The 109,253-nt window shown below is 70.4% G+C and carries 120 protein-coding genes, 3 tRNA genes and 1 pseudogene (1 of these 124 only partly in view); 24 read left to right on the plus strand and 100 right to left on the minus strand.

The features are described from left to right. Positions 1 to 329, minus strand: partial view of a LysR family transcriptional regulator gene (locus tag ACZ56V_RS03090; protein ID WP_468938776.1) — the 5' end (the start) only. It extends 586 nt beyond the left edge of the window; only the first 329 of its 915 coding nucleotides appear in the window; it begins with the start codon at positions 327 to 329; its stop codon lies off the left edge, out of view. 96 nt (positions 330 to 425) lie between these two features. On the opposite strand from ACZ56V_RS03090, the gene ACZ56V_RS03095 reads away from it, so the two are divergent. Together ACZ56V_RS03095 and ACZ56V_RS03100 are read left to right on the plus strand one after the other, a co-directional pair. Further along, positions 426 to 1,094 carry an MOSC domain-containing protein gene (locus ACZ56V_RS03095; protein WP_398912447.1) on the plus strand — a complete coding sequence of 223 codons (669 nt, stop codon included), beginning with the start codon at positions 426 to 428 and terminating at the stop codon, positions 1,092 to 1,094. 54 nt (positions 1,095 to 1,148) lie between these two features. After that, positions 1,149 to 1,922, plus strand: a complete 774-nt coding sequence (locus ACZ56V_RS03100) for an SDR family NAD(P)-dependent oxidoreductase (protein ID WP_398912327.1) — start codon at positions 1,149 to 1,151, stop codon at positions 1,920 to 1,922. Positions 1,923 to 2,142: 220 nt separating this feature from the next. Here ACZ56V_RS03100 and groL read toward each other — a convergent pair whose 3' ends face one another. The 4 genes from groL to ACZ56V_RS03120 all read right to left on the minus strand — a co-directional run bounded on the left by groL (position 2,143) and on the right by ACZ56V_RS03120 (position 6,208). Next, entirely contained in the window at positions 2,143 to 3,768 is a 1,626-nt protein-coding gene (groL, locus tag ACZ56V_RS03105) for a chaperonin GroEL (protein WP_398912326.1), read from the minus strand. A 133-nt stretch (positions 3,769 to 3,901) separates the two neighbouring features. Then, the gene (gene groES, locus ACZ56V_RS03110) at positions 3,902 to 4,210 is read right to left on the minus strand and encodes a co-chaperone GroES (protein WP_019329594.1); all 309 of its coding nucleotides are present in this window, start codon (positions 4,208 to 4,210) and stop codon (positions 3,902 to 3,904) included. 334 nt (positions 4,211 to 4,544) lie between these two features. Next, positions 4,545 to 5,282, minus strand: coding sequence for a polysaccharide deacetylase family protein (locus tag ACZ56V_RS03115; RefSeq protein WP_468938780.1), 738 nt, complete (start codon positions 5,280 to 5,282; stop codon positions 4,545 to 4,547). Next, on the minus strand, positions 5,279 to 6,208 hold the full coding sequence (locus ACZ56V_RS03120; RefSeq protein WP_467380458.1) for a polysaccharide deacetylase family protein: 930 nt from the start codon (positions 6,206 to 6,208) through the stop codon (positions 5,279 to 5,281). The genes ACZ56V_RS03115 and ACZ56V_RS03120 overlap by 4 nt, the downstream gene beginning before the upstream one ends. Positions 6,209 to 6,298: 90 nt before the next feature. Between ACZ56V_RS03120 and ACZ56V_RS03125 the strand changes: the two genes are divergently transcribed. Further along, positions 6,299 to 7,501 carry a class I SAM-dependent methyltransferase gene (locus tag ACZ56V_RS03125; protein WP_467380456.1) on the plus strand — a complete coding sequence of 401 codons (1,203 nt, stop codon included), beginning with the start codon at positions 6,299 to 6,301 and terminating at the stop codon, positions 7,499 to 7,501. Here ACZ56V_RS03125 and ACZ56V_RS03130 read toward each other — a convergent pair. The 8 genes from ACZ56V_RS03130 to tsaB form a co-directional block, all read right to left on the minus strand. Then, a complete protein-coding gene (locus tag ACZ56V_RS03130) occupies positions 7,498 to 8,754 on the minus strand; it encodes an RNA polymerase sigma factor (RefSeq protein WP_468938783.1) in 1,257 nt (418 codons plus the stop codon). The two genes, ACZ56V_RS03125 and ACZ56V_RS03130, sit on opposite strands and share 4 nt — an antisense overlap. 64 nt (positions 8,755 to 8,818) lie before the next feature. Then, complete coding sequence (locus tag ACZ56V_RS03135; protein ID WP_468938785.1) at positions 8,819 to 9,175, minus strand: YciI family protein; 357 nt, start codon at positions 9,173 to 9,175, stop codon at positions 8,819 to 8,821. A gap of 136 nt (positions 9,176 to 9,311) precedes the next feature. Then, a complete protein-coding gene (locus ACZ56V_RS03140; RefSeq protein WP_398912319.1) occupies positions 9,312 to 10,349 on the minus strand; it encodes an LCP family protein in 1,038 nt (345 codons plus the stop codon). Positions 10,350 to 10,479: 130 nt separating this feature from the next. Then, the gene (locus ACZ56V_RS03145) at positions 10,480 to 11,532 is read right to left on the minus strand and encodes a LacI family DNA-binding transcriptional regulator (RefSeq protein WP_468938788.1); all 1,053 of its coding nucleotides are present in this window, start codon (positions 11,530 to 11,532) and stop codon (positions 10,480 to 10,482) included. Between the two features lie 84 nt (positions 11,533 to 11,616). Then, positions 11,617 to 11,898 (minus strand): hypothetical protein, encoded by a 282-nt coding sequence (locus ACZ56V_RS03150; RefSeq protein ID WP_398912318.1) that lies wholly within the window; start codon positions 11,896 to 11,898, stop codon positions 11,617 to 11,619. Then, positions 11,895 to 13,016, minus strand: a complete 1,122-nt coding sequence (gene tsaD, locus ACZ56V_RS03155; RefSeq protein WP_398912317.1) for a tRNA (adenosine(37)-N6)-threonylcarbamoyltransferase complex transferase subunit TsaD — start codon at positions 13,014 to 13,016, stop codon at positions 11,895 to 11,897. Before tsaD ends, ACZ56V_RS03150 begins: the two co-directional genes overlap by 4 nt. Further along, positions 13,009 to 13,542 (minus strand): ribosomal protein S18-alanine N-acetyltransferase, encoded by a 534-nt coding sequence (rimI, locus tag ACZ56V_RS03160; RefSeq protein WP_398912316.1) that lies wholly within the window; start codon positions 13,540 to 13,542, stop codon positions 13,009 to 13,011. The genes tsaD and rimI overlap by 8 nt, the downstream gene beginning before the upstream one ends. Then, positions 13,539 to 14,192, minus strand: coding sequence for a tRNA (adenosine(37)-N6)-threonylcarbamoyltransferase complex dimerization subunit type 1 TsaB (gene tsaB, locus ACZ56V_RS03165; protein WP_468938792.1), 654 nt, complete (start codon positions 14,190 to 14,192; stop codon positions 13,539 to 13,541). The genes rimI and tsaB overlap by 4 nt, the downstream gene beginning before the upstream one ends. 181 nt (positions 14,193 to 14,373) lie before the next feature. Here tsaB and ACZ56V_RS03170 point away from each other — a divergent pair, with 181 nt between their 5' ends. Continuing rightward, entirely contained in the window at positions 14,374 to 14,928 is a 555-nt protein-coding gene (locus ACZ56V_RS03170; RefSeq protein ID WP_398912313.1) for a hypothetical protein, read from the plus strand. Positions 14,929 to 14,976: 48 nt separating this feature from the next. On the opposite strand, the gene ACZ56V_RS03175 is transcribed toward ACZ56V_RS03170, so the two are convergent. The 4 genes from ACZ56V_RS03175 to alr form a co-directional block, all read right to left on the minus strand. Then, the gene (locus tag ACZ56V_RS03175; RefSeq protein ID WP_468938795.1) at positions 14,977 to 15,177 is read right to left on the minus strand and encodes a hypothetical protein; all 201 of its coding nucleotides are present in this window, start codon (positions 15,175 to 15,177) and stop codon (positions 14,977 to 14,979) included. A gap of 146 nt (positions 15,178 to 15,323) precedes the next feature. Then, positions 15,324 to 15,884, minus strand: a complete 561-nt coding sequence (gene tsaE / locus ACZ56V_RS03180) for a tRNA (adenosine(37)-N6)-threonylcarbamoyltransferase complex ATPase subunit type 1 TsaE (protein ID WP_398912310.1) — start codon at positions 15,882 to 15,884, stop codon at positions 15,324 to 15,326. Further along, on the minus strand, positions 15,850 to 17,109 hold the full coding sequence (locus tag ACZ56V_RS03185; protein WP_467380444.1) for an alpha/beta fold hydrolase: 1,260 nt from the start codon (positions 17,107 to 17,109) through the stop codon (positions 15,850 to 15,852). The genes tsaE and ACZ56V_RS03185 overlap by 35 nt, the downstream gene beginning before the upstream one ends. A 102-nt stretch (positions 17,110 to 17,211) precedes the next feature. Beyond that, entirely contained in the window at positions 17,212 to 18,381 is a 1,170-nt protein-coding gene (gene alr, locus ACZ56V_RS03190) for an alanine racemase (protein WP_398912308.1), read from the minus strand. Positions 18,382 to 18,444: 63 nt separating this feature from the next. On the opposite strand from alr, the gene ACZ56V_RS03195 reads away from it, so the two are divergent. Further along, positions 18,445 to 18,816: a holo-ACP synthase gene (locus tag ACZ56V_RS03195; RefSeq protein WP_356364131.1), complete on the plus strand. Its 372-nt coding sequence runs from the start codon at positions 18,445 to 18,447 to the stop codon at positions 18,814 to 18,816. Between the two features lie 361 nt (positions 18,817 to 19,177). Here ACZ56V_RS03195 and ACZ56V_RS03200 read toward each other — a convergent pair whose 3' ends face one another. Next, on the minus strand, positions 19,178 to 19,786 hold the full coding sequence (locus tag ACZ56V_RS03200) for a helix-turn-helix domain-containing protein (RefSeq protein WP_398912307.1): 609 nt from the start codon (positions 19,784 to 19,786) through the stop codon (positions 19,178 to 19,180). A gap of 79 nt (positions 19,787 to 19,865) precedes the next feature. On the opposite strand from ACZ56V_RS03200, the gene ACZ56V_RS03205 reads away from it, so the two are divergent. Both ACZ56V_RS03205 and ACZ56V_RS03210 read left to right on the plus strand, forming a co-directional pair. Next, entirely contained in the window at positions 19,866 to 21,332 is a 1,467-nt protein-coding gene (locus tag ACZ56V_RS03205) for an NAD(P)H-hydrate dehydratase (protein ID WP_468938801.1), read from the plus strand. A 40-nt stretch (positions 21,333 to 21,372) separates the two neighbouring features. Beyond that, positions 21,373 to 21,840: an ASCH domain-containing protein gene (locus tag ACZ56V_RS03210; RefSeq protein WP_467380438.1), complete on the plus strand. Its 468-nt coding sequence runs from the start codon at positions 21,373 to 21,375 to the stop codon at positions 21,838 to 21,840. Between the two features lie 15 nt (positions 21,841 to 21,855). Here ACZ56V_RS03210 and glmS read toward each other — a convergent pair whose 3' ends face one another. Together glmS and ACZ56V_RS03220 are read right to left on the minus strand one after the other, a co-directional pair. After that, a complete protein-coding gene (glmS, locus tag ACZ56V_RS03215) occupies positions 21,856 to 23,706 on the minus strand; it encodes a glutamine--fructose-6-phosphate transaminase (isomerizing) (RefSeq protein ID WP_398912303.1) in 1,851 nt (616 codons plus the stop codon). Between the two features lie 111 nt (positions 23,707 to 23,817). Further along, positions 23,818 to 24,624 (minus strand): hypothetical protein, encoded by an 807-nt coding sequence (locus ACZ56V_RS03220; RefSeq protein WP_468938805.1) that lies wholly within the window; start codon positions 24,622 to 24,624, stop codon positions 23,818 to 23,820. Positions 24,625 to 24,861: 237 nt separating this feature from the next. Here ACZ56V_RS03220 and coaA point away from each other — a divergent pair, with 237 nt between their 5' ends. Beyond that, a complete protein-coding gene (gene coaA / locus ACZ56V_RS03225; protein ID WP_398912301.1) occupies positions 24,862 to 25,851 on the plus strand; it encodes a type I pantothenate kinase in 990 nt (329 codons plus the stop codon). A 79-nt stretch (positions 25,852 to 25,930) separates the two neighbouring features. Beyond that, positions 25,931 to 26,881, plus strand: coding sequence for a DUF389 domain-containing protein (locus ACZ56V_RS03230; protein WP_467380433.1), 951 nt, complete (start codon positions 25,931 to 25,933; stop codon positions 26,879 to 26,881). A 124-nt stretch (positions 26,882 to 27,005) separates the two neighbouring features. Here ACZ56V_RS03230 and glmM read toward each other — a convergent pair whose 3' ends face one another. From glmM to ACZ56V_RS03250, 4 genes are all read right to left on the minus strand, one after another. After that, positions 27,006 to 28,364, minus strand: coding sequence for a phosphoglucosamine mutase (glmM, locus tag ACZ56V_RS03235; protein WP_398912299.1), 1,359 nt, complete (start codon positions 28,362 to 28,364; stop codon positions 27,006 to 27,008). A gap of 224 nt (positions 28,365 to 28,588) precedes the next feature. Further along, entirely contained in the window at positions 28,589 to 29,101 is a 513-nt protein-coding gene (gene rpsI / locus ACZ56V_RS03240; protein ID WP_087807730.1) for a 30S ribosomal protein S9, read from the minus strand. A gap of 42 nt (positions 29,102 to 29,143) precedes the next feature. Then, positions 29,144 to 29,587, minus strand: a complete 444-nt coding sequence (gene rplM, locus ACZ56V_RS03245; protein WP_031041507.1) for a 50S ribosomal protein L13 — start codon at positions 29,585 to 29,587, stop codon at positions 29,144 to 29,146. 208 nt (positions 29,588 to 29,795) lie between these two features. Continuing rightward, positions 29,796 to 31,001 carry a glycosyltransferase 87 family protein gene (locus tag ACZ56V_RS03250; RefSeq protein ID WP_398912298.1) on the minus strand — a complete coding sequence of 402 codons (1,206 nt, stop codon included), beginning with the start codon at positions 30,999 to 31,001 and terminating at the stop codon, positions 29,796 to 29,798. 74 nt (positions 31,002 to 31,075) lie between these two features. On the opposite strand from ACZ56V_RS03250, the gene ACZ56V_RS03255 reads away from it, so the two are divergent. After that, on the plus strand, positions 31,076 to 31,972 hold the full coding sequence (locus ACZ56V_RS03255; RefSeq protein WP_398912297.1) for a hypothetical protein: 897 nt from the start codon (positions 31,076 to 31,078) through the stop codon (positions 31,970 to 31,972). A gap of 19 nt (positions 31,973 to 31,991) precedes the next feature. Here ACZ56V_RS03255 and truA read toward each other — a convergent pair whose 3' ends face one another. The 39 genes from truA to ACZ56V_RS03450 all read right to left on the minus strand — a co-directional run bounded on the left by truA (position 31,992) and on the right by ACZ56V_RS03450 (position 58,198). After that, positions 31,992 to 32,846 carry a tRNA pseudouridine(38-40) synthase TruA gene (gene truA / locus ACZ56V_RS03260; RefSeq protein ID WP_356364098.1) on the minus strand — a complete coding sequence of 285 codons (855 nt, stop codon included), beginning with the start codon at positions 32,844 to 32,846 and terminating at the stop codon, positions 31,992 to 31,994. A 143-nt stretch (positions 32,847 to 32,989) separates the two neighbouring features. Beyond that, complete coding sequence (gene rplQ, locus ACZ56V_RS03265) at positions 32,990 to 33,496, minus strand: 50S ribosomal protein L17 (protein WP_356364095.1); 507 nt, start codon at positions 33,494 to 33,496, stop codon at positions 32,990 to 32,992. A gap of 139 nt (positions 33,497 to 33,635) precedes the next feature. After that, on the minus strand, positions 33,636 to 34,658 hold the full coding sequence (locus ACZ56V_RS03270; RefSeq protein WP_003966937.1) for a DNA-directed RNA polymerase subunit alpha: 1,023 nt from the start codon (positions 34,656 to 34,658) through the stop codon (positions 33,636 to 33,638). 114 nt (positions 34,659 to 34,772) lie between these two features. Further along, the gene (rpsK, locus tag ACZ56V_RS03275; protein WP_003948617.1) at positions 34,773 to 35,177 is read right to left on the minus strand and encodes a 30S ribosomal protein S11; all 405 of its coding nucleotides are present in this window, start codon (positions 35,175 to 35,177) and stop codon (positions 34,773 to 34,775) included. Between the two features lie 64 nt (positions 35,178 to 35,241). Continuing rightward, on the minus strand, positions 35,242 to 35,622 hold the full coding sequence (rpsM, locus tag ACZ56V_RS03280) for a 30S ribosomal protein S13 (RefSeq protein WP_003974244.1): 381 nt from the start codon (positions 35,620 to 35,622) through the stop codon (positions 35,242 to 35,244). A 221-nt stretch (positions 35,623 to 35,843) separates the two neighbouring features. After that, complete coding sequence (rpmJ, locus tag ACZ56V_RS03285; RefSeq protein ID WP_003974245.1) at positions 35,844 to 35,957, minus strand: 50S ribosomal protein L36; 114 nt, start codon at positions 35,955 to 35,957, stop codon at positions 35,844 to 35,846. A 68-nt stretch (positions 35,958 to 36,025) separates the two neighbouring features. After that, the gene (infA, locus tag ACZ56V_RS03290; protein WP_004927214.1) at positions 36,026 to 36,247 is read right to left on the minus strand and encodes a translation initiation factor IF-1; all 222 of its coding nucleotides are present in this window, start codon (positions 36,245 to 36,247) and stop codon (positions 36,026 to 36,028) included. Between the two features lie 141 nt (positions 36,248 to 36,388). Then, on the minus strand, positions 36,389 to 37,225 hold the full coding sequence (gene map / locus ACZ56V_RS03295; protein WP_398912294.1) for a type I methionyl aminopeptidase: 837 nt from the start codon (positions 37,223 to 37,225) through the stop codon (positions 36,389 to 36,391). 149 nt (positions 37,226 to 37,374) lie between these two features. Continuing rightward, entirely contained in the window at positions 37,375 to 38,028 is a 654-nt protein-coding gene (locus tag ACZ56V_RS03300; RefSeq protein ID WP_356364087.1) for an adenylate kinase, read from the minus strand. Beyond that, on the minus strand, positions 38,028 to 39,341 hold the full coding sequence (secY, locus tag ACZ56V_RS03305; RefSeq protein WP_003974248.1) for a preprotein translocase subunit SecY: 1,314 nt from the start codon (positions 39,339 to 39,341) through the stop codon (positions 38,028 to 38,030). The genes ACZ56V_RS03300 and secY overlap by 1 nt, the downstream gene beginning before the upstream one ends. A gap of 256 nt (positions 39,342 to 39,597) precedes the next feature. After that, positions 39,598 to 40,053: a 50S ribosomal protein L15 gene (gene rplO / locus ACZ56V_RS03310; RefSeq protein WP_003974249.1), complete on the minus strand. Its 456-nt coding sequence runs from the start codon at positions 40,051 to 40,053 to the stop codon at positions 39,598 to 39,600. Between the two features lie 2 nt (positions 40,054 to 40,055). Beyond that, positions 40,056 to 40,238 (minus strand): 50S ribosomal protein L30, encoded by a 183-nt coding sequence (rpmD, locus tag ACZ56V_RS03315; RefSeq protein ID WP_003974250.1) that lies wholly within the window; start codon positions 40,236 to 40,238, stop codon positions 40,056 to 40,058. A gap of 2 nt (positions 40,239 to 40,240) precedes the next feature. Beyond that, entirely contained in the window at positions 40,241 to 40,846 is a 606-nt protein-coding gene (gene rpsE / locus ACZ56V_RS03320) for a 30S ribosomal protein S5 (protein WP_003974251.1), read from the minus strand. Positions 40,847 to 40,889: 43 nt separating this feature from the next. Then, positions 40,890 to 41,273, minus strand: a complete 384-nt coding sequence (rplR, locus tag ACZ56V_RS03325) for a 50S ribosomal protein L18 (protein WP_052839849.1) — start codon at positions 41,271 to 41,273, stop codon at positions 40,890 to 40,892. A 3-nt stretch (positions 41,274 to 41,276) separates the two neighbouring features. After that, the gene (gene rplF / locus ACZ56V_RS03330) at positions 41,277 to 41,816 is read right to left on the minus strand and encodes a 50S ribosomal protein L6 (RefSeq protein ID WP_030145478.1); all 540 of its coding nucleotides are present in this window, start codon (positions 41,814 to 41,816) and stop codon (positions 41,277 to 41,279) included. 24 nt (positions 41,817 to 41,840) lie between these two features. Continuing rightward, the gene (gene rpsH, locus ACZ56V_RS03335) at positions 41,841 to 42,239 is read right to left on the minus strand and encodes a 30S ribosomal protein S8 (protein WP_026248232.1); all 399 of its coding nucleotides are present in this window, start codon (positions 42,237 to 42,239) and stop codon (positions 41,841 to 41,843) included. Positions 42,240 to 42,448: 209 nt separating this feature from the next. After that, positions 42,449 to 42,634, minus strand: a complete 186-nt coding sequence (locus tag ACZ56V_RS03340) for a type Z 30S ribosomal protein S14 (protein WP_003948630.1) — start codon at positions 42,632 to 42,634, stop codon at positions 42,449 to 42,451. Between the two features lie 5 nt (positions 42,635 to 42,639). Further along, entirely contained in the window at positions 42,640 to 43,197 is a 558-nt protein-coding gene (rplE, locus tag ACZ56V_RS03345; protein WP_003974255.1) for a 50S ribosomal protein L5, read from the minus strand. After that, complete coding sequence (gene rplX / locus ACZ56V_RS03350; protein WP_104634710.1) at positions 43,197 to 43,520, minus strand: 50S ribosomal protein L24; 324 nt, start codon at positions 43,518 to 43,520, stop codon at positions 43,197 to 43,199. The genes rplE and rplX overlap by 1 nt, the downstream gene beginning before the upstream one ends. Before the next feature lie 2 nt (positions 43,521 to 43,522). Beyond that, a complete protein-coding gene (gene rplN / locus ACZ56V_RS03355; RefSeq protein WP_003974257.1) occupies positions 43,523 to 43,891 on the minus strand; it encodes a 50S ribosomal protein L14 in 369 nt (122 codons plus the stop codon). Between the two features lie 106 nt (positions 43,892 to 43,997). Beyond that, positions 43,998 to 44,285, minus strand: a complete 288-nt coding sequence (rpsQ, locus tag ACZ56V_RS03360; protein ID WP_052839851.1) for a 30S ribosomal protein S17 — start codon at positions 44,283 to 44,285, stop codon at positions 43,998 to 44,000. Further along, on the minus strand, positions 44,285 to 44,509 hold the full coding sequence (gene rpmC / locus ACZ56V_RS03365; RefSeq protein WP_003974259.1) for a 50S ribosomal protein L29: 225 nt from the start codon (positions 44,507 to 44,509) through the stop codon (positions 44,285 to 44,287). Before rpmC ends, rpsQ begins: the two co-directional genes overlap by 1 nt. Then, on the minus strand, positions 44,509 to 44,928 hold the full coding sequence (gene rplP, locus ACZ56V_RS03370) for a 50S ribosomal protein L16 (RefSeq protein ID WP_004927269.1): 420 nt from the start codon (positions 44,926 to 44,928) through the stop codon (positions 44,509 to 44,511). The genes rpmC and rplP overlap by 1 nt, the downstream gene beginning before the upstream one ends. A 5-nt stretch (positions 44,929 to 44,933) precedes the next feature. Then, on the minus strand, positions 44,934 to 45,767 hold the full coding sequence (rpsC, locus tag ACZ56V_RS03375; protein ID WP_003974261.1) for a 30S ribosomal protein S3: 834 nt from the start codon (positions 45,765 to 45,767) through the stop codon (positions 44,934 to 44,936). Continuing rightward, positions 45,767 to 46,114 carry a 50S ribosomal protein L22 gene (rplV, locus tag ACZ56V_RS03380; protein WP_003974262.1) on the minus strand — a complete coding sequence of 116 codons (348 nt, stop codon included), beginning with the start codon at positions 46,112 to 46,114 and terminating at the stop codon, positions 45,767 to 45,769. The genes rpsC and rplV overlap by 1 nt, the downstream gene beginning before the upstream one ends. A 42-nt stretch (positions 46,115 to 46,156) precedes the next feature. After that, positions 46,157 to 46,438, minus strand: coding sequence for a 30S ribosomal protein S19 (gene rpsS / locus ACZ56V_RS03385; RefSeq protein ID WP_003974263.1), 282 nt, complete (start codon positions 46,436 to 46,438; stop codon positions 46,157 to 46,159). A 12-nt stretch (positions 46,439 to 46,450) separates the two neighbouring features. Continuing rightward, entirely contained in the window at positions 46,451 to 47,287 is an 837-nt protein-coding gene (gene rplB / locus ACZ56V_RS03390; protein ID WP_003974264.1) for a 50S ribosomal protein L2, read from the minus strand. Between the two features lie 40 nt (positions 47,288 to 47,327). Further along, positions 47,328 to 47,747 (minus strand): 50S ribosomal protein L23, encoded by a 420-nt coding sequence (gene rplW / locus ACZ56V_RS03395; RefSeq protein ID WP_007443985.1) that lies wholly within the window; start codon positions 47,745 to 47,747, stop codon positions 47,328 to 47,330. Next, a complete protein-coding gene (gene rplD / locus ACZ56V_RS03400) occupies positions 47,747 to 48,406 on the minus strand; it encodes a 50S ribosomal protein L4 (protein ID WP_052839853.1) in 660 nt (219 codons plus the stop codon). The genes rplW and rplD overlap by 1 nt, the downstream gene beginning before the upstream one ends. 8 nt (positions 48,407 to 48,414) lie before the next feature. Continuing rightward, the gene (gene rplC / locus ACZ56V_RS03405) at positions 48,415 to 49,059 is read right to left on the minus strand and encodes a 50S ribosomal protein L3 (RefSeq protein ID WP_104634712.1); all 645 of its coding nucleotides are present in this window, start codon (positions 49,057 to 49,059) and stop codon (positions 48,415 to 48,417) included. A 16-nt stretch (positions 49,060 to 49,075) separates the two neighbouring features. Next, a complete protein-coding gene (gene rpsJ / locus ACZ56V_RS03410) occupies positions 49,076 to 49,384 on the minus strand; it encodes a 30S ribosomal protein S10 (protein WP_003948644.1) in 309 nt (102 codons plus the stop codon). A gap of 722 nt (positions 49,385 to 50,106) precedes the next feature. Continuing rightward, positions 50,107 to 50,646 carry an SMI1/KNR4 family protein gene (locus tag ACZ56V_RS03415; protein WP_468938830.1) on the minus strand — a complete coding sequence of 180 codons (540 nt, stop codon included), beginning with the start codon at positions 50,644 to 50,646 and terminating at the stop codon, positions 50,107 to 50,109. Then, complete coding sequence (locus ACZ56V_RS03420; RefSeq protein ID WP_468938832.1) at positions 50,643 to 55,286, minus strand: RHS repeat-associated core domain-containing protein; 4,644 nt, start codon at positions 55,284 to 55,286, stop codon at positions 50,643 to 50,645. The genes ACZ56V_RS03415 and ACZ56V_RS03420 overlap by 4 nt, the downstream gene beginning before the upstream one ends. A 147-nt stretch (positions 55,287 to 55,433) precedes the next feature. Continuing rightward, positions 55,434 to 55,886 (minus strand): barstar family protein, encoded by a 453-nt coding sequence (locus tag ACZ56V_RS03425; protein ID WP_468938835.1) that lies wholly within the window; start codon positions 55,884 to 55,886, stop codon positions 55,434 to 55,436. An 80-nt stretch (positions 55,887 to 55,966) separates the two neighbouring features. Beyond that, positions 55,967 to 56,434, minus strand: coding sequence for a hypothetical protein (locus ACZ56V_RS03430; RefSeq protein ID WP_398912288.1), 468 nt, complete (start codon positions 56,432 to 56,434; stop codon positions 55,967 to 55,969). 2 nt (positions 56,435 to 56,436) lie between these two features. After that, a complete protein-coding gene (locus ACZ56V_RS03435; protein ID WP_468938839.1) occupies positions 56,437 to 56,970 on the minus strand; it encodes a hypothetical protein in 534 nt (177 codons plus the stop codon). Between the two features lie 39 nt (positions 56,971 to 57,009). Further along, positions 57,010 to 57,204, minus strand: a complete 195-nt coding sequence (locus ACZ56V_RS03440; protein ID WP_468938841.1) for a hypothetical protein — start codon at positions 57,202 to 57,204, stop codon at positions 57,010 to 57,012. Then, positions 57,201 to 57,533: a hypothetical protein gene (locus ACZ56V_RS03445; protein WP_398912284.1), complete on the minus strand. Its 333-nt coding sequence runs from the start codon at positions 57,531 to 57,533 to the stop codon at positions 57,201 to 57,203. Before ACZ56V_RS03445 ends, ACZ56V_RS03440 begins: the two co-directional genes overlap by 4 nt. Before the next feature lie 17 nt (positions 57,534 to 57,550). Beyond that, positions 57,551 to 58,198, minus strand: coding sequence for a hypothetical protein (locus ACZ56V_RS03450; RefSeq protein WP_467382368.1), 648 nt, complete (start codon positions 58,196 to 58,198; stop codon positions 57,551 to 57,553). Positions 58,199 to 58,723: 525 nt separating this feature from the next. Between ACZ56V_RS03450 and ACZ56V_RS03455 the strand changes: the two genes are divergently transcribed. Further along, entirely contained in the window at positions 58,724 to 59,080 is a 357-nt protein-coding gene (locus ACZ56V_RS03455) for a MerR family transcriptional regulator (protein ID WP_356364053.1), read from the plus strand. Between the two features lie 49 nt (positions 59,081 to 59,129). Continuing rightward, positions 59,130 to 59,489 (plus strand): hypothetical protein, encoded by a 360-nt coding sequence (locus tag ACZ56V_RS03460; protein WP_356364050.1) that lies wholly within the window; start codon positions 59,130 to 59,132, stop codon positions 59,487 to 59,489. A 143-nt stretch (positions 59,490 to 59,632) separates the two neighbouring features. Here ACZ56V_RS03460 and ACZ56V_RS03465 read toward each other — a convergent pair whose 3' ends face one another. The 4 genes from ACZ56V_RS03465 to ACZ56V_RS03480 form a co-directional block, all read right to left on the minus strand. Further along, the gene (locus ACZ56V_RS03465; RefSeq protein WP_003974279.1) at positions 59,633 to 59,836 is read right to left on the minus strand and encodes a cold-shock protein; all 204 of its coding nucleotides are present in this window, start codon (positions 59,834 to 59,836) and stop codon (positions 59,633 to 59,635) included. A gap of 280 nt (positions 59,837 to 60,116) precedes the next feature. Continuing rightward, positions 60,117 to 61,475, minus strand: coding sequence for an NADP-specific glutamate dehydrogenase (gene gdhA / locus ACZ56V_RS03470; RefSeq protein WP_468938848.1), 1,359 nt, complete (start codon positions 61,473 to 61,475; stop codon positions 60,117 to 60,119). A gap of 157 nt (positions 61,476 to 61,632) precedes the next feature. After that, complete coding sequence (locus tag ACZ56V_RS03475; protein WP_398912281.1) at positions 61,633 to 61,842, minus strand: 4-oxalocrotonate tautomerase family protein; 210 nt, start codon at positions 61,840 to 61,842, stop codon at positions 61,633 to 61,635. A gap of 1 nt (position 61,843) precedes the next feature. After that, positions 61,844 to 62,605: an SDR family oxidoreductase gene (locus ACZ56V_RS03480; protein ID WP_398912280.1), complete on the minus strand. Its 762-nt coding sequence runs from the start codon at positions 62,603 to 62,605 to the stop codon at positions 61,844 to 61,846. Between the two features lie 77 nt (positions 62,606 to 62,682). Here ACZ56V_RS03480 and ACZ56V_RS03485 point away from each other — a divergent pair, with 77 nt between their 5' ends. Then, positions 62,683 to 63,582, plus strand: coding sequence for a helix-turn-helix transcriptional regulator (locus tag ACZ56V_RS03485; protein WP_398912279.1), 900 nt, complete (start codon positions 62,683 to 62,685; stop codon positions 63,580 to 63,582). Here ACZ56V_RS03485 and ACZ56V_RS03490 read toward each other — a convergent pair. Then, the gene (locus ACZ56V_RS03490; RefSeq protein WP_468938851.1) at positions 63,533 to 63,730 is read right to left on the minus strand and encodes a DUF397 domain-containing protein; all 198 of its coding nucleotides are present in this window, start codon (positions 63,728 to 63,730) and stop codon (positions 63,533 to 63,535) included. The genes ACZ56V_RS03485 and ACZ56V_RS03490 overlap by 50 nt on opposite strands. Then, entirely contained in the window at positions 63,727 to 64,575 is an 849-nt protein-coding gene (locus ACZ56V_RS03495; RefSeq protein WP_468938853.1) for a helix-turn-helix domain-containing protein, read from the minus strand. The genes ACZ56V_RS03490 and ACZ56V_RS03495 overlap by 4 nt, the downstream gene beginning before the upstream one ends. 158 nt (positions 64,576 to 64,733) lie before the next feature. Between ACZ56V_RS03495 and ACZ56V_RS03500 the strand changes: the two genes are divergently transcribed. Both ACZ56V_RS03500 and ACZ56V_RS03505 read left to right on the plus strand, forming a co-directional pair. Further along, positions 64,734 to 65,165 carry an ATP-binding protein gene (locus ACZ56V_RS03500; protein WP_468938855.1) on the plus strand — a complete coding sequence of 144 codons (432 nt, stop codon included), beginning with the start codon at positions 64,734 to 64,736 and terminating at the stop codon, positions 65,163 to 65,165. 244 nt (positions 65,166 to 65,409) lie between these two features. Further along, positions 65,410 to 66,282 carry a helix-turn-helix domain-containing protein gene (locus ACZ56V_RS03505; protein WP_468938857.1) on the plus strand — a complete coding sequence of 291 codons (873 nt, stop codon included), beginning with the start codon at positions 65,410 to 65,412 and terminating at the stop codon, positions 66,280 to 66,282. Positions 66,283 to 66,518: 236 nt separating this feature from the next. Here the strand turns inward: ACZ56V_RS03505 and ACZ56V_RS03510 are convergent, their stop codons facing one another. After that, positions 66,519 to 66,911, minus strand: coding sequence for a VOC family protein (locus ACZ56V_RS03510; RefSeq protein WP_467382379.1), 393 nt, complete (start codon positions 66,909 to 66,911; stop codon positions 66,519 to 66,521). Positions 66,912 to 66,967: 56 nt separating this feature from the next. On the opposite strand from ACZ56V_RS03510, the gene ACZ56V_RS03515 reads away from it, so the two are divergent. The 3 genes from ACZ56V_RS03515 to ACZ56V_RS03525 all read left to right on the plus strand — a co-directional run bounded on the left by ACZ56V_RS03515 (position 66,968) and on the right by ACZ56V_RS03525 (position 70,441). Further along, a complete protein-coding gene (locus tag ACZ56V_RS03515) occupies positions 66,968 to 67,951 on the plus strand; it encodes a helix-turn-helix transcriptional regulator (protein WP_468939359.1) in 984 nt (327 codons plus the stop codon). A 64-nt stretch (positions 67,952 to 68,015) separates the two neighbouring features. Beyond that, positions 68,016 to 68,963, plus strand: a complete 948-nt coding sequence (locus tag ACZ56V_RS03520; protein ID WP_467382381.1) for a LysR family transcriptional regulator — start codon at positions 68,016 to 68,018, stop codon at positions 68,961 to 68,963. A 107-nt stretch (positions 68,964 to 69,070) separates the two neighbouring features. Next, positions 69,071 to 70,441 (plus strand): carbohydrate-binding protein, encoded by a 1,371-nt coding sequence (locus tag ACZ56V_RS03525; protein ID WP_468938859.1) that lies wholly within the window; start codon positions 69,071 to 69,073, stop codon positions 70,439 to 70,441. An 84-nt stretch (positions 70,442 to 70,525) separates the two neighbouring features. On the opposite strand, the gene ACZ56V_RS03530 is transcribed toward ACZ56V_RS03525, so the two are convergent. From ACZ56V_RS03530 to ACZ56V_RS03540, 3 genes are all read right to left on the minus strand, one after another. Beyond that, on the minus strand, positions 70,526 to 71,665 hold the full coding sequence (locus ACZ56V_RS03530; RefSeq protein ID WP_468938861.1) for a hypothetical protein: 1,140 nt from the start codon (positions 71,663 to 71,665) through the stop codon (positions 70,526 to 70,528). A gap of 88 nt (positions 71,666 to 71,753) precedes the next feature. Continuing rightward, on the minus strand, positions 71,754 to 72,413 hold the full coding sequence (locus ACZ56V_RS03535) for a response regulator transcription factor (protein WP_356364017.1): 660 nt from the start codon (positions 72,411 to 72,413) through the stop codon (positions 71,754 to 71,756). Continuing rightward, positions 72,386 to 73,717, minus strand: coding sequence for a sensor histidine kinase (locus ACZ56V_RS03540; RefSeq protein WP_468938864.1), 1,332 nt, complete (start codon positions 73,715 to 73,717; stop codon positions 72,386 to 72,388). Before ACZ56V_RS03540 ends, ACZ56V_RS03535 begins: the two co-directional genes overlap by 28 nt. Positions 73,718 to 73,929: 212 nt before the next feature. Between ACZ56V_RS03540 and ACZ56V_RS03545 the strand changes: the two genes are divergently transcribed. Both ACZ56V_RS03545 and ACZ56V_RS03550 read left to right on the plus strand, forming a co-directional pair. Then, positions 73,930 to 74,694 (plus strand): ABC transporter ATP-binding protein, encoded by a 765-nt coding sequence (locus ACZ56V_RS03545; RefSeq protein WP_467382387.1) that lies wholly within the window; start codon positions 73,930 to 73,932, stop codon positions 74,692 to 74,694. Positions 74,695 to 74,964: 270 nt separating this feature from the next. Then, positions 74,965 to 77,454 (plus strand): ABC transporter permease, encoded by a 2,490-nt coding sequence (locus tag ACZ56V_RS03550; protein WP_468938867.1) that lies wholly within the window; start codon positions 74,965 to 74,967, stop codon positions 77,452 to 77,454. A 101-nt stretch (positions 77,455 to 77,555) separates the two neighbouring features. Here the strand turns inward: ACZ56V_RS03550 and tuf are convergent, their stop codons facing one another. From tuf to ACZ56V_RS03575, 5 genes are all read right to left on the minus strand, one after another. After that, positions 77,556 to 78,749 (minus strand): elongation factor Tu, encoded by a 1,194-nt coding sequence (gene tuf, locus ACZ56V_RS03555; protein ID WP_053135585.1) that lies wholly within the window; start codon positions 78,747 to 78,749, stop codon positions 77,556 to 77,558. A 169-nt stretch (positions 78,750 to 78,918) separates the two neighbouring features. Next, positions 78,919 to 81,045 carry an elongation factor G gene (gene fusA / locus ACZ56V_RS03560; RefSeq protein ID WP_104634572.1) on the minus strand — a complete coding sequence of 709 codons (2,127 nt, stop codon included), beginning with the start codon at positions 81,043 to 81,045 and terminating at the stop codon, positions 78,919 to 78,921. 39 nt (positions 81,046 to 81,084) lie between these two features. Beyond that, on the minus strand, positions 81,085 to 81,555 hold the full coding sequence (gene rpsG, locus ACZ56V_RS03565) for a 30S ribosomal protein S7 (protein ID WP_003974303.1): 471 nt from the start codon (positions 81,553 to 81,555) through the stop codon (positions 81,085 to 81,087). 2 nt (positions 81,556 to 81,557) lie between these two features. Beyond that, positions 81,558 to 81,929 (minus strand): 30S ribosomal protein S12, encoded by a 372-nt coding sequence (rpsL, locus tag ACZ56V_RS03570; protein WP_003948652.1) that lies wholly within the window; start codon positions 81,927 to 81,929, stop codon positions 81,558 to 81,560. 288 nt (positions 81,930 to 82,217) lie between these two features. Then, on the minus strand, positions 82,218 to 83,255 hold the full coding sequence (locus tag ACZ56V_RS03575; protein ID WP_398912268.1) for a glycosyltransferase family 2 protein: 1,038 nt from the start codon (positions 83,253 to 83,255) through the stop codon (positions 82,218 to 82,220). 91 nt (positions 83,256 to 83,346) lie between these two features. Between ACZ56V_RS03575 and ACZ56V_RS03580 the strand changes: the two genes are divergently transcribed. Further along, positions 83,347 to 84,648 (plus strand): hypothetical protein, encoded by a 1,302-nt coding sequence (locus tag ACZ56V_RS03580; RefSeq protein ID WP_468938870.1) that lies wholly within the window; start codon positions 83,347 to 83,349, stop codon positions 84,646 to 84,648. Between the two features lie 24 nt (positions 84,649 to 84,672). On the opposite strand, the gene ACZ56V_RS03585 is transcribed toward ACZ56V_RS03580, so the two are convergent. The 12 genes and pseudogenes from ACZ56V_RS03585 to ACZ56V_RS03640 form a co-directional block, all read right to left on the minus strand. Beyond that, positions 84,673 to 85,074: a hypothetical protein gene (locus tag ACZ56V_RS03585; RefSeq protein WP_468938873.1), complete on the minus strand. Its 402-nt coding sequence runs from the start codon at positions 85,072 to 85,074 to the stop codon at positions 84,673 to 84,675. Positions 85,075 to 85,211: 137 nt separating this feature from the next. Next, positions 85,212 to 89,111 (minus strand): DNA-directed RNA polymerase subunit beta', encoded by a 3,900-nt coding sequence (locus tag ACZ56V_RS03590; protein ID WP_104634576.1) that lies wholly within the window; start codon positions 89,109 to 89,111, stop codon positions 85,212 to 85,214. A 97-nt stretch (positions 89,112 to 89,208) separates the two neighbouring features. Next, positions 89,209 to 92,694, minus strand: a complete 3,486-nt coding sequence (rpoB, locus tag ACZ56V_RS03595) for a DNA-directed RNA polymerase subunit beta (protein WP_356366408.1) — start codon at positions 92,692 to 92,694, stop codon at positions 89,209 to 89,211. Between the two features lie 589 nt (positions 92,695 to 93,283). Beyond that, complete coding sequence (rplL, locus tag ACZ56V_RS03600) at positions 93,284 to 93,670, minus strand: 50S ribosomal protein L7/L12 (RefSeq protein WP_398912265.1); 387 nt, start codon at positions 93,668 to 93,670, stop codon at positions 93,284 to 93,286. Positions 93,671 to 93,787: 117 nt separating this feature from the next. Next, positions 93,788 to 94,318, minus strand: a complete 531-nt coding sequence (rplJ, locus tag ACZ56V_RS03605) for a 50S ribosomal protein L10 (RefSeq protein ID WP_007443924.1) — start codon at positions 94,316 to 94,318, stop codon at positions 93,788 to 93,790. 317 nt (positions 94,319 to 94,635) lie between these two features. Beyond that, positions 94,636 to 95,484 (minus strand): SCO4651 family lipoprotein, encoded by an 849-nt coding sequence (locus ACZ56V_RS03610; protein ID WP_468938876.1) that lies wholly within the window; start codon positions 95,482 to 95,484, stop codon positions 94,636 to 94,638. A 164-nt stretch (positions 95,485 to 95,648) separates the two neighbouring features. Further along, positions 95,649 to 96,507, minus strand: a pseudogene (locus tag ACZ56V_RS03615) (SCO4651 family lipoprotein). Between the two features lie 159 nt (positions 96,508 to 96,666). Next, entirely contained in the window at positions 96,667 to 97,392 is a 726-nt protein-coding gene (gene rplA, locus ACZ56V_RS03620; protein WP_356366399.1) for a 50S ribosomal protein L1, read from the minus strand. 83 nt (positions 97,393 to 97,475) lie between these two features. Then, complete coding sequence (gene rplK, locus ACZ56V_RS03625; protein ID WP_003974315.1) at positions 97,476 to 97,910, minus strand: 50S ribosomal protein L11; 435 nt, start codon at positions 97,908 to 97,910, stop codon at positions 97,476 to 97,478. A gap of 180 nt (positions 97,911 to 98,090) precedes the next feature. After that, entirely contained in the window at positions 98,091 to 98,957 is an 867-nt protein-coding gene (nusG, locus tag ACZ56V_RS03630) for a transcription termination/antitermination protein NusG (RefSeq protein ID WP_467382400.1), read from the minus strand. 80 nt (positions 98,958 to 99,037) lie between these two features. Continuing rightward, on the minus strand, positions 99,038 to 99,322 hold the full coding sequence (gene secE / locus ACZ56V_RS03635; protein ID WP_003974317.1) for a preprotein translocase subunit SecE: 285 nt from the start codon (positions 99,320 to 99,322) through the stop codon (positions 99,038 to 99,040). A 108-nt stretch (positions 99,323 to 99,430) separates the two neighbouring features. Next, positions 99,431 to 99,503: transfer RNA gene (locus ACZ56V_RS03640), tRNA-Trp, on the minus strand. Positions 99,504 to 99,743: 240 nt separating this feature from the next. Between ACZ56V_RS03640 and ACZ56V_RS03645 the strand changes: the two genes are divergently transcribed. Further along, positions 99,744 to 100,970, plus strand: coding sequence for a pyridoxal phosphate-dependent aminotransferase (locus ACZ56V_RS03645; protein WP_398912262.1), 1,227 nt, complete (start codon positions 99,744 to 99,746; stop codon positions 100,968 to 100,970). 125 nt (positions 100,971 to 101,095) lie between these two features. Continuing rightward, positions 101,096 to 102,127 carry an adenosine deaminase gene (locus ACZ56V_RS03650; protein ID WP_398912261.1) on the plus strand — a complete coding sequence of 344 codons (1,032 nt, stop codon included), beginning with the start codon at positions 101,096 to 101,098 and terminating at the stop codon, positions 102,125 to 102,127. A gap of 39 nt (positions 102,128 to 102,166) precedes the next feature. Here ACZ56V_RS03650 and ACZ56V_RS03655 read toward each other — a convergent pair whose 3' ends face one another. Continuing rightward, positions 102,167 to 102,772, minus strand: a complete 606-nt coding sequence (locus ACZ56V_RS03655; RefSeq protein WP_468938883.1) for a TetR/AcrR family transcriptional regulator — start codon at positions 102,770 to 102,772, stop codon at positions 102,167 to 102,169. Positions 102,773 to 102,905: 133 nt separating this feature from the next. On the opposite strand from ACZ56V_RS03655, the gene ACZ56V_RS03660 reads away from it, so the two are divergent. After that, on the plus strand, positions 102,906 to 103,538 hold the full coding sequence (locus ACZ56V_RS03660; RefSeq protein WP_356366435.1) for an NAD(P)-dependent oxidoreductase: 633 nt from the start codon (positions 102,906 to 102,908) through the stop codon (positions 103,536 to 103,538). A 52-nt stretch (positions 103,539 to 103,590) separates the two neighbouring features. On the opposite strand, the gene ACZ56V_RS03665 is transcribed toward ACZ56V_RS03660, so the two are convergent. The 9 genes from ACZ56V_RS03665 to ACZ56V_RS03705 all read right to left on the minus strand — a co-directional run bounded on the left by ACZ56V_RS03665 (position 103,591) and on the right by ACZ56V_RS03705 (position 109,171). Beyond that, positions 103,591 to 104,646 carry a UDP-N-acetylmuramate dehydrogenase gene (locus ACZ56V_RS03665; protein WP_468938886.1) on the minus strand — a complete coding sequence of 352 codons (1,056 nt, stop codon included), beginning with the start codon at positions 104,644 to 104,646 and terminating at the stop codon, positions 103,591 to 103,593. Positions 104,647 to 104,755: 109 nt separating this feature from the next. After that, entirely contained in the window at positions 104,756 to 105,136 is a 381-nt protein-coding gene (locus ACZ56V_RS03670) for a DUF3291 domain-containing protein (RefSeq protein WP_398912258.1), read from the minus strand. A 151-nt stretch (positions 105,137 to 105,287) separates the two neighbouring features. After that, the gene (locus tag ACZ56V_RS03675) at positions 105,288 to 106,769 is read right to left on the minus strand and encodes an MFS transporter (protein WP_467382407.1); all 1,482 of its coding nucleotides are present in this window, start codon (positions 106,767 to 106,769) and stop codon (positions 105,288 to 105,290) included. Positions 106,770 to 106,880: 111 nt separating this feature from the next. After that, positions 106,881 to 107,453, minus strand: a complete 573-nt coding sequence (locus ACZ56V_RS03680) for a TetR/AcrR family transcriptional regulator (protein WP_467382409.1) — start codon at positions 107,451 to 107,453, stop codon at positions 106,881 to 106,883. 276 nt (positions 107,454 to 107,729) lie between these two features. Further along, positions 107,730 to 108,158: a MaoC family dehydratase gene (locus ACZ56V_RS03685; protein ID WP_398912254.1), complete on the minus strand. Its 429-nt coding sequence runs from the start codon at positions 108,156 to 108,158 to the stop codon at positions 107,730 to 107,732. A 7-nt stretch (positions 108,159 to 108,165) separates the two neighbouring features. Then, complete coding sequence (locus ACZ56V_RS03690) at positions 108,166 to 108,618, minus strand: MaoC family dehydratase N-terminal domain-containing protein (protein ID WP_356366380.1); 453 nt, start codon at positions 108,616 to 108,618, stop codon at positions 108,166 to 108,168. A 106-nt stretch (positions 108,619 to 108,724) separates the two neighbouring features. Continuing rightward, a complete protein-coding gene (rpmG, locus tag ACZ56V_RS03695) occupies positions 108,725 to 108,889 on the minus strand; it encodes a 50S ribosomal protein L33 (RefSeq protein ID WP_003948671.1) in 165 nt (54 codons plus the stop codon). 90 nt (positions 108,890 to 108,979) lie between these two features. Beyond that, positions 108,980 to 109,052, minus strand: a tRNA-Met gene (locus tag ACZ56V_RS03700). A gap of 46 nt (positions 109,053 to 109,098) precedes the next feature. After that, positions 109,099 to 109,171, minus strand: a tRNA-Thr gene (locus tag ACZ56V_RS03705). Positions 109,172 to 109,253: the final 82 nt, after the last annotated feature.

Here is a 109,253-nt window from a genome sequence, read left to right on the forward strand (position 1 = left end):
GCGGTCGGTACGAGGGTGGAGCTGCCGCTGGGGAAGGAGACCAGCCGGACCCGGCCGGCGCGCAGCCCGGCGATCGCGGCGACCTCCTCCTCGGCCGCCGTCAGCCCGGCGATGATCCCGGCGGCGTGCCGCACCAGCGCCTCTCCGGCCTGGGTCAGCCGCATCTCGCGTCCGGTGCGCACCAGCAGCGGAGTGCCGACGGAGGACTCCAGGGCCTTCATCTGCTGGCTGACGGCGGGCTGGGTGCAGCCCAGCTCGCGCCCCGCGGCGGAGAAGGAACCGGTGGATGCCACGGCGCGCAGCACGCGGAGATGACGAGCCTCGATCACACCCCCGAGGATAAGCGACCCTTTGACCGGACGCCGAATAATGCGTCGCCGCTTTGACCGCGCGTGTCCTACCGTTCTCGCATGCACCTTCCCGCCATGAGGCTCCTGTCCGTCAACCTGGGTCGCGCGAAGGCGGTGCCGTACACGGACCAGCCCGAGGGCGTCACCGGCATCGACAAGCGGCCGGCCGACGGTCCCGTGCGGGTCGCGGCGCCCGGGACGGAGGGCTTCGGGGCGAGCGGCCTGGCCGGCGACACCGTCTGCGACACGCGGCACCACGGCGGCGAGGACCAGGCGGTGTACGCGATGGCGCGCGAAGACCTGGACGCCTGGGAGCGCGAGCTGGGCCGTGAGCTGCCGGACGGCTCGTTCGGCGAGAACCTCACCACCACCGGCCTGGACCTCGCCGGTGCCCTCATCGGTGAGCGCTGGCGGGTCGGCCCGGAGCTGCTCCTGGAGGTGACGTCCGGACGCATCCCCTGCCGCACCTTCCAGGGCCACCTGGGTGAACAGCGCTGGGTGAAGCGCTTCACCGAGAAGGGTGCGCCGGGCGCCTACTTCCGCGTCGTCGAGCCCGGTGAGATCCGCGCGGGCGACCCGGTGCGGATCGTGCACCGGCCCGCCCACGAGGTGACGGTGGCCCTGCAGTTCCGCGCGGTGACCACCCAGCGGGAGCTGCTCCCCCGGCTGCTCGCGGCGGGCGACGCGCTACACCCTCAGGCGCTGGCGGCGGCGCGGAAGTACGTGGCGCAGTACGGCGGCTGAGCGAAGCGGACGTGCTCGGTCCGCACCGGTGATCCCGCGCCCTAACCTTGCGCCATGACAACGGCATTGATTACGGGATCGACGGCGGGCCTCGGCGCCGCGTTCGCGCGTCGGCTGGCGGCCGACGGACACAACCTGGTGCTGGTGGCCCGCGACACCAAGCGACTGCGCGAACAGGCCACCGAACTGCACGACCGGCACGGCATCGAGGCGGAGGTGCTCACGGCGGACCTGTCGACGGACGCCGGCATCGACGCGGTGGCCGCCCGGCTGGGGGACCGCAGGAGCCCCGTCGACCTGCTGGTCAACAACGCCGGTTTCGGCAACAAGGGCCGTTTCCTCGACGTGCCCATGGCCGACGAGCTGACCATGCTCAAGGTGCACTGCGAGGCGGTGCTCCGGCTGACCTCGGCGGCGGTGGAGGCGATGCGGGAGCGGGGCCGCGGCGGCGTCGTCAACGTGGCCTCGGTCGCCGCCTTCGTCCCGCGAGGCACCTACGGCGCCTCCAAGGCGTGGGTCGTCCAGTTCACCCAGGGCGTGGCGAAGGACCTGGCCGGCAGCGGGGTGCGCCTGATGGCCCTGGCCCCCGGCTTCGTGCGCACCGAGTTCCACGAGCGCGCCGGCATGGGCACGGACAACATCCCGAACTGGATGTGGCTCGACGCGGACAACGTCGTCGCGGCGGGCCTCGCCGACCTGTCCCGCGGCAAGTCCCTGTCGATCCCCGACCCCCGCTACAAGACCCTGATGGGCGCGGCGAAGCTGGTACCGCGGGGACTGCTGGGCGGGATCACATCGCGAACGGGGCGGAAGTACGGGCCGCAGTAGGAGTGCGAGCCGTTGTCGCCGCTTGCGTGCTCGCCGAGGCTCGTCAGGGGAAGCGCCCCAAGGGGCGCGGGGAAACTGCGCGACCGACCACAACGGCGCCGCACCCGGCAACGAACCCGACGGGGCGGACGCGTCCCCGGCACCGGCGCCACCGAAACAACGGTGCCCGGCCCCCGCAGGGGACCGGGCACCGTTCGCTCAGCTCAGCTCAGCGTGTCGCTCAGTGGGAGTGGCCGTGGCTGTGGCCACCGGCGGCCGGCTCTTCCTCTTCCTTCTTCTCGACGACCAGGGTCTCGGTCGTCAGCAGGAGGGAGGCGATGGAGGCGGCGTTCTCCAGGGCGGAGCGGGTGACCTTCACCGGGTCGATGACGCCGGCCTTGACCAGGTCGCCGTACTCGCCGGTGGCGGCGTTGAAGCCCTGGCCCTTGTCGAGCTCGGCGACCTTGGAGGTGATGACGTAACCCTCCAGGCCGGCGTTCTCGGCGATCCAGCGCAGCGGCTCGACGGCGGCGCGGCGGACGACCGCGACACCGGTGGCCTCGTCGCCGGTCTTGCCGAGGTTGCCCTCGAGGACCTTGACGGCGTGGACCAGCGCGGAGCCACCACCGGAGACGATGCCCTCCTCGACCGCGGCGCGGGTCGCGGAGATGGCGTCCTCCAGACGGTGCTTGCGCTCCTTCAGCTCCACCTCGGTGGCGGCGCCGACCTTGATCACGCACACGCCGCCGGCCAGCTTCGCGAGGCGCTCCTGGAGCTTCTCGCGGTCCCAGTCGGAGTCCGTGGACTCGATCTCGGCCTTGATCTGGTTGATGCGGCCCTCGACCTCGTCGCGCTTGCCGGCACCGTCGACGATCGTGGTGTCGTCCTTGGTGACGGTGATGCGGCGGGCGGTGCCGAGCACGTCCAGACCGACCTGGTCGAGCTTGAGGCCGACCTCCTCGGAGATGACCGTGGCGCCGGTGAGGACGGCCATGTCCTGCAGCATCGCCTTGCGGCGGTCGCCGAAGCCGGGGGCCTTGACGGCCACCGCGTTGAAGGTGCCGCGGATCTTGTTGACGACGAGGGTGGAGAGCGCCTCGCCCTCCAGGTCCTCGGCGATGATCAGCAGCGGCTTGGAGGCGTTGGCCTGGATGACCTTCTCCAGCAGCGGCAGCAGGTCCGCGATGGAGGAGATCTTGCCCTGGTTGATCAGGATGTACGGGTCGTCGAGGACGGCCTCCATGCGCTCCTGGTCCGTCACGAAGTACGGCGACAGGTAGCCCTTGTCGAAGGCCATGCCCTCGGTGAAGTCCAGCTCCAGACCGAAGGTGTTGGACTCCTCGACGGTGATGACACCGTCCTTGCCGACCTTGTCCATCGCCTCGGCGATCAGCTCGCCGACCTGCTGGTCCTGGGCGGACAGCGCGGCCACGGCGGCGATGTCGGACTTCTCGTCGATCGGACGGGCGGTGGCGAGAAGGTCTTCCGACACGGCGGCGACGGCCGCGTCGATGCCCTTCTTCAGCAGCGCCGGGGAGGCACCGGCGGCGACGTTCTTCAGGCCCTCGCGCACGAGCGCCTGGGCGAGCACGGTGGCGGTGGTGGTGCCGTCACCCGCGATGTCGTTGGTCTTGGTCGCCACCTCCTTCACCAGCTGGGCGCCGAGGTTCTCGTACGGGTCCTCGACCTCGACCTCGCGGGCGATGGTGACGCCGTCGTTGGTGATGGTGGGGGCGCCGAACTTCTTGTCGATGACGACGTTGCGGCCCTTGGGGCCGATCGTCACCTTCACGGTGTCGGCGAGCTTGTTGACGCCGCGCTCGAGGGCGCGACGGGCGTCCTCGTCGAACTTCAGGATCTTCGCCATGGGAGCGTGAGCCCTCTTCCGGAAATCTTGGGGTTATACGGCAACTGCGCCCCCGACGCCCGGCTTTTTATGGTCGCGGGAGCCAGGGGCGCAGCTGGAAAGCAAGGTGCTTCGGTGAAGTAAGGAGCTACTTCTACTTCTCGACGATCGCGAGCACGTCGCGGGCCGAGAGGACGAGGTACTCCTCGCCGTTGTACTTCACCTCGGTGCCGCCGTACTTGCTGTAGAGCACGACGTCGCCGACGCTGACGTCGAGCGGAAGACGGTTGCCGTCCTCGAAGCGGCCCGGGCCCACGGCCAGGACGACGCCCTCCTGGGGCTTCTCCTTGGCGGTGTCCGGAATGACCAGGCCCGAAGCCGTGGTCTGCTCTGCGTCGAGCGGCTGGACCACGATGCGGTCCTCGAGCGGCTTGATGGCAACCTTGGAGCTGGCGGTCGTCACGATCCGACCTCCCCCTTCGGAGATCTCACGGGGTTAACTGTCTGAGGTGGCGACCAGGTCGATCCGTCGTCGCGGGTGCCGGACCTGCCCGTCGCTGTGTTGGCACTCTCCGGTGGGGAGTGCCAGACCTGAGACTATGACCGCGATTAGCACTCGGTCAAGCGGAGTGCCAATGCCGGCGGCGCGTCGGCCGGGTTTTCGTGTGAACGCCGGTTGGTTTCGCACCCTGCGTGGGTGTGGGCGTCGCTGCGGGCTGCCGCCCCCAGACCCCCGCTCTTCGGCCTGGACGGCCTCGTCCTCAAGCGCCGGACGGGCTGGATGATGCGGACCGGCCTCAAGGAGGTGAGACGTAGTCCTCCAGATCGCCCACCCTGAGGCCCTGCTCCTCGATCGTCCTCACCAGGCGTTCCGTGCGTGCCGCCAGGTTCGTGGCCGTCGGGTGGTCCGGGTCGACGGCGATGATGTCGCCGGGGTGGAGGCGGTGGTCGCCGCGGGCGTAGGCGAGGGCGCCCTCGGCGTCGAGGGTGGCGCGCCACAGGACCAGGGCCGTGATCCCGCAGTCGGCGGCGGCGCGCAGGGTCGTGGTGTCGTACGTGCCGTGCGGCGGGCGGAAGAGGTGGGCGCGGACGCCGAAGCGCGACCTGAGCTTGGTCTGCTGGCCGCAGATCTCGGCGCGCTGCCCGGCATGCGGCAGGCCGCGCAGGGAGCGGTGGTCGAGGGTGTGGTTCTGCAGGCTCGCGCCGAACAGGCGCAGCCGGGCGAAGTCGCCGTAGGCCGGTCCGGCGACGGTGTCGGTGAGGAACAGGGTGACCGGGAGGCGCCGTTCGCGGACCAGGCCGGCGAAGGCGGGGTCGCGCTCGGCGCTGTCGTCGTAGGTGAGGAAGACGACCGGGTCGTCGGTGCGGACGTGGTCCACGACCGGGGGCAGCCGCCGCCCCTGGTCGGCGTCCTGGGCGGGGTCCCCGGCCGCCGCCGCGTGTTCGGCGGGGGCGGCGAGCCGGTCGCAGGCGGCGAGTGGGAGCAGCAGGGCGGCCAGGGCGGCGCCGGCCGGCCGGAACCGCCCTCGCCTCACAGGTAGTCCTCCAGGCGGGCCACCGCGTACCCGTCGGCGGTGATCCGGTCCAGGAAGCGGCGGACCATGTCGGTCATCGTGCCGTCCCAGTCGTCGGTGCCCCGGAAGTGGGTGAGGACGATGTCGCCGGGGTGCAGGTCCTGGTCCCACTCGCGGTACTCCCAGTGGTCGACGTACACCTCCTCGCTCCAGATCGGCGCGTACTCGATGCCGCAGGACTTGGCGGCGCGCAGGGTGTCGCCGTCGTAGTTGCCGAAGGGCGGGCGGAAGAGGACGGGGCGCTTGCCGTAGCGCTTCTCCATCACGTCCTGCATGCCGCAGATCTCCTGCTTCTGCTCCTCGTAGGAGAGCGCGGGGAGGTAGGGGTGGCTCAGGGTGTGGTTGTTGAGGGTGATGCCGCGGGCCTGCATCTTCTTGAAGTAGCCGTAGTCGTCCTTGATCTCGTCGTCGGTGAGGAAGACGGTGTACGGGATCCTCAGGTCGCTCATCATCTTCAGGAACGCCGGGTCCTTCTCGGCGCCGTCGTCGATGGTGAGGAAGACGACCTTCTCCTTGGTGGGGACCGTGGTGAAGACCGGCGGGAGGTCGTCCTCCTCCTGGCCGTCGACCTCGAAGCCCTCGCGGGCCTTGATCTCCGGCTTCTTCTCAGGCGGCGCGGGGGCCGTGAGCGGGACCTTCTCCAGGCCCCAGCGCTTGGCGGCGGCGACCAGGGCGGCCCGGGCCTCGCGCGCCTTGGCCGCGCCGTCGACCGCGCGGGCGGGGGGAGCCTTCGGGGCCTGCTGGCCGGCGGCGCCCCGCACCCCCTGGCCGTCGCCCTGCGCGCAGCCGGCGGCGAGGGCGGCGACGGCGAGGACGGCGGCGGCACGAGGCGCCCGGGACACGCGACGCGGCGCCCGACTTTTGTCATTTTGTACGACTGCTCGCATGGTGCCGGATCCTCGCAGTCCGGGGCCGTCGAACCCGGCCCGACACCGCGCCGGAGGCACACCATCCACCGACTGGCCCACAATGAGTCGGTGAACGACCTGGACTCCCTCCTCGCCCTGCTCACCCCCGAAGGCCGCGCGCTCCTCGACGAGGTGCGCGACACCGACCCCGCGCGGGAGTTGGCGGTCGCGACCCGGCTGCGGCGCACGCACCCCGCCGAGCTGGTGTCGGCGGCGCTCGGGCAGGCGCGGCTGCGGCAGCGCGCGGTGGCGAAGTTCGGGGCCGAGGACGCCGGACGGATGTTCTTCACGCCCAACGGGGTCGAGCAGTCGACGCGGGCGAGTGTGGCGGCGTACCGGGCGGAGTGCTTCCGGGCGCTCGGGGTGCGGTCCGTGGCCGACCTGTGCTGCGGGATCGGGGGCGACGCGATCGCGTTCGCCCGGGCCGGGATCCGGGTGCTCGCCGTCGACCACGACCCGGTCGCCGTCGCGGCCGCCCGTGCCAACGCCGACGCGCTGGGGCTCGGCGAGCTGATCGAGGTGCGCGAGGCGGACGTGACGGAGGTGGACACGGCCGGGTACGACGCCGTGTTCGTCGACCCCGCCCGGCGCTCCTCCAAACGCGGCCGGATCTTCGATCCGGAGGCCTACTCCCCGCCCCTGTCCTGGGCCGTGTCCGCCGCTCTCGGGGCACCGCGCGGCCTGCTGAAGATCGCGCCCGGCATTCCGCACGAGGCGATCCCCCCGGAGGCGACGGCCGAGTGGGTCTCGGACGGCGGGGACGTCAAGGAGGCCATGCTGTGGTTCGGCCCGGACGTGACGCCGGGGGCGCGGCGGGCGACGCTGCTGCCGGCCGTGGTGGGGATCCACGTGACACCCGGGACCATGCTCCCGGACCCCGAGGTGCGGCCCGTCGGGAGGTACCTCTACGAGCCGGACGGTGCCGTCATCCGCGCCCATCTGGTCGCCGAGGTCGCCGAACAGGTGGGCGGCGGGCTGCTCGACGCCACCATCGCGTACGTCACGGGGGACGCGCTGCTGCCGACGCCGTACGCCACGGCGTACGAGATCACCGACCGGATGCCCTTCAACGTCAAGAAGCTGAAGGCGCTGCTGCGGGAGCGCGGCGTCGGGACGCTGACCGTGAAGAAGCGGGGTTCGGCGGTGGAGCCGGAGGAACTGCGCAGGAAGGTCAGGCCGCAGGGGCCGAACGCCGCGACGGTGTTCCTGACCCGGGTCGCGGGGGCGCCGACGATGCTGATCGGGCATCCGGCGGGTGGGTCGGCGGGTTAGTCGGCCGCCTCCCGGGCGCGGCACAGCAGGAGGGCGCGTTCGCGTTCGTTGCGGGTCAGGGACGCGGCCCGTTCGAACTCGGTGCGGGCCTCGGCCCCGCGGTCCAGGCGGAGCAGGAGGTCGCCGCGGACGCTGGGGAGCAGGTGGTAGTGGCGCAGGGCGGGTTCGGCGGCGAGGGCGTCGACGAGGGCCAGGGCGGGGGCGGGGCCCTCGGCCATGGAGACGGCGACCGCGCGGTTGAGTTCGACGACCGGGGACGGGACGCGGGCCGCGAGCAGGCCGTAGAGGGTGGCGATGCGGGGCCAGTCGGTCTCCTCGTACGTGTAGGCCGTCGCGTGGCAGGCGGCGATCGCGGCCTGGAGGACGTACGGGCCCGGGGTGCCGGAGCCGGTGGTGCCGCGGGCGTGGCCGAGGGCGGTGATGCCGCGGGCGATGAGCGGACGGTTCCAGCGGTGGCGGTTCTGGTCCTTCAGCAGCACCGGCTCGCCGTCCGGGCCGGTGCGGGCGGCGGTGCGGGAGGACTGGAACTCCAGCAGCGCCGTCAGGCCGTGGACCTCGGGTTCCTTCGGCATCAGGGCGGACAGGACGCGGGCCAGGCGCAGGGCGTCCTCGCACAGGGCGGGGCGGAGCCAGTCGTCGCCCGCGGTGGCCGCGTAGCCCTCGTTGAAGATCAGGTAGATGACCTCGAGGACCGAGCCGAGGCGGGCCGCGCGGTCGGGGCCGTACGGCACCTCGAAGGCGATGTTCTTCCTGGCCAGGGTGCGTTTGGCACGCACGATGCGCTGGGCGACCGTCGGTTCGGGGACGAGGCGGGCGCGGGCGATCTCCGGCGTGGTCAGGCCGCCGAGCAGGCGGAGGGTGAGGGCGATGCGGGCCTCGGCGGACAGCACCGGGTGGCAGGCGGTGAAGACCAGCCGGAGCAGGTCGTCGTCGATGTCCTCGGGGTCGGCGGGCTCCTCGGGCGGGGGCGCCGCGGCGGGCAGGTCCCGGCCGATCTCCGCGAGCTTGCGGGCGTAGGTCTCCCGGCGCCGGATCAGGTCGACGGCGCGGCGGCGGGCGGTGGTCATGAGCCAGGCGCCCGGGTTGTCGGGCACGCCGTCCCGGGGCCACTGCTCCAGGGCCGCGACCAGGGCGTCCTGGGTGAGTTCCTCGGCGATGCCGACGTCCCGGACGAGCCGGGCCACGCCGGCGATGACGCGGGGCGACTCCAGCCGGAAGACGGTTTCGAGGGCGGCGGTGGGCTGCGGTTCCACAGCCCACCATGCAACACCCTCGGGGCGCCGGGGCAAAACGGGACTCGGTCCGCCCTCGGTCGGCTCAGCCCTCCATCAGCTCCCGCACCTCGCAGGTCACCGTCCAGTACTCCTCGTGGACCTTCAGGAAGCGCTTGGCCCACTCGACCGCCTCGGCCTGGTCCTTGGCCTGGAGGAGGGAGTAGCCGCCGATGACCTCCTTGGTCTCGGTGAAGGGCTCGTCGGTCACGGAGAGCTGTCCGCCCTCGTAGTGGACGCGGGTGCCCTGGGCGGTGGGGGTCAGACCGGCCGTGTCGAGCAGGACGCCCGCCTTGGTCATCTCCTCCATCAGCTTCTCCATCCGCTGGATCAGCTCGGGGCTGGGGCCGCCGGAAAGGGCGTCGGACTCCTCGATGCGGATCAGCGACAGGTAGCGGGGCATGGTGGCTCCTCGGGTGGTCCGGCGGCCGGGGTTTCTCCCCGGCCTCTCACCCCTGGCGTCGAACGGGCGGCCCGTGGATCGACACCCGGGGCGGGATTCCCCGGGGGATTTCCCCGAGAATTTCCCCGGGACCTTCTCAGCGCAGCGATTCCCACAGGTCAGCGGCGTCCGGCTGGTCGGCCACCACCCGGTTGGGGTCGGAGGGCGCGGGCAGCACCGGCATCGTCAGGGTGCGTACGTCGGCCGCGTCCAGGTCCCCGAGGCTGCGGCCCAGGTTCATCAGCTCGCCCAGCGAGTCCAGGCCGGTGTCGGTGGTGAGGCTGCCGGTGAGGGCGTCGGCGACCTGGTAGAGGCGTGCGGGGTCGGTGAGCAGGTCGGTGGCGGAGATCTGCTGAAGGAGCGCCTTGACGAGCTTGTGCTGGAGTTCTATCCGGGCGAGGTCGCTGCCGCCCGCCAGCCCGTACCGGGTGCGGGCCAGGCCGAGGGCCTCGGTGCCGTCGAGGTGGTGGGTGCCTGCCTCCAGGTGCAGGTGGCTCTTGTCGTCGTCGATGTCGACGTCCGTGGTGACCGTGACCCCGCCGAGCGCGTCGACCAGGTCGGCGAAGCCGGAGAAGTCGACCTCGACGTAGTGGTCCATGCGCACGCCGGTGAGCACCTCGACGGTCTTGACGGCGCAGACCGGCCCGCCCAGTTCGTAGGCCGTGTTGAACATCGCGCCGCTTGCCGCCCTGGTCGTCCCGCCGGACGGCAGCGGGCAGGAGGGCCGCTCGACGAGCGTGTCGCGCGGGATGCTGACGACGGTGGCGGCGGTGCGGCCCGCGTCGAGGTGGACGACCATCGCCGTGTCCGAGCGGGCGCCCCCGCTGTCGCCGCCGCCGAGTTCCCGGTTCTCCTCGCCGCCGCGCGAGTCGGAGCCGAGGACGAGGAGGTTCAGGGCGCCGGTGGGCACCGGGGACGCGGACGGCGAGGCGGAGGGGACGGTGACCGGCCGCGCGGGGCGGCCGTCCCCGAGCGCGCCGTTGATGTCGACGCCGGTGATGTTGCCGTTGAGGTGCCAGTAGGCCCAGCCCGCCGCCCCGGCGCCCAGCAGCAGGGAACCGGCCAGGGCCAGGCCGGCCACCTTCACCCCTGTGCGGCGGCCGCTCCGGCCGTCCCGTCCGCCCCGTGCCGCCATGCGTCAGCCCCCGCCCCGCCCGTCCCGTTCGCGCCCCCAACCGGATGCCCCGCCGGAAGGAACATAAGTCCGAATTATTGAAACTGGAACAGGTGGGTCGGGCTTCTGCGGAAATTCTCAGACTGGCGGCTTATCCCTCCCGGGGCGGCGCCGTACTGCTGCGCACCTCCAGGCTGGTGGCCAGCTCCACGCGGGTCGCCGTCGAGGAGCCGTCGTCCCGCCCGAGGTCCAGGACGAGCCGGGCCGCCGCCTCGGCCATCTCCATCAGCGGCTGCCGTACGGTCGTCAGCGGCGGCCCCACCCAGCGGGCCACCGGCAGGTCGTCGAACCCGACCACGCTCAGGTCGTGCGGGATGCGCAGCCCCAGTTCGCGGGCGGCCTCGTACAGCCCGAGCGCCTGGAGGTCGTTGCCGGCGAAGACGGCGGTCGGCCGGTCCGGGCGGCGCAGCAGTTCCAGGCCCTGGCGGTAGCCGGCCTCGTGGTGGAAGTCGCCGGTCACGATCAGGCCGGGGTCGACCGGCAGCCCCGCCGTCTCCAGGGCCGCCCGGTAGCCGTCGACGCGGGCGCGGCTGCACATCATGCGGGTGGGTCCGCTGATGGCGCCGATGCGGGTGTGTCCGAGGTCGACCAGGTGCCGGGTGGCGGCGAGGCCGCCCTGCCAGTTGGTGGCGCCGATGGACGGCACGTCGGCGCCCGGGTCGCCGGCCGGGTCCATCACCACGAACGGGATGGAGCGGCTGGTGAGCAGGGCCCGCTGGGACTCGTCGAGGCCGGACAGGACGAGGATCACGCCGTGCGGGCGGCGGGCGGCGACCTGGTCGGCCCAGGTCCGGCCGGGAGTGAGGCGACCCGCGCTCTCGGAGAGCACGACGCTGAGCCCGGTGTCTCTGGCCACGTTCTCCACGCCCCGGATGACCTCCATCGCCCAGGCGCTCTCCAGCTCGTGGAAGACCAGGTCGATCAGGGGCGAGCGGGTCGACTCGGCACGCCTGCGCCGGTAGCCGTGGACGCGGAGCAGTTCCTCGACGCGGGCCCGGGTCGAGGGGGCGACGTCGGCGCGCCCGTTGAGCACCTTCGAAACAGTCGGCGCCGACACACCGGCCTCACGCGCGATCTCGGCGAGGGTCGCGGTCTGGGCGGACCGCTTTTGCGTCCGGGTTCCAGCGGGCTGCGGGGATGTCATGGCGGCGATCGTAACCCCATGAGGCCACCTGACGAAGGGGTCGGCGAACCGACGGCCATCGGAACATTCGGCGCGGATGCCGAATCATTCGGTCCGGCCGTCGCCGCCCTCGACGGACTCGACCGACTCGAACCGCCAACGGTGCACCGCCCGCGCCACCAGACCGCCGTCCGGTTCGGGCAGCTCCGGGAGTTCGGCGTCGTACGCGGCGTCCCACCAGGTGATGACGAGGACGCGGTCCTGCGGGGCGCGCAGGGTCTCCCGGCGCAGCGGCCGCAGCGGCAGCTCCTGGCGCCGCGCCCAGGCCAGCAGCTCCCCGCCCCGGCCGGGCACGGCCCGCGCCTCCCACATCAGCGCGACGGTCACGAGTACAAGTTCTCCTTGCTCACTTCGTGGACGTGATCGTGGCCGTGGTGGCCGTGCGTGTGGCCCCGTCCCGGCACGTGCGGATCGGTCACCGGGAGGGAGGAGTCCGCCGAGAGGTCCCAGTCGGAGGCGGCCCGGTTCCGGGCGACCATCTCGGCGCCGAGCGCGGCGACCATCGCGCCGTTGTCCGTGCACAGCTTGGGACGCGGCACCCGCAGCCGGATACCGGCCGCCTCGCAGCGCTCCTGGGCCAGCGCCCGCAGCCGGGAGTTGGCGGCCACGCCGCCGCCGATCATCAGATGGTCGACGCCCTCGTCCTTGCAGGCCCGCACGGCCTTGCGGGTCAGCACGTCCACGACCGCCTCCTGGAAGGAGGCCGACACGTCGCGCACCGGCACCTCCTCCCCCGCCGCCCGCTTCGCCTCGATCCAGCGGGCCACGGCCGTCTTGAGACCGGAGAAGGAGAAGTCGTACGCCGGGTCGCGCGGGCCGGTCAGACCGCGCGGGAAGGCGATCGCGGCCGGGTCGCCCTCGCGCGCGTACCGGTCGATGACCGGGCCGCCCGGGAAGCCCAGGTTCAGCACGCGGGCGATCTTGTCGAAGGCCTCGCCGGCCGCGTCGTCGATGGTGGCGCCCAGCGGGCGGACGTCGGACGTGATGTCCGTGGACAGGAGCAGGGAGGAGTGCCCGCCGGAGACCAGCAGCGCCATCGTCGGCTCGGGCAGCGCACCGTGTTCGAGCTGGTCGACGCAGATGTGCGAGGCGAGGTGGTTGACGCCGTACAGCGGCTTGCCGAGCGCGTAGGCGTACGCCTTGGCCGCCGAGACGCCGACCAGCAGGGCTCCCGCGAGGCCGGGTCCGGCGGTGACGGCGATGCCGTCGAGGTCGCGGGCGCTCACCCCCGCCTCCTTGAGGGCGCGCTCGATGGTCGGCACCATCGCCTCCAGGTGGGCGCGGCTCGCCACCTCCGGCACGACGCCGCCGAAGCGGGCGTGCTCGTCGACGCTGGACGCGACGGCGTCGGCCAGCAGGGTGGTGCCGCGCACGACACCGACGCCGGTCTCGTCGCAGGAGGTCTCGATCCCCAGCACGAGAGGCTCGTCGCGTGAGTCAGCCATGGTTCTCGGTTCCTCGTTCGGTTCCCGGTACGGAGGTGGACGGGTCGGTCAGGCGCATCACCAGGGCGTCCACGTTCCCCGGCTGGTAGTAGCCGCGTCTGAAGCCGATGGGCTCGAAGCCGAAGCGCTCGTAGAGGCGCTGGGCGCGGGTGTTGTCCACACGGCACTCGAGGAGCACCTCGGTGCACTCGAAGTCGGTCGCCGCGCGGAGCAGCTCGGTCAGCAGCCGCGCCCCGAGGCCGGTGCCCCAGTGGTCGCGGGCGACGGCGATGGTCTGCACGTCGGCCTGCTCCCCGGAGGTGACCAGGCCCGCGTAGCCGACGACGTGGCCCTCCTCCTCGGCGACGAGGTAGCGCCGGGTCGCCCCGGGCCCGCGCGCGTGCGCCAGCTCGGACCAGAACATCCCGCGCGACCAGGCGTCCTCCGGGAACAGCTCCCGCTCCATGCGCAGCACGGGGTCGATGTCCCACCAGCGCATCTCGCGCAGTGCGGCGGACGCGGACTCGGCAGTGGCTGGCTCGGTCACTTCGGGGTGACCACCTTGTAGTTCTTGGGGACCTGGGCGTCGGGCCGGCGCAGGTACAGCGGCCGGGGCGCGGGCAGCTCCTCCCCCGCCGCCAGCTTCTCGGCGGCCAGCCGGGCCAGGGCGGCGGCGGACACGTGCTCCGGCTCGTGCGCCCGGGGGAAGGTGTCCGGGTACAGCAGCGCGCCCGCGCCGACGGCCGGGAGCCCGGCCACCTGCTCCGCGAAGTCGGCGGGCCGGTCGACGGCCGGGTCGGTGAGCCGGGTGCGGGAGTCGGCGTACCGCGCCCAGTAGACCTCTTTGCGGCGGGCGTCGGTCGCCACCACGAAGGGGCCCTCCAGGTCGGCGGCGAAGGCGAGGCCGTCCAGCGTGCACACGCCGTGCACGGGCACGCCGAGCGCGAGCCCGAAGGCGTCCGCGGTCATCAGGCCGACGCGCAGCCCCGTGTACGGGCCGGGACCGGTACCGGCGACGATGCCGGTGACGGCGTCGAGCCGCAGGCCGGCCTCCGCGAGCACCCGGTCGACGGCGGGCAGCAGCAGCTCACCGTGCCGACGGGCGTCGACCTGGCTCGACGAGGCGATGACGTCCGTACCGTCGTGCAGCGCGACGGTGACGGCGGGCGTGGCGGTATCCAGAGCGAGCAAGAGCACGCAAACAGCCTACGGCGCCGCGCGGCCCGCGTCGGACGCCCTGTGGACAACCCGGGTGCGCTCGACCGGCGCGACCCGGCCGCTCCGTGTCGCGCGCCGCGTTCACCCGGTCACGTACTGCTACCGTCGCCCGGGGGTACGGCACGCAGGACGCACGAGTACGACGACGAGGTGGTCGCCAGTGGCAAGCAGCAGCGCCGGTATCGTCACCGGCCTCACCACGGCGGCCCTCGTGACCATCGGCGTCCTCGCCCACCAGGCGTCCGTCAGCGTCCCGGACGACCTCGGCCGGACCCGTGCGACCAGCAGCCCCGCCCCGGGCCCCGCCAAGGCGCCGCGCGACCGGCGGCACCCCGACGCCCTGCCCGCGCTGTCCGGAACGGGTGAACGGGTGGTGTACTCGGTGGACGACGACCGCGTGTGGCTGGTCGGCCCCGGGAACAAGGTGCGGCGCACCTTCGAGGTCACGCCCAGCTCGGTCGATCCAACCCCGGGCGCGTACACGGTCACGTCCCGCTCCAACCGGATCACCGGGTCCGACGGCATCCCGGTCGAGCACGTGGTGCGCTTCGCCGGCGCCCAGGGCGTGGCCATCGGGTTCAGCGCGGCGGTCGACGGCTCGACGGCCCGTCCCGACCCGGACCGGCCCACCGGCGGCATCCGCGAGTCGCGCGCGGACGGCGACGCGATGTGGAGGTTCGCGACGATCGGGCGTCAGGTCGTCGTCGTCCCCTGACGACGCGCGGGCGCGCGAGGCCGGTGGGGCGAGCGGCTCCCGCGGGTCTCAGGCGGCCTCGCGGTGGTCGCGGTGGCCCTGCTGGTCGCGGACCGGTCGGTGCGCCTCGGGCTCGGGGGCGCGCGGCGGCGTCGAGACCGCCGTCGCGGCGGCGCAGGAGGCGAGCAGGTCCCGCATCGACACCCCGGCGGGCACGGACGGCCGGGGCCCGGGGCGGCCCTGCGGCTGGGCCTGGGACGTGGACGACATGGACGCCTCCTGAAGCTCGGGGGCGGGCGCAGTAAGGCATGCCTAACTACGAACTGAGTACCATGTGACCACGCGCGAGTCCCCGAGCGCAATCTTTTGCCGACGACCTGTCGGAAAATCCCGCGGGAGGCGCCCCGCCGGGCGGCTCAGCCGGCGAGGACGCTCACGTCCGCCGTGGCCCAACGCTCGCCGAGGCCGGTCACCGTCACGTGCCGCACCTCGTCGGTGGTGTCGCCGACGGCCCGGTCGATGCGGACCCGCAGCCGGTCCTCGGTCAGCTCCTCGACCTTGCCCTCGCCCCACTCGACCACGATCACCGAGTCGGACAGGGAGACGTCGAGGTCGAGGTCCTCCATCTCGTCCAGGCCGCCGGACAGCCGGTAGGCGTCCACGTGGACGAGCGGCGGACCGTCGCCGAGCGGCGGGTGCACACGGGCGATCACGAAGGTCGGGGAGGTCACGGCACCCCGCACGTCGAGGCCCTCGCCGAGCCCCCGGGTCAGCGTCGTCTTGCCCGCGCCCAGCTCCCCGCTGAGCATGACCAGGTCACCGGCGCGCAGCAGCCCGGCGAGCCTGCGGCCCAGGTCCCGCATCTGCTCGGGCGAGGTGACGGTGATCTCGACGCCGGGGGACGCGACGCCGGGGGACGGGGCGGAGGAGGGACCGGTGGGCTCAGCCGGGCCCCGCGCTGCTGCTGGTGCTTCCATAGCCGTCCACGGTAACCGCTGCCGGCACGGCGCCCGCGCGGGCGAGCAGGTCGGCGAGGCGGTCGGTGACCAGCTCGGGGTGTTCCAGCATCACCAGGTGCCCCGCGTCCGGGACGAGCACCAGCTCGGCGTCCGGCAGCAGACCGGCGATCGCCTCGCTGTGCTCGCTCGGCGTCACCAGGTCCCGCACCCCGGCCAGGACCAGGACCGGGAGCCCGGCGAAGTGGGCGAGCGCCTCGGTCTTGTCGTGGTCGTTGAAGGCCGGGTAGTACTCGGCGACGACGTCGATCGGCGTCGACTCGATCATCCGCTCGGCGAACCGGGCCACGGCCGGGTCCACGTCCCGGGACGCGAACGAGTACCGCTTGATGATCCCGGCGAACAGGTCCGCCGTCGCCCGCCGTCCCCGCTCCACCAGCTCGGCCCGCTGCCCCAGCGCCTTGAGCACGCCCGGCAGCACCCGCCGCACCGCGTTGACGCCGGCCACCGGAAGCCCGAAGTTGACCTCGCCGAGCCGCCCGGACGACGTACCGACGAGGGCGACGGCGACGACGCGCTCGCTGATCAGGTCGGGGAAGGCGTCGGCCAGCGCCATCACGGTCATGCCGCCCATGGAGTGCCCGACCAGCACGATCGGGCCCTCGGGTGCGGCCGCGTCGATGACGGCCTTCAGGTCGCGGCCCAGCTCGTCGATGCTGACCGGCCGGTCGTCCCGCGTCTGGGCGACGCCCCGCCCGGACCGGCCGTGGCTGCGCTGGTCCCAGTAGACGGTGCGGACGACTCCCCTGAGGGCCGCCCGCTGGAAGTGCCAGGAGTCCTGGTTGAGGCAGTAGCCGTGACTGAAGACGACGGTGACGGGCGCGGGCGCCTTGCGGCCGAACAGCCGCCTGCGGCGCGGGGCGCGGTCGGCCTCGGTCTCCGGGTCGGGGTCGTCGACCTCGTAGTACAGCTCGGTGCCGTCCTCGGCGTACGCCCTGCCGGGGGTGCCGCGCAGTCCGCCGTACGGGCCCGCCGAGTCGAGGGCGAGGCGGGCCTTGCGGCGCATCCCGCGGCCGACGGTGAGCCGTTCTATCGCCACGCCGGCCGCGGCCCCCGCCGCGACCACGCCTATCGCGACCCCGGCGATGCCGGTCGCCCGGCGCCAGCCGCCCGCGGCGGCCTCGGTGGCGGCCTCCGTGGCGGAGGCGACGGCCGCCGCGACGGCCTCCCCGCTGCTCTCGCTCACGTAACCGCTCCTCTTCCACCGGGTTCGCCGGTTCACCGGGCCGCTGTGCGCCTACCCGCTGCCGATCGCTGTTTCACCTGGACGCGCGTCGCCGCGGACCGGTCACTCGTTGACGTAGACGCGCGGGACGCGGCTTCCGATCCGGGTGACGATCTCGTACGCGATGGTGCCCGCCGCCTGGGCCCAGTCCTCGGCGGTGGGCTCGCCGCGGTCGCCGGGCCCGAACAGCACCGCCTCGGCGCCCGGCTCGGGCCGGTCGCCGCCCAGGTCGACGACGAACTGGTCCATCGCGATCCGCCCCGCGACCGTGCGCCACTTGCCGTCGACCAGGACGGGACCGGTGGAGGAGGCGTGGCGCGGGACGCCGTCCGCGTAGCCGAGCGGGACGAGGCCGAGGGTGGTCTCGCCGGGGGTGGTGTAGTGGTGCCCGTAGCTGACGCCGTGGTCGCCGGGGACCTGCTTGACCAGGGCCAGCGAGGCGGCCAGCGTCATCACGGGGCGCAGTCCGAAGTCGGCCGGGGTGCCGATCTCGGGGCTGGGCGAGACGCCGTACATCGCGATGCCAGGCCGTACGAGGTCGAAGTGGGCGTCGGGGAGGGTGAGGGTGGCCGGCGAGTTGGCGATGTGCCGCACCTCGGGGCGCAGGCCCTGCCCTTCGGCGTACGCCGTCATCTCCCGGAAGCGGGTGAGCTGCGCGGCGATGGAGGGGTGGCCGGGCTCGTCGGCGCAGGCGAAGTGGGACCAGAGCCCGGTGACCCGCAGCAGCCCCTCCCCCTCGGCGCGCAGGGCGGCGCCGACCAGCTCCTCCCAGTCCTCGCCGGGCTGGCAGCCGTTGCGGCCGAGCCCGGTGTCGGCCTTGAGCTGCACGCGTGCGGGCACCCCGGCCGCCCGTGCCGCATCGACGACCTCCTCCATGGCCCACATTCCGCTGACGGACACGTCGAGGCGGGCCTCGACGGCCTCGCGCCAGGGCCCGCCGGGCGTCCAGAGCCAGCACATGACGCGTACGTCGTCCGGCAGTCCGGCCTCCGCGGTCCGCAGGGCGAGGGCCTCCTGCGGGGTGGCGGTACCGAGCCAGGTCGCGCCCGCCTGGACGGCGGCGCGGGCGCAGGGGATGGCGCCGTGGCCGTAGGCGTCCGCCTTGACGACGGCCATGAGGGCCGCGCCGGGGGCCCGTTCGCGCAGGGCGCGGACGTTGGCCCGCAGGGCGGCCAGGTCGATCTCGGCCCGGGCGCGCAGTACCGCGTCCCGCCGAGCAGCTGTCTCACTCATCGTGCCCCCTAGTCTCTCAGAGCACCCGGCCGCCTCCGCCCCGCAGTGGTTAGGGTGCCGGGCATGAGCATCATCGGGGTCGGGATCGACGTGGCCGAGGTCGAGCGGTTCGGGGCGTCGCTGGAGCGCACACCGGCCCTTGCGGCGCGGCTCTTCCTGGAGAGCGAGTTGCTGCTGCCGGGCGGCGGGCGCCGGGGCGTCGCCTCGCTCGCCGCCCGCTTCGCGGCGAAGGAGGCGCTGGCCAAGGCGCTGGGCGCGCCGGCGGGGCTGCTGTGGACGGACGCCGAGGTGTACGTCGAGGACAGCGGGCAGCCGCGGCTGCGGGTCTCGGGGACGGTGGCGGCGCGGGCGGCGGAGCTGGGCGTGGCGTCGTGGCACGTCTCGCTGAGCCACGACGCGGGGATCGCGTCGGCGGTGGTGATCGCGGAGGGCTAGGAGGTGTCGCCCGGATCAGGTCGGCTCCGGGCGACGGCGCCCTGGTGCCGACCCGAGTGGGGGCGATGAGGGTCCTGCCCGCGCGAGCGCGGTCGAGCAGGGGCCGACGGGAAGGCCGCGGCGGCTCGTCGGTGCCGAGAGCGGGCGAGCCGGTGCGTCCACGGGCGTGGCGGGGGCGAAGAGAGACGGCGACGGCCCGGCCCGGGGTCCCGGACGCGGAAGAGGGACGGCGGCAGCCCGGCCCGGGGCTCCGACGCCAAAGAAGGGCTGGCGACGGCCCGGTCGGGGCGTTCCGGACCCGCGCCCGCGGCGTGAACCGGCGTACGGCCCCCGGCCCCAGCCCCCGGCGCCCGCCGCGCGGTCAGTCGCCGGTCGGGCGGACCCGGATGTGCATGCGCTCGCCCTGTGCTCCGTACAGGGCGATCCACTCGACGGGCTGGTCCCCGGCGTTGGCGATGCCGTGCGGGACGCGGGTGTCGAACTCCGCCGTCTCCCCCGCCGTCAGGACCAGGTCGTGCTCGCCGAGGGCGAGGAGCAGGCGGCCGGAGAGGATGTAGAGCCACTCGTGGCCCTCGTGCGACCCCTGATCGGGCCGGGGCGTCCACTCGGTCCGCGGGGTGGCCGGGGCGGGGAGGATCTGCTTGTAGGCGTGCAGGCCGTCGTTCGGGTTCCGGGTGAGCGGGACCCACGTCTGTCCGTGCCGGGTGAAGGGCCGGGGATGGACGCGGGGGTCGCCGGTGCGCGAGCCGACGAGTTCGTCCAGGGGCAGCCGGTGCGCCCGGGCCAGCGGCAGCAGGTGCCGCAGTCCCGGCTCGCGCTGCCCCGACTCCAGCCGGGACAGGGTGCTCACGGAGACGCCGGTGACGGCGGCGAGCTGGGCCAGCGTCAGTCCGCGGGCCTGCCGGATGGCGCGCAGGCGGGCCCCGAGCGAGGTCATCACCTGTGTCGTCTCGTCGTCACCGCCGCTCATGGGTCCACTGTCCCCCATCGCGGATTCCGGGGAGCGGCGGGCCGTGCGTGTTCCCGGCGTACGGGGAAGACTCGACGGCATGCGGACTGCGTACAGCGTGGAAACGGTCAGGAACGCCGAACGGGAGCTGATGGTCCGGCTGCCGGAGGGGGCGCTGATGCAACGGGCCGCGGCGGGACTGGCCGCCGCCTGCGCCCAGGTGCTGGTCCGGGTGGCCGGGCGGGTCTACGGCAGCCGGGTGGTGCTGCTGGTCGGCAGCGGCGACAACGGCGGCGACGCCCTGTACGCCGGCGCGCGGCTGGCCCGGCGGGGCGCGGGCGTGACGGCGGTGCTGCTCGCGCCGGACCGGGCGCACGGCGGCGGCCTGGCGGCGCTGCGGCGGGCCGGCGGGCGGGTCGTGGAGGGCGGGGCCTCCGGTGCCGCCGGGGAGTCCATCGCGCGGGCCGACCTGGTCCTGGACGGCATCGTAGGGATCGGCGGCAAGGGCGGGCTGCGGGAGGCGGCGGTGCCGCTGGCGGACGCGGCCGCGCGGTCCCGGGCCGCCGTCGTCGCCGTCGACCTGCCGAGCGGGGTCGACGCGGACACGGGTCAGGTGCGGGGGGACGCGGTCCGCGCCGACCTGACGGTGGCGTTCGGGACGCACAAGCCGGGGCTGCTGATCGATCCGGCGCGGGAGTACGCGGGTGCGGTGCGGCTGGTGGACATCGGCCTGCCGCTGCCCGCCGAGGCGGCCGAACTGGAGGCGTTGCAGCACGCGGACGTGGCACGTCTGCTGCCGGTTCCGGCGGCCGAGAGCGACAAGTACCGGCGCGGGGTCGTGGGCATCGCCGCCGGCTCGGCCCGCTACCCCGGCGCGGCCGTGCTCGCCGTCGCGGGCGCCCTGCGGGCCGGGGCCGGGGCGGTGCGGTACGTCGGCCCGGCCGGGGACGCGGTGATCGCCCGTTTCCCGGAGACGCTCGTGTCCGACCAGGGGCCGAAGCGGGCGGGGCGGGTGCAGGCGTGGGTGGTCGGACCGGGCGCCGGTGACGACGCGGCGACGGTGGCGGAGGTACTCGCGGCAGAGGTGCCGGTGCTGATCGACGCGGACGGCCTGCGGCTTGCCGACGCGGACGCGGTACGGGCGCGCAGCGCACCGACGCTGATGACCCCGCACGCCGGGGAGGCGGCGGCGCTGCTCGGGGTGGGCCGGGAGGAGGTCGAGGAGTCGCGGCTGGCCTCGGTGCGCGAACTGGCGGCGCGGTACGGCGCGACGGTGCTGCTGAAGGGCTCGACGACCCTGGTGGCCAGTGCGAAGGGCGGCCCCGTCCGGGTCAACGCGACGGGGACCTCGTGGCTCGCCACGGCCGGCAGCGGGGATGTGCTGTCCGGCCTGGCGGGGTCACTGCTCGCGGCGGGCCTGTCGGCGCTGGACGCGGGGACCGTGGGCGCGTACCTGCACGGCCTGGCGGGCCGCTTCGCGACGGAGGGGGCACCGGCGGGGGCGCACGACGTGGCCGAGGCGATCCCGCGGGCCTGGCGGGATGTACGGGGAGTGCGGGAGGACTGAACCGGGGTCCGGGCGCGGGCCTCCCCAGTACGGTGATCACATGACCCCCGCACCGGACCCGGCCCCGCCCCTCACGGACCTCGACTCGCTCCCCAGGGCCGAGTTCGGCTTTCCCGGGCCCCTGCGCGACCGGCTCGTCGCGGCCGTCCTCGACGGTTCGAAGACCTCCACGACCGGCCTCGTCGCCGACTACGCGCACGAGGGCGAGCCGCTGCCGCGGGCCGGGCGCCGCGAGGTGGTCGTCGACTCGCGCGAACTCCCCGTCGCCGTCATCGAGGTGACGGAGGTACGCGTCGTCCCGCTCGCCGACGTGGACCTCGCCCACGCGGTCGACGAGGGCGAGGGGTACACCGGCGTGGCCGAGTGGCGTGCGGGCCACGAGCGGTTCTGGCACGGCGAGGAGATGCGCGCGGCGCTGGACGACCCGGAGTTCACGGTGGACGACACGACACCGACCGTCCTGGAACGCTTCCGGGTCGTCACCGTGCTGCCCGCCACCGGGCGCTGAGGAACCGTCGCGGTTCTACTCCACCGTCACCGACTTCGCCAGGTTCCGCGGCTGGTCCACCTCGTTGCCCCGCGCCGTGGCCAGTTCGCAGGCGAAGACCTGCAACGGCACCGTGGTCACCAGGGGTTGCAGCAGGGTCGGGGTGGCCGGCACCCGGACGAGGTGGTCGGCGTAGGGGACGACCGCCTCGTCGCCCTCCTCGGCGATGACGATGGTGCGGGCGCCGCGGGCGCGGATCTCCTGGATATTGGACACGATCTTGTCGTGCAGGATCGACCGGCCGCGCGGGGACGGCACCACGACCACGACCGGCAGGTCCTCCTCGATCAGCGCGATCGGCCCGTGCTTCAGCTCGCCCGCCGCGAAGCCCTCGGCGTGCATGTACGCCAACTCCTTGAGCTTGAGGGCGCCCTCGAGGGCGACGGGGTGGCCGACGTGCCGGCCCAGGAAGAGCACCGTCTTCTTGTGGGCGAGCGAGCGCGCCAGTTCCCGTACGGGGTCCATGGTCCCCAGGACCCGTGCGACCGCGTCGGAGATGCCGGACAGGTCGCGGACGACGTCGCCGATCTCGTCGCCGTACTTCGTGCCGCGCACCTGGCCCAGGTACAGGGCGACCAGGTAGCAGGCCACGAGCTGGGTGAGGAAGGCCTTGGTGGAGGCGACGGCGACCTCGGGGCCCGCGTGGGTGTAGAGCACGGCGTCGGACTCGCGGGGGATCGTCGAGCCGTTGGTGTTGCAGATGGCGAGGACCCTGGCGCCCTGTTCGCGGGCGTGGCGCAGGGCCATGAGGGTGTCCATGGTCTCGCCCGACTGGGAGATCGCGACGACCAGGGTCCGCTGGTCGAGGATGGGGTCGCGGTAGCGGAACTCGCTGGCCAGCTCCACCTCGCAGGGGATCCGCGTCCAGTGCTCGATGGCGTACTTGGCGATCAGTCCGGCGTGGAAGGCCGTACCGCAGGCGACGACGACGACCTTGTCCACCTCCCGGAGCACCCCGGCGGGGATGCGCACCTCGTCCAGGCTCAGCGTGCCGGAGCCGTCGATGCGGCCGAGGAGGGTGTCGGCGACGGCCTTCGGCTGCTCGGCGATCTCCTTGAGCATGAAGGAGGCGTAGCCGGCCTTCTCGGCGGCCGAGGCGTCCCAGTCGACGTGGTAGGACCGGACGTCGGCCGGGGTGCCGTCGAAGGCGGTGACGCTGACGCCCTCGTCCCGGCGCAGTTCGACGACCTGGTCCTGGCCCAGCTCGACGGCGTCCCGGGTGTGGGCGATGAAGGCCGCGACGTCCGAGGCCAGGAAGTACTCGCCCTCCCCCACGCCCACCACGAGCGGCGAGTTGCGGCGCGCGCCCACCACCACGTCCGGCGCGTCGGCGTGCACCGCGACCAGCGTGAACGCGCCCTCCAGCCGCCGGCACACCAGCCGCATCGCCTCGGCGAGGTCGGCGCAGGACGAGTACTCCTCGGCGAGCAGGTGGGCGACGACCTCGGTGTCGGTCTCCGAACCCAAGGCGTGGCCGCGCTCCGCCAACTCGGCCCGCAGCGGCGCGAAGTTCTCGATGATGCCATTGTGGACCACGGCCACCCGGCCCGCGTTGTCGAGGTGCGGGTGGGCGTTGGCGTCGGTGGGTCCGCCGTGGGTGGCCCAGCGGGTGTGGCCGATGCCGGTGGCGGCGGACGGCAGCGGGTGTTCGGACAGTTCCTTGTCGAGGTTGACGAGCTTGCCGGCCCGCTTGGCGGTGGCGAGGCCGCCGTCGGCGAGCACGGCGACGCCCGCCGAGTCGTACCCCCGGTATTCGAGCCGCTTCAGTCCGGCCATCACGACGTCGAGTGCCGACTGAGGCCCTACGTATCCCACGATTCCGCACATACGCGGCAGCCTACGAGCAAGATCGGTGATGAAGCGATCCCGAAGCGGCCGTTCTGTGCCCGAAATCGGAAATTCCCACCGGGGTACGAACGCCGTCCGCGCCCCCGGGGGTCAGCCGAGCTTGGCGACCTGCGCGTCGACGACCTCGGCGGGGACCTTGAATTCCGCGCCGGTCATCATCGAGGAGAGGTTGACGGCGCTGAAGGTGGCGAGGGTGGCGCCCTTGCGGACCACGACGACCTTCATGAGCCCGGGCGTCTCCTTGCCGACGTTCACGCGGAGGTCGACGGCGACGGCCTCGTCCCCACCCTCGGGGGCCGTGGCCGTGGCGACCTTCACGATCTTCATCTTGTCGCTGCCCGCCGTCGCGAGGAACCCGCCGGCGCACTTGTCGGCCGCCGCGCCCAGGTCCTTCAGCGCCTGCTCGGCACCGCCGTCCGAGTAGGAGGCGAGGTTCAGCATGATCTTGTCGACGCTGACGTCGATCATGTCCTGGCCGTCCGGGCCCTTGCTCTCGGAGGGCGCCTCCGTCTGGCCCTGCCAGGAGCGCTTCACGCTCGCCGCCGGGTCGCCCTGGGCCACTGCGGACTGGGCGAGGGCGAGCGGCAGACAGGCCTCGTCGTCGGTCGAGACCTGGCCCTTCGCCACGTCGTCCTTCGCCGGCACCTTGGTGGTGACCTCGCCGTTCTTGACGTCGGCCTGGACGAGGGCGACCTTCTCCAGGTCCGCGGCGGTCAGCGCCTTGCCCGCCGGGGCGGACTCGCCGGAGTCGCCCGCCGGGGCGGACTGCTCCGCCTTGGCCTTGCCGTCACCGGCCGCGCCGTCGTCGTCGGACGACCCGCCGCAGGCGGTGACGAGCAGGGCGAGGGCGGCGGCGGAGGCCGCGAGGGCGGTACGGCGGACAGCGATGGAACTCACTTCGGCACTCTTTCGTCGGGATGCGGGTGGACCCAAAGGGCCAGGTGATGTCGGATTGCGCCGGATTCTGTCGAGTTACATCGAGACAGAGGTTTGAATCCGGTCGACTTTGCCCGCACCTTACCTACGGCAATCGCACGTACGATCGAAATCAGTCGGCCGAGACCCGACTGTGATCTCACCCGGGCGTGACACACCCCACCTGCCGCCCCGTTCGTACTCCGTTAACAATGGACTGTGATCTCTCCGGTCCCCTCGATACCCCGGAGCGCCCACCGGCATCGGCCGGAGGCGACTCCCTACGTCGACCTCACCCGCTCCGAGTGGAGCGCGCTGCGCGACAAGACGCCGCAGCCGCTGACCGCCGAGGAGGTCGAGAAGCTGCGCGGCCTCGGCGACGTCATCGACCTCGACGAGGTGCGGGACATCTACCTCCCGCTGTCCCGGCTCCTCAACCTCTACGTCGGCGCCACCGACGGTCTGCGCGGCGCGCTCAACACCTTCCTCGGCGAGCAGGGCTCCCAGTCCGGCACCCCCTTCGTCATAGGGGTCGCCGGTTCGGTCGCGGTCGGCAAGTCCACCGTCGCCCGTCTGCTCCAGGCGCTGCTCTCCCGCTGGCCCGAGCACCCGCGCGTGGAGCTGGTCACCACCGACGGCTTCCTGCTGCCGACGCGCGAGCTGGAGGCACGGGGTCTGATGTCGCGGAAGGGTTTCCCCGAGTCGTACGACCGCCGGGCGCTGACCCGGTTCGTCGCCGACATCAAGGCGGGCAAGGCGGAGGTGACCGCCCCGGTCTACTCCCACCTGATCTACGACATCGTCCCGGACCAGCGGCTCGTGGTCCGCCGCCCCGACATCCTGATCGTCGAGGGCCTGAACGTGCTCCAGCCCGCGCTGCCCGGCAAGGACGGCCGCACCAGGGTCGGACTCGCCGACTACTTCGACTTCAGCGTGTACGTCGACGCGCGCACCGAGGACATCGAGCGCTGGTACCTCAACCGCTTCCGCAAGCTGCGCGCGACCGCCTTCCAGAACCCGTCCTCGTACTTCCGCAAGTACACGCAGGTGTCGGAGGAGGAGGCCCTCGACTACGCCCGCACCACCTGGCGCACCATCAACAAGCCCAACCTGGTGGAGAACGTGGCCCCCACCCGGGGCCGGGCCACCCTGGTGCTGCGCAAGGGCCCCGACCACAAGGTGCAGCGCCTGAGCCTGCGCAAGCTGTGAGGCGGGGGTGCATGCGGGCCGGGCGGCGCGTGCGGGACGGGCGGCGCGTGCGGGACGGGCGGCGCGATAGAAATACCGGATGCTGCATCTGCGCCTGATCACCCCGGCCGACCGCACCGACGAGGTGGTCCGCCTGATCGACCGTACGGTCGGCACCACCCATCTCGTCGTCCTGCCGGGCGCCGCCCGCGAACCGGAGGGCGACGTCGTCATGTGCGACGTGGCCCGCGAGGCCGGTGACGAACTCATCAACGGCCTGCGCGCGTTGGGCATCGACAGCTGCGGCGCCATCACCGCCGAGAACATCGACCTGTCGCTGTCCGAGCGCGCCGACCAGGCGGAGCGGGACGCGCCCGGCGAGGCCGCCGACGCGGTGCTGTGGGAGCAGTTGGAGGAGGCGACGCACGAGGAGTCGACGCTCTCCATCACCTACGTCGCCTTCATCACGCTCGCCACGATGATCGCGGCCTGCGGTGTCGTCCTCGACAACGCCATCCTGATCGTGGGCGCGATGGCGGTCGGCCCGGAGTTCGGCCCGCTGGCCGGCATCTGCACGGCGATCGTCCAGCGGGCCCCGCGGCTCGCCCTGCGCTCGGCCATCGCCCTGCTGGTGGGCTTCGCCGTGGCGATGGCGGTGACGGTGGGCTTCAGCTGGATCATGACCGAGTTCGGCCAGTTCAGCGAGGGCAAGCTGGAGGGCGACCGCCCCAACACCGGCTTCGTCTACGCCCCCGACGCCTTCTCGTTCGTGGTGGCGGTCCTGGCCGGCATCGCGGGCACGCTGTCCCTCACCTCGGCGAAGTCCGGCGCCCTGGTGGGCGTCGCCATCTCGGTCACCACGGTCCCGGCGGCCGCCAACGCCGCCGTCGCCCTGAGCTTCGGCGACACCAACCAGACGGTGGGCTCCACCGAACAACTCCTGCTCAACCTGGCAGGCATCGTGGTAGCCGGAACCTTGACCCTGCTGGCCCAGAAGGCACTGTGGTCAACCCAGCGCAACCGACTGACCAAACCAGACAACACCGGGTGAGGATCCCTGCCTGAGGGGCGCGGGGCTCTGCTGATGTGCGGCTCCGCCGCGCGGGCGCGACCAGCCACAACGAACCCGCGGCCCGCAACACACAGAACCCCCACCCCGAACCCGGCCCCAAAAACTAACCGAGCGCGGACTTCACCGAATCCGCCAACCGCCCCGCTACAGACCGAGCCTGCTCAATATCGGCAGCCTCCACCATCACCCGCACCAGGGGCTCGGTCCCGGAGGGACGCAGCAGCACCCGCCCGGTGCTCCCCAGCTCCCGCTCCGCCTCGGACACCGCCGCGGCCAGCTCGGCAGAGGTGCTCACCCGCGACTTGTCCACGTCCGGCACGTTCACCAGCACCTGCGGCAGCCGCTCCATCACGGACGCGAGGTCCCGCAGCGTACGGCCGGTCTGCGCGACCCGCGCCGCCAGCATCAGGCCGGTCAGCGTGCCGTCACCCGTCGTGGCGTGGTCGAGGATGATGACGTGCCCGGACTGCTCGCCACCGAGGGCGTAGCCGTGCTCCTTCATCGCCTCCAGCACGTACCGGTCGCCGACGCCGGTCTGCACGAACTGGATGCCCTCGCGCTCCATGGCTAGCTTGAAGCCCAGGTTGGACATGACGGTGGCGACGACGGTGTCCGAGCGCAGCGCCTCCCGCTCCCGCATCGCGAGCGCGAGCACGGCGAGGATCTGGTCGCCGTCGACCTCCGCACCGGTGTGGTCCACGGCCAGGCAGCGGTCGGCGTCGCCGTCGTGGGCGATGCCGAGGTCGGCGCCGTGCTCGACGACGGCGGCCTTGAGCAGGTCGAGGTGGGTGGAGCCGCAGCCGTCGTTGATGTTGAGGCCGTCGGGCACCGCGCCGATGGTGACCAGTTCGGCACCGGCCCGCGCGAACGCCTCCGGGGAGACCCGGGAGGCCGCGCCGTGCGCCTCGTCGAGAACGATCTTCAGTCCGTCGAGGCGGTTGGGGAGCACGCCGACGAGGTGGGCGACGTACTGGTCGAGCCCCTGGTCGTAGTCCCGGACGCGGCCGACACCGGCGCCGGTCGGGCGGTCCCAGGGGGCGCCGGTGCGGTGCTCGGCGTAGACGGACTCGATGCGGTCCTCCAGCTCGTCGGCGAGCTTGTGGCCGCCGCGGGCGAAGAACTTGATGCCGTTGTCGGGCATGGCGTTGTGGCTGGCGGACAGCATCACGCCGAGGTCGGCGCCGAGCGCGCCGGTCAGGTGGGCCACCGCGGGCGTCGGCAGCACGCCGACCCGCAGCACGTCCACGCCGGCACTGGCCAGGCCCGCGACCACCGCGGCCTCCAGGAACTCCCCGGAGGCGCGTGGGTCCCGGCCGACCACCGCGGTCGCCCGGTGCCCGGCGAAGGTGCCCGCCTCGGCCAGTACGTGCGCCGCGGCGACGGAGAGGCCCAGCGCCAGCTCGGCCGTCAGATCCGCGTTGGCGACACCGCGCACGCCGTCCGTGCCGAAGAGTCGTCCCACTTGTCCTCCTGAGGAAACGTCAGTTCCGGAGCGGCTGCCGATGAGTGCGGCCCACGCAGTCGGCTCCCGAACGCCCGGGCGTACAGCGCCCGACCAACGATCACATAAGCCTTAGAACGTCTTGTGCCGTTATACGCCCAACGGCGGGGATAAACGAACGCCCCGGCAGCACAGTGGCGTGCCGCCGGGGCGTTCGGAGTACAGCCGGTACCAGCAGGTACGACTTAGCGCTTGCTGTACTGCGGAGCCTTGCGGGCCTTCTTCAGACCGGCCTTCTTCCGCTCGACCGCGCGGTCGTCGCGGCGCAGGAAGCCGGCCTTCTTGAGGGCGCCGCGGTTGTTGTCCACGTCGGCCTCGTTCAGGGCGCGGGCGACACCGAGACGGAGCGCGCCGGCCTGGCCGGAGACGCCGCCACCCGCGATGCGGGCGATGACGTCGTAACGACCGTCGAGCTCGAGCACCTTGAAGGGCTCGTTGACTTCCTGCTGGTGCACCTTGTTCGGGAAGTAGTCCTCAAGGGTGCGACCGTTGATCTTCCACTTGCCGGTGCCCGGAACGATCCGGACACGGGCGATGGCGTTCTTGCGGCGGCCCAGGCCGGCGGCCGGCTGGGGCTCGCCGAACGCGGAGGCCATGGACTCCGAGGTGTACTCGCCCTCGACGGGGACCTCGGACTCGGTGGTGTAGCTGTCGATGTCGATCTCTTCGAGCGGCTGCTCGGCAGTGGTCTCGGCCACGATGCTCCTCAGATTCTCTTCAGTCTTAGGGGGTGGCCGGACTTACTGCGCGACCTGGGTGATCTCGAACGGCTGCGGCTGCTGCGCGCCGTGCGGGTGCTGGTCACCCTTGTAGACCTTCAGCTTCGAGAGCATCTGACGGCCCAGGGAGTTCTTCGGGAGCATGCCCTTGACGGCCTTCTCGATGGCCTTCTCCGGGTTCTTGTCGAGCAGCTCGTCGTAGCGCACGGAGCGCAGGCCGCCCGGGTAGCCGGAGTGGCGGTACGCCATCTTCTGGGTCCGCTTGTTGCCGGAGAGGTGCACCTTGTCGGCGTTGATGATGATGACGAAGTCACCGGTGTCGACGTGGGGCGCGTAGATCGGCTTGTGCTTGCCGCGCAGGATGGAGGCCGTAGTGGAGGCCAGACGCCCCAGGACGACGTCCTGAGCGTCGATGACGTGCCACTGGCGCGTCACATCGCCGGGCTTGGGGCTGTACGTACGCACGGTTCGTAGCCTTCGCTTCTTCAGTGAGTGGTCCTGACATTGGTCACCGAAGACGATCACGACAGCCCTGACCGCACCGCGGTGACGCATACCGCGTGCAGGTCGCTGGTCATCGGTCCCGGTGGACCGGTGTAAGGGCCCCTCACGTGAGAATGAGCAAGCCAATACACATACGACTGTGCAGAATACCCGGGCCCCTGCGGCCGGGTCAAAACGGGGCCGCGGGGGCACGCTCCGGCTCCGGCGCCCGCCCCTGCGGGACCCGGTCGCCCGGCAGGCCCGGACCGGTCCGGGCCTGCCGGGCGACCGTCACCGCCAGCACGCACAGCGTGAACGCGTCCCGGAAGGCCCGCCGCCGCTCCCCCTCCAGCCAGGGCCAGGTCAGGCCGGGTACCTGGGGCACCAGGGCGATCCAGAACCACACCCCGCGGGCCACCGATCCACCGTACGGCAGCCCGGCGAGCAGCAGCGGCAGGGCGACCAGGAGGTAGTGGTCGTAGGACGGCCGGGAGACGAGGAACGCCGACAGCATCAGCCCCGCGCCGGTCTCCGCGAGCCGCAGCGGGCCGGGGTCGGCGTGGCGCCAGCGCCGGTACGCGCAGAGCACTCCGGCGCAGGCGGCCGCCGCCGCGAGCCCCTGCGCGAGCGCCGGTGGCACCCCGAGCCGGGGCAGTACGGCCGCCGGGGAGGCCTCGTAGAGCCGTACGAAGCCGTCGTCGCCGTGCAGCAGGAAGGGCAGGGTGCGGGTGAAGAAGCCCGCCGGGTCGGGCATCGCCAGGGCCGCCGCGGCGGAGGCCAGCGCGGGCACCAGGACGGCCGCGGCCAGCGCCCGCCACCGTCCGGCGAAGAGGAAGAGCAGGACGACCGGCGCGAGCAGCGGCTTGAGCGCCACCGCCGCCCCGATGACGACCCCCGCCCCCGTCCAGCGCCCCCGGCTCGCCAGCAGCAGGGCCAGCGGCAGCGCCACCGTCGCCGTCACCGTCCAGTTGCCGAGCCGCACCAGGTGCCCGAACGGCGCGAAGCCCAGCGCGAGCCCGGTCAGCCCGAGGACCGCGAGCCGGCTGCCCAGCGGCACCCGGTGCAGCCGCAGCGCGCAGGCCCAGGCCAGGGCCAGCAGAACCGTCACCGCGCACGGCACCAGCACCCGCAGTACGGCCCCGGGCAGCAGCGCCTGCGGGACGGCGGCCAGCACGGCGCTCGGCAGGTAGAGGAAGTGCGGGTCGTCGTAGGGGGAGCCACCGGCCAGCCAGGTGCGGGCGGCCCGCACGACGATCGCGTTGTCCATCCCGCCGTCCGGGGTCGTCCGCGCCGCGTGCGCGGCGGATGCCGCCAGCACCGTCACGAGCACCGCCCACGGATGCCCTCCCGCCGGCCGCACCAACCACCCGGAGATGTCGCTTTTGCCCGTCCGCATGAACGGAACGCTAGGCCCTGCGGCCCCCAAGTCCCCGCACCAGCACGCCCTTCGGCCCGTCTAAGATGCGCCCCATGAGCTTTGGGCAGGGGGGACCTCAGTCGCAGTGGGATCCCTGGACACCGCAATCGCAGCAGCCGCAGTCCCAGCAGCCCTGGAACAGCGGGAGCAGTGACAACTCGCCGGACTGGGCCGCTCTCGCCGAGGCCTCCGAGGCCCGTGCCAAGCGGCGCCGGCTGTTCCTGATCGGCGGCGGCGCGCTGGCCACCGTGGCGATAGCCGGTGCCGTCGCGGTGGCCGTGGTCTCGGCGAACGGCTCGGACCAGGCGTCCGACGGCCCCTCCTCGCAGCTCCCGTCGACGGCGGACATACCCAGCGCGACGGCCACCGAGCCGTCCTTCGCCCCGACCAGCGCCCCGCCTCCGCTGGACCCGAAGGACTTCGTCTCCAGCGTCAAGAAGGACAAGGCCCCGCTCAGCCCCGACCTGCTCTTCCCCGGGACCCAGCTGACCATGGGCGAGACGGTGTACAAGAAGGGCCCGACGGCCGACACCCGCACCTGCGGCTCCGCCGTCCAGGGCACCCTGCCGAAGGTCCTCGACGCCAACAAGTGCACCCGCCTGATCCGCGTCACCTACACCAAGGGCGACACGGCCGTGACCGTCGGCGTGGCCGTCTTCGACACCGAGGCGCAGGCCGCGAAGGCGAAGAAGGACGCCGACAAGAAGAGCATCGTGCGCTCCCTGTCCGGCGGCGGCGTCAAGTCCTTCTGCACCGGCGCCGTCTGCCGCTCCACCACCAACTCCTACGGCCGCTACGCCTACTTCACCGTCGCCGGGTTCACGAACGGCAAGGACGTCACGGAGAAGTCCACCGGCGTGTTCCGGGCCGGCGACGACCTGGCCGAGTTCGCCTTCCGGCAGATCCGCCGACGCGGCGAGGCCCAGGCGTCCGCGGCGGCGGAAGGCTGACGCCCCACCGCTCCCCCGTTCAGCAGCAGCCGGCTCCCGGCAGCGACCGCTTGTTGCGCGCCTCCTTGTTCCGGGCGGCCAGCAGCTCGTCGGCCGGGTAGCCGACCTCCTCCAGCGTCAGCCCGTGCGGCCGTACGACGTGCACGGCCGAGTCCCGTACGCCCGCGGCCAGCACCTTCGCCGGCCAGTCGGGCCCGCGGTGCCCGTCGCCGACGAACAGCAGCGCCCCGATCAGCGAGCGCACCATGTTGTGGCAGAAGGCGTCGGCCCGCACGGTGGCGGTGATGATCCCGTCCTCGCCCCGCACGAGACTCAGCTCCTGCAGCGTCCGGATGGTGGTCGCCCCCTCCCGCTTCTTGCAGTAGGCGGCGAAGTCGTGCTCGCCCAGCAGCCCCCGGGCGGCCTCGTTCATGGCGTCCACGTCGAGCGGCCAGTCGTGCCACAGGACGTGCCCGCGCAGCAGCGGGTCGACGCCGCCGGGGTTGTCGGTGACCCGGTAGGCGTAGCGCCGCCAGACCGCCGAGAACCGCGCGTTGAAGCCGCTCGGCGCCTCCCTGAGCGCCCACACCCGCACGTCCCTGGGCAGCCGCCCCGCGAGCCGCTTGAGCAGCTTCACGTGGTGCTCGGCCCACACCTCGCGCGGCAGGTCGACATGGGCGACCTGCCCCCGGGCGTGCACCCCGGCGTCGGTCCGCCCCGCCACGGTCAGCTCGTACGTCTCCCGCGACCGCGTCACGGTCCGCAACGCGTCCTCGATCTCCCCCTGCACGGTCCGCCGCCCCCCGGCCTGCTTGGCCCACCCGGAGAACTCGCTCCCGTCATAGGAGAGATCCAGCCGCACCCGCACAAACCCGGCCTCAACTTCGTCACTCACCCAGAGATCCTCTCACCAACGAAAAAGCGGGCCCGCCCCTGAAAAGGAACGGACCCGCAAACGCCCCAAAGGGGCGCGGGGAACTGCGCGACAAGCCACGACGAACGCCGCGGCCGCCACCGCACAGCCACCCGGCAGAACGCTTACGCGTCCTTCGACTCCTCAGCCGCAGCCTCGTCATCGGCCTTGGCCGTGTCGACCTTGGTCTCCTCGGCAGCGGGAGCGGCCTCGGTGTCCTTCGCCGCACGCTTCGTCGCGGCCTCGGCCTCACCCGTGGCCTGTTGCGCCACGGTCAGCGCCTCGACCAGCTCGATGACGGCCATGGGCGCGTTGTCGCCACGACGGTTACCGATCTTGGTGATCCGGGTGTAGCCACCGGGACGGTTCTCGTAGCGCGGGCCGATCTCGGTGAAGAGCGTGTGGACGACGCTCTTGTCCGTGATCACCTGGAGCACCTGACGGCGGTTGTGAAGGTCGCCCTTCTTCGCCTTGGTGACCAGACGCTCGGCGTACGGACGCAGCTTGCGCGCCTTCGCCTCGGTGGTCGTGATCTTGCCGTGCTCGAAGAGCGACTTCGCGAGGTTCGCGAGGAGCAGCTTCTCGTGCGCGGCGCTGCCGCCCAGACGGGCACCCTTGGTGGGCTTCGGCATGATGTTTCTCCTAGGTGTCTGCCCCGGCCGTATCAGGTACCGGAGTCAGTATCCGAGCGGGCGGTCGCCCGTCGGAGACCCCGCGCCCCGAAGGGGCGCGGGGAACTGCGCGACCAGCCACGGCCGGCCGGCAGCCGAATCAGTACTGCTCGGTCTCCACGAAACCGGCGTCCGCGTCGTCGTCCGCGCCGAACGCGTCCGCCGCGGCGGTCGGGTCGAACCCGGGAGGCGAGTCCTTCAGCGCAAGCCCCATACCCGCGAGCTTGGCCTTGACCTCGTCGATCGACTTCGCACCGAAGTTGCGGATGTCGAGCAGGTCCGCCTCGGAGCGGGCAACCAGCTCACCCACGGAGTGGATGCCCTCGCGCTTGAGGCAGTTGTACGACCGAACGGTGAGCTCCAGCTCCTCGATCGGCAGCGCCAGGTCGGCGGCGAGCGCGGCGTCCGTCGGGGACGGACCCATGTCGATGCCCTCGGCGTCGATGTTCAGCTCGCGGGCGAGACCGAACAGCTCGACCAGGGTCTTGCCGGCGGAGGCCATGGCGTCACGCGGACGCATCGCCTGCTTGGTCTCGACGTCGACGATCAGCTTGTCGAAGTCGGTGCGCTGCTCGACACGCGTGGCCTCGACCTTGTACGTGACCTTGAGAACCGGCGAGTAGATCGAGTCGACCGGGATGCGCCCGATCTCCTGACCGACCTGCTTGTTCTGCACGGCGGAGACGTAGCCGCGACCGCGCTCGACGGTCAGCTCCATCTCCAGCTTGCCCTTGCCGTTGAGCGTGGCGAGGACGAGGTCGGGGTTGTGCACCTCGACACCGGCCGGGGGCGCGATGTCGGCGGCGGTGACCAGACCCGGGCCCTGCTTGCGCAGGTACATCACGACCGGCTCGTCGTGCTCCGAGGAGACGACCAGCTGCTTGATGTTGAGGATCAGGTCGGTCACGTCCTCCTTGACGCCCGGCACGGTGGTGAACTCGTGCAGGACACCGTCGATGCGGATGCTGGTGACAGCGGCGCCGGGGATCGACGAGAGGAGGGTGCGGCGGAGGGAGTTGCCGAGGGTGTAGCCGAAGCCCGGCTCCAGCGGCTCGATGACGAACCGGGAGCGGAACTCGTCGACGACCTCTTCGGTCAACGAGGGACGCTGAGCGATCAGCATGTGGTGATCCTTCAGTCAGGGGCGCCCGCTATTTGACGCCCGACTAGTACTGCAAGGGTACGGGCGATACGACCCGAAAGAGCCGTACCGCCCGGAAACCCTGGTGAAGCGAGATCAGACGCGACGACGCTTCGGCGGACGGCAGCCGTTGTGCGGGGTGGGCGTGACGTCCTGGATGGAGCCGACCTCGAGGCCGGTCGCCTGCAGGGAGCGGATGGCGGTCTCACGACCGGAACCCGGGCCCTTGACGAACACGTCGACCTTGCGCATGCCGTGCTCCTGCGCGCGACGGGCAGCCGACTCGGCGGCCATCTGCGCGGCGAACGGCGTGGACTTCCGGGAGCCCTTGAAGCCGACGTGGCCGGCGGAGGCCCAGGAGATCACGTTGCCGGTCGGGTCCGTGATGGACACGATCGTGTTGTTGAACGTGCTCTTGATGTGCGCGTGGCCGTGAGCGACGTTCTTCTTTTCCTTGCGGCGCACCTTCTTGGCAGCGCCCTGACGTCCCTTGGGGGGCATGTCGTTCTCCTACGGGAGGTGGTCGGTCCTACAGCGAAGACCGCTGAACAGCGTCCGCTGAGGACTACTTCTTGCCCGGCTTCTTCTTACCGGCGATGGCGCGACGCGGGCCCTTGCGGGTGCGAGCGTTGGTGCTGGTGCGCTGACCGCGGACGGGCAGACCGCGACGGTGACGGAGGCCCTGGTAGGTACCGATCTCGACCTTGCGGCGGATGTCGGCCTGAACCTCGCGACGGAGGTCACCCTCGGTCTTGATGTTGTTGTCGACGTACTCGCGGATCGCGACGAGCTGCTCCTCGGAGAGGTCCCGAACACGGGTGTTCGGGTCCACGCCGGTGGCGGCGAGCGTCTGCTGCGAGAGGGTCCGGCCGATGCCGAACACGTAGGTGAGGGCGATCTCCACGCGCTTTTCGCGCGGGATGTCAACACCGGAAACGCGTGCCATTCAATGGCTCCAGTTGGTTGTCGGAGGTCTTCCACAGGACCGTTCCCCGGCCGCCGGCACCTTCACGCTGTTCAAAAGACACAGCCAAAGACTTGGTACGGCTCGGGTCCCCGGCCTCCGAACCGGGGGTGTCGGGCGAACGCTCGCCCGGGTCCTGCGTATGAACATGTTCAGCTCGCGTCGCGCGAAGTCCTGCGAATCGCGGAGGGAACGGTCGTGCGTCAGCCCTGGCGCTGCTTGTGGCGCGGGTTGTCGCAGATGACCATGACCCGACCGTGACGGCGGATCACCCTGCACTTGTCGCAGATCTTCTTGACGCTCGGCTTGACCTTCATGGGTGTGAGGTTCTCCGGGTCAGTTGCCGGCGGGCCCGCGCGCGGAGCACACGGGACGTGGGCAAGATCTACTTGTACCGGTAGACGATCCGGCCACGCGTCAGGTCGTACGGAGACAGCTCCACCACGACCCGGTCGTCAGGGAGGATGCGGATGTAGTGCATACGCATCTTGCCGCTGATGTGTGCCAGGACCTGGTGGCCGTTCTGGAGCTCGACCCTGAACATGGCGTTGGGAAGAGACTCGACGACAGTGCCCTCGATCTCGATGGCACCTTGCTTCTTGGCCACGCTTCGCCCTTCGAATCGACTACCTTGATCGGCTCGTCGTGCAACCCGCAAGACATGCGGGCACACGTGAGCCGACGAGTCAGTCTACGTCAGCAACCCCGGAAAGGCGAAACGAGGAAGTCTGCCCCGGATACGAGATCGTTATGCAAGCGGGTCAGGCGCCGCCGTGATCCCCAGCTCCGCCAGCTTGGCCTTGCCGCCATCGGGGGCCGTCAGGACCAGCGGGCCCTGTTCGGTCAGGGCCACCGAGTGCTCCCAGTGGGAGGACCACGTGCCGTCCGTCGTGATCACCGTCCACTCGTCCGACAGGACCTCCGTGCGCGGGGTGCCCAGGGAGACCATCGGCTCGATGGCGAGGCAGAAGCCGGGGACGAGCTTCGGGCCCTTGCCGCGGCGGCGGTCGACGTAGTTCAGCAGATGCGGGTCCATGTGCATCTCGGTGCCGATGCCGTGGCCGCCGTAGTCCTCGATGATCCCGTACTTGCCGCCGCCGGGCTTGGGCTGGCGGCGGATGTAGGACTCGATGGCGCGGGAGACGTCCACCAGGCGGTTGCCCTGCTTCATGGCGGCGATGCCCGCCCACATCGACTCCTCGGTCACCCGGGACAGCTCGACCAGCTCCGGGGAGTGGCCGGAGCCGACGAAGGCCGTGTAGGCGGCGTCGCCGTGCCAGCCGTCGATGATCGCGCCGCAGTCGATGGAGATGACGTCGCCGTCCTTGAGGACCACGTCGTCGGACGGGATGCCGTGGACGACGACCTCGTTCACCGAGGTGCAGATGGTGGCGGGGAAGCCGCCGTACCCGAGGAAGTTCGGCTTGGCGTCGTGCTCCGCGAGGACCTTGCGGGCGACCTGGTCCAGGTCCCTGGTCGTCGCGCCGGGCACGGCGGCCTCGCGCGTGGCCGCGTGGATGGCGGCGACGACCAGCCCCGCTTCGCGCATCTTGGCGATCTGCTCGGGGTTCTTGATCTGCACCATGGGGGCTGCGGCCTTTCTGGACTGGACCGGAGAAGGGAAGACGGGGAGGGACGGGAACGCAGTCCCACGATACGGGGCGGAGCCGCCCCACCCCACAGCACAGCCGCGGCCCCCTGAGCGAGGAACCGCGGCTGAGGCCGGGCGGAGTACTACTGGTCGCGCTTGAGCGCCTCCAGCGCACGGCGGGTGACCTCTTCCACGGGACCCGTCGCGGCGATGGTGGCGACCAGGCCCTGCGACTTGTAGTAGTCGATGATCGGCTCGGTCTGCGTGTGGTAGACCTCCAGCCGCTTGCGGACCGTCTCCTCGGAGTCGTCGTCCCGCTGGTACAGCTCGCCGCCGCAGACGTCGCAGACGCCTTCCTTCTTCGGCGGGGAGTACGTCACGTGGAAGACGTGCGCGGACTCGTTGCGGCAGACGCGCCGGCCGGCGATCCGCTTGACGACCTCGTCCTCCGGGGCCTCCAGGTCCAGCACCGCGTCGAGCTTCATGTCCTCGGTCTCGAGCAGCTCGTCCAGCGCCTCGGCCTGGGAGACGTTGCGCGGGAAACCGTCCAGCAGGAAGCCGCCCTCGGCGTCGGGCTGCTCCATGCGGTCCTTCGCCATGGCGATGGTGACCTCGTCCGGCACGAGATTGCCGGCGTCCATGTAGGACTTCGCGAGCTTGCCCAGTTCGGTCTGCTGGCTGATGTTCGCGCGGAACAGGTCGCCCGTGGAGATGTGCGGAATGTGCAGCGTCTCGGCAAGGCGGGTGGCCTGCGTTCCCTTTCCGGCACCCGGAGGCCCGACGAGGACGATTCGCATCAGCGGAGGAACCCTTCGTAATTGCGCTGCTGGAGCTGGCTCTCGATCTGCTTCACCGTCTCGAGACCGACACCCACGATGATCAGGATGCTGGTACCGCCGAACGGGAAGTTCTGGTTTGCCCCGAAACCAGCCAACGCCATTGTCGGGACGAGAGCGATCAGACCCAAGTACAGCGAACCCGGCCAGGTGATCCGGTTGAGTACGTAGCTCAGATACTCAGCGGTCGGTCGGCCAGCCCGGATGCCCGGGATGAAGCCACCATACTTCTTCATGTTGTCCGCGACTTCCTCGGGGTTGAACGAGATGGCCACGTAGAAGAAGGCGAAGAAGACGATCAGGAAGAAGTACAGGATGATGTGCGGCGTCGCCGCCGTGTCCGCGAGGTTCTTCGTGATCCAGGTGGCCCAGCCCGCCGTCGAGTTCGAGAACTGGACGATCAGTGCCGGGATGTAGAGCAGCGACGAGGCGAAGATGACGGGGATGACACCCGCCTGGTTCACCTTGAGCGGGATGTACGTCGAGGTGCCGCCGTAGGAGCGGCGGCCGATCATGCGCTTCGCGTACTGCACCGGGATGCGGCGCTGGGCCTGCTCCACGAAGACCACGAGGCCGACCATCACCAGGCCGACGAGGATGACCGTGCCGAACTCGATCCAGCCGTCGGCCAGCTCGCCCTGCTTCTTGATGGCCCACAGGGCGGACGGGAAGGTGGCGGCGATCGAGATGAACATCAGGATCGACATGCCGTTGCCGATGCCGCGGTCGGTGATCAGCTCGCCGAGCCACATGACGACGCAGGTACCGGCGGTCATGCAGATCACCATGACGACGGTGGTGAAGATCGCCTGGTCGGGGACGATCTGCCCGGCGACGGTGCAGCCGGAGAAGAGGGCGCCGCTGCGGGCGGTGGCCACCAGGCCGGTGCCCTGGAGGATGGCGAGCGCGACGGTCAGGTAGCGGGTGTACTGCGTGATCTTCGCCGTACCCGCCTGGCCCTCCTTCTTGAGGGCTTCCAGGCGCGGGATCACGACGGTCAGCAGCTGCAGAATGATGCTCGCCGTGATGTACGGCATGATGCCGAGCGCGAAGACCGTGATCTGCAGCAGGGCGCCACCGCTGAACATGTTGACCAGGCCGAAGAGACCCTGGTTGCCGGACGCCTGGTCCACGCACTCCTGGACGTTCTTGTAGTCGACGCCTGGAATGGGGATGTGGGTACCGAGTCGGTACACCACGATGATGCCGAGCGTGAAGAGCAGCTTCTTGCGCAGGTCGGGCGTCTTGAACGCCCGGGCGAACGCGGTGAGCACGGTGCCTCCTGCGACCCCCGCGCTACTGCGTCAAGGGTGACGGTCTTGAGGTTCGACTGACGACTGATAAGTGGACGGCTAAGGGAGTAACGCTGAACCGCCGCCAAGAGTGCCTCATGTGACGCACCCGTGAAAGAGGGCAGCGCAGGCCACCTTACCGGCGGGAGCACTCCCCTTGGAACGACCAACCGGGGATACCCCTTTTGTGGGGCATCCCCGGTCGGGATCGCTCATGTCATCGACACGCCCGAGTAGTTCAGACGAGCTCGGTGACGGTACCGCCGGCGGCGGTGATCTTCTCCTTGGCGGAGCCGGAGACGGCGTCGACCGTCACCTGCAGCGCCACGGAGATCTCGCCCTGGCCGAGGACCTTGACGAGGCTGTTCTTGCGAACGGCACCCTTGGCCACGAGGCCCTCGACGGTGACTTCGCCACCCTCGGGGTACAGCGCGGCCAGCTTGTCGAGGTTCACGACCTGGAACTCGGTCTTGAACGGGTTCTTGAAGCCCTTCAGCTTCGGAAGACGCATGTGGAGGGGCATCTGGCCACCCTCGAAGCGCTCCGGAACCTGGTAACGGGCCTTCGTACCCTTCGTACCACGACCGGCCGTCTTACCCTTCGACGCCTCACCACGACCCACACGGGTCTTGGCGGTCTTGGCGCCCGGGGCGGGACGGAGGTTGTGGATCTTGAGCGGGTTGTTCTCCGCCATGATCAGTCGACCTCCTCGACCGTCACGAGGTGGCGGACGGTGTGCACCATGCCGCGGAACTCGGGGCGGTCCTCCTTGACGACCTGCGTGTTGATCCCCTTGAGACCAAGGGAACGCAGGGTGTCGCGGTGGTTCTGCTTGCTGCCGATGTAGGACTTGACCTGCGTAATCTTGAGCTGCGCCATGATTACGCACCCGCCCCGGCACGCGCACGGAGAAGGGCCGCGGGGGCGACGTCCTCGAGCGGCAGACCACGGCGGGCCGCGATCTCCTCGGGACGCTGCAGGCCCTTGAGGGCCTCCACGGTCGCGTGCACGATGTTGATCTGGTTGTCGGAGCCGAGCGACTTCGACAGCACGTCGTGGATACCGGCGCACTCGAGCACGGCGCGCACCGGACCACCGGCGATAACGCCGGTACCGGGGGACGCGGGCTTGAGCAGCACGACGCCGGCAGCCTTCTCACCCTGGATGGGGTGCGGGATGGTGCCCTGGATGCGGGGGACCTTGAAGAAGTGCTTCTTGGCCTCCTCAACGCCCTTGGCGATGGCGGCCGGCACCTCCTTGGCCTTGCCGTATCCGACACCCACGGTGCCGTCACCGTCGCCCACCACGACCAGCGCGGTGAAGCTGAAGCGACGACCACCCTTCACAACCTTGGCGACGCGGTTGATCGCGACGACGCGCTCAACGTAAGCGGTCTTCTCGGCGGCGCCTGCGCCACCGTCACGGCCCTTCCGGTCCCGCCGCTCGCCGCCACCGGCACCGCTACCGCGGCGCTGGGGTCCAGCCATTGGAATTACCTCTCTCTGTTTCCGCTAGCGATACGGAACCGGCTCAGAACTTCAGTCCGGCTTCGCGGGCGGCGTCCGCCAGGGCTGCGATGCGCCCGGCGTACTGGTTGCCACCACGGTCGAACACGACGGCCTCGATGCCGGCGGCCTTGGCGCGCTCGGCGACCAGGGCGCCGACCTGCTTGGCCTGCGCGGACTTGTCGGCCTCGCCGCCACGGATCGAGGTGTCCAGGGTGGACGCCGACGCAAGGGTGTGACCCTTGATGTCGTCGATCACCTGGGCCACGATGTGGCGGTTCGAGCGGGTAACGACCAGACGGGGACGCTCCGCCGTACCCGAGAGATTCTTGCGAATCCGGATGTGGCGGCGCTTGATCGCGGCGCGCTTGTAGGCGTCGCCCTTCAGGATCTTCTGTCCGTATGCCATGGCTTACTTACCCGCCTTTCCGACCTTGCGGCGGATGACTTCGCCCTCGTACTTGACGCCCTTGGCCTTGTACGGGTCGGGCTTGCGCAGCTTGCGGATGTTGGCCGCAACCTCGCCGACCTTCTGCTTGTCGATGCCCTCGACCGAGAAGTGGGTCGGGTTCTCCACCTTGAAGGTGATTCCCTCGGGGGCCTCGACGAGGATCGGGTGGCTGTAGCCGAGGGAGAACTCCAGGTTCGAACCCTTGGCGAGCACGCGGTAACCGACACCGCTGATCTCGAGCTTCTTCACGTAACCCTGGGTCACGCCGGTGATCATGTTCGCCACCAGCGTGCGGGACAGGCCGTGCAGGGCCTTGCTCTGACGCTCGTCGTTGGGGCGGGTGACGTTCAGCACGCCGTCCTCACCCTTGGCGATGTCGATCGGCGCCACGACGGTGTGAGTCAGCGTGCCCTTGGGGCCCTTGACCGAAACCGTACGGCCGTCGATGGTGACGTCCACGCCGGCGGGAACCGCGATGGGGAGCTTGCCGATGCGCGACATAGCTGTTTCCTCCGTTCCCTTCCGTTACCAGACGTAGGCGAGGACTTCTCCGCCTACGCCCTTCTTGCCGGCCTGCTTGTCGGTGAGGAGCCCGTGGGACGTGGAGATGATCGCCACGCCGAGGCCACCCAGCACCTTGGGCAGGTTGGTGGACTTCGCGTACACCCGGAGACCGGGCTTGGAGATCCGCTTGATGCCCGCGATGGAGCGCTCACGGTTCGGGCCGAACTTCAGCTCGAGGACGAGGTTCTTGCCGACCTCGGCGTCCTCGGTCTTCCAGCCCGTGATGAAGCCCTCCTGCTGGAGGATCTCCGCGATGTGAGACTTGATCTTGGACGCCGGCATCGTCACAGAGTCGTGGTACGCCGAGTTCGCGTTCCGCAGACGCGTAAGCATGTCTGCGATCGGATCAGTCATGGTCATGAATTGGCCTTCGGCCTCTCTCGCCGGGGTTTCCTGGTGCGCCATCCCTCTCCCCGATCCGAGACGGGACGGGTGCGGCGCGGTGGACCTACGGCGTAGTAAGTCGTACGGGCGGCAGACGCCCAACCCCGCAAGCCTACGGCATGCGAGGGCGGGCTTCTGCCGACCCAGATGCTTACCGAGAGCCTTGGTAACCCGGGATTACCGGATTACCAGGAGCTCTTGGTCACGCCCGGCAGCTCGCCACGGTGAGCCATCTCACGAAGGCACACGCGGCACAGGCCGAACTTGCGGTAGACGGAGTGCGGACGGCCGCAGCGCTGGCAGCGCGTGTAGCCGCGGACACCGAACTTGGGCTTGCGAGCAGCCTTGGCAATCAGAGCCTTCTTCGCCATCTCGCTCACGCCTCCTTGAAGGGGAAGCCGAGGTGACGGAGGAGCGCGCGGCCCTCAGCGTCGTTGGTCGCCGTGGTCACCACGGTGATGTCCATACCCCGGGTGCGGTCGATCTTGTCCTGGTCGATCTCGTGGAACATGACCTGCTCGGTGAGACCGAAGGTGTAGTTGCCACGGCCGTCGAACTGCTTGGGGGACAGACCACGGAAGTCGCGGATGCGCGGCAGCGCCAGCGACAGGGTGCGGTCCAGGAACTCCCACATGCGGTCGCCACGGAGCGTGACGTGGGCACCGATCGGCTGGCCCTCGCGCAGCTTGAACTGCGCGATGGACTTGCGGGCCTTGGTGACGGCCGGCTTCTGACCGGTGATGGTGGTCAGGTCGCGGATCGCGCCCTCGATCAGCTTCGAGTCACGGGCGGCGTCGCCGACACCCATGTTGACCACGATCTTCACGAGGCCGGGGATCTGCATGACGTTCTCGTAGGAGAACTCCTCACGCAGCTTGCCCGCGATCTCCTCGCGGTACTTCGTCTTGAGACGCGGAGTGGTGGTGGTAGCCATCAGATGTCCTCACCCGTCCGCTTGGCAACGCGGATCTTGTTGCCCTCGTCGTCGAAGCGGTAACCGACGCGCGTGACGACCTTGTCGCCGTCCTTCTCCACGACCAGCTGGACGTTGGAGACGTGGATCGGCGCCTCGGTGGTCACGATGCCGCCGGCCTGCGAACCGCGAGCGGTCGGACCGGCCTTGGTGTGCTTCTTGACCCGGTTGACACCCTCGACCAGGACGCGGTCCTCACGGGGGAAGGCCGCGATGACCTTGCCCTGCTTGCCCTTGTCCTTACCGGTGATGACCTGGACCAGGTCGCCCTTCTTGATCTTCATGCTCACAGCACCTCCGGCGCGAGGGAGATGATCTTCATGAACTTCTTCTCGCGCAGCTCACGGCCGACCGGGCCGAAGATACGGGTGCCGCGAGGGTCGCCGTCGTTCTTCAGAATGACGGCGGCGTTCTCGTCGAAGCGGATGTACGAGCCGTCCGGACGGCGGCGCTCCTTGACGGTGCGAACGATGACCGCCTTGACGACGTCACCCTTCTTCACGTTGCCACCGGGGATCGCGTCCTTGACGGTGGCGACGATGACGTCACCGATACCCGCGTAGCGGCGGCCGGAGCCACCGAGCACACGGATGGTCAGGATTTCCTTCGCACCCGTGTTGTCGGCGACACGCAGCCGCGACTCCTGCTGGATCACGTCTATCTCCTGAATGTCTGCCGGTTCCCCGGGAGCCGATCACTGGGTGAACGGCTCCCGGAGCCTGGCGGAACTGACCTGCGAGGAATGCCCCGCAGGAAATTTCTTACTTGGCCTTCTCGAGGACCTCGACGACGCGCCAGCGCTTCGTCGCGGACAGCGGCCGGGTCTCCATGAGGAGGACACGGTCGCCGACGCCCGCGGAGTTCTGCTCGTCGTGAGCCTTGAGCTTCTCGGTACGGCGGATGACCTTGCCGTACAGCGCGTGGGTCACGCGGTCCTCGACGGCGACGACGACGGTCTTGTCCATCTTGTCGCTGACGACCAGACCCTGACGGGTCTTGCGGAAGCCGCGCGCGGCCTTCGTCTCTTCAGTCACGTTGCTCTCGCTCATCAGGCGCTCTCCACCGTCTCGATGCCCAGCTCGCGCTCACGCATCAGGGTGTAGATCCGGGCGATGTCCTTACGGACGGCCTTGAGCCGACCGTGGTTCTCGAGCTGACCCGTCGCCGCCTGGAAGCGGAGGTTGAACAGCTCTTCCTTGGCCTCGCGGAGCTTCGCAAGAAGCTCCTCGTTGCCCAGCTCGCGCAGCTCGGACGCCTTGGTACCGGCCGACATCACGCTTCACCTGCCTCGCGCTTGACGATCCGGCACTTCATCGGCAGCTTGTGGGCCGCACGAGTCAGCGCCTCACGGGCGATCTTCTCGTTGGGGTAGGACAGCTCGAACATGACCCGGCCCGGGTGCACGTTCGCGATCCACCACTCCGGAGAACCCTTACCGGAACCCATGCGGGTCTCGGCCGGCTTCTTCGTGAGCGGGCGGTCCGGGTAGATGTTGATCCAGACCTTGCCGCCACGCTTGATGTGGCGGGTCATCGCGATACGGGCCGCCTCGATCTGGCGGTTGGTCACGTACGCCGGCGTGAGGGCCTGGATGCCGTACTCGCCGAACGCGACCGTCGTACCGCCCTTGGCCTGACCACGGCGCTTCGGGTGGTGCTGCTTGCGGTGCTTGACCCTACGGGGGATCAGCATGACGGTCAGGCCTCCGTTCCGGTGCTCTCAGCCGGAGCGGCAGCGGCGGGCGCCTCGGCCTTGGGGGCCTCGGCGGCCGGAGCCGACTGCTGCTGCGGCTTGCGCCCGCGACGCTCGCCACCGCGGCCACCACGGGCCGGGCGGTCGTTGCCGCCACCGCGGGCCGGGCGGTTGCCCGCACGCGCGGCGGCGTTCTCGGCGCGGACCTCGGCGATGTTCTTGACGTCGCCCTTGTAGATCCAGACCTTCACACCGATGCGGCCGAAGGTCGTCTTGGCCTCGAAGAAGCCGTAGTCCACGTTCGCGCGGAGCGTGTGCAGGGGCACACGGCCCTCGCGGTAGAACTCCGAGCGGGACATCTCGGCGCCGCCGAGACGGCCACCGCACTGGATCTTGATGCCCTTGGCGCCGGCCTTCATCGTGCCCTGCATGCTCTTGCGCATGGCGCGACGGAAGGAGACGCGGGAGGACAGCTGCTCGGCGACGGCCTGGGCGACCAGCTGGGCGTCGGTCTCGGGGCTCTTGACCTCGAGGATGTTCAGCTGGACCTGCTTGCCCGTGAGCTTCTCGAGCTGACCGCGGATCTTGTCGGCCTCCGCACCGCGGCGGCCGATGACGATGCCCGGACGAGCCGTGTGGATGTCCACGCGGACGCGGTCACGGGTGCGCTCGATCTCGACCTTGGAGATGCCGGCGCGCTCCATGCCGGACGTCAGCATCCGACGGATGGCGACGTCTTCCTTGACGTAGTCCTTGTACAGCTTGTCGGCGTACCAACGCGACTTGAAGTCGGTGGTGATGCCGAGCCGGAACCCGTGCGGGTTTACCTTCTGGCCCATTACCGGGTTCCTTCCTTGCTGCTGACGACCACGGTGATGTGGCTGGTCCGCTTGCGGATCCGGTAGGCACGGCCCTGCGCGCGCGGCCGGAACCGCTTCAGGGTCGGACCCTCGTCGACGTAAGCCTCGGAAATGAAGAGGCTGTCGGCGTCGGTGTGGTCGTAGTTGTGCGCGGCGTTGGCGATGGCGCTGTCCAGCACCTTGCCGACCGGCACGCTCGCGGCCTGCGGGGCGAAACGCAGGACCGCCTGAGCCTCCGTGGCATCCATGCCACGGATGAGGTCCACCACGCGGCGGGCCTTCATGGGCGTGACGCGGATGTACCGCGCCTGGGCCCTGGCTTCCATGGTTGTCCCTTCAGTGTTTGTCATGGTCATTCCACCCCGCTGTTAGCGGCGCTTCGACTTCCGGTCGTCCTTGACGTGACCCCGGAAGGTGCGCGTCGGCGAGAACTCGCCGAGCTTGTGGCCGACCATGGACTCGGTGACAAACACCGGGATGTGGGTCTTGCCGTTGTGCACCGCGATCGTGTGGCCGAGCATCGCCGGGACGATCATCGAGCGACGGGACCAGGTCTTGATGACGTTCTTGGTACCGGCTTCGTTCTGCGTGTCCACCTTCTTGATCAGGTGGTCGTCGACGAAGGGTCCCTTCTTCAAGCTACGAGGCATCTCAACCCGTCCTTAGCGCTTCTTGTTCGTCTTGCGGCGGCGGACGATGTACTTGTTCGACGCCTTCTTGGGCGAACGAGTACGGCCTTCCTTCTTGCCCCAGGGGGACACCGGGTGGCGACCACCCGAGGTACGGCCTTCGCCACCACCGTGCGGGTGGTCCACCGGGTTCATGACCACACCACGCACGGTCGGGCGAACGCCCAGCCAGCGCTTACGGCCCGCCTTGCCCCAGTTGATGTTGCTCTGCTCGGCGTTGCCGACCTCGCCGACCGTGGCGCGGCAGCGCTGGTCGACCAGGCGGATCTCTCCGGACGGCATGCGCAGGTGGGCCATCGTGCCCTCCTTCGCGAGCAGCTGCACGGAGGCACCGGCGGAGCGGGCGAACTTGGCGCCGCCACCGGGACGGAGCTCGATCGCGTGGATCGTGGTACCGACCGGGATGTTGCGGAGCGCCAGGTTGTTGCCCGGCTTGATGTCGGCCCCGGGACCGTTCTCGACGCGGTCACCCTGCTGCAGGTTGCGCGGGGCGAGGATGTAGCGCTTCTCGCCGTCGGCGTAGTGCAGCAGCGCGATGCGCGCGGTGCGGTTGGGGTCGTACTCGATGTGCGCGACCTTCGCCGGCACGCCGTCCTTGTCGTGCCGACGGAAGTCGATGACACGGTAGGCGCGCTTGTGTCCGCCACCCTGGTGGCGAACGGTCACACGACCGGCGTTGTTACGGCCGCCCTTGCTGTGCAGCGGGCGGACCAGCGACTTCTCCGGCGTGGACCGCGTGACCTCGACGAAGTCGGCGACGCTGGAGCCACGACGGCCCGGCGTAGTCGGCTTGTACTTGCGGATTCCCATTTCTCAGTCCTCGTCCGATTCCGGACGATCCGGACCTCCGTCAGGAGGTCGGACCGCCGAAGATGTCGATACGGTCGCCCTCGGCGAGGGTCACGATCGCGCGCTTGCTGTCGGCACGCTTGCCGAAGCCCGTGCGGGTCCGCTTCCGCTTGCCCTGGCGGTTGATCGTGTTGACCCCGGTGACCTTGACCGAGAAGACCGCCTGGACGGCTTCCTTGATCTGGGTCTTGTTGGAGCCCGGCGCGACGATGAACGTGTACTTGTTCTCGTCGAGGAGCGCGTAGCTCTTCTCGGACACGACCGGCTTCAGCAGCACGTCACGGGGGTCCGTGAACGCCTTGCTGGCCGGGGTGACGACGGTGTTCTTGCCCTCGGCCTCGTGGCGGCGCGCCTTGGCGACGCGCGCGGCCTTGGCGGCCTTGGCCGCCTTGGAGGCGATGCTCGGGTGACGCGTAGCCATCAGGCTTCGCTCCCTTCGGTGTCAGCGGCCTTGTTGGGGCCAGACACGAAGGACTCGAAAGCGGCCTGGGTGAAGACCACGTCGTCCGAGACGAGAACGTCGTACGTGTTCAGCTGGCCCGGCTCCAGGATGTGGATCTGGGGCAGGTTGCGGGCGGACAGCCACGCGGCCTCGTCGGCGCGGTCGACGACCAGGAGCAGGTTCTTGCGCTCCGAGATCTTGCCGAACAGCGTCCGGGCGGCCTTCGTGGACGGGTTCTCGCCCTCGATGACGCCGGTGACGACGTGGATGCGGTTGTGGCGGGCCCGGTCGGTGAGGGCGTGGCGCAGGGCCGCGGCCTTCATCTTCTTCGGGGTCCGCTGCGAGTAGTCACGCGGCTGCGGGCCGTGGACGACGCCACCGCCGGCGAACTGCGGCGCACGGGTCGAACCCTGGCGGGCGCGGCCGGTGCCCTTCTGGCGGTACGGCTTCTTGCCGCCACCACGGACCTCGCCGCGACGCTTGGTCTTGTGCGTGCCCTGGCGGGCAGCGGCGTTCTGCGCGACGACGACCTGGTGGATCAGCGGAATGCTGATCTTCTCCACGCCGAAGATCTCCGCGGGGAGCTCGACGCTTCCGGTCTTCTCGCCGGCAGGCGAAAGGATGTCAACAGTGCTCATCGGTTACCTCAGGCCCCCTTGGCCGCAGTGCGGACCAGGACGAGGCCGCCGTTCGGACCAGGAACCGCGCCCTTGATGAGGAGCAGGCCCTTCTCCGCGTCAACGGCGTGAACGGTCAGGTTCTGGGTGGTGACCCGCTCGTTGCCCATGCGACCCGCCATGCGCATGCCCTTGAAGACACGGCCGGGGGTGGCACAGCCACCGATGGATCCGGGCATGCGGTGCACACGGTGGGCACCGTGCGACGCCTTGCCACCCTTGAAGTTGTGGCGCTTCATGACGCCGGCGAAGCCCTTGCCCTTGCTCTTCGCGGTGACGTCGACCTTCACGCCGGACTCGAAGGCCTCAGCGGTGATCTCCTGGCCGAGGGTGTACTCGCTGGCACCAGCGGTACGGATCTCGACGAGGTGACGACGGGGGGTGACGTCGGCCTTGGCGAAGTGGCCCTTGAGGGGCTTGTTCACCTTGCGCGGGTCGATCTCGCCGAAGGCGATCTGGACCGACTCGTAGCCGTCGACGTCGTTCGTGCGGACCTGGGTGACGACGTTGGGGCCGGCCTTGACGACGGTGACCGGAACAACACGGTTGTTCTCGTCCCACACCTGCGTCATGCCGAGCTTCTCGCCCAGGATGCCCTTGATCTGCTTGGTCATCTTCAGATCACCGCCCTCAGAGCTTGATCTCGATGTCGACACCGGCCGGGAGGTCGAGTCGCATCAGAGAGTCAACGGTCTTGGGGGTCGGGTCGAGGATGTCGATCAGGCGCTTGTGCGTGCGCATCTCGAAGTGCTCGCGCGAGTCCTTGTACTTGTGCGGCGACTTGATGACGCAGTACACGTTCTTCTCAGTGGGCAGCGGCACCGGGCCCGCGACCGACGCACCAGTGCGCGTCACCGTCTCGACGATCTTCTTCGCCGAAGAGTCGATGACCTCGTGGTCGTAGGCCTTGAGCCGGATGCGGATCTTCTGTCCCGCCATGGCTACTCAGTAGTCCTGTCTCTCGAAACGCTCTGGACCCGGTGGTCCCTTTTCTTCCGCCCCCCCTCCGACCCACGCGGTCGGGCGTGTCGCGCTCTCGCTGACATGGATGTCCCTCTTCGGGACTTCCCTGCAGTGGGAGTCGCGGGCCCTTCCGGAACCGCAGGCCGGGGGCGAGAGGCCCACCGGGTGCCTGGCCTGCACCCCGCTGACACTTCCCGGAAGATTCCCGTACGTCCGCCCCTGATCAGGAGCGACGAGTACTGTGGGACTCGCTTCCGGTCCCCCCGGCGGGAGGCGCGCAGCATCGGCACTCGACCGAGCAACCCCGCTAGTCTGCCATACGGGGCGCGGGGCTGGCCAATCGAAGCGGACGACTGTACCCCGGGGGTGACGGAGATCAAACCCGGAACATGCCTCACCCCCCGACCAGAGTGCCGACCCGACCGATCCGTGACAGGCGGTGGCGCATGAATCACCCTACGAGTGCACCGGGCAGGAGCGAGGATGATCGTCCCTCATGGTGACGAGTGGTCCGCGCTGGGCCGTCGGATACTCCGCGGCGAGACTGAAGTCACGGAAGCGACGTGTCCGCATTGCGGGGAGCCCTCACTGGAGATGCGGAAGGTCGGGCGCCGCGACAGCGCCACGAGCTACGCCGAGGTGAAGTGCCGCACCTGCGGCCACGGTGTCTACGTGGTCGGCGGGAGAGGGCGTGACGGTCAGCGGCGACGCTCTCCGGGTGGCGGATAGGGCGCGAACAGAGGTTCGGGACCGGGCCAGCTCCGCGGCAGGACGTCCATCTTGTACTCGCCGGACATCACCGCGGCCAGGAACTGTACGAGGCCTCCGTCGAAGTGAGGCCATTTGGTGTTGCGCGCGCCGTTCGCCGTGATGGTCCAAGAGTTCGGTGCGTCCTCGGGACGCGTGACCCAGTAGATCGTGTCGCCGTTGTCCGTTGCGCCTACGGCCAGCAACTCGTCGGTCGCGTAGGGGATCGTCTCCCCGCCCTCCCTGAGCTGATCCAGGATTTCGGCGGCTCGCTCGGCGCGGTCCACCAGGCGGACCGTGGCTACCGGCACGACGGGCTGGAAGACGTGCAGGAAGCTGTCGAAAGACCCTGGTCCGTATCGTTCGGCCAACCATTTGTAGTCGTCCGGGAGCGATACGCCGAGGTCTTGCTCGACCTGGGGCCAGTCGACGCGGATGTCCACGTCCGGTGGGGGCGGAACGGTGCGCACGAGGTCGTCGCGTGCGGTCACAACATCTCCGTTTCTCCGAAGCCGAACATCCCGGCGGGATTGTCCAGGACCCGGTCCAGCTGGAAGCCTCCGTCCCCCCGCGCTCGAAACGACAGCTGGTGGGGCGCGACATCGCCAGGCCCAGGGTAGTGGGCACGCACTTCGTAGGTCACGGTCTCTCCCTTGTCCACGGCTTCGTAGACCAGCTTCTCGATCTCGTCCCTCATGATCGGGGTGTTCGTCGGGTCCTGGGTCAGCGTCACCAGGTTCTCCTCGAGGTCACCGGAGCCGCCGAGCCGGTCAGCAAGCAGATGTCCACGGCCCTCGTTGTAGTAGGTACCGTTCCCGCTCCATCCGGAGGGATGAATGCTCGGATTGGCCGAAGTGCCGGTGTCGAGCATGTCCCTGCTGATCACCGCGTTGACCCCCGTCGCCCGCCCTTCCCCGTCCAGCGGCAGATAGTGGACACGGCCGTTGTGCGCCCGCACACCGTTGCACGGGCCAAGCCCCAGCGGGTCCACCCAGGTCCAGGGGTTGTCCACGTACGCGGCCGGATTGAAGGCCAGGGAAATACCCAGAGGATCCTGCGAGGTGTATCGGGCAGTCTCCGGGTCGTAGTAGCGATGATGGTTGTAGTGGAGTCCTGTTTCGGCATCGTGATACTGCCCGGGGAACCGGAGAGGGGTGTGTGCGGTGCTGTTCTTCGTCCAGGCGGTTACGCCCCACAGCGTCCGCCGGGACTTCCAGGCCACTGCACCGGACTCGTCGACCAGCTCGGTGGGCGCGCCGATGAGGTCGGTGACCATGGCGAAGAACCGGGCGTCGACATCACGCTGGGTTGTGGCATCCGTGACGCGCTCGGCCTGTGACAGCGGTCGTAGACCGTCGTGGTCCCAGGTGAGGGTCACGTGATAAGCAGTTTCGGCAGCAACGGTGGTCTGCTCGGCGAGAACGTTGCCGTCCCAGACGAAGTACGTGGTCTCGGCCTCTGTCACGCCGTCTGGGGCCATTCTCGTTTTGGACAGGCGCCTGCCGAAGGGGTCGTACCGGTAGCGCCACAGTGTCCCGTCGGGTGTGGTGACGGAGGTCAGCCGATCCTCGGTGTCCCAGGTGTACTTCCACACATCGGGTTTGTGTGACAGCCGGAGCCTGCGACGTGTGATCACACGGCCCGCACCGTCGTAGTCGTACCGTACTGAGCCGGCGCTCTGCAGCCTGGTGCCCTGAACAGTTCGCGGGCCCTGCGCCGCGTCACCACCCTGTTGGGTCGGCCAAGCTGCGTCGGTCTGGTTGCCGGCCGGGTCGTAGGCATAGGACTCGGCCCACCCGTCGGCACGTACATCGGTGACTCGGCCTGCCGGGTCCAGGCTCAGGTCGGTTCGGCCCCTTCCCGAGTCGTCGATTCCGACCAGGTGGCCGTCCGGTCGGTAGCTGTAGGCACGCTGTTGCACCGTCGTGCCGAATGCCGAGACGGTCTGTTCCGCCAGTCGGCCCACCGGGTCCCAGCTCTGGGCCAGGGTGAGTGAACCGCCAACTACGCGTGACAGCTCGCGGCCGGACGCGTCGTGAGTGAAGGCGATGCTGTGGCCCGAAGTGACCAGCGTGGTGATCCGACCGCCTTCGTCGTACTGGTAGTCGGCCACCGCGCCGCCAGGGGTGATGCGTCGTGTGCGACGGCCACGGGCGTCGTAGCGCGTGTGCAACGTGCGACCGTTCACCGTCTCCGCGATCACCCGTCCGGCGCCGTCCCGCTGCCAGGACATGTCACTGTGCGGGTTCACCGCCCTCAGCAGCAAGCCGCTCCGGTCGTACGCGTACGAAGTGACATCGCCGGCCACGTTCTTGGCGATGGTGCGGCCGACCTCGTCCAGCGTGTACTCGACTGATTCCCCGAGGGGGTTGGTTCGCCCGACGAGCCGTCCGGCCGCGTCCCGCGTGTAGGCCACTTCTCGATTGTCGAAATCCGTCTCCCCGGTCAGACGCCCGGCGGCGTCATAGGTGTATTCCCACGTCAGCCCCTGCGGGTTCCTCACTCGCGTCAGCTTCAGAGAAGGCGAGTAGGAGAATTCGTAGCGCGCGCCGTCCGGGTCCGTACGAGCACTGAGCAGATCGAAGTGGGTGTACTCGTAATGGGTGACACCACCCTCCGCATCGACATGGCGGAGACAATTGCCCTCTCCGTCGTACTCCCAGCTCTGCTCGCCGCCATCGGCGGTGAGCACTCGCGCGATCTTTCCCTCCGGTGTCCACGTACAGCGGGTGACGTGCCCCAGGACGTCCGTCACGGTGATGATGCGGCCGAACGCGTCATACTCGCGTGATATCCGCTGCCCCATGGGGCCGGTGATTTCAAGTGGCTGGCCCGCCCGGTTGTTCCTCAGCGTCGTTGTGACGCCCAGTGCGTCGGTCACGGCTGCTATCGCGCCGGTTTCGTCGTACGTGTACCGCGTCGTGGCTCCGAGCGGATCCGTCACCGCGACGCGGTTGCCGTGCCTGTCGTACATCTGGGACAAGGTGGCGCCGTCCGACACCGTCACGGTGGCGATCTGTCCCGACTGCGTCAGCGTGTAGTGGGTCACCCGCCCGTCCGCATGGGTCACCTCGACGAGTCGGCCGTCCGCATCACGTCGGAAGTGAGTCCTGTGGCCGAGGGGGTCGGTCACGGCAATCACCTGCTGGTGGCGGTCGAACTCCGAGCGTGTCACACCCCCGCAGGCGTCGATCTCGGCTTCGATCAAGTACCGGTCGTCGACGACGAAGCGGGTCACCGCTCCTTCCGAGTTGGTGACAGTGGTGATGTACCGGTCGGGCCAGGCGGGATCGGTGCCCTCGTACTGGAACAGTGCGGCCATGTGTCCGGCGTCACCGCTCTGCGCGACGCACCGGTCGCGGTCGTCGTAGGTGTAGCGGTAGGTGCTGCCGTTGGTATCGGTCCAGGACGTGAGGCGCATACGGGCGTCGTAGCCCATAAGCAATGGCTGGCCGGAGGAGTTGGTGACCGACGTCAGGATGCCGTCCGTGTAGCCGTATCGCATCACTTCCGCATCGGAACCGTCATCTGCCGCGCCGACCAAGTGCAGTGAGGTGACTCGGTGCTCCTCCGTGGTGATCCGCACGTGGTAGCCGGCGCTATGCCGGAGAGCCGCGGGAGCGCCGTCAGGCGTGTAGTCGAACGTGACGGCGTTGCCGTGCCGGTCGGCGATGCGCACGATCGGGGCAACGCCACCCGACGGCGCGCCGAATCGACGTTCGACACCCGCTTCGGGATCAAGCAGCCGGTATCCGCCGTCGTCCAGTCGGCGCAACGGCCAGCGTGGACCCACCACGGGCAGGACCGGGGTGTCGGAGTCGACGGGGTGAGGGTACGAAAGCAGCCGACCGTCTTCACTGACGAAGACGAGGCCTTGCTCGTCGGCCTCCAGATGCTGATCAAGGGTGGAGGACCAGGACGGGCCAAACCACCAGCCCAGCCCATATCCGGACTCGATACGGCGATTGAAGATCAGGGGGAGGGTGCCGGGTAGCGACAGATCGGTCTGGGACAGGTACGTCCGTCCAGTGGCCATGTCAACCGGGTCGCCGCAACCACGAATTCGAGCCTTGAGGCGCCCGAAGGCGTCCGCGCCGCCTGCCAGCGCATTGTCCAGCATTCCGCGTGCGCTCTTGCCGAGCCCACGCACGGCGAGCGACATGCCTTTGAGACCGCCTCTCATTGCCGCGACTCCGCCCTTGAGTCCCTTGGCCAACCCACCGAGGGTAGTGAGGCCCTTGAACCCGGGTATGCAGTCCAAAGCGGCGAACGCGACGTCCCACAGGGATGCTTGGCCCTTGCTGTACTTGTAGAGCGTGTCCGCGAGGACGACGAGGGCGGCTACCAGGACGATCGCGCCGAGGATCGGGCCGCCGATGATCATCGCGATGATGCCGACGACGGCGACGACGACCTTGCAGACCGCGACGATGGTGTCCCAGTTGTCGGAGAACCAGTCGCCGACGTCCTCCCACCACGAGCGGTTCTGGATGCCGGCGTCGGACGCCTCGTCGATCTTGCTCTTGGCCTCCCGCGCCGCGTCGTCACGCATCTTGCGCGCGTCCTCGGCCATCTTCTTCGCCGCGTCCAGCGCCCCCTGCGCGGAGTCGACGGCCGACTGGGCGTTGGCGTGAGCGGTCTTGGCGTGCTGGACGTCACGGGTGGCGGCACGGACCTTGGCCTCGTCCGGCTTGTCCGCGTCCGACTTGCTGCCCGTCGGGTCGTCCTTGTACTTGTCCGCCTCCTTCGACGCCCGCGTCACCCACGAATCCGCAGAAGACAGCTTCGACTGCGCCGAGGAAAGGTCCTGGCGGGCCTCCCGCGCCTTGACCAACGCCCGGTCCGCCAGCGCCTGCGCCCGCTCCAGCTTCGGCCAGAAGTCCGCGAGCGCGTCGCCGCACATCCCGTACGACTTCTCCAGCTTCTTCAAGTTCTTGGGAACCCCGGAGAACTCCTCCTTGAAGACCGTCGCCGACTTCCCCGCCCACTCGGCCAGGGTGGACTCCCCCGCCATGCCCTTCACCAGACGCAACGCCTCCGAGACGTCGTCGGCGAAGTCGTGCAGCGTCTTCGCGAGCGTCCGCACCCGCTGCGGATCACCCGGAGTCGGGTCCTTGTCCAGGTCCAGCACATGCCAGTCACTCGGCCTGTGGCCCACCATCCCCGTAACCCCCGTCAACTCACGCGTCGCACCAGCGACCACCCGTACGCACACGTGAACTTACAAGGAGCAGCAGTTCGAGGAAAGACGGTTCGGACGGGCGCGGCCCGCAGTCGGTCAGTGCCATACCTCGGGGTTCAGGGCCGCCGTGACGTGATCGGCTGCCGTGGTGACGGTCAGGTCGGGCCGGCGGACGCGGGGCGCGATGCTCTCGGGGTCGAAGTCGCGGAACTCGAAGTGGAAGTGCTGGGAGAGGACGGGGCGGTCCGAGGGGAAGCCGTCGAGGTCGACGGGCGCGTTGGCACGGTCCGCTCCCTGGCAGAGGACCGAGACGAAGAGGGGGAAGTGGTCCGCTTTCAGGAGCAGGTCCGCGTCGTGGATGACGCCCACGATCCCGACGCCGCCCGTGACGGCTCCGCACAGGTCGCTCAGGCAGTCCACCAGAGCGTCCCAGTTCGCGCCGTAGTAACCGGGGAACTGGAGGGCTTCCGCGAAGGAGTGATGGATTCCCTGCTCGGTCACGAGCTTGCGGGCGTCGAAGTGGTGGACCTGCCCTCCCGTCGCTTCCAAGCGGGCGGTGCCCGTCCGGAATGCGGGTGCGGCTCGTGGGCCGAGGACTACGAAGGGCTCCGAGCGGGGAGTTCGCGGGTTCATCGTCCGCGCACCGCCTTCCAGGCGTCGGTCGCCGCGTAAGTGCAGTTCAGCCGCCACGCGTCCAGCTTGTTCCGCACCGTTGAGACGACGCTCCAGCACTTCAGCCACGTCGGCAGTCGTCGGAACGGTACGAAGGTCAGGGTGTCGTCGATGGCGTTCACCGCGATGCTCCTGCGGCCGGGGCCTTCTGCCCGCAGGGCGGCGTACAGCTCGGGCGTCAACGCGCCGTTGAGGCGAGCCGCCGTTCCCGCCGCGGTGAAGGCGAACCCTCGCTGAGCGACGTCCGGGAGTTGCATCGCCCGGACGATCCGGGGAGACGCCTCCTCCAGAGAGCAGTTGAAGGCGAGTCCGATGGCCGCCGTGCCGAGGCTTCTCTCCCCGCGCTCGAACGCGGCGTCCCATTCCTTCGGGTCGTTCAGGGCCAGCAGTCGTTCGCCGGTCTGCCAGTTCCAGTGCGTCGACATGGTCAGTCGGCCCAGGGGATGCGCAGCGGCTTGCGTCCCCACCACTCGCCGAGTTCGTCTTCCGGCCTCCCCGTCGTCGGACGCACCCAGGGGCGGAGCGAACGTTCCGGGTCCGGGAGAGTGGCGGCGCGGAAGCGTGCGTCCAGCCGAGCGAGGAGTTGCCCCAGCGTGCCCTGGTCGACTTCCTCGGGCAACGCACGCATCACCAGGCCGAGAGCCTCCCTGGAGTCGAGGTCGTTGCCGTAGGCGCTGATGGGGTAGAAGTCGTCGCCGTCCCAACCGGGCTCCATACGGCGGACCAGACGCTCCCAGGACGCGAACCGGTCCGCCACCGGATACACGGGCACCGTCATCTTCTCCCTGAGGTGCGGCGCGACTCGCGACCTCTCCACCTCCAGCCGTGCCGCGTCGCACCGGGCGACCGCTTCGAGGACAGACGGAGACAGCGCGTTCCACACGGTCCTGCTCTGCGGAGCAGCCCAGAACGTGGTGGTCAGCGAGCGCGGACCCAGGTCCGGTCCGAGTCGCTCAGTCATTACCGACCTCGTGCCTGGGACGCTGTCCCTTCATTCTCTTCAGCGGCATTCGACCCATCGGTACTGATCGTCACTGCGGAAGGCAAGGTCGCCGCCGAGGATCCGTTCCGCCGGCCAGACGACCTCGGTGACGTACTCGCCCAGCGAACCGTCGTTCTCCAGTGGGAGCGCGTTGAGTTCGGGCGACAGCGCTGACGGCAACGTCTCGATCAGCTCGCGCCATGTCGGTGTCATCGCGGGAGGGTCCAGAAGGGTGAGTCCCGGGGTGGGGGCGGGTGGATGGGGAGGCGGGAGAAGTCGATGTGGGCGTCGGCGTCCGGGTCGCCGGTGGGAGGGAGCAGGTGGTCGCCGCGGCCGTAGTAGGCGGGCAGGGCCCAGAACTCCGGGGCCTCGTGGCACAGGAGGTCCGGGTACGGGTCGACCTCCAGGTCCGCGTACTGGCTGTTGATCCTCGCCACCGCCTCCGGGCGGGAGATGCCGCAGCGGTCCACGAGTACGTCCACCATGTCGCGGAAGTACTCCAGCATTCCCTCGTCCAGGTCGAGGACGAATTCCTCGGTCACCGGAACCCCCGCGCCCCTCAGTCCGCGAACCGGAACGTCGACGTGATGGCGTCGAAGATGTCGAAGAAGGAGTCCGCGAGGTCGAGGACCTGGCTGCTGCCCGCGACCAGGGCGACCTTGCCCTCCTGGCCGGGGACCGGGATGTACGTCTGCATGAGCACCGCGCGGACCGTGCGGTTCAGGGCGTCGCCGGGGACCGGGATGTCCTCCACGCCCTGGGTACGGGCGGCGGGGCCCACGCCGGGGATGTCGACCGTGGTGACCTTGCGCCAGGAGTCGCCGGGCTTCCGGGCCTCCTTGACGGCGAGCTGGGCGGCTATGGCGCCCGGGTCGGTGGGCAGGGGGTCGCCGGAGGACGTGCGGCCGCCTATCAGGGAGACCGTGACCGAGCCCGTGATCGGGGTGTCGCCGCCGAAGCTCTCCGCCATGCAACCGCAGTACAGCGCGCCCGACTTCCACGCGTCGGACGCCGCCTTCTGGAGGAAGGTGATGTACGCGGACCGGGAGGGCTTCAGTTCCGGGTGCCGGCGGACGCGGTCCTCGACCATGCGGCGGATCGAGTCGTCCCGGGACTCCGGGCGTACGTCGAACTCCCACCAGGACTCCGGCACCTTGATGCGGAAACCGCCCCGTTCGACGGTCAGTGCCTCCGTGTAACGGGCCATGGTGTGCCCGGCCTCCCCGTGCGTCGCTCGATCGGCTGTTCCCGTCATCGTCCCACTGATCGACGGCCCGGCGCCGGTGATGTCCGGCACGAGGGCGCGACGGCACGGCCCGCGCCCCCTCGGTACAGAAAGCCGTTCACCTGTTTGGATGAAAACCTGTCGTGACCGCTGTAGACATTCCCCCGCTGCTGTGGTTAGTCTTCTGTCGTAGCCAAGAAGTCAGCGAGGCGAGGCAGAGACGAACTGCCCGCATGAGTAACAGCAGTACCAGCAGGACCCGCAACACCAAGAGGTACGGCACGAGGAGAGAAGGAGGAGGACGCCATCAGGATCGCCCGGGCGAGAACGTTCTCACCGGGTACCGCAGGCCCCGGAACGGAAGGTGGTCCCACGGTCACGCATCCGCGATCCCTCAACAGAAGGCCGGCAGTGCAGTAGGCCGGCAGATGGTGTTACAAATCCCTCGGGGCCTTGGTGCCGTACGGCACCAAGGCCCCTCGACGCGTTCCGCAAACAGAGGTGCAGATGACCGCTGACACACCGCTCAACCGCATCGACGACGACGACTACCCCGCGTACACCATGGGGCGGGCGGCCGAGATGCTGGGCACGACGCCCGCCTTCCTGCGAGCCCTCGGCGACGCGCGGCTGATCACGCCGCTGCGCTCGGAGGGGGGCCATCGCCGCTACTCCCGCTACCAGCTGCGCATCGCCGCTCGCGCCCGCGAGATGGTCGACCAGGGAACGTCGATCGAGGCGGCCTGCCGCATCATCATCCTGGAGGACCAGCTCGAAGAGGCCCAGCGCATCAACGCGGAGCTGCGAAGCGGCGGCACCGGGGCGTCCGGAGACAGGTCAGGGAGTGCCAGTACTGCCCGGTAGTGCCACCGACCCGCCCGCCCGCGCGGGCCTGCGGATAAAATCTGTTCTCATGTCGAAGCCTGACGAGCTGCTCGTTGACATTGCCGCCCGTGTGGAGTCCGCGCAGAACAGTCGAATGTCCCTGACCGTGGTCACCCACGGCGCTGTTATCACCGGCCGCCTGGCCCCCGAGTCCGTGTGGCGGCAGCGGGTGTCGGAAGTGCTGACCGACTCCGCGGACCTGGGCGTCTTCTCCGCCGCCTTCGACGCTCCGGCGGAAGAGAAGGAGGCACCCACGCACCTGCACTTCCATGTCGCCCGGATCCTCCAGGGCACGATGGGGATCCCCGAGACGGGCGGGATGTACCGCGTGGCGATCGAAGACGTCAGCGCCTGGACCGTGGGGGACTTCAGCTACTCCGACCACTGAAGATCGCGAGAATCCCAGAACAGGCCGAACAGTGCGCGGGAATCCGCGTACGTGAATTCCATGGATACTGAAATGCAGCTGGGGCCCGCACCCCGAAGGATGCGAGCCCCAGCTGCGCGTGCGCGCCCGCGGGCGCGCCGACGTCAGGCGAGGACGATGTTCTCGGCCGTCGGGCCCTTCTGGCCCTGCGCGATGTCGAAGTTCACCTTCTGGCCTTCGAGCAGCTCGCGGAAGCCCTGGGCGGCGATGTTCGAGTAGTGGGCGAACACGTCAGCGCCGCCACCGTCCTGCTCGATGAAGCCGAAGCCCTTTTCCGCGTTGAACCACTTCACGGTGCCAGTAGCCATGTCTTTTTCTCCTTCGGGGCAGTGCACCGGCGCCCGCACTGTACGGACGCCGTGTCGCCGCGATGATCACCCCGACCGGAAAAAGACCGGCATCAAATTCGGGAACCACACCTGCAACTGATAACGACAGTAGCACGCAACGGGACCCCGCGTACGTCCAGAAATTCCGCTCTGTTCGCCACCGCAAGGAAACTGTCCGCACGTTCCGTCAAAGCCTTGTACGGCGGATACAGATTTCGCGGTGCCCATTTCACAGGAATTACTGGCGGGGCGAGTTCCGTCAGATGACGCCCTGCGCCAGCATCGCGTCGGCCACCCGCTCGAAGCCGGCGATGTTCGCGCCGGTGACGTAGTCGCCGGGGGCGCCGTAGCGCTCGGCGGTCTCGTGGCAGGTGGTGTGGATGCTGGTCATGATGTCCGCCAGCTCGTCCTCGACCCGCGCCGCCGTCCACGACGTACGGGCGTGGTTCTGCGCCATCTCCAGGGCGCTGACCGCGACGCCGCCCGCGTTGGCCGCCTTGCCCGGGCCGAAGGCGACGCCGGCCTGCTGGAGCAGGTGGACGGCCTCGGGGGTCGTCGGCATGTTGGCGCCCTCGGAGACCGCCTTGACGCCGTTGCGGATCAGGGTGGCGGCGTCCTTCTCGTCCAGTTCGTTCTGGGTGGCCGACGGGAGGGCGAGGTCCGCCGGGACCTCCCAGACGTGGCCGCCGGGGACGAAGCGGGCCGAGGCGCCCCGGCGCTCGGCGTACGCGTCGACGCGGCCGCGCTCGACCTCCTTGATCTGCTTCAGCAGGTCGAGGTCGATGCCCTTCTCGTCGACGACGTAACCGGAGGAGTCCGAGCAGGTGACGGCGTTGGCGCCGAGGGCGGTCAGCTTCTCGATGGTGTAGATCGCCACGTTCCCGGAGCCCGAGACGACCGCGGTCTGGCCCTCCAGGTCCTCGCCGCGCTCGCGCAGCATCGCCGCCGCGAACAGCACGTTGCCGTAGCCCGTCGCCTCCGGGCGGATCAGCGAGCCGCCCCAGCCCTGGCCCTTGCCGGTGAGGACGCCGGACTCCCAGCGGTTGGTGATCCGGCGGTACTGGCCGAAGAGGTAGCCGATCTCCCGGCCGCCGACGCCGATGTCACCGGCGGGGACGTCCGTGTGCTCGCCGATGTGCCGGTACAGCTCCGTCATGAAGGACTGGCAGAACCGCATGACCTCCGCGTCGCTGCGCCCGTGCGGGTCGAAGTCGCTGCCGCCCTTGCCGCCGCCGATGCCGAGGCCGGTCAGGGCGTTCTTGAAGATCTGCTCGAAGCCCAGGAACTTGATGACGCCCAGGTTGACCGACGGGTGGAAGCGCAGGCCGCCCTTGTACGGGCCCAGCGCGCTGTTGAACTCGACGCGGAAGCCCCGGTTGACGCGGACGCGACCCTGGTCGTCCTGCCACGGCACCCGGAACATCACCTGGCGCTCCGGCTCGACCAGCCGCTCGATGAGGCCCGGCTCGGCGTACTCGGGGCGGGCCGCGACGACCGGGGCGAGCGTTTCCAGGACCTCGTGCACGGCCTGGTGGAACTCCGGCTGGGCCGGATTGCGGTGCTCGATCTCGGTGAGGAGGTGGTCGAGGGTGGTCTGCGTCTCGCTTCGCGTCGTCACAGGGGCCCTTTCTGGCACGGCGGGCACCGGTCGCGGGCAGCGACCGGTGGGAGGCGCTCGGCGCCGTTGCCGCGCGCGGGACGCTTAAGTGTTACGCGCATGTAAACCCCGTGGCCAGCACCCGATCACTGGGTGAGACGAAGGACTCCCGGGGACTCTACGCCTCCCCGTTCAGCATCGCGGCCGTCAGGACGTTGCCCGCGACGCCCCAGCCGCCGTCCGGGACCTCGTCGACGAGGACGACGGTGGTCGGCCGGGCGCGCTCCCCGTAGATCTCGGCGTAGAGGTCGGTGGTGCGTTCGACGATCTTCTGCTTGTCCTCCGGCGTGAGGGTGCCCGCGGGGACCTTGAAGTGGGCGAAGGGCATGTCAGACCAGCCCTCCGTTGGCGCGCAGGATCTGGCCGTTCACCCAGTGCCCGGCGGGGCTGCCCAGGAAGGCGACCACGGCGGCGATGTCCTCCGGGGTGCCCAGCCGCTCCAGGGGCGGCGTCTTCGCGAGCCGGTCGACCTGCTCGGGCGTCTTGCCGTCGAGGAAGAGGTCCGTGGCCGTCGGACCGGGGGCGACCGTGTTCACGGTGATGTCCCGGCCGCGCAGCTCCCGCGCCAGGATCATGGTCATGGCCTCCACGGCGCCCTTGCTCGCCGCGTAGCCGCCGTAGGTGGGGAACTGCGCGCCCACCACGGAGGTCGAGAACCCGACGAACGAGCCCCCCGCGCGCAGTCGCCGCGCCGCCTGCTGGGCGACGACGAAGGTGCCGCGGATGTTGGTGCGGTGCATGGCGTCGAGCGCCGCCAGGTCCAGGTCGGCGATCGGCGACAGGGTCATCCGCCCGGCCGCGTTGACGACCAGGTCGACGCCGCCGAACTCCTCCTCCGCCCGGTCGAACAGGGCGGCGACCTCCTTCTCCTCCGCCACGTCGGCCTGTACGGCGAGGGCGCGTCCGCCGGCCCCGGTGATCCCCGCCACCGTCTCGTCGGCGGCCGCGGCGCCGTGGGCGTAGTTCACGACGACGGCCAGGCCGTCCTCGGCGAGCTTCCGCGCGACCGCGCGGCCGATGCCGCGCGATCCGCCGGTGACGATCGCCACGCGGGCGTCCGCCACTGTGTTCTGGTTCGTGTTCGTGGTCATGCTTCCACGATGCGCCCGGTCGGCCGCGGCAGCCAGGGGATGCCATCCCCTGGGTCGGCGGCCCGGCCCGGCGCAGAATGGACCGCATGAGCGCTGTGAAGTACGCCGAGCTGGGAGCGTTCCTGCGGTCGCGGCGCGAGCGCATCCGCCCCGCCGACGTCGGACTCCCGGCCGGACCGCGCCGCCGGGTGCCCGGGCTGCGCCGCGAGGAGGTCGCCCAGCTCGCCGGGGCCTCCGTGGACTACTACAACGAGCTGGAGCGCGGTGCCGGGTCCCAGCCGTCCGAGCAGATGATCGCCGCGCTGGCGCGTGCGCTGCGGCTGTCCGCCGACGAACGGGACTATCTGTACCGGCTCGCCGACCGGCCGGTGCCCGTGCAGGGCGGGCCCGCCTCGCACGTGCACCCCGGCATGCTGGACCTGCTGGAACGCATGACGTCCACACCGGCTCAGGTGATCACCGACCTGCACGTCACCCTCGTACAGAATCCGCTGGCCGTGGCGCTGCTCGGGGACCAGTCCGGCTACCGGGGACCGCGGGCCAGCTTCGTGCACCGGTGGTTCACCGAGCCGGAGGCCCGGCTGCTGTACCCCGAGGCCGACCACCAGACCCAGTCCCGCGCCTTCGTCGCCGACCTGCGGGCCGCCGCCGCCCGGCGGGACGCGAAGGACGCGGAGACCGGCTCGATGATCCGTACGCTGCTCGGCGTGTCCCCCGAGTTCGCCGCGCTGTGGGCCGACCACGAGGTGGCCTTCCGGCGCGACGACCGGAAGCGGCTCGTCCACCCGGTGATCGGCCTGATCGAGGTCAACTGCCTCAACCTGTTCAGCGAGGACGGCCGCCAGCGGCTCCTGTGGTTCACCCCGGCCGTCGGAACCGACAGCGCGGGGTTGCTGGAGTTGCTGTCGGTCGTCGGAACACAGGAGGTCAGCGCTGCGACGCGTACGGCAGGAAGCTCGCCCAGGCGGCAGGGGTGAGGGTGAGGCGGGGGCCGGCGGCGTCGGTGGTCTTGGAGTCGCGGACGTGGACGGTGCCGGGGGTGTTGGCGATCTCAACGCAAGACTCGCCGTTGGTACCACCGCTGTAGCTGCTCTTGAACCAGACCAGTTCGGCCTCGCGGATCATGTCTCTCCCAGCAGTCTCTCGATGAAGGCCAGTGATTCCCTAGGCGGGAGCGCCTGCGCCCGGATGGTCCCGTACTGCAACTCCAGAATTCGGAGCTGCTTCGGGTCAGAGACGGGCCGCCCGTTGAATAGGCCTTCGGCGCGTCCCACAGCTGTACCGTCCGGGAACTTCAGCAACTCGATCCTGCCATCCAAGCCCGGGTGAGCTTCCGTGTTGGTTGGCATGACCTGAAGTGTGACGCTGTTCAAACGGCCCACCTCAAGCAGACGTTCGAGCTGCTGTTGCCACCCCATTGTGCCCCCAACCTGGCGGCGCAGCGGCGCCTCTTCCACCACGAAGTGGATGGACGGAGCGGGGTCGCGTTCAAACACCGACTGCCGGGACAACCGAGCGGCCACCATGCGCTCCACATCATCCGGTGAGTACGGGGGCTGCGCTGCTCCGATCAAGATCCGCACGTGTTCCGCCGTCTGCAACAAGCCGGGGATGATGTTGCACTCGTACACCCCGATCTCAACCGCCTTACCCTCCAGCTTCCCCAGCTCCCGCACCTTCTTCGGGTACCGGACCTTCTTGACGTCCTCCCAGCTCGCCGAGATGAGCCCACCGGCCCCCAGTACCTCGTCGGCCCTGTCCAGATACTCCTGCCGGGGAATCCGCCGGCCGCCCTCGACCTTGTAGACCAGGTCCTCCCCGTACCCGACGGCCACTCCGAACTCGCCGGCGCGCATCCCCGCGGCCTCGCGGCGAAGCTTCAACTGCCGTCCCACCGTGGTGATGACCGCGACGCCCCACTCGTCGTCGGGGTCGACCTCCCACCCCGACTCGTCCGTCTCGACCGTCATCCCGCTCCCCTTCGTCGTGCTCGCCGTGTTGCCCCCAGCGCCCTACCCGTACGGCACGTACCGACAGCCCCGACAGCCATGGACAACCACCGGACAGTCACGGCACGTACCCGCTGAGTCACTTTTCACGGTACGCACACGCCGCCACGCTGAGTGACGTGAACCAGGAATCCGCCGAACTCCCGACGTCCGTCCGCAACTTCAGCGTGCAGCTGTCCTCCACGCCACGCGGTGCCCGCCTCGCCCGTCTGCTCGCGACCGAGCAACTCCGCGCCTGGGGTCTGCCCCTGGACCCGGCACGCCTCCTCGTCGCCGAGCTGGCCAACAACGCGAGCGCCCACGGACGCGTCCCGGGCCGCGATTTCCGGCTCACCCTCTACGTCGTCGGCGACACCCTCCGCATCGAGGTGACCGACACCAGGGGCGAACAACTCCCCCACCCCCAGCAGTCCTCCCCCGACGCCGAGTCCGGCCGTGGCCTGCTGCTGGTGGAGGCGCTGGCGAGCCGCTGGGGAGTGACGGAGGGCCGCTTCCCGCGCAAGACGGTCTGGGCGGAGCTGTGCTGTACGCCACCGGGACCCACGTTCTGAGGTTCCGGTGGCGTCGGTGCCCTACCAAGAGAAAGAACCCGGGGAGAAATGACCCCACCAAGCCCCACCCCTCCGCCCAAGGCACGTCATCACCCGGGCGGGCGAACATCACCGGCTGAGCTGGATTTCCGAGTCCCCAACTCCCCTACTCTCAGCGCAAGCAGGACAACCGAAAAGACATCGGCCCCCGCTGGGACTGCCATCCCGGTGCGAGGGCCTACCACCAAGGAAAAGCAGCTTCCCGATGGGTACCCAAAACACTAGCGCGCCCCCGCGCGCCCAGTCAGCCGCCACCGACAACCCGACCCGTACGCGTCGTCACGGCGGCGGCATCACCCACGACAACACCCGGCACACCACCCGCTTCGTGGTGATCGGCAACCACCTGGTCCAGCACAAGGAACTGTCGCTCCTCGCGATCGGCCTCGGCTGCCACCTCCAGTCGCTGCCCACCGGCGCGGGCGCCGACATCAAGTCGCTCGCCGCCCGCTTCCCGGAGGGACCCACCCGCATCGCCGCCGCCCTGCGCGAGCTGGAGACCCACGGGTACCTGCGCCGCGAGCGCCACCGCACCGAGTCCGGCCGCATCGTCACCCGCACCGTCTCCTGCAACCAGCCGAACGCGAGCCTCCGCGAACCGGCCGACACGGGGTGCCCTCCCGCGAAGCGCACGCCTCCAGCGCCGCGCCGTACGGGACACAAGGCGCTCCCCGCCGTACCGCAGCCGGGCAGCACCGCCCCCGCACTCCTCCAGACGGCCCTCGACCTCCTGGCCGACCTGCGACGACGCGACGCCCGGCTGCTGCTCTCCGCGACCGACACGGCCCACCTGGTCCCGGGCGTCGCGGCCTGGCTGGAGCGGGACATCGCCCCGAGCGCCGTACGCCATGCCCTGACCGCCGGCCTCCCGGACGAGCCTCTGCGCCGCCCGGCCGCCCTCCTGGCCCACCGCCTCGCCGACCGGCTGCCAGCGCCGCCGCCGTTCCGTGGTACGCCGTCGGTCGCCGTACCACCACCGCGGCACCCACTCCAGAACTGCGCGGGCTGCGACCGCGGCTTCCGGCCGCCCGACCCAGACAGCCGATGCCGCGACTGCCGCGCAGCGTCCCACCCGTAACCGAAGCTGCCAGTCCCGTCGAACGCCGCGTGCAAGGCCGTGAACAGGGCCGCGCCCAGCAGGGCGCCCAGGACGTGCCGCTGGTCCTGGAACAGCGTGGCCTCGTCATCCCGAACGGCGTCCGTACGCGCATCCACGGAGTGCGGTGACCCCGAGGTTCTCCGTCACTGGCTCGCACGGGCCGTCACCGCCTCCTCGGCCGAGGCCGTCTTCGAGAGCGAGTAGCCCTCCCGCTCTCACGCCACCGTCGACACGCAGAACGGGTGTCCCGCCGGGTCCAGCAGGACACGCCAGCGGTCCGGGGACGGCTGGAAGTCGGGCTTCGTGGCGCCCAGGGCGAGCATGCGGGCCTCCCCCGCGTCCAGGTCGTCGACGCCGACGTCGAGATGGGCCTGCTTCTCCTGGCCGGTGCCCGGCCAGGTGGGCGGGCGGTAGTCGGCAAGGCGGCAGAAGCCGAGGCCGGGTGCGCCGTCCTTGCCGCCGAGGAGGTAGAAGTCGTCGGTGTGGAAGGCGACGGGGAGGTCGAGGGCCTCGCCCCAGAAGCGGGCCAGCGCGGCGGGGTCGGAGCAGTCGAAGGTGACGGCCGAGTAGCGGAAGGCCGGTGCCGGGGTGTTCTGCGTTGTCGTCATGGGAGAGACCGTAGGACGTGACCAGGACAGGTTCGGTCCTGGTCGGCGCCGGCTGCGTGGAAGACTTCGGGACCGTGCTCAGTACTTCCGCCCGGCTGCTGCGACTGGTCTCCCTGCTCGCCGTCCGTCCCGCCTGGACCTGCGGTGAGCTGGCCGAGCGGATGGAGGTCACCGAGCGGACGGTGCGGCGGGACGTGGCCCGGCTACGGGAGCTGGGGTACGCCGTCGACTCCGATCCGGGGCCGTGGGGCGGGTACCGGCTGCGGCCGGGGACGCGTACGCCGCCGTTGATCCTGGACGACGAGGAGGCCCTCGCCGTGGCCGTCGGGCTGCGGGAGGCCGCGCTGAGCGGGGCGCTCGGCGGGGACCAGGCGGCGTTGTCGGCGCTGCTGAAGCTGCGGCAGGTGCTGCCCAAGCGGCTGGGCGACCGGCTCGGGGACATGGACGCCGCGTTCGTGCAGACGCCGAGGGCCGGGGAACCGCAGGTCGCGGCGGGGATGCTGCTGGAGCTGGCGGCCGCGTGCCGGCGGGGCGAGCGGGCCCGGATGGCGTACCGGGACTGGGGAGGGCGGGCCAGTGTGCGGGACGTCGACCCGTACCGGCTCGTGCACACCGGGCGGCGTTGGTACTTCGTGGCACGGGACGTCGAGCGGGGCGAGTGGCGGACGTTCCGGGCGGACCGGGTCGAGCGGGTGCAGCCGACCGGACGGCCCGTCGAGTTCAGCGAACCGCTGCCCGATCCGGCCCTGCTCGTGTCCCGCGCGAGCGCGACCGGGCCGTACGCGGTGCTGGCCACCGTCCGCCTGCCGGTGCCCATGGAGCAGGCGCTGCGGTCCATTCCCGCCACGGTCGGGCTGCACCGGGCCGACGGGCCGGACGCCACGGTCGTCGAGGTCGGCGGGTCGAGCGCGGAGGGACTGGCCAGGTATCTGTTCAGCCTCGCCACGCCGTTGCGCGTCCTGGCGCCGGACTCCGTGCGGGAGGCGTTGCTGCGCCGGACCCGGGAACTGCTCGCCGCGAACGGCGACGCGGGTACTTGAAGTTTCCTCCACAGGTCCGTACCAACCCCTTGCCCCCGTCCTCCCCGCGTCGCAAGCTCCCCCCATGGAGCTGGAGTTGCGGCATCTCAAGACGGTCCGGGCCATCGCCGACGCCGGCAGCCTCACCAGGGCGGCGACGGCTCTCGGTCTCGCGCAGCCCGCGTTGAGCGCACAGCTCAAGCGGATCGAACGGGCCCTGGGCGGCGCCCTCTTCGTACGCGGCCGGCACGGGGTGCGGGCCACCGCGCTGGGCGAACTGGTGCTGGAGCGGAGCCGGATCGTGCTGCCCGCGGTGACCGAGCTGCAGCAGGAGGCGGCCCGGTTCGCCCGCGCCCCACGCACGGCGGAGCGGCTGCGGATCGGCGGCACCCACGGGCCCTTGCTGGGCGCCCTCCTCGACCGGCTGGCCGGTGTGGCGCCCGACGCCCGCATGACGACCTGCACCTCCTGGTCCGAGCGGGAGCTGGCCGGGCAGCTCGCCGAGGGGCGGCTGGACTTCGCGCTGGCCGGTACCTGCGGCACCGCGCCACCACCCCCCGGTGAGGGTCTGGTGTGGCGGGAGGTCGCCGTCGACCCGGTGTTCGTCATGGTGTCCGAGAACCACCCGCTGGCCCGCCGCGGGGAGGTGGACCTGACCGAGCTGGCCGACGAGGAGTGGTCCTGCGTACCCGGCGACGGCTGCTTCGGCGACTGCTTCACCGCCTCCTGCGCCCGCGCGGGCTTCACCCCGCGCCGCATGTACGAGACGGACACCGCCTCCCTCGTGCACCTGGTGCAGGTGGGGCGGGCGGTCGGGCTGTGCCGGGCGACCTTCCCGACCACGCCCCAGATCGTGACCCGGCCCCTGACCGGCACCCCACTGACCTGGCGGCATCTGCTCGGCTGGCACGGGGCGACGCAGCGGCAGGACACCGCGGCCGCCGTGCTCTCGCAGGCGCGCATGGCGCACGCGGGCGTGGCGGCCGACAGCGACAGCTACACGGAGTGGATGTCGGCCCACCGGGTTCCGTAACACCGGGTTCCATAACGCCGGGCAGAGGGACGGCTGACCTCTTATGCCGGCCGGTCGGCCCTCCCTACGGTTTCGGCACCTCCCCACCGAGACCGAGGAGACCCCCCATGCCCCACCGACACCGACACCACAGAGCCGTGGGTGCCGCCGTCACCGCGACCGCGGCCCTGCTCGTGGCCGGGCTCAGCGGCTCCGCGAGCGCCGGGACGGCACCCGCCGACTCCGCCCCCACCGCCGCCGAGACCCTGCGCACCGACGCCGCGCCCCCGGCTCTCCTCCAGGCCATGCAGCGGGACCTCGGCCTCGACCGCCGGCAGGCGCAGCACCGCCTCGCCAACGAGGCCGAGGCGGGTGCCACGGCGGGCCGGCTGCGGGCCGCGCTCGGCGGCGACTTCGCAGGCGCGTGGGTGGACGGTGCCGAGTCCGGCACGCTGACCGTGGCGACGACCGACGCGGGCGACGTCGCCGCGATCGAGGCGCGCGGCGCCGAGGCGAAGGTCGTACGCCACTCGCTCGCCGCCCTGGACGCGGCCAAGGCCCGCCTGGACGCGGCGGCGGCCGGTCTGAACACCGGCGACGCGCCCGTCTGGTACGTCGACACCCGCGCCAACACCGTCGTCGTCGAGGCGATACGTCCGGCCGCGGCCCGTTCGCTGCTGGCGGCGGCCGGTGTCGACCGGTCCCTCGCCCGGGTCGAGTCCCGCACCGAGCGGCCCCGCACCTTCTACGACCTGCGCGGCGGCGAGGCGTACTACATCGACAACAGCAGCCGCTGCTCGATCGGCTTCCCCGTCACCAAGGGCACCCAGCAGGGCTTCGCCACCGCGGGGCACTGCGGCCGGGCCGGCGCCGGCACGACGGGGGCCAACCGGGTGGCCCAGGGCACCTTCCAGGGTTCGGTCTTCCCGGGCCGCGACATGGCGTGGGTGGCCACCAACTCCAGCTGGACGGCGACCCCGTACGTCCTCGGCGCGGGTGGGCAGAACGTCCAGGTCACCGGCTCCACGGCGGCTCCGGTGGGCGCCTCCGTGTGCCGTTCCGGCTCGACGACCGGCTGGCACTGCGGCACCGTCACGCAGCTGAACACCAGCGTCACCTACCAGGAGGGCACCATCTCCCCGGTCACCAGGACCACGGTGTGCGCCGAGCCCGGTGACTCCGGCGGCTCCTACATCTCCGGCAGCCAGGCCCAGGGCGTCACCTCGGGCGGCTCCGGCGACTGCCGGTCCGGCGGCGAGACCTTCTTCCAGCCGATCAACGCGCTGCTCCAGAACTACGGGCTCACGCTCAAGACGACCGGCGGCGGCGACGGCGGCGAGGAGCCCGGCGAGCCCGGCGGCACCTGGGCGGCCGGCACCGTCTACCAGCCGGGCGACACCGTGACGTACGGCGGCGCCACCTACCGCTGCCTCCAGGGCCACCAGGCCTACGCGGGCTGGGAGCCGCCGAACGTTCCCGCGCTCTGGCAGCGGGTGTGACACCCCACTGACCCCCACAGGGGACAACGGGGGACGGGTCCGGGCGTGCGTGAGGGAGAGCGCCCGGGCCCGGTCACGTCCGCCTCAGGTGCGGGTGACCTGGCCGCAGCCTCCCGACCCGGAGCCGGTGAGGGGACGGCTGCGGTCGTAGGGGTCGGCCGGGGGGCCGGTGGGCCGCGCGCCGCCGGGACCGTCGTCGTCGGGGAAACCGGGGTGCAGGAAGCCGTCGTAGACGTCGCAGTCGGTGTTGCCGTACTCGGAGAAGTACTTCTCCACCAGGAGCCTCCCCTCGGTCACGTTCCACTTCGCCGGGTCGTTCAGGGTCAGGGTGAGCACGCGGCGGATGATGGTGCGGGCGACCGGTCCGTCCGCGTCGTCGGCCCGCACCCGCGGGTAGACGAAGGTGTAGTCCGCGTTGACCTTGACCACGCCCGGTTCGCCGGCGGCGAGGGTCATGCGGCCGCGGACCTTGACGACGTCACCGGCCGGGCGGGTCTCGGCCGGGTCGAAGCGGGTGAAGAGGCGGAGCGGGTCGTGGTCCTCGTCGGGGCTGCTCAGGGAGCGGCGCAGCTTCGGCAGCAGCTCCGGCTGCTTCGGGTCGAGGACGGCCAGCGCCTCGTCCGGATGTCCGCCGCGCAGTACGGCGGGGTCCAGGTTGGCGGCGACCAGGAGTTCCTTGGTGCGGCGCAGCGCGAACGCCACGTCGTCCTCGCTCATGCCCGACAGCGCCTTCGCCCGCGGCACCACGATGGCGTCGGCACCCTCGGCCCACCGTTCGGCGGGCGAGCCGCGGAACGGGTGCTCGCGGGTGGCCCGTTCCGACCTAGCGGGCTCGCCGGGAGCGCCGGTCGGCCGCGCCGTCTCGGCCGCCATGGTCGGCGCCGCGGAGGCGTCGTCCCCGCCGGGCAGCCGGTCCAGGAGCAGGGAGGGCCGTACGGCGACCACCGCGAGGCCCGCCAGCACCAGGACGCCGACGACCGCGCCGATCAGGCGCCGACGCGGGCGGCCGTCGCCCTTCGGGGCGGGCTGAGGGGCACGCCACGGCGTGGGCTCCTCCTCGCGCAACCGCCGGGCCACCATCCGCGCCCGCGCCGACGGCTCCTTGGGCGCGGAGGCGGCACCGCCTTCGGCGGCCTCGCGCAGGAACGCCTCCAACTGCTCGTCGGAGATCGAGGGGGCCGGTTCGTCGCCGGAACGGTCGGGAGGGGGCGGGGCGGGACTCACGGGCTCACTTCCTGGGTTCGGTGACGGTGGAGGGGGCGCTGGCGGCGGGTACGCCGGGGCGGGGCTCCCGGCGATCAAGCGGACCGTGTCATGCCCGCAGATACGTCAGCACGGCCAGCACCCTGCGGTGGGTCTCGGTCGCCGGGGGCAGGTCGAGCTTGGTGAGGATGCTGCCGATGTGCTTGCCCACGGCCGCCTCGGAGACGACGAGTTCACGGGCGATGGCCGCGTTGGACCTGCCCTCCGCGATCAGGGCGAGCACCTCGCGCTCGCGCGGGCTGAGCCGCTCCAGCGGGTCCCGGCGGCGGCGCAGCAACTGGCGTACCACCTCCGGGTCGACGACCGTGCCGCCGTCCGCGACCTCGGCCAGCGCGTCGACGAACTCCTCGACCTGGCCGACGCGGTCCTTGAGCAGATAGCCGACGCCGGTGCCGTCGCCGGAGTCCAGCAGCCCGGCCGCGTAGGCCCGTTGGACGTACTGGCTGAGGACCAGGACGGGCAGCGTGGGCCGCTCCTCGCGCAGCCGTACGGCCGCGTGCAGGCCCTCGTCCTGGAAGCCCGGCGGCATGCGGACGTCGGTGACGACGACGTCCGGGACGTGCTCCCGCACGGCCGCGACGAGGGCCTCCGCGTCGCCGACGGCCGCCACGACCTCGTGGCCGAAGCGGGTGAGCAGGCCGGTCAGGCCGTCCCGCAGCAGCACGCTGTCCTCGGCCAGTACTACGCGCAGGGATCGCGGGGGCCGCACGGATCGCAAGGAATCTCCACGCTCAGCAGGGTCGGTCCGCCCGGCGGGCTGGACAGGGAGAGTCTGCCATCCAGGACCGACACCCGGTCGGCGAGACCGGTCAGCCCGCTGCCCGCCGCGGCGTCGGCCCCGCCCCGGCCGTCGTCGCGGACCCGCAGCACGAGCCGTCCGTCGCGGTGGCCGCCGGTCACCTCCGCGCGGGCGGCGCCGCTGTGCCTGCCGATGTTGGCGAGGGCCTCGCAGACCACGAAGTAGGCGGCGGCCTCGACCGCCTGGGGCAGCCGTCCGGGCAGCTCCAGGGCGACGTCGACGGGGACGGCGGAGCGGTCGGCGGCGTCGGCGACGGCCGCCGGCAGGCCGTAGTCGGCGAGGACCTTGGGGTGGATGCCGTGGATGAGTTCGCGCAGTTCCTCCAGGGCCTTGCCCGCCTCGCCGTGCGCCTTGGCGAGCTGGTCGGCCAGCGGTCCCGGCGGGGCGTCCAGGCGGGCCAGGCCGAGGGCCATGGTCAGGGCGACGAGACGCTGCTGGGCGCCGTCGTGCAGGTCGCGTTCGATCCGGCGGCGCTCGGCCTCGAAGGCGTCCACCAACCGCACCCGGGAGCGGGTGAGTTCGACGACCCTGGCCTCCGGGTCGCCCTCGCGCGGGGCGCCCACGAGCACACGGGCCAGCTCGGCCCGCGCGCCCGCCGCGAGGCCCAGCGCGTAGCCGCCCAGGGCGAGGAGCAGCAGCCCGAGCACCGCGACGCCGAACGCGGCCGGCCAGGTGGTGACCGTCCACTGCTTGAGGACCTTCGTCTCCTCGCCGCCGCCGAACGCGGCCATCAGCAGCGGGGTGGCGGCGAGATGGAGGGGCGCCGCCAGGGCGAGCGCCAGGACCAGGGCGTCCAGCGGCCAGAGCAGCAGGGCGAACAGCAGCGCGTGGCCCAGCTCCCGCCAGGTCGCCCGCTCCCGCAGCCGGGTGACCAGCCAGGGCCAGGGGCCGGTGGCGGGCGGCTGCCGTACGGGCCGGGCGGGGGCCGGGACACGGTCGATCAGGCGCAGCCGGTGCCGTTCGAGGCGGGCCACGGGGATGCCGAGCAGGGCGGTGAGCACCAGCAGCGGCAGGCCCACCAGGACCACGGAGAGCACGCCCGCGAGGGCGAGGGCGGTCACCGTCCCCACCAGGACCGCGGCGCCGGCCGTCGCCCCCGTCACCAGGTAGGCGACGGCACGCCAGGGCCAGGCCGAGAGCAGGTAGCGGCGGGCGGACAGGGCCTGCCACACGGTGCGGGGGCCGGGAGGGCGGGGATCGGGGCCGGGGTGCATGCGGATCACCGTAGGACCCGGGCGTGCGGCGCGGCCATGGGTCCAGTGGGCGTGCGGGGGGGGGTATGGCCCGCCCTACCTCGGTTCTCACCCCTGCCGCACTGCGCCGGGGCGGTCGCGGGCGGTTTCGTGGTGCCGGTCAGCGAGTGATCAGGCACGTCGCCGGCCGGCGCCACTCCGGCGCTTCTCCGGCGCCCGACGAACGGGGGCACATGAGAACTGGACCGAGCCACACCGACGACACCGACGACGCGGTCCGGCTGCGCTCCGTCAGCCGGCGGTACGGGGCGGGCGACGGCGCGGTGACGGCCCTCGACGCCGTCTCCGCCGCCTTCGCCCGGGGCACGTTCACCGCGGTGATGGGCCCTTCCGGCTCGGGCAAGTCGACCTTCCTGCAGTGCGCGGCCGGGCTCGACCGGCCCACCTCGGGCTCGGTCCTCCTCGGCGGCACCGAGCTGACCGGGCTGAGCGAGCGGCGGCTGACGCTGCTGCGCCGGGAGCGCGTCGGCTTCGTCTTCCAGGCGTTCAACCTGCTGCCGTCCCTGACCGCCGAGCAGAACGTCGCGCTGCCCCTGCGGCTGTCCGGCCGCCGCCCGCCCCGCGGCCGGGTGCGCGAGGTGCTGGGCCGGGTGGGTCTCGCCGACCGCGCCCGGCACCGGCCCACCGAGCTGTCCGGCGGCCAGCAGCAACGCGTCGCCCTGGCCCGCGCGTTGGTCACCCGCCCCGAGGTGCTGTTCGCCGACGAGCCGACGGGGGCGCTGGACTCCCACACCGGCCGCGAGGTGCTGACCCTGCTGCGCGGCATGGTCGACGTCGACGGCCAGACGGTCGTCATGGTCACCCACGACCCGGTGGCCGCCGCCCGCGCCGACCGCGTGCTGTTCCTCGCCGACGGCCGCGTCCACGACGAACTGACCGGCTCCGGAGCAGAGGCCATCGCCGCCCGCATGACCCACCTGGAGGCCACCCCGTGCTGAGCAGCCCCCCACACCGGGCCACGCTCACCGGTACCGCCATCACCCCGGCCCCGGACCCGGCACCACCGACGCCACCGCACCCCGCCCCGACCGGAGGCCACCCCGTGCCACCCCGCGTCCCCACCGGCCCACCCGCACCACCACCACACCGGCCCCGGAACCGGCACCCCCACCACCGCACCCACCGCACCCCGTCCCACCCCCCGGCAGCCGACCGGTCGCACCGCACGCCGGCACCGCCACCCACTCACCCCGGCCGGAGGCCACCCCGTGCTGACCCTCACCCTGTGCACCCTGCGCACCCGTTGGGTCTCCTTCGTCGGGAGCTTCGTCGCGTTGGCGCTGGGGGTCGCGCTGCTGACCGTCACGGGGCTGGCGCTGGCCGCCTCGCTGGACGCGCCCGACCGGGCCCCGGAGCGGTTCGCCGCCGCGCCGGTGGTGGTGCGGGGGCAGGACACGCTGCGGGTGCCGACGCCCTCCGGGGACCGTACGCAGGAGCTGGCCCGGCCGCGTGCCCTGCCCGAGGCCGTCGTGGCCCGGCTGGAGCGGCTCGGCACCGTCGTCGAGGACCGGTCCTTCCCGGTACGCGTCCGGGGCGGGCAGGGCCCCGGTGAGCCGGTGGGCCACCCCTGGTCCACGGCCGCGTTCGCCCCGTACCGGATCGACGCGGGCCGCGCGCCCCGCACCGCCGACGAGGTCGTCGTCACCGGCGGCTGGGCCGCGCCGGGCGAGCGGCTGCGCACGGACCGGGGCACGCTGCGGGTGGTGGGGACCGTGTCCGGCCTCGGGTTCGAGGACGCCGTCTTCTTCACCGACGCGCGGGCCGCCGCACTCGCCCCGGTCAGCGTCCAGTCGGCGGTCGACGCGGAGGCGTCCGCCGTACGGGAGGCGGTACGGGACGCCGTACGGGACTCGGTGCCGGGCAGTGCGGGTGTCCGGGTGCTCACCGGGGACGAGCGGCGGTACGCGGACGCCGACCCCGGCCGGGACGCCGAGGCGCTGACCGCGCTGAACGCCCTGTTCGGCACGGCCGGCGGGGTCACCGCCTTCGTGTCGGTGTTCGTCGTGGCGTCCACCTTCGCCTTCGCGGTCGCCCAGCGGCGCCGGGAGTTCGGACTGCTGCGCACGGCGGGGGCGACGCCGGGACAGCTCCGCCGGACGGTGGTCGCCGAGGCCGCGCTGGTCGGCGTCCTCGCCTCCGGCACGGGCTGCGTGCTCGGCGCGTACGGTGCGCCGCCGCTGGTGCGCCGGGTGGCCGACGAGGGGCTGGCTCCCGCCTGGTTCACCCTCGGCGACCACAGCTGGCCCTTTCACCTGGCCTTCTGGACCGGGCTGCTGGTCGCCCTGTGCGGCGTGGTCGCGGCGTCCTGGCGGGCGGGGCGCACCGCCCCGGTCGAGGCACTGCGGGAGGCGTCGGTGGACGCCGGGGCGATGACCCGGGGGCGGTGGCTGTGCGGGCTGGGGCTGCTGCTGACCGCCGTGGTGACCCTCGTCCTCGCCCTCGCGGACGACCCCGGCGACCTGCTGCACCGCAAGACCTATGTGACGCGCCCGATGCCGCTGATCGCCGCGGCCGCGCTGCTCGCCCCGGTCGTGGTGCGCCCGCTGACCCGGCTGCTGACCTGGCTGCCGGCCCGCCTGCCGGGCGCCACGGGACTGCTGGTCCGGGAGAACGCGGCGGCCGGGGTCCGCCGTACCGCGGCCCTCGCGGCGCCCGTGCTGGTCACGGTCGCGCTCACGGGCTCGCTGCTCGGCGCCGTCGCGACCCTGGACGGGGCGAAGGCCGCCGAGGCGCGGGAGCGGACCACCGCCGCCTTCGTGGTCACGGCCCCGCCCGGAGCGGGCTTCGACGCGGCGGCCGTGCAGCGCCTGCGCGCGGTGCCCGGGGCGCGGATCTCCCCGAGCGCGTCGGGCGCGGTGTACGTCCTGGAGGACGGCGTGGCCCTGATCCGGTCCGACGCGCGAGCCGTCGCCGACCCCGGCGCCCTCGGCGCGACCACCCGGCTCCCCCTCGCGCGGGGGCGGGTCACCGGCCTGGACGACCACTCGATCATCGTGAACGAGGAGTGGGAGGAGCACACGGTCGGCCGCAGCGTGCGGGTCCGGCTCGGGGACGGCACGGCGAAGACGCTGCGCATCGCCGCGGTGATGCGCACCGGCACCGGCGACAACGGCGTCTACGTCACCTCGGCCAACGCCGCCGGCGCCCCCGTCGACCGGGTGGACGTGGCCCTCGGCGACGGCGCCGACGCCGACGCGGTGGCCGCCGGGCTGCGCGAGGCGGTGGCGGCGTCCGGCGGACGGGTGGCGAGCGGGGCCGAGTGGGCCGCGGCGGCCTCCGCCGGGTCCGGGGGCGCGACGCGGACGGGCCTGCTCCTGGTCCTCGGCATCGCCCTGCTCTACACGGGGATCTCCGTGGTCAACACCCTGCTGATGGCGACGTCCGACCGGGCCCGCGAGCTGGCGGTGCTGCGGCTCGCCGGGGCCACCGACGGGCAGGTGCTGCGGCTGGTCGCCGTCGAGTCGCTGACGGTCGCCGCGGCCGGTGCCCTCCTCGGACTGGCCGTCGCCGGGCTCGACCTGGCCGGGATGGCGGCGGCGCTGGGCCTGCTCTCGGTCCCCGCCGCGCCGGTGGTGCCGTGGGCGGCCGTCGGCACGGCCGCGGTCGCCTGCGCGGTGCTCGCGGTCGTCGCCTCGGTGGTCCCGGCGGGCCTGTCCCTGCGCCGCCGGGCGGTGGAGGCCGCCGGCGTCCGGGAGTGAGGGCCGGTGGAATGGCGAAAGGGCCCGTACGACCGAAGTCGTACGGGCCCTTTCAGGCATCAGCCCATGTCAGGTCGGGTGGACCGACAAGCAAGCGGAGCTTACTTGTTGATCTTGGTGACCTGGCCGGCGCCCACGGTCCGGCCACCCTCGCGGATGGCGAACTTCAGGCCCTCTTCCATGGCGACGGGCTGGATGAGCTCCACCTTCATCTCGGTGTTGTCACCCGGCATGACCATCTCGGTGCCCTCGGGGAGGGTCACGACGCCGGTCACGTCCGTCGTACGGAAGTAGAACTGCGGACGGTAGTTGTTGAAGAAGGGGGTGTGACGGCCACCCTCGTCCTTCGACAGGATGTAGGCCTGGGCCTCGAACTCGGTGTGCGGGGTGACCGAACCGGGCTTGATGATGACCTGGCCGCGCTCGACGTCCTCGCGCTTGATGCCACGGAGGAGCAGACCGACGTTCTCACCGGCCTGGCCCTCGTCGAGGAGCTTGCGGAACATCTCGATGCCGGTGACCGTGGTGGTGGTCTTCTCGGTCTTGATGCCGATGATGTCGACGGTCTCGTTGACCTTGAGGACACCACGCTCGATGCGGCCGGTGACGACCGTACCGCGACCGGTGATGGTGAAGACATCCTCGATCGGCATCAGGAACGGCTTGTCGACGTCGCGCTCGGGCTCCGGGATGGACTCGTCCACGGCCTTCATGAGCTCGAGGACCGAGTTGCCCCACTCCTTGTCGCCCTCGAGGGCCTTCAGAGCGGAGACCTTGACGACCGGCAGCTCGTCGCCCGGGAACTCGTACTCGGAGAGGAGCTCACGCACCTCGAGCTCGACGAGCTCCAGGATCTCCTCGTCGTCCACCATGTCGGCCTTGTTCAGCGCGACGACGATGTACGGGACGCCGACCTGGCGGGCCAGGAGCACGTGCTCCTTGGTCTGCGGCATCGGGCCGTCGGTGGCGGCGACCACGAGGATGGCGCCGTCCATCTGCGCCGCACCCGTGATCATGTTCTTGATGTAGTCCGCGTGACCGGGGCAGTCGACGTGGGCGTAGTGACGGGTCTCCGTCTGGTACTCGACGTGCGCGATGGAGATGGTGATACCGCGCTGGCGCTCCTCGGGAGCCTTGTCGATCTGGTCGAAGGCCGAGGCCTCGTTCAGGTCCGGGTACGCGTCGTGCAGCACCTTGGTAATGGCGGCCGTGAGGGTCGTCTTACCGTGGTCGATGTGACCGATGGTGCCGATGTTGACGTGCGGCTTAGTCCGCTCGAACTTCGCCTTCGCCACTGGGGTCCTCCTGTGGAGTGGTTCTGTACGCCTTACTCATCGGCGCCAGGTGATCTTTGCTGGAAAGCCCGGGTGCCGGGGGCATTCCGCCGGTTCACGGCGGAATGCCCCATGCAGGCTCCGGGGTCAAGCCTAAAGCGTGTTCGCGGGGTCCGTTAAACGGAGTCCGTCACTCGCCCTTGGCCTTCGCGATGATCTCCTCGGCGACGTTCCGGGGAACCTCGGCGTAGGAGTCGAACTGCATCGAGTAGCTTGCGCGACCCGACGTCTTGCTGCGGAGGTCTCCGACGTAGCCGAACATCTCCGACAGCGGCACGAGGCCCTTCACGACGCGGGCACCCATCCGCTCCTCCATGGCCTGGATCTGGCCACGGCGGGAGTTGATGTCGCCGATGACGTCGCCCATGTAGTCCTCGGGCGTGGTGACCTCGACGGCCATCATCGGCTCGAGGAGCACGGGCGAAGCCTTGCGCGCGGCCTCCTTGAAGGCCTGCGAACCGGCGATCTTGAAGGCGAGCTCGGAGGAGTCGACCTCGTGGTAGCCACCGTCGATGAGCGTGACGCGGACGCCCGTCATCTCGTAGCCGGCCAGGATGCCGAACTGCATGGCCTCCTGCGCACCGGCGTCCACCGAAGGGATGTACTCCTTCGGGATGCGGCCACCGGTCACCTTGTTCACGAACTCGTACGAGGCGTCGCCGCCCTCGATCGGCTCGATCGCGATCTGCACCTTGGCGAACTGACCGGTACCACCGGTCTGCTTCTTGTGGGTGTAGTCCACGCGCTCGACGGTCTTGCGGATCGTCTCACGGTAGGCGACCTGAGGCTTGCCGACGTTGGCCTCGACCTTGAACTCACGGCGCATGCGGTCGACCAGCACCTCGAGGTGCAGCTCGCCCATACCACCGATGATGGTCTGGCCCGTCTCCTCGTTCGTGCTGACCTGGAAGGAGGGGTCCTCCTCGGCCAGGCGCTGGATCGCGACGCCGAGCTTCTCCTGGTCGCCCTTCGACTTGGGCTCGATGGCGACCTGGATGACCGGCGCCGGGAAGTCCATGGACTCCAGGATGACCGGGCTCTTGTCGTCGGACAGCGTCTCACCGGTGGTGGTCTGCTTCAGGCCCATGACGGCGACGATGTCGCCGGCGCCCACCGACTCGATCTCCTCACGCTTGTTGGCGTGCATGCGGTAGATCTTGCCGATGCGCTCCTTGCGGCCCTTGACGGAGTTCAGCACCGCGGTGCCGGACTCCAGGCGGCCGGAGTACACCCGGACGAAGGTGAGCTTGCCGAGGTGCGGGTCGCTCATGATCTTGAAAGCGAGCGCGGCGAGCGGCTCGTCCTCCGACGGCTTGCGCTTGACGACGACCTCGGGGTCCTTGACGTCGTGGCCCTCGATGGCCTCGACGTCGAGCGGGGTCGGCAGGTAGCGCACGACCGCGTCGAGCAGGGGCTGGACGCCCTTGTTCTTGAACGCGGTGCCGCAGAACACCGGGGTGACCGTGGTGTCGCTGGACTTGCCGGAGGCGATGGTGATGCGACGGATCGCGGCGTACAGCTGCTCCTCGGTGGGCTCCTCGCCCTCCAGGTACAGCTCCATGATCTCTTCGTCGTTCTCCGCGACGGCCTCGACCAGCTTGCCGCGCCACTCCTCGGCGGCCTCGGTGTGCGTGGCCGGGATGTCGACGGTGTCGTACATCTCGCCCTTGGCGGCCTCGGCGGACCACACGAGCGCCTTCATGCGGACCAGGTCCACGACGCCTTTGAAGTCGGCCTCGGCGCCGATCGGGAGCTGCATGACGAGCGGCTGGGCACCCAGGCGGTCCGAGATCATCTCCACGCAGCGGTGGAACTCGGCGCCGGTGCGGTCCAGCTTGTTGACGAAGCAGATACGCGGCACGCCGTAACGGTCGGCCTGACGCCACACCGTCTCGGACTGCGGCTCGACACCGGCGACACCGTCGAACACGGTCACGGCACCGTCGAGCACACGCAGGGAACGCTCCACCTCGACGGTGAAGTCGACGTGCCCCGGGGTGTCGATGATGTTGATCGTGTAGTCGTTGTCCTCGAGCGGCCAGTGACAGGTGGTCGCAGCAGACGTGATCGTGATGCCACGCTCCTGCTCCTGCTCCATCCAGTCCATCGTGGCGGCGCCGTCGTGGACCTCACCGATCTTGTACGACACACCGGTGTAGAACAGGATCCGCTCGGTGGTGGTCGTCTTGCCCGCGTCGATGTGGGCCATGATCCCGATGTTGCGGACCTTGGCCAGGTCAAGTGAAGTGGTAGCCATAAGGCTTCAGTCTTCTCTCGGTCTCGATGTGGGTAGCGACTACCAGCGGTAGTGCGCGAAGGCCTTGTTGGACTCGGCCATCTTGTGCGTGTCCTCGCGCTTCTTCACAGCGGCACCCAGGCCGTTGGAGGCGTCGAGGAGCTCGTTGAGCAGACGCTCGGTCATGGTCTTCTCGCGACGGGCGCGGGAGTAACCGACGAGCCAGCGCAGCGCGAGGGTGTTGGCACGACCGGGCTTGACCTCGATCGGCACCTGGTACGTCGCACCACCGACACGGCGGGACTTGACCTCGAGGGTCGGCTTGATGTTCTCGAGAGCGCGCTTGAGCGTGATGACCGGGTCGTTGCCGGTCTTCTCGCGCAGACCCTCCATGGCGCCGTAGACGATGCGCTCGGCGGTGGAGCGCTTGCCGTTCAGCAGCACCTTGTTGATCAGGGAGGTCACCAGAGGAGAACCGTAGACCGGGTCGATGATGACCGGGCGCTTCGGGGCGGGGCCCTTACGAGGCATTCTTACTTCTCCTTCTTGGCGCCGTAGCGGCTGCGGGCCTGCTTGCGGTTCTTGACACCCTGGGTGTCGAGGGAGCCGCGGATGATCTTGTAACGAACACCCGGCAGGTCCTTCACACGGCCGCCGCGCACGAGCACGATGGAGTGCTCCTGCAGGTTGTGCCCCTCACCCGGAATGTAAGCGGTGACCTCGATCCCGCTGGTCAGACGCACACGCGCGACCTTACGCAGGGCCGAGTTCGGCTTCTTCGGGGTGGTCGTGAACACACGCGTGCAGACGCCACGGCGCTGAGGGGAACCCTCGAGTGCGGGCGTCTTGTTCTTCTCGACCTTGTCCTGCCGGCCCTTGCGGACCAGCTGCTGGATCGTAGGCACTACTTCTCCGGTTTCTGTGTGCCGAATGGTGAAGCTAACCTGGAACGCCACCGACCCACGCGGTCGGGTGTGTCGAAGCCGCGAACTCCGCCCGCGAGGCGGAAGGAGACGCGAAATGCGGTGGCCACACACGGCCCCGATGCGGCTGTAGACACGCACGAGGGCCAGGGCACACCCCAGGCACAAGGTCTGAGCGTACCTAGCGCATTCGCTGCGGTCAAAACAAATGGGCGACACCGGCATACCCGCCCGGTTCGGACCGCTTTGCCCTGATCGGCAGGAGCCGTCTCAGGCCCGCGGCAGCGGGACGCGCCGCTCGTCGTCGTCCGTGCCGTCGGGTGCGGGCGGGGGTGGGGCCGGGGGTGCGGGTGCCGCCGTGTCGTGGCGGACGAAGTAGGTCGGCCGGTTCTGCACGGCCGTGTATATGCGCCCGACGTATTCACCGAGCAGGCCGACGCAGACCAGCTGCACGGCGCCGATGAAGACGATGCCGGTGAACAGCGAGGTCCAGCCGGGAACCGTGCGGCCCAGGGCGAACGCGGTCAGCGTGTAGACCAGCAGCCCCAGGCAGACCACGAACGCGCCGCCGCCCAGCCAGGTGGCGATGCGCAGCGGGGCCGCGGAGAAGCCGGTGACGCTGTCGACCGCCAGGCGGATCATCCGCCCCAGCGGGTATTTCGTACGGCCCGCCGTACGCGGCGCTCGCTCGTACGTCACCTGCCCGCTCGGGAAGCCCAGCCAGGGCACCAGCAGGCGGTACACCCGCTGCTGGTCCGGGAGCGCCTTGAGCGCCTCCACGGCGGCCCGGCTCAGCAGCCGGAAGTCCCCGGCCTGGGCGAGGACCGAGGGACCCGCCAGGCGCCGCATGAGCCGGTAGTAGAAGCCCGCCGTCCACCGCTTGAACCCGGAGTCGCTGCTGCGGTCCACGCGGACCCCGTACACGATGTCGAGGCCCTCCGCGCGGGCCAGCGCCAGCATGTCGGGGATCTTCTCCGGCGGGTCCTGGAGGTCGGCGTCCAGACTGACCACGTAGGCGCCGCGGGCCCGGTCGAGCCCCGCCGTGAGGGCCGCCTGGTGGCCGGAGTTGCGCCGCAGGGCGACCACGCGCAGCTCCGGCCAGCCCAGCCGGAAGGCGTCGAGCAGCTCCGCCGTGCGGTCGACGCTGCCGTCGTCGACGGCGACGACCTCGTGCGGCACGCCCAGCTCGGTGAGGACCGGACGCAGCCTGGTGACCAGCGCGGGCAGGACGTCCTCCTCGTTGAACATCGGAATGACGACCGACAGCACGACCGGTTCGTGCCGCTCCGCGTCCCGTCCCTCGGGCACCGCGCCTCCCTCCGCATGACCTTGAGTACAGATGTGCGACTCTTGTGCGATCTTATGGCAGCAATTGACGGTTGAGGGTGGCCCGAGGGGGATGACAGCCATGGACACGGCTGCCGACGACACGGTGACCGACCGGCCGGCCGACACCGGCGAACGACCGCCCGGCGAGGCCGCGGCACGCTCCTGGCGGAGCTGGCCCCCCGCCCTCCCGGCCGGCGCGCGGCCCTTCCTCGCCCCCTTGGCGCTGTACGGCGTCACCAAGCTCGTCGGTCTCGGGGTCTTCGCCTCCCTCCTGACGTACGCCGGGGACTTCCGGGGCAAGAACCCGCGCTTCGGCGGCGGCGCCCACTGGTGGGACGTGCTGGGCACCTGGGACGGCTGGTGGTACCTCCAGGTCGCCGAGCACGGGTACAGCCCCGCCCTGGTGCGGCTCGGCGGCGACGGCCTGTTCACGGTCCAGCAGAACTCGGTCGCGTTCTTCCCGCTCTACCCGGCGCTCATCCGCATGGTCTCGGAGTCCACCGGCCTCGGCCTGTACGGCTCCGGGATCCTGGTCTCCGTCCTCACGTCGTTCGTCGCCGCGGCCGGGATCTACGCCGTGATCTCGCTGATCGCGGGAGCGCGGGCGGGCACCGTCGCGGCCGGGCTGTGGGCGGTGGCGCCCGGCGCGGGCGTCGAGTGGGCGGTGTACTCCGAGTCCCTGTTCGTCGCCATCGCCGCCTGGGCCTGCTACGCCGTGATGAAGGGACGCTGGGTGGCGGCGGGCCTGCTGGCCTTCACCGCGGGCCTGAACCGGCCCACCTCCGCCGTCCTCATAGGCGCCGTGGGCCTCGCCGCGCTGGTGACGCTGGCCCGCCCCGCGTCCCGGCGCGAACACGGCGTACGCGGCCCGGTGTACGCGATGCTCGTCGCGCCGCTCGGCCTGCTCTCCTACATCGCCTGGGTCGGTTACAGCACCGGTGAGGCCACGGCCTACTTCACCCTCCAGCGCGAGGGCTGGGCCCACTTCTTCGACTACGGCGCGTACACCTGGGACGTGCTGCGCAACCTCGCGGTGGGCCGCGGCGACTACCCCTTCGCCTTCTCCACCCCGGACCTGCTCTCCCTCCAGCTGGTCCTGGCGCTGCCCTTCCTGATCGCGCTGATGCTGCGCAAGAAGCCCCCGCTGGTGCTGGTCGCGTACACCCTGGCGACGATCGTCACGGTCCTGGGCACCCAGCAGATGTTCGGCAACACGATGCGCTACCTGCTCCCCGCCTTCCCCCTCCTCCTGGCCCCGGCCGCGGCCCTGAGCCGCCTGAAGCTGCCGAGCCTGGTCGTCTTCTTCACCACGGCCTCGATCGCCTCCGGCTGGTACGCCCACTACGTCATCTTCGAACTGGGCGTGCCGTAGCCACCGCGCGATGCGGCGGCGCCGTCACAGCGTGAAGAGCAGCCCCGTCACCGCCGCCGCCCACATCGCGCCCATGACGGCCGTCAGGGCCGTGTCGTACCCCACCCGCCGGGTCGCCTCGAACAGCAGCATCGCGCGGTCCGGCCTCCCCGGCTCGTGGACGACCTCCACCACGTCACCCACCTCCACCGGGGGGACGGAGTACCTCGACGAGCGGACCGTGAGCTCCTGCCCGGTTCCTGTGGAGTACGTGCAGACCGCGCCCACGTAGCCGCCGCTCGGCCAGTAGTGGCTGACGCATTCGCCCTCGACGCGGGTGCCCGCGGACTCCAGCCGCTTCGCCTTCCGCAGGGCGTACAGATTGGTGCACAGCACCAACGTCGAGCCGCACACCAAGACGACGAGGATGATTCCTATCGCGAGCACGTGACAACTCCCGGGGTCGGAGGGCGATTTGGCGCGCGGATCGAACGACACACGTGATTGTGCCCCCCGGTCCGAGCACGCCGAAGGGCGGCCACCCTCTCGGGGTGACCGCCCTTCGGTCGTATCAAGCTGCCCGCTTACTGGTTGTACGGACCGTAGTCGTAGTCCTCCAGCGGAACGGCCTGGCCGGAGCCCGTGCCGAACGGCGAGTAGTCGATGTCGTCGTAGCCGACGGCCGAGTACATCGCGGCCTTGGCCTCCTCGGTCGGCTCCACCCGGATGTTGCGGTAGCGGGACAGGCCCGTACCGGCCGGGATGAGCTTACCGATGATGACGTTCTCCTTGAGGCCGATGAGGCTGTCGGACTTGGCGTTGATCGCCGCGTCCGTCAGGACTCGGGTCGTCTCCTGGAAGGAGGCGGCCGACAGCCAGGATTCCGTCGCCAGCGAGGCCTTGGTGATACCCATCAGCTGCGGACGACCGGAGGCCGGGTGACCGCCCTCCTGGACCACACGACGGTTCTCGGTCTCGAACTTCGTGCGCTCGACCAGCTCGCCGGGCAGCAGCTCGGCGTCGCCGGACTCGATGATCGTCACGCGGCGCAGCATCTGCCGGATGATGATCTCGATGTGCTTGTCGTGGATCGACACGCCCTGCGAGTTGTAGACCTTCTGGACCTCGCCGACCAGGTGGACCTGGACGGCACGCTGACCCAGGATGCGCAGCACGTCGTGCGGGTTGGTGGCACCCACGGTGAGCTTCTGGCCCACCTCGACGTGGTCGCCCTCGCCCACCAGCAGACGGGCACGCTTCGAGATCGGGAACGCCGTCTCGTCGCTGCCGTCGTCGGGGGTGACGACGATCTTCTTGGTCTTCTCGGTCTCCTCGATCCGGACGCGGCCGGAGGCCTCGGAGATCGGGGCGACACCCTTCGGGGTACGGGCCTCGAAGAGCTCGACGACACGCGGCAGACCCTGCGTGATGTCGTCACCGGCCACACCACCGGTGTGGAAGGTACGCATCGTCAGCTGGGTGCCGGGCTCACCGATGGACTGGGCGGCGATGATGCCGACCGCCTCACCGATGTCGACCAGCTTGCCGGTGGCCAGCGAGCGGCCGTAGCACATGGCGCAGGTGCCGACCTGGGACTCGCAGGTCAGGATCGAGCGGGTCTTGACCTCCTCGACGCCGTGGGCGACCAGGGCGTCGATCAGGACGTCACCGAGGTCGACGTTGGCCGGCGCGATCACCTTGCCGTCGATGACGACGTCCTCGGCGAGCATGCGGGCGTAGACGCTGGTCTCGACGTCGTCGGCCTTGCGCAGCGTGCCGTCCGCGTCGCGCACGGCGATCGGCAGCTTGAGGCCGCGCTCGGTGCCGCAGTCCTCCTCGCGGATGATGACGTCCTGGGAGACGTCGACCAGACGACGCGTGAGGTAACCCGAGTCGGCGGTACGCAGAGCGGTGTCCGCCAGACCCTTACGGGCACCGTGCGTGGAGATGAAGTACTCCAGCACGGACAGGCCCTCACGGAAGGACGCCTTGATCGGACGCGGGATCGTCTCGTTCTTCGCGTTCGACACCAGACCACGCATACCGGCGATCTGACGCATCTGCATCATGTTGCCTCGTGCGCCCGAGTTCACCATCATGAAGATCGGGTTGGTCTTCGGGAAGTTGTCGTTCATCGCCTCGGCGACCTCGTTGGTCGCCTTGGTCCAGATCGCGATGAGCTCCTGCGTGCGCTCGTCCTTGGTGATCAGACCGCGCTCGTACTGCTTCTGGACCTTCTCGTCCTGCGCCTCGTAGCCCTTGACGATCTCCTTCTTCGCCTCGGGAACGACGACGTCGGAGATGGCCACGGTGACGCCGGAACGGGTCGCCCAGAAGAAGCCGGACGCCTTCAGGTTGTCGAGCGTCGCCGCCACGATGACCTTCGGGTACCGCTCGGCGAGGTCGTTGACGATCTCGGAGAGCTGCTTCTTGCCGACCTCGTAGTCGACGAAGGGGTAGTCCTCGGGCAGCAGCTCGTTGAAGAGCGCGCGGCCCAGCGTGGTCTTCAGGGTGAAGGTGTCACCCTGCTGCCACTCCGGCTCACCCTCCTCGCGGGCCGGGGGCTCCCAGCCGCGGGGCGGGATGGTGCCCACCGGGAAGCGGATGTCGACCTTCGACTGGAGCGACAGGTCGCCCGCGTCGAACGCCATGATCGCCTCGGCGGCGGAACCGAAGGAGCGGCCCTCGCCCTTGAGGTCGCGGCCCTCGCCGTCGGTGGTGAGGAAGAACAGACCGAGGACCATGTCCTGGGTCGGCATCGTCACCGGACGGCCGTCGGCCGGCTTGAGGATGTTGTTCGAGGACAGCATCAGGATGCGGGCCTCGGCCTGCGCCTCCGCGGACAGCGGCAGGTGCACGGCCATCTGGTCACCGTCGAAGTCCGCGTTGAACGCGGTGCAGACGAGCGGGTGGATCTGGATGGCCTTGCCCTCGACCAGCTGCGGCTCGAAGGCCTGGATGCCGAGGCGGTGCAGGGTGGGCGCACGGTTCAGCAGAACCGGGTGCTCCGCGATGACCTCTTCCAGCACGTCGTACACGACCGTGCGGCCGCGCTCGACCATGCGCTTGGCGCTCTTGATGTTCTGCGCGTGGTTCAGGTCGACCAGGCGCTTCATCACGAACGGCTTGAAGAGCTCCAGCGCCATGGCCTTGGGCAGACCGCACTGGTGCAGCTTCAGCTGCGGGCCGACGACGATGACGGAACGCGCCGAGTAGTCGACTCGCTTGCCGAGCAGGTTCTGACGGAAGCGGCCCTGCTTGCCCTTGAGCATGTCGGACAGCGACTTCAGCGGACGGTTGCCGGGACCCGTGACCGGGCGGCCGCGGCGACCGTTGTCGAAGAGCGCGTCGACGGCCTCCTGGAGCATGCGCTTCTCGTTGTTCACGATGATCTCGGGCGCGCCGAGGTCGAGAAGCCGCTTCAGGCGGTTGTTGCGGTTGATCACGCGGCGGTACAGGTCGTTCAGGTCGGAGGTCGCGAAGCGGCCACCGTCCAGCTGCACCATCGGACGCAGGTCCGGCGGGATGACCGGCACGCAGTCGAGCACCATGCCCTTGGGGCTGTTGCTGGTCTGCAGGAACGCGGAGACGACCTTGAGGCGCTTGAGCGCACGGGTCTTCTTCTGGCCCTTGCCGGTGCGGATGATCTCGCGGAGGCGCTCGGCCTCCTCGTCGAGGTCGAAGGACTCCAGGCGCTTCTGCAGGGCAGCCGCACCCATCGAGCCGTCGAAGTAGGTGCCGAAGCGGTCGCGCAGCTCGCGGTAGAGCAGCTCGTCGCCCTCCAGGTCCTGGACCTTGAGGTTCTTGAACCGGTTCCACACCTCGTCGAGGCGGTCGATCTCGCGCTGCGCACGGTCGCGCAGCTGCTTCATCTCACGCTCGGCACCCTCGCGCACCTTGCGGCGCACGTCGGCCTTGGCGCCCTCGGCCTCCAGCTCGGCCAGGTCGGTCTCGAGCTTCTTGGCGCGGGCCTCCAGGTCGGAGTCGCGGCGCTGCTCGATCTGCTGGCGCTCGACGGAGACGTGGGCCTCCAGCGAGGGCAGGTCGCGCGTGCGGCGCTCCTCGTCCACGAAGGTGATCATGTACGCGGCGAAGTAGATGACCTTCTCGAGGTCCTTCGGCGCCAGGTCCAGCAGGTAGCCCAGGCGCGACGGGACGCCCTTGAAGTACCAGATGTGGGTGACGGGAGCGGCCAGTTCGATGTGGCCCATCCGCTCACGGCGCACCTTGGCGCGAGTGACCTCGACGCCGCAGCGCTCACAGATGATGCCCTTGAAGCGGACGCGCTTGTACTTGCCGCAGTAGCACTCCCAGTCCCGGGTCGGACCGAAGATCTTCTCGCAGAAGAGTCCGTCCTTCTCGGGCTTGAGGGTGCGGTAGTTGATGGTCTCGGGCTTCTTGACCTCGCCGTGGCTCCACTGACGGATGTCGTCAGCGGTAGCCAGACCGATCCGGAGCTCGTCGAAGAAGTTGACGTCGAGCACTATGCGTCAATCCCTCTCAGGGTTGTAAGTCTGTGGTCTGAAACGGGGGTCGCGGGATCGGCGGGGCCTCTGCGGAAGAGGCCCCGCCTGACTCCCGTCAGACCTCTTCGACGCTGCTCGGCTCGCGCCGCGACAGGTCGATGCCGAGCTCCTCCGCTGCGCGGAAGACGTCCTCGTCGGTGTCACGCATCTCGATGGACATGCCGTCCGAGGACAGCACCTCCACGTTGAGGCACAGGGACTGCATCTCCTTGATGAGCACCTTGAAGGACTCGGGGATGCCGGGCTCAGGGATGTTCTCGCCCTTGACGATGGCCTCGTAGACCTTCACGCGGCCGGTCACGTCGTCGGACTTGATGGTCAGCAGCTCCTGGAGGGCGTACGCGGCGCCGTAAGCCTCCAGCGCCCACACCTCCATCTCACCGAAGCGCTGGCCACCGAACTGGGCCTTACCACCCAGCGGCTGCTGGGTGATCATCGAGTACGGGCCGGTCGACCGGGCGTGCAGCTTGTCGTCGACCAGGTGGTGGAGCTTGAGGATGTACATGTAGCCGACCGAGATCGGCTCCGGGAACGGCTCACCGCTGCGGCCGTCGAACAGCCGCGCCTTGCCGGACGGGAGCACCATGCGCTCGCCGTCCCGGTTCGGGATGGTGTGCTGGAGCAGGCCGGCCAGCTCGTCCTCGCGCGCACCGTCGAAGACCGGGGTGGCGACGTTGGTGCCGGGCTCGACCTTGTCGGCGCCGATGGCCTGGAGCCGCTGCGCCCACTCCTCCGCGAGGCCGGAGACGTCCCAGCCGCGGCTGGCGAGCCAGCCGAGGTGGATCTCCAGGACCTGCCCCGGGTTCATTCGGGACGGGACACCCAGCGGGTTCAGGATGATGTCGACGGGCGTGCCGTCCTCCAGGAACGGCATGTCCTCGATCGGGTTGATCTTGGAGATGACGCCCTTGTTGCCGTGCCGGCCGGCGAGCTTGTCACCGTCGGTGATCTTGCGCTTCTGCGCCACGTACACGCGCACCAGCTGGTTCACACCGGGGGGAAGCTCGTCGCCCTCCTCGCGGTCGAAGACGCGGACGCCGATGACCTTGCCGATCTCGCCGTGCGGGACCTTCAGCGAGGTGTCGCGGACCTCGCGGGCCTTCTCACCGAAGATCGCACGGAGCAGGCGCTCCTCCGGGGTCAGCTCGGTCTCACCCTTGGGCGTGACCTTGCCGACCAGGATGTCGCCGGCGACGACCTCGGCACCGATGCGGATGATGCCGCGCTCGTCGAGGTCGGCGAGGACCTCCTCGGAGACGTTCGGGATGTCCCGGGTGATCTCCTCGGGGCCGAGCTTGGTGTCACGGGCGTCGACCTCGTGCTCCTCGATGTGGATCGAGGAGAGGACGTCGTCCTGCACGAGGCGCTGCGACAGGATGATCGCGTCCTCGTAGTTGTGACCCTCCCACGGCATGAACGCGACCAGCAGGTTCTTGCCGAGCGCCATCTCGCCGTTCTCGGTGGCCGGACCGTCGGCGAGGACCTGGCCCTCGATGACGCGGTCGCCCTCGGAGACGATGACCTTCTGGTTGACCGAGGTGCCCTGGTTGGACCGGGAGAACTTGGCCAGGCGGTACGTGATGTACGTGCCGTCGTCGTTGGTCGTGGTGATGTAGTCCGCGGAGACCTCCTGGACCACACCCGCCTTCTCGGCCTTGACCACGTCACCGGCGTCGGCGGCGGAGCGGTACTCCATGCCGGTGCCGACCAGCGGGGACTCGCTCTTGATGAGCGGCACGGCCTGACGCATCATGTTCGCGCCCATGAGGGCACGGTTGGCGTCGTCGTGCTCCAGGAACGGGATCATCGCGGTCGCGACCGACACCATCTGGCGCGGCGAGACGTCCATGTAGTCGACGTCGTCACCGGGGACGTAGTCGACCTCGCCGCCACGACGGCGGACCAGGACGCGGGCCTCGGCGAACCGCATGTCGTCGTTGAGCGTGGCGTTGGCCTGCGCGATGACGAAGCGGTCCTCCTCGTCGGCGGTCAGGTAGTCGACGTCGTCGGTGACCTGGCCCTCGACGACCTTGCGGTAAGGCGTCTCGATGAAGCCGAAGGGGTTGATCCGGCCGTACGAGGCGAGCGAGCCGATCAGACCGATGTTCGGGCCTTCGGGCGTCTCGATCGGGCACATGCGGCCGTAGTGCGACGGGTGGACGTCGCGGACCTCGAAGCCGGCCCGCTCACGGGAGAGACCACCCGGGCCGAGGGCGTTCAGACGACGCTTGTGCGTCAGCCCCGACAGCGGGTTGTTCTGGTCCATGAACTGGGACAGCTGGCTGGTGCCGAAGAACTCCTTGATGGAGGCGACGACCGGCCGGATGTTGATCAGGGTCTGCGGCGTGATCGCCTCGACGTCCTGGGTGGTCATGCGCTCGCGCACGACGCGCTCCATACGGGCGAGACCCGTACGGACCTGGTTCTGGATCAGCTCGCCGACGTTGCGGATGCGGCGGTTGCCGAAGTGATCGATGTCGTCGGTCTCGACGACGATCTCCCGGCCCGACTCGCCGACCGTCTCGGTCTCACCGGCGTGCAGCTTCACCAGGTACTTGATGGTGGCGATGATGTCGTCGGTGGTGAGCACGCCGGCGTCCAGCGGCTCGTCCGCGCCGAGCTTCTTGTTCACCTTGTAGCGGCCGACCTTGGCGAGGTCGTAGCGCTTCGGGTTGAAGTAGAGGTTCTCGAGCAGCGTCTGCGCGGCCTCACGCGTGGGGGGCTCGCCCGGACGCAGCTTGCGGTAGATGTCGAGCAGCGCGTCGTCCTGGCCCTGGGTGTGGTCCTTCTCCAGGGTGGCGCGCATGGACTCGTACTCGCCGAACTCCTCCAGGATCTGCTCGGTCGACCAACCGAGAGCCTTGAGCAGGACGGTCACGGACTGCTTGCGCTTGCGGTCGATGCGCACACCGACCATGTCGCGCTTGTCGATCTCCATCTCCAGCCAGGCACCCCGGGACGGGATGATCTTGGCGGAGAAGATGTCCTTGTCGGACGTCTTGTCGATGGAGGAGTCGAAGTAGACACCCGGCGAGCGGACCAGCTGCGACACGACGACACGCTCGGTGCCGTTGATGACGAAGGTGCCCTTGTTCGTCATGAGCGGGAAGTCGCCCATGAAGACCGTCTGGGACTTGATCTCGCCGGTCTCGTTGTTGGTGAACTCGGCGGTGACGAAGAGCGGGGCCGCGTACGTGAAGTCACGGTCCTTGCACTCGTCGATGCTGTTCTTGGGGGGCTCGAAGCGGTGGTCGCGGAACGTCAGCGACATCGACCCGGAGAAGTCCTCGATCGGCGAGATCTCCTCGAAGATCTCTTCCAGACCGGACTTGGTGGGGACGTCCTGACCGGACTCCAGAGCCGACTCGACGCGAGCCTTCCAGGCGTCGTTGCCGAGGAGCCAGTCGAAGCTCTCGGTTTGCAGCGCGAGAAGGTTCGGAACCTCGAGGGGCTCCTTGATCTTTGCAAAGGAGATGCGCAGCGGGGCGGTGCTGGCAGCGTTGTTCGTATTCGCGGTCGAGGCATTGCGCGAGGCGGCCAAGAGGGGGTCCTTCCGAGGGCTCGGACTCACTACGCGCGTACCGGCCCCTCTTCCGTGCACGGCGACAGGGGGTGCCTGATGTGGCTAAAGAGCCAGGTCAGACATGCTCTGGTCGTCAGTGCTCGGGCGAGGGTAGACCCCTGGTGACGGGCAGGGGGCAGCTAACAGGCAGCGCAAAGGGTCAGTGTAGCCACTTGGCACACTGATGTCCAGTGCGGTTCTCGGGGACCGTGTTCACTCCTCGTTGTTCTCACCACCTGTGCGGCAAGGCCTCGCCCTCAACGCACCCAGATACTGCCCTCTTCGCCGTCGATCCATGCCTCGGATTCGGATCCTTGTGACGACGCCCTGAGAATTGCGCGCTGCGTGCGGTTCGTCAAGGCCCCCCTTGCCCAAACCGGTTGTCGCCCGGGAGCTCTCAGGGCCCCGGCGACGGCACGACGAAGATCACCCTACTCTTCACCGTCACGCGTGCAAGGCGACCGCCGCCGCACCCCGGATACGCCGAAGAGCGACCACCCGGATGGATGATCGCTCTTCGGTGCTACGGCGTTACAGACCCTGACGGATCCGTGGTGCCGGTGCGGTCTTACTTGACCTCGACGGAGGCGCCGGCGCCCTCGAGGGACTCCTTGGCCTTGTCCGCGGCGTCCTTGGCGACCTTCTCGAGGACGGGCTTCGGGGCGCCGTCCACGAGGTCCTTGGCCTCCTTCAGACCCAGGGAGGTCAGCTCGCGCACGACCTTGATGACCTGGATCTTCTTGTCGCCGGCACCGGTGAGGATGACGTCGAACTCGTCCTTCTCCTCGGCGACCTCGGCGGCGGCGCCGCCACCCTGGCCGGCGACGACGACCGGCGCGGCAGCGGCGGCGGTGACGTCGAACTTCTCCTCGAAGGCCTTCACGAACTCGGAGAGCTCGATGAGGGTCATCTCCTCGAACTGGGCGAGCAGGTCGTCCTGGCTGAGCTTCGCCATGATGGCGGTCCTTCCACTAATTCGGCAGGTGCCGGATGTACGGGGTGTGGCGGGCGTACGTCGGCCCGCTGCGACCCGTGCCGCGCTCAGGCGGCCCGGATCAGAAAGCGAGCCGAGTTACTCGGCACCGCCCTGCTCGTCCTGCTTGGCACGGAGCGCGTCCACGGTGCGGACGAGCTTCGACGGCAGCGCCTGGAAGACAGAGGCAGCCTGGGACTGCTTGCCCTTCATGGCACCGGCCAGCTTGGAGAGCAGAACCTCGCGGGACTCGAGGTCCGCAAGCTTCTTGATCTCGTCGGCGGACATCGCCTTGCCGTCAAGGACACCGCCCTTGATGACGAGATTCGGGTTGTCCTTGGCGAAGTCGCGCAGACCCTTCGCCGACTCCACCGGGTCACCGGTGACGAAGGCGACGGCCGTCGGACCAGCGAAGAGCTGGTCGTCGAGCGTGATCCCGGCCTCGTTGGCCGCAATCTTGGTCAGCGTGTTCTTCACCACGGCGTACTGGGCGTTCTCACCGAGCGACCGGCGCAGCGTCTTGAGCTGCGCCACGGTGAGACCGCGGTACTCGGTCAGCACGGCGGCGTTGGAGCTGCGGAACTTGTCCGTCAGCTCGGCAACCGCGGCAGCCTTCTCGGGCGTCGCCATAGAGCCTCGGCCTCCTTCCGGGTGATTCGGACCGCGCGGACCCGAAGGAGGACTGGGGAAAACGAAACGCCCCGGCGCAGGCGCACGGGGCGTGACTCGACCGGCTGGCATCCGCACGGGGCGGGTACACCGGGAGTTCATCCACAGTCACCTGCGCGGGTCGTCCGCAGTTCAGCGGATCCTTCGGCCACCGTGTCCTCTTTCGAACACACGGCAACGACCAGCGGTCTTTGGCTTCTGTGGAAGCGTACGTGAACGGGGCAGTGTCAAGCAAATCCGCCCCCGCGGCGACCCGGGCGGACCGGGCGCACAGCGCCTCAGCCCTGCTCGGCGCCCTTCATCATCTCGGCCAGGTCGGCGGTCTCCGCGGCCGGCGGGGCGGTGACCTTCACGGGCTCGTTGAAGCCGAGGAAGGTGATGGTCATGTCCAGCGGGCCCTTGTCGGCCTCGCCGCGCATGCGGAACTGCTTGGTCTGGTCGTCACCGTCGACCCACATGTCCATCGTGAGCTTGTCGACGCCCATCTTCTCGTACTGCTCGAGGCTCTTCTGGCGCTTGTCCCGGGTGGCCTTGTCCTCGTCGCCGAGCGACTTCTCCAGGTCGGCGAGGGTGACCGTGCCCTTGTAGTGGGTGGTCTTCACGCCGTCGACGGTCTCGGTGCCGACCTTCTCGACGTCCTTGGCCCCGGTGAGGAAGGTGGACTCGGTCGCCGGGTTCTTGTCGGCCTGGGAGGCGCCGCCGAGCTGGTTCAGCTCCTCGTCGGCGCCCATCGCGGACATGTCGAACTTGATCCAGCTCTTGCCGTCCATCTCCTTGGCCGCCCCGGGGCCGCCGCCGATGTACAGGGCCTTGTCGACGAGCCGGATCTCCGCGGTGCCGTCGGCTCCCTGGTCGAGGGCCGTCATCTTCATGCTCATCGCGAGCGTCGGCTTGATCTGCATCTCGGCCTCGGCCTTGACCCGGCCCTCCTCGGGGGCCTTGCCGGTCATGCGGTAGCGGAGGGAGTTGATCTCCTCCGTGTTCTTCGCCGCCTTGGCGACGGCCGCCGCGGGGGTCATCTCCGGGGACTCGGAGGCGTTGTCCTCCTTGGAACAGCCCACCGCCCCGGCGGCGAGCAGCAGTGCGGCCAGTCCGGCGCCGACGGGCACACGTACGGAAGTCTTCATCGATATCCCCCCACGGGATCACGGAGCAAGGAGCACGGGAGCGCGAAGGGGCACAGGAGACGCACCGCCGCTCCACAGCAGTTCTTTGCGGTTCTTTGGAACAAGGACGCGAGCCTAGCCGAAACGGTTCGACCGATCTTGTGATTTCTCCACCCGGCCCGGCCCTAGCTCCCCTGTGACGCCAGCAGTTTCCTTGAAGTCCGTCGTGTCCGCGGCCGGTGGGCGCGCGGCGGGGACCGTGACGCCGTAGTCGCTGTAGTACGCGGTCTGGGTCAGCTCCCCGGTCTTCGTGCGTCCCCGCTCGACCTTCTTGACCAGCAGGGCCCGGTCGTCGACCCAGATGTCGACGGTCTGCTCGGTGGCCCCGCCCACCGTGCCGGACCAGTGCGTGGTGCGTCGGCCGCGCGTCGTCTCCTCGCCCACCTTGCGCACGTCCCCGGCCGTCAGCAGCAGCTTCACCGCCTGGTTGGGTGTGGTGTTGCGCATCTGGTCGGCGAATCCGGCACCCGCGCCGCCGTCGAGGTCCTCCAGGTCCTCGTACACGTACTTGATCCAGTGCCGGCCGTCCAGCCGCTCGGCGAACTCGTCGCCCATCCTGGCGTAATAGGCGTCGGGCAGGTACCGGGCCTCCATCGCGGTGGTGCCGAGGCGTCGCATGGTCTCGGCGGTCGTACCGCCCGTGTAGGTGATCGTCAGGGTGCCGGTGAGGCCGTCGTCCCAGCCGAGGGCGCCCTCGGCCGCCAGGGACAGTTCGCGGCCCATCACGGTCGTGGACTCCACCCGCGCCGAACCCGCCCGCCCCGTGGCCCGCTCGACGGCCCGCAGGGCGTCCGCCGAAGGACCGGTGAGGGCCGGAGGCCGGGAGGACGGCGGAGCGGAGGCGGAGGGCGCGGCCGAGCCGGTGGGGCCGGTGGACTCGCCGGAACCGCCGGGTCCGCCGGCCCCGGTGCAGGCGGTGGAGCACGCCAGCGCGGCCGACACCGCCATCGAGGCGACCGTACGGCGTGCCGTCGTACCCGTCATCCGCCCACCCCTTGCGCCCCGTACGGCTCCTGCGCCCCATGCGCGGGTCCGTTGCCCGCACGCTAGCCCAGGGCGCCGGAAAAGGGGACGGGCCAAAAGGGACGGGCCCCGCACCTCGAAAGGTGCGGGGCCCGTGAACCGGTGGGGCGAGCCGTCGGCTCAGACCGCGGCCGGGTCCTCCTCGACGAGGAGGTTGCGGGTGCGGTTGGAGTCGAGCGGAATGCCGGGGCCCATGGTGGTGCTGAGGGCGGCCTTCTTGATGTAACGACCCTTGGCGGCGGACGGCTTGAGACGGAGGATCTCCTCCAGCGCCGCGCCGTAGTTCTCCACCAGCTTGGTGTCGTCGAACGACGTCTTGCCGATGATGAAGTGCAGGTTCGAGTGCTTGTCGACGCGGAACTCGATCTTGCCGCCCTTGATCTCGGTGACGGCCTTGGTCACGTCCGGGGTCACGGTGCCGGTCTTCGGGTTCGGCATCAGACCACGGGGACCGAGCACGCGGCCGAGGCGGCCGACCTTGCCCATGAGGTCCGGGGTGGCGACGACGGCGTCGAAGTCCAGACGCCCCTTCGACACCTCGTCGATCAGCTCGTCGGCGCCGACGATGTCGGCGCCCGCGGCACGCGCGGCCTCGGCACGGTCACCGGTCGCGAAGACCAGGACCCGGGCGGTCTTACCGGTGCCGTGCGGGAGGTTCACGGTGCCACGGACCATCTGGTCCGCCTTGCGCGGGTCGACACCCAGACGGAAGGCGACCTCGACGGTGCCGTCGAACTTGGAGGTGGAGGTCTCCTTGGCGAGACGGACGGCCTCGAGCGGGGCGTAGAGCTTGTCCCGGTCGATCTTGGCGTCCGCAGCGCGGAGAGACTTGCTGCGCTTGCTCACTACTGCTCCTGTTGGCTTCTGAGGAGTCGTGGTGCGGGCCGAGCAGGCCCTGCCACTACTGCTTTGGTTACGGGGGTGGAGGGTCAGCCCTCGACCGTGACGCCCATGGAACGCGCGGTACCGGCGATGATCTTCTCCGCCTGGTCCAGGTCGTTGGCGTTGAGGTCGGGCATCTTGGTGGTGGCGATCTCACGGACCTGGTCACGCGTGATCTTCGCGACCTTGGTCTTGTGCGGCTCGCCGGAGCCCTTCTCCACGCCCGCGGCCTTGAGGATCATCTTGGCGGCCGGCGGCGTCTTGGTGATGAAGGTGAAGGAACGGTCCTCGTAGACCGTGATCTCCACCGGGATGACCCAGCCGCGCTGCGACTCGGTCGCGGCGTTGTAGGCCTTGCAGAACTCCATGATGTTGACGCCGTGCTGACCCAGCGCGGGGCCGACCGGCGGGGCCGGGTTCGCGGCACCGGCCTGGATCTGGAGCTTGATGAGCCCCGTGACCTTCTTCTTCTTGGGAGGCATAGCTCTCCGGGTCCTTTCGATTCGGGTCCTGCCCGCGTTCGGGAGCTACCCGGACACAGGCATACCGCACAACGATAACGGGTATAGATGCGCGGCCAAAAACCGAGCAGGTCAGACGCCGCGTGAGCGGCCGCCTGACCTGGTCGGAAGCAGTACTTCCAGAGAGGTACCGGTGAGGTACTAGTTCTTCTGGATCTGGTCGAAGCTCAGCTCGACCGGGGTCTCGCGGCCGAAGATCTCGACGAGGCCCTTGACCTTCTTCGAGTCGGCGTTGATCTCGTTGATGGTGGCCTGCAGCGTGGCGAACGGGCCGTCGGTGACGGTGACCGAGTCGCCGACCTCGAAGTCCAGGACCTGGACCTCGACCTTGCGCTGCGGAGCCGGCTTGCCCTCGGCCTCGGCGGCCTCGCGGGCGGCCTTCTCCTCGGCCTCCGGGGCGAGCATCTTGACGATCTCGTCCAGGGTCAGCGGGTACGGGTCGTAGGCGTTGCCGACGAAGCCGGTGACGCCGGGGGTGTTGCGGACGACGCCCCAGGACTCGTTGGTGAGGTCCATGCGGACCAGGACGTAACCCGGCAGCTTGTTCTGTCGGATCGTCTTGCGGTCGCCGTTCTTGATCTGGACGACCTCTTCCTGCGGCACCTCGGCCTGGAAGATGTAGTCCTCGACGTTGAGCGAGACGGCGCGCTGCTCGAGGTTGGTCTTCACGCGGTTCTCGTAACCGGCGTAGGTGTGGATGACGTACCACTCGCCGGGGAGGGCGCGCAGCTCCTGGCGGAGCTTCTCGATCGGGTCGAGGTCGGGCTCCTGGGCCTCGGCCTCGCCCTCGGCTTCGGTCTCGTCCGTCTCCGCGTCGGCCGCCTCGGCGGTCTCGTCCGCCTCCGCGTCCGCCGCGTCCTCGTCCGTCTCCGCGACGACCGTGTCGTCGGCAGCCTCGGCCTCGGCGGAGGCCTCGGTGTCCTCGTTGTCGGCGCCCTCGACGGTGCCGAGCTCGTCCTCGACGGACTCGACCGGCTCGATGGCGTCGTTCACGTTCGGGTCAGACACTGTGGCTGCTTCTTCCTGGATACATAGGGGTGGAACACGCGAAAGGGGCGCCGGGTACCTCGGCGCCCTTCGCTCTCGACTCAGCCGAAGACGTACTTGGCGGCGTGAGAGAAGCCATAGTCAATCAGAGTCACCAGGCCGATCATGATGACCACGAAGATGATCACCACGGTGGTGTACGTCGTCAGCTGGTTGCGGCTGGGCCAGACGACCTTGCGCAGCTCCGCGACGATCTGGCGGTAGAAGAGCGCGAGCCGCTTCAGCGGGCCCTTCTTGCCTCGCTTGCCGCCCTTGCGGGACTTCTTGGAGTCCGGCGCCTCGTCCTGGGCATCAGGCATGTCGATGGAGCCCACGGCGTCCGTCACTCGTCCTCACCTGATTCCGGGTCGTGGCCGTGCCGCGCCCGGTTGGAGCCGCACGGCGGTGCATTGCTGTACGTACATGCGCACACATCCTGGCGATGGTGTGTGTAGCAGGGCCGGAGGGACTTGAACCCCCAACCGCTGGTTTTGGAGACCAGTGCTCTACCAATTGAGCTACGACCCTTTGTTCGTCCCCCAACGTACCGCATACGCCCGGATGCTCGGTGTGCACCGGGTGATCGCGGGCCGCTGAAGGCCAACGAGGTGAGAGTGTACGTGCTCACGGGCCGGGCGTCGAACAGAAAGCGCGTCCGGACTGATGTTCAGGGTGTGGCCCGGACTGGAGTTCAGGTCCTGGACCGGTCCGGGTTCAGTCCGTGAAACCCCTGTGCCCGGGAGGTTTCCGGTCTGGAACGATGGGGTCATGAGCGCTGCAACCCCTCCCACCGAGCGCCGGGTCTCCGCCCGAGTCGGCGCGATCTCCGAGTCCGCGACCCTCGCCGTGGACGCCAAGGCGAAGGCCCTCAAGGCCGCCGGACGTCCCGTGATCGGCTTCGGCGCGGGTGAGCCCGACTTCCCGACGCCGGACTACATCGTCGAGGCCGCCGTCGAGGCGTGCAAGAACCCGAAGTTCCACCGCTACACGCCGGCCGGCGGGCTGCCCGAGCTGAAGGCCGCCATCGCCGCGAAGACGCTGCGCGACTCCGGCTACGAGGTCGACCCGTCGCAGATCCTCGTCACCAACGGCGGAAAGCAGGCCATCTACGAGGCGTTCGCCGCGATCCTCGACCCGGGCGACGAGGTCATCGTCCCGGCGCCGTACTGGACGACGTACCCGGAGTCGATCCGGCTGGCCGGCGGCGTGCCGGTCGAGGTCGTCGCCGACGAGACGACCGGCTACCGGGTGAGCGTGGAGCAACTGGAGGCCGCGCGCACGGAGAAGACCAAGGTCGTCCTCTTCGTCTCGCCGTCGAACCCGACGGGTGCCGTGTACAGCGAGGCCGAGACCGAGGCGATCGGCCAGTGGGCCGTCGAGCACGGCCTGTGGGTGCTGACCGACGAGATCTACGAGCACCTCGTCTACGGCGACGCCTTCTCCGTCTCCATGCCGGCGCTGCTGCCCGAGCTGCGCGACAAGTGCATCGTGGTCAACGGCGTGGCGAAGACCTACGCGATGACCGGATGGCGGGTCGGGTGGGTCATCGGCCCCAAGGACATCGTCAAGGCCGCGACCAACCTCCAGTCGCACGCCACGTCCAACGTTTCCAACGTGTCCCAGGCGGCGGCGCTGGCCGCGGTCTCCGGCGACCTGGACGCGGTGGCGAAGATGCGGGAGGCCTTCGACCGGCGCCGCCAGACCATCGTGCGGATGCTCAACGAGATCGACGGCGTGCTCTGCCCGGAGCCCGAGGGCGCGTTCTACGCCTACCCGTCGGTGAAGGCGCTGCTCGGCAAGGAGATCCGCGGCAAGCGTCCGCAGGACTCGGTCGAGCTGGCCGCGCTCATCCTGGAGGAGGCCGAGGTCGCCGTGGTGCCGGGTGAGGCCTTCGGCACGCCGGGGTACCTGCGGCTGTCGTACGCGCTCGGGGACGAGGACCTCGTCGAGGGCGTGAGCCGGATCCAGAAGCTGCTGGCGGAGGCGCGGGACTGACCGTCCTCCGCCGCCCGAGGGGCCACACCGGAACGTTCCGGTGTGGCCCTGTTTGTTTGTGCGAGCAAGACCACGTACGGGGAAAGTGCTGTCGGGCCGGGCGTGTCGTACGGCAGGATCACCAGATGGAGCGTGTACGTGATCTCTCTGAACTGCCCAAGGCCCATCTCCACCTGCACTTCACCGGGTCGATGCGGCCCACCACCCTGCTGGAACTGGCCGACAAGCACGGCGTGCGGCTGCCCGAGACGCTGACCGAGGCGCTGGGCCGCGGGGAGTCGCCGAAGCTGCGGGCGACGGACGAGCGGGGCTGGTTCCGCTTCCAGCGGCTGTACGACGCGGCCCGGTCCTGCCTCCAGGAGCCCGAGGACATCCAGCGGCTGGTCCGGGAGGCCGCGGAGGAGGACGTGCGGGACGGGTCGGGGTGGCTGGAGATCCAGGTCGATCCGACGTCGTACGCGCCGCGGCTGGGCGGGCTGATCCCGGCGCTGGAGATCATCCTGGACGCGGTGGAGACGACCGTGCGGGACACCGGGATCGGGATGCGGGTGCTGGTCGCCGCGAACCGGATGAAGCATCCGCTGGACGCGCGGACGCTGGCGCGGCTGGCGGTGCGGTACGCGGAGCGGGGCGTGGTCGGCTTCGGGCTGTCGAACGACGAACGGCGCGGGATGGCCCGGGACTTCGACCGGGCGTTCGCGATCGCGCGGGACGGGGGGCTGCTGAGCGCGCCGCACGGCGGTGAGCTGACCGGTCCGGCGTCGGTGCGGGACTGCCTGGACGACCTGGACGCGGACCGGATCGGGCACGGCGTGCGGGCGGCGGAGGACCCCCGGCTGCTGAAGCGGCTGGCGGACCGGCAGGTGACGTGCGAGGTGTGCCCGGCGTCGAACGTCGCCCTGGGGGTGTACGAGAAGCCGGAGGACGTGCCGCTGCGGACGCTGTTCGAGGCGGGGGTGCCGATGGCGCTGGGTGCGGACGACCCGCTGCTGTTCGGGTCCCGGCTGGCCGCCCAGTACGAGATCGCGCGCGAGCACCACGCTTTCACGGACGCGGAGCTGGCGGAACTGGCGCGCCAGTCGGTACGGGGGTCGGCAGCACCCGAGGACGTGAAGGCGCGGCTGCTGGCCGGGGTGGACGACTGGCTGACGGCTTAGGGCAAGACGCCGGGCCCCGGCTGCGGGTGCCGGTGCGGGTCAGCGGAGTCCGTCGAGCAGCGTCCGGGACAGGCGGCGCGCGAACGTGTCGACCGGCGGGCGTACGCCGGTCGGGGTCGCGTCGTACGCGAACGCCCGCTGCGCGCACGCCCCCAGCAGGAGCGACGCGGCCGCGAAGGTGTCCGCGTCGCTCCGGACGCGTCCCGCCGCCTGCTCGGCCCGCAGGTAGGCGTCGAGGCCCTCGATCGGCAGGTGCGGCCCGGTGCCCAGCTCGCGCATCGCGTCGTCGTGCCGGCGCTTGAGCTGGGTCTGCGCGTACAGCGACGCGGCGATCGGGAAGCTCTGTTCGTAGAAGAGCACGGCCTGGCGGGCGATCTCCGTCAGGTTGTCCTCGAGCGGGGCCCGTCCCGGCTCGGCCGCGAGGCCCCGGAGCAGGGGGGTCAGCCGCGGCAGCCGTTCGGACAGCACCCGGATGAAGAGCTCCTCCTTGCTCGCGAAGTGCTTGTACAGCGCCGCCTCGGAGCAGCCGGCCACCCTGGCGATCTCCTTCGTGGTGGCACGGGCGAGCCCGACGGTCCGCATCAGCTCGTGGGCGGCGTCCAGGATGCGTTCCCTGGCCGGTTTGGCGGACGGCGTGGCCGACATGGCTGCTCCCGTCGGGCTTGACTAGTGGGTGAGTACTTACTCACTCTAGAGGAGACCAGGGTGAGTGAGTACTCACCCACCGACCACCGAGCGGGCCGGACTCGGCCGCGCCGCCGGAACGGAGAAGTACGCCATGAAACTCACCGTCTTCGGTGCCACGGGAGGCATCGGTCAGGAGATCGTCCGGCAGGCGCTCGACGCCGGGCACGAGGTCACGGCCGTCGTACGGGACCCGGCGCGGCTGCCGGTGACCGGCGCGCGTCTGGAGGTGTTCCGGGCGGACCTGGGCGACCCCGCCGCGGTGCGGCCCGCGGTGGCCGGCCGGGACGCGGTGCTGTCCGGGCTCGGCGCCCGCCGCCGCGCCGACGCCGGGGTCGCGACCAGGCTGACCCGGACGGTCCTCGACGCGATGGAGGCGGAGGGCGTGCGCCGGCTGCTGGTGGTCAGTGCCGCCCCCGTGGGGCCGGAGCCGGAGGGCGCGGGGCTGCTGGACCGGGCGGCGCGCGGTGTCGTCTCCGCCGTGCTCAAGGACGTCTACACCGATCTGCGCGCCATGGAGGCGGAGCTGGCGCGCAGTGCCACGGACTGGACGGCCGTGCGGCCGCCGCGGTTGCAGGACAAGCCGCTGACCGGCCGGTACCGGACGGTGATCGGCGGCTTCCCGCCCAAGGGCCGTTTCGCGGGCCGCGCCGACGTCGCCCACGCGATGCTCGCCATGACCGAGGACGCGGGGACGGTGAAGCAGGGCGTCGGGGTGGCCTACTGAAGCCGTGCGGCCGGGAGAGGCGACCCGGCGCCACGGGGGCTCCGGCGGCCGGTCACAGGCTCACGCCGACCGTCACCGGTTCGTTGACCAGCGTGACCCCGAAGGCCTCGTGAACCCCGGCGACGACCTCGCGGGCCAGCGCGAGCAGGTCCTCGGTGGTCGCCTCGCCGCGGTTGGTGAGGGCGAGGGTGTGCTTGGTGGAGATGCGGGCGGGGCCGGTGCCGTACCCCTTGGTGAAGCCCGCCTTGTCGATCAGCCAGGCCGCGGAGGTCTTGACGCGGCCCTCCCCGGCCGGGAAGGCGGGCGGCTCCACGGCGTCGCCCAGGCGCTCGGCGGCCCGCGAGCGGAAGGCGGCGAACTGCTCGTCCGTGAGGATCGGGTTGGTGAAGAACGACCCGGCCGACCAGGTGTCGTGGTCCTCGGGGTCCAGCACCATGCCCTTCCCGGCGCGCAGCTTCAGCACCGTCTCCCGGGCGGCCGTCAGCGGCACCCGGTCGCCCGCCTCGACGCCGAGGGCGCGGGCCGTCTCGGCGTAGCGCAGCGGCGCGGAGAGACCTCCGGCGTCCTCCAGCGCGAAGCGGACGCGCAGGACGACGTACCGCTCGGGCTCGGCCTTGAAGCGGCTGTGGCGGTAGGAGAAGGCGCAGTCGGCGTTGGACAGGGCGACCGTCTCACGGCTCCTGCGGTCGTAGGCGGTGACCTCGGTGATCGTGGCGGACACCTCCTGGCCGTACGCCCCGACGTTCTGGATCGGGGTCGCGCCCGCCGAGCCGGGGATGCCGGCCAGGCACTCGACGCCCGCCAGGCCCGCCTCGACGGTGCGGGCGACGGCGTCGGTCCAGATCTCGCCGGCCGCCAGCTCCAGCGTCGTCCCGTCGAGGCGCAGCCCGCGGGTGGCGATGTGCAGGGCCGTGCCGTCGAAGCCCTTGTCGCCGATGACCAGGTTGGATCCGCCGCCGATCAGCAGCAGCGGGGTCCCGTTGTCGTCGGCCTCGCGGACGGCGGCGATCACCTCGGCGTCGGTGGTGGCCGTGACCAGCCGGGTCGCGGGCCCGCCCAGGCGGAAGGTGGTCAGCGGGGCGAGGGGGGCGTCGTGGAGTTCCTGCACGCGCTCAAGACTACGAGACGGCACCGACAGCCCCGGGCAGCGGGAACACGGGCGACGCCCCGCCCGGTCGGCCGGGGCGTCATCGCGGGGGCGCGAGCACACGGGTGCGTCACGTCAGGCGCCTGCGCACCTCCGCCCAGCTCACCGGGAGCTCGTCGCTGGACGCCGGCCAGGAGGCGAACTTCGCGTCCCGCATCTGCGCCGCCAGTCCGCGGGAGGTGGGCGCGTGCGTGCCGGAGCGGGCGAAGGTCTTGAGGGCCTCGGGCGACTCCCAGGCGGAGAGCGTCCAGAAGGTCCGCTTGAAGGGTTCCGCCTTCAGGGAGGCGCCGTACGCTCCGGGCGCGCTCCCCACCTGTCGCCACACGCCCGGCGTGCGCGCCAGGAACTTCAGCGCTCCCCACAGGGTCCGGGTCTCGAAGCGGGAGGCGAAGACGTGGACCTCGGTGGCCCGAGGAGGGCGGTTCGGCACGGTCCAGGGAAGGGTGGGCATGTCGTACTCCTCTCGTGTCCTGTGCGTTCGGGTGTCGTGCGTTGTGTGTCGTGCGTTGTCTGTCGTGCGTTGTCTGTCGGGTGTCTTGCGTTGTGTGCGGTGCGTCGTGCGTCGCGCCTCGTGCGCTGTGGCGCGTTCCGTGTCGTGCGGCTCAGTGCGGGGCCGTCGGGGCGAGGGCCGGTTCGGATGCCGGGGCCTGCTCCGTCGCCGGTGCGGCAGAGGGTCCCCGGCCCCCGTCGCCGGTCCGGCGGCGCCCCGGGATCACCAGGGCCGCGACGCCGCCGAGGGCCACCACCGCGCCGCCCACGGCGACCGCGGGCCGCAGTCCGTCCACGAAGGTCTGCGCGGACTCGTAGCCGCCCTGCGCGGCGAAGATCGACGACATGACCGCGATGCCGAGCGCTCCGCCCACCTCGCGCAGCGCGTTGTTGGCGCCGGAGGCGATGCCCTGCTCCTTCGCGGCGACGCTGGACATCACCAGCGCGGAGGCGGGGGCGAAGTAGAGGGCCATACCGATCCCGCTGACGATCAGGCCGGGCAGCTGGATCGCGTAGGAGGCGTCGGCCGTGATCACGGAGGCGAGGTAGCCGAGGCCGGCCGCCTGGAGGAAGAGTCCGGCCGCGACGACCGGGCGGCCTCCGATCCGGTCGGAGAGGATGCCGGCGATCGGCGCCACCAGCATCGGCATGCCGGTCCAGGGCAGCATGCGCAGGCCCGCCTCGGTGGGCGAGTAGCCGAGCACGCCCTGCATGTACTGGCTGAGCAGGAAGATCGAGCCGAACATCCCCAGGAACATCAGCAGGCTCGCCGCATTGACGCCGGCGAACGCACGGGAGCGGAACAGCCGCATCGGCAGCATGGGGTTCTTGGCGCGGGTGCTGTAGAGGACGAAACCGACGAGCAGCGCGGCCCCGGCGAACAGGGCAGTCAGCACCACGGCTCCGGTCCAGCCGTCGACGGGGCCGCGGACCAGGCCGTAGACGATGCCGAAGAGTCCGCCGCTGGCGAGCACGGTGCCGGGTATGTCGAGCGGGGCGCCGGTGCCGTGCGACTCGGCGAGGCGGAGGCGGGCGAGGGGCAGCAGGGCCAGGCCCAGCGGAACGTTCAGCCAGAAGATCCACTGCCAGGAGATGTGCTCGGTGAGACTGCCGCCGACCAGCGGCCCCGAGGCCACGGCGAGCCCGTTGACGGCACCCCAGATGCCGTACGCCATCCCGCGGCGTTCGGCGGGTACCGCGGCCGTGAGCAGGGTCAGCGTCAGCGGCATCATGATCGCCGCGCCGACGCCCTGCACCGCGCGGGCGGCGATGAGCGAGTCGATGCCGGGTGCCAGGGCCGCGGCGGCGGAGGCCCCGGTGAAGACGGTGAGGCCGACGAGGAAGAGCCTGCGACGGCCGAAGCGGTCACCGAGGGCCGCGCCGAACATCAGGAGGACGGCGAAGGTGAGCGTGTAGGCGCTGACGGTCCATTCGAGGTCGTGCAGCGCGCCGCCCAGGTCCTCGCGGATGGAGGGCAGGGCTGTGGTGACGACGAGGTTGTCCAGGGCCGCCATGAAACCGGCGACGCTGGTGATGACGAGGGCCCAGGCCGCTCCCCCGCCCCGTGCCTTCCGACGTACTCCGAGCTGTGACATCTCTCCCCCAGAGGGTGTGCACTCGACGTGAATTTGATTAGTGATCGATGACTAACTTTTACGGGCGTGCGGAGGCGGCCGCGACCGTCCCCTCACCCCCCTTACGCACTCCTACGCGTCGTCCTGGCCGGGCTGGGGCTGCGCCGAGTCGTAGAGACCCCCGTAGACGCGGTGCCCCGGCGGGAACCCCATGCCCACCAGGGTGTTGATCAACATGCCGTACGCCAGGAAGGTCGTCGTCTGACCGATGTCGGCCCCCAGGGGCAGGTGCACGGTGTCCCAGAGTTCGAGCCAGCCCTTGCGCACCATCTCGCCGAACTCGTGGTCCCCGGCCGCCTCGGCGGCGGCGACGGTGACGTACACCTGCAACTGCATCTGGAGCTTCTCGGGGTCGTCGGCGATCAGCCGGTTGTACGCCTCGGCCATGGCGTGCAGCGCCTCTTCGCCGTGCAGGCCCTCGGACGTCTTCTCGAAGAGCTCACGCATGTCCCGCAGGCAACGCTCCGCCACGGCGAGGAAGATCGCCTTCTTGCCCGGGAAGAGACGGAAGAGGTACGGCTGGGAGACCCCCACCCGCTTGGCGATGGTCTCCGTAGAGGTGCCGTAGTACCCACCCTGCGCGAACTCGCTCGTCGCCGCGCGGATGACGCTCTCGCGCCGTTCCGCCGCACTCATCCTGACCATGGGAACGAAGTTAGTACTCAATCACTAACTTCGTCAAGGGGAGGTGCGTGCAGGACGCAGCGGAGGTCCGGAAGGGCGCGCCGGGTCAGTGCGGCCGCCGTGGGACGGTTCGGCGGCCGGCGGTCCTGCACGCGCGCCCCGTGCCCGAACCGCTCCCCACGACCGGCGGACTCACCCGGCCTCGCCCGGACCGGCCGGCCGGGACACCTGGCGCGGGCGGCCACGCCATCGACGTCCGGGTGGCCGCTTCACGATGAGGACCGCACGAGGGCCGGGTCAGCCCAGTCGTACGACCGCCCGGGACATGCCGAGGACCTTCTGGCCGCCGCTGGTGGCCGTGAGGTCGACGCGGACGGCGTTGTCGTCGAGCTTGGCCGCCACCTTGCCGGTGACCTCGATCACGGCGCCCCGGTCGTCGTTCGGTACGACGACGGGCCTGGTGAATCGGACGCCGTACTCCACGACCGCGCCCGGGTCGCCGGTCCAGTCGGTGACCACGCGGATCGCCTCGGCCATGGTGAACATGCCGTGCGCGATGACGTCCGGCAGGCCCACCTCCTTGGCGAACCTCTCGTTCCAGTGGATCGGGTTGAAGTCGCCGGAGGCGCCCGCGTACCGCACGAGCGTGGCCCGGTCCACGGGGAAGCTCTGCGCGGGCAGTTCGGTGCCGACCTCGACGTCGCTGTAAGCGACCTTCGCCGTCATGGGGTGCTCACGCCTCCTCGGCCGCGCGGGCCACGAGCTTGGTCCAGGCGGTCACGACGTGCTCGCCGGCCTCGTCGTGGACCTCGCCGCGGATGTCCAGAATGTCGTTGCCGGCCAGTGACTTGATCGCCTCGATGGTCGAGGTGACGGTGAGCCGGTCACCGGCCCGCACCGGGCGGGCGTAGGCGAACTTCTGGTCGCCGTGCACCACCCGGCTGTAGTCCAGCCCGAGCTGCGGGTCCTCGACGACCTGACCGGCCGCCTTGAAAGTGATGGAGAACACGAAGGTCGGCGGAGCGATCACGTCCGGATGGCCGAGCGCCTTCGCGGCCTCCGCGTCGGTGTACGCGGGGTTGGCGTCCCCCACCGCCTCCGCGAACTCGCGGATCTTCTCCCGGCCCACCTCGTAGGGCGCGGTGGGCGGATAGGTCCGCCCCACGAACGACTGGTCGAGCGCCATGGCTCGCAACCTCCTGCTGCTCTTCGTATCCGTGTCGACGAGCGACGGTGACAACGACACGAGGCCGCCCCCAAGCTTCGGGGACGGCCTCGTGTACGAGCCTGTTCTATCGCGTCTCGCGGTGCGCGGTGTGCGCGTTGCAACGCGGGCAGTGCTTCTTCATCTCCAGTCGGTCCGGGTTGTTACGCCGGTTCTTCTTGGTGATGTAGTTCCGCTCCTTGCACTCCACGCAGGCCAGCGTGATCTTCGGGCGGACGTCGGTGGCAGCCACGTGAGTGCACTCCTTGACGAACGGATTGATGTATTAACGCAGGAAAGAGTAGCCGATTGAAGGACCGACCCCGCAATCGGCTACTGAGAGTAGCGGTGACCGGACTTGAACCGGTGACACAGCGATTATGAGCCGCTTGCTCTACCGACTGAGCTACACCGCTGTGATGCGATCGGGCCCCGCCTCGCGACGGGAACCTCTCACACCAGAGCCCCAAAACGGAATCGAACCGTTGACCTTCTCCTTACCATGGAGACGCTCTGCCGACTGAGCTATTGGGGCGAGCGATGAAGACATTACACGGTCGCCCGCCGTTCGCCCAAATCCGTTTCGCCGACCCCGTCCCGTCCCGTCCCGACCCGCC

It is taken from the genome of Streptomyces sp. NPDC034099 (assembly GCF_055575415.1).

Excerpts from the sequence above, each read along its gene's own strand:
- ACZ56V_RS03120 (WP_467380458.1), bottom strand. The coding sequence starts at position 6,208 with ATGCGAGCAGTCGTACAAAATGACAAAAGTCGGGCGCCGCGTCGCGTG.
- ACZ56V_RS03475 (WP_398912281.1), bottom strand. The coding sequence starts at position 61,842 with ATGCCCTTCGCCCACTTCAAGGTCCCCGCGGGCACCCTCACGCCGGAG.
- rpsM (WP_003974244.1), bottom strand. The coding sequence starts at position 35,622 with ATGGCACGCGTTTCCGGTGTTGACATCCCGCGCGAAAAGCGCGTGGAG.
- rplO (WP_003974249.1), bottom strand. The coding sequence starts at position 40,053 with ATGGCGGAGAACAACCCGCTCAAGATCCACAACCTCCGTCCCGCCCCG.
- ACZ56V_RS03645 (WP_398912262.1), top strand. The coding sequence starts at position 99,744 with ATGAGCGCTGCAACCCCTCCCACCGAGCGCCGGGTCTCCGCCCGAGTC.
- ACZ56V_RS03300 (WP_356364087.1), bottom strand. The coding sequence starts at position 38,028 with ATGCGAATCGTCCTCGTCGGGCCTCCGGGTGCCGGAAAGGGAACGCAG.
- rplK (WP_003974315.1), bottom strand. The coding sequence starts at position 97,910 with ATGCCTCCCAAGAAGAAGAAGGTCACGGGGCTCATCAAGCTCCAGATC.
- ACZ56V_RS03430 (WP_398912288.1), bottom strand. The coding sequence starts at position 56,434 with ATGTCGACGCACTGGAACTGGCAGACCGGCGAACGACTGCTGGCCCTG.
- rpmJ (WP_003974245.1), bottom strand. The coding sequence starts at position 35,957 with ATGAAGGTCAAGCCGAGCGTCAAGAAGATCTGCGACAAGTGCAGGGTG.
- rpmD (WP_003974250.1), bottom strand. The coding sequence starts at position 40,238 with ATGGCGCAGCTCAAGATTACGCAGGTCAAGTCCTACATCGGCAGCAAG.
- ACZ56V_RS03435 (WP_468938839.1), bottom strand. The coding sequence starts at position 56,970 with ATGACTGAGCGACTCGGACCGGACCTGGGTCCGCGCTCGCTGACCACC.
- ACZ56V_RS03650 (WP_398912261.1), top strand. The coding sequence starts at position 101,096 with ATGGAGCGTGTACGTGATCTCTCTGAACTGCCCAAGGCCCATCTCCAC.
- rpsH (WP_026248232.1), bottom strand. The coding sequence starts at position 42,239 with ATGACCATGACTGATCCGATCGCAGACATGCTTACGCGTCTGCGGAAC.
- fusA (WP_104634572.1), bottom strand. The coding sequence starts at position 81,045 with ATGGCTACCACTTCACTTGACCTGGCCAAGGTCCGCAACATCGGGATC.
- rplD (WP_052839853.1), bottom strand. The coding sequence starts at position 48,406 with ATGAGCACTGTTGACATCCTTTCGCCTGCCGGCGAGAAGACCGGAAGC.
- ACZ56V_RS03205 (WP_468938801.1), top strand. The coding sequence starts at position 19,866 with ATGCGGACTGCGTACAGCGTGGAAACGGTCAGGAACGCCGAACGGGAG.
- ACZ56V_RS03525 (WP_468938859.1), top strand. The coding sequence starts at position 69,071 with ATGCCCCACCGACACCGACACCACAGAGCCGTGGGTGCCGCCGTCACC.
- ACZ56V_RS03195 (WP_356364131.1), top strand. The coding sequence starts at position 18,445 with ATGAGCATCATCGGGGTCGGGATCGACGTGGCCGAGGTCGAGCGGTTC.
- tsaE (WP_398912310.1), bottom strand. The coding sequence starts at position 15,884 with ATGGAAGCACCAGCAGCAGCGCGGGGCCCGGCTGAGCCCACCGGTCCC.
- ACZ56V_RS03655 (WP_468938883.1), bottom strand. The coding sequence starts at position 102,772 with ATGTCGGCCACGCCGTCCGCCAAACCGGCCAGGGAACGCATCCTGGAC.
- ACZ56V_RS03510 (WP_467382379.1), bottom strand. The coding sequence starts at position 66,911 with ATGACGACAACGCAGAACACCCCGGCACCGGCCTTCCGCTACTCGGCC.
- rplB (WP_003974264.1), bottom strand. The coding sequence starts at position 47,287 with ATGGGAATCCGCAAGTACAAGCCGACTACGCCGGGCCGTCGTGGCTCC.
- ACZ56V_RS03255 (WP_398912297.1), top strand. The coding sequence starts at position 31,076 with ATGAGCTTTGGGCAGGGGGGACCTCAGTCGCAGTGGGATCCCTGGACA.
- ACZ56V_RS03610 (WP_468938876.1), bottom strand. The coding sequence starts at position 95,484 with ATGAAGACTTCCGTACGTGTGCCCGTCGGCGCCGGACTGGCCGCACTG.
- ACZ56V_RS03660 (WP_356366435.1), top strand. The coding sequence starts at position 102,906 with ATGAAACTCACCGTCTTCGGTGCCACGGGAGGCATCGGTCAGGAGATC.
- ACZ56V_RS03145 (WP_468938788.1), bottom strand. The coding sequence starts at position 11,532 with ATGACATCCCCGCAGCCCGCTGGAACCCGGACGCAAAAGCGGTCCGCC.
- ACZ56V_RS03685 (WP_398912254.1), bottom strand. The coding sequence starts at position 108,158 with ATGACGGCGAAGGTCGCTTACAGCGACGTCGAGGTCGGCACCGAACTG.
- ACZ56V_RS03140 (WP_398912319.1), bottom strand. The coding sequence starts at position 10,349 with ATGGCGGCACGGGGCGGACGGGACGGCCGGAGCGGCCGCCGCACAGGG.
- ACZ56V_RS03490 (WP_468938851.1), bottom strand. The coding sequence starts at position 63,730 with ATGATCCGCGAGGCCGAACTGGTCTGGTTCAAGAGCAGCTACAGCGGT.
- ACZ56V_RS03175 (WP_468938795.1), bottom strand. The coding sequence starts at position 15,177 with ATGTCGTCCACGTCCCAGGCCCAGCCGCAGGGCCGCCCCGGGCCCCGG.
- rplX (WP_104634710.1), bottom strand. The coding sequence starts at position 43,520 with ATGAAGATCAAGAAGGGCGACCTGGTCCAGGTCATCACCGGTAAGGAC.
- ACZ56V_RS03480 (WP_398912280.1), bottom strand. The coding sequence starts at position 62,605 with ATGACCACGAACACGAACCAGAACACAGTGGCGGACGCCCGCGTGGCG.
- ACZ56V_RS03210 (WP_467380438.1), top strand. The coding sequence starts at position 21,373 with ATGACCCCCGCACCGGACCCGGCCCCGCCCCTCACGGACCTCGACTCG.
- rpsJ (WP_003948644.1), bottom strand. The coding sequence starts at position 49,384 with ATGGCGGGACAGAAGATCCGCATCCGGCTCAAGGCCTACGACCACGAG.
- ACZ56V_RS03250 (WP_398912298.1), bottom strand. The coding sequence starts at position 31,001 with ATGCGGACGGGCAAAAGCGACATCTCCGGGTGGTTGGTGCGGCCGGCG.
- ACZ56V_RS03095 (WP_398912447.1), top strand. The coding sequence starts at position 426 with ATGAGGCTCCTGTCCGTCAACCTGGGTCGCGCGAAGGCGGTGCCGTAC.
- ACZ56V_RS03690 (WP_356366380.1), bottom strand. The coding sequence starts at position 108,618 with ATGGCGCTCGACCAGTCGTTCGTGGGGCGGACCTATCCGCCCACCGCG.
- rplC (WP_104634712.1), bottom strand. The coding sequence starts at position 49,059 with ATGACCAAGCAGATCAAGGGCATCCTGGGCGAGAAGCTCGGCATGACG.
- rplE (WP_003974255.1), bottom strand. The coding sequence starts at position 43,197 with ATGGCTACCACCACCACTCCGCGTCTCAAGACGAAGTACCGCGAGGAG.
- rpsK (WP_003948617.1), bottom strand. The coding sequence starts at position 35,177 with ATGCCCCCCAAGGGACGTCAGGGCGCTGCCAAGAAGGTGCGCCGCAAG.
- ACZ56V_RS03100 (WP_398912327.1), top strand. The coding sequence starts at position 1,149 with ATGACAACGGCATTGATTACGGGATCGACGGCGGGCCTCGGCGCCGCG.
- ACZ56V_RS03440 (WP_468938841.1), bottom strand. The coding sequence starts at position 57,204 with ATGACACCGACATGGCGCGAGCTGATCGAGACGTTGCCGTCAGCGCTG.
- alr (WP_398912308.1), bottom strand. The coding sequence starts at position 18,381 with ATGAGTGAGACAGCTGCTCGGCGGGACGCGGTACTGCGCGCCCGGGCC.
- glmS (WP_398912303.1), bottom strand. The coding sequence starts at position 23,706 with ATGTGCGGAATCGTGGGATACGTAGGGCCTCAGTCGGCACTCGACGTC.
- ACZ56V_RS03545 (WP_467382387.1), top strand. The coding sequence starts at position 73,930 with ATGAGAACTGGACCGAGCCACACCGACGACACCGACGACGCGGTCCGG.
- ACZ56V_RS03455 (WP_356364053.1), top strand. The coding sequence starts at position 58,724 with ATGACCGCTGACACACCGCTCAACCGCATCGACGACGACGACTACCCC.
- rplV (WP_003974262.1), bottom strand. The coding sequence starts at position 46,114 with ATGGAAGCCAGGGCCCAGGCGCGGTACATCCGCGTCACGCCCATGAAG.
- rpsC (WP_003974261.1), bottom strand. The coding sequence starts at position 45,767 with ATGGGCCAGAAGGTAAACCCGCACGGGTTCCGGCTCGGCATCACCACC.
- groL (WP_398912326.1), bottom strand. The coding sequence starts at position 3,768 with ATGGCGAAGATCCTGAAGTTCGACGAGGACGCCCGTCGCGCCCTCGAG.
- rplR (WP_052839849.1), bottom strand. The coding sequence starts at position 41,273 with ATGGCATACGGACAGAAGATCCTGAAGGGCGACGCCTACAAGCGCGCC.
- ACZ56V_RS03230 (WP_467380433.1), top strand. The coding sequence starts at position 25,931 with ATGCTGCATCTGCGCCTGATCACCCCGGCCGACCGCACCGACGAGGTG.
- ACZ56V_RS03270 (WP_003966937.1), bottom strand. The coding sequence starts at position 34,658 with ATGCTGATCGCTCAGCGTCCCTCGTTGACCGAAGAGGTCGTCGACGAG.
- ACZ56V_RS03670 (WP_398912258.1), bottom strand. The coding sequence starts at position 105,136 with ATGCCCACCCTTCCCTGGACCGTGCCGAACCGCCCTCCTCGGGCCACC.
- rplL (WP_398912265.1), bottom strand. The coding sequence starts at position 93,670 with ATGGCGAAGCTCAGCCAGGACGACCTGCTCGCCCAGTTCGAGGAGATG.
- ACZ56V_RS03465 (WP_003974279.1), bottom strand. The coding sequence starts at position 59,836 with ATGGCTACTGGCACCGTGAAGTGGTTCAACGCGGAAAAGGGCTTCGGC.
- rplW (WP_007443985.1), bottom strand. The coding sequence starts at position 47,747 with ATGGCTACGCGTCACCCGAGCATCGCCTCCAAGGCGGCCAAGGCCGCC.
- rpsQ (WP_052839851.1), bottom strand. The coding sequence starts at position 44,285 with ATGAGCGAGAGCAACGTGACTGAAGAGACGAAGGCCGCGCGCGGCTTC.
- rpsS (WP_003974263.1), bottom strand. The coding sequence starts at position 46,438 with ATGCCTCGTAGCTTGAAGAAGGGACCCTTCGTCGACGACCACCTGATC.
- ACZ56V_RS03580 (WP_468938870.1), top strand. The coding sequence starts at position 83,347 with ATGACAGCCATGGACACGGCTGCCGACGACACGGTGACCGACCGGCCG.
- ACZ56V_RS03460 (WP_356364050.1), top strand. The coding sequence starts at position 59,130 with ATGTCGAAGCCTGACGAGCTGCTCGTTGACATTGCCGCCCGTGTGGAG.
- ACZ56V_RS03135 (WP_468938785.1), bottom strand. The coding sequence starts at position 9,175 with ATGCCCCGCTACCTGTCGCTGATCCGCATCGAGGAGTCCGACGCCCTT.
- ACZ56V_RS03675 (WP_467382407.1), bottom strand. The coding sequence starts at position 106,769 with ATGTCACAGCTCGGAGTACGTCGGAAGGCACGGGGCGGGGGAGCGGCC.
- ACZ56V_RS03200 (WP_398912307.1), bottom strand. The coding sequence starts at position 19,786 with ATGAGCGGCGGTGACGACGAGACGACACAGGTGATGACCTCGCTCGGG.
- rplJ (WP_007443924.1), bottom strand. The coding sequence starts at position 94,318 with ATGGCGACGCCCGAGAAGGCTGCCGCGGTTGCCGAGCTGACGGACAAG.
- tsaD (WP_398912317.1), bottom strand. The coding sequence starts at position 13,016 with ATGGCTGACTCACGCGACGAGCCTCTCGTGCTGGGGATCGAGACCTCC.
- ACZ56V_RS03450 (WP_467382368.1), bottom strand. The coding sequence starts at position 58,198 with ATGGCCCGTTACACGGAGGCACTGACCGTCGAACGGGGCGGTTTCCGC.
- ACZ56V_RS03340 (WP_003948630.1), bottom strand. The coding sequence starts at position 42,634 with ATGGCGAAGAAGGCTCTGATTGCCAAGGCTGCTCGCAAGCCCAAGTTC.
- rplQ (WP_356364095.1), bottom strand. The coding sequence starts at position 33,496 with ATGCCGAAGCCCACCAAGGGTGCCCGTCTGGGCGGCAGCGCCGCGCAC.
- rpsG (WP_003974303.1), bottom strand. The coding sequence starts at position 81,555 with ATGCCTCGTAAGGGCCCCGCCCCGAAGCGCCCGGTCATCATCGACCCG.
- ACZ56V_RS03540 (WP_468938864.1), bottom strand. The coding sequence starts at position 73,717 with ATGCACCCCGGCCCCGATCCCCGCCCTCCCGGCCCCCGCACCGTGTGG.
- ACZ56V_RS03505 (WP_468938857.1), top strand. The coding sequence starts at position 65,410 with ATGGGTACCCAAAACACTAGCGCGCCCCCGCGCGCCCAGTCAGCCGCC.
- map (WP_398912294.1), bottom strand. The coding sequence starts at position 37,225 with ATGGTGCAGATCAAGAACCCCGAGCAGATCGCCAAGATGCGCGAAGCG.
- rplF (WP_030145478.1), bottom strand. The coding sequence starts at position 41,816 with ATGTCGCGCATCGGCAAGCTCCCCATCGCGGTTCCCGCCGGCGTGGAC.
- ACZ56V_RS03520 (WP_467382381.1), top strand. The coding sequence starts at position 68,016 with ATGGAGCTGGAGTTGCGGCATCTCAAGACGGTCCGGGCCATCGCCGAC.
- rpmC (WP_003974259.1), bottom strand. The coding sequence starts at position 44,509 with ATGTCGGCCGGTACCAAGGCGTCCGAGCTGCGCGAGCTGGGCAACGAG.
- rpsE (WP_003974251.1), bottom strand. The coding sequence starts at position 40,846 with ATGGCTGGACCCCAGCGCCGCGGTAGCGGTGCCGGTGGCGGCGAGCGG.
- rplP (WP_004927269.1), bottom strand. The coding sequence starts at position 44,928 with ATGCTGATCCCCCGTAGGGTCAAGCACCGCAAGCAGCACCACCCGAAG.
- ACZ56V_RS03485 (WP_398912279.1), top strand. The coding sequence starts at position 62,683 with ATGGACCGCATGAGCGCTGTGAAGTACGCCGAGCTGGGAGCGTTCCTG.
- ACZ56V_RS03680 (WP_467382409.1), bottom strand. The coding sequence starts at position 107,453 with ATGGTCAGGATGAGTGCGGCGGAACGGCGCGAGAGCGTCATCCGCGCG.
- ACZ56V_RS03495 (WP_468938853.1), bottom strand. The coding sequence starts at position 64,575 with ATGACGGTCGAGACGGACGAGTCGGGGTGGGAGGTCGACCCCGACGAC.